Origin of the sequence: Pleurocapsa sp. PCC 7327 (assembly GCF_000317025.1) — a bacterium.
In the GTDB taxonomy this organism is placed as follows: domain Bacteria; phylum Cyanobacteriota; class Cyanobacteriia; order Cyanobacteriales; family Microcystaceae; genus Hydrococcus.
In genome coordinates, this window is record NC_019689.1 from 1,621,201 (window position 1) to 1,736,543 (window position 115,343).

84 protein-coding genes, 2 tRNA genes and 5 pseudogenes (2 of these 91 only partly in view) are annotated in these 115,343 nt (G+C 46.5%); 33 read left to right on the forward strand and 58 right to left on the reverse strand.

Going from position 1 to position 115,343, the window contains the following annotated elements; genetic code table 11:
• Positions 1 to 361, forward strand: the final stretch of a protein-coding gene (locus PLE7327_RS07275; protein WP_015143209.1) for a S9 family peptidase. The gene continues 1,535 nt to the left of window position 1, outside the view; the window shows 361 of its 1,896 coding nt (coding positions 1,536-1,896); its start codon lies off the left edge, out of view; the stop codon is at positions 359 to 361.
• Positions 362 to 468: 107 nt separating this feature from the next.
• Positions 469 to 2,181, forward strand: coding sequence for a hypothetical protein (locus tag PLE7327_RS07280; RefSeq protein ID WP_015143210.1), 1,713 nt, complete (start codon positions 469 to 471; stop codon positions 2,179 to 2,181).
• Between the two features lie 356 nt (positions 2,182 to 2,537).
• On the opposite strand, the gene PLE7327_RS07285 is transcribed toward PLE7327_RS07280, so the two are convergent.
• The 3 genes from PLE7327_RS07285 to PLE7327_RS07295 all read right to left on the reverse strand — a co-directional run bounded on the left by PLE7327_RS07285 (position 2,538) and on the right by PLE7327_RS07295 (position 4,062).
• Positions 2,538 to 2,762 carry a hypothetical protein gene (locus PLE7327_RS07285; protein WP_015143211.1) on the reverse strand — a complete coding sequence of 75 codons (225 nt, stop codon included), beginning with the start codon at positions 2,760 to 2,762 and terminating at the stop codon, positions 2,538 to 2,540.
• A 59-nt stretch (positions 2,763 to 2,821) separates the two neighbouring features.
• Complete coding sequence (locus tag PLE7327_RS07290; RefSeq protein WP_015143212.1) at positions 2,822 to 3,424, reverse strand: superoxide dismutase; 603 nt, start codon at positions 3,422 to 3,424, stop codon at positions 2,822 to 2,824.
• 140 nt (positions 3,425 to 3,564) lie between these two features.
• Positions 3,565 to 4,062 carry a TIGR00725 family protein gene (locus PLE7327_RS07295; protein ID WP_041392963.1) on the reverse strand — a complete coding sequence of 166 codons (498 nt, stop codon included), beginning with the start codon at positions 4,060 to 4,062 and terminating at the stop codon, positions 3,565 to 3,567.
• Positions 4,063 to 4,273: 211 nt separating this feature from the next.
• Here PLE7327_RS07295 and PLE7327_RS07300 point away from each other — a divergent pair, with 211 nt between their 5' ends.
• Entirely contained in the window at positions 4,274 to 5,059 is a 786-nt protein-coding gene (locus PLE7327_RS07300; RefSeq protein WP_041392965.1) for a transporter substrate-binding domain-containing protein, read from the forward strand.
• Between the two features lie 37 nt (positions 5,060 to 5,096).
• Positions 5,097 to 5,627: a tetratricopeptide repeat protein gene (locus PLE7327_RS07305; RefSeq protein WP_041391932.1), complete on the forward strand. Its 531-nt coding sequence runs from the start codon at positions 5,097 to 5,099 to the stop codon at positions 5,625 to 5,627.
• A 375-nt stretch (positions 5,628 to 6,002) separates the two neighbouring features.
• Here PLE7327_RS07305 and PLE7327_RS07310 read toward each other — a convergent pair whose 3' ends face one another.
• The 13 genes and pseudogenes from PLE7327_RS07310 to PLE7327_RS26405 all read right to left on the reverse strand — a co-directional run.
• The gene (locus tag PLE7327_RS07310) at positions 6,003 to 7,277 is read right to left on the reverse strand and encodes a glycosyltransferase (RefSeq protein WP_015143216.1); all 1,275 of its coding nucleotides are present in this window, start codon (positions 7,275 to 7,277) and stop codon (positions 6,003 to 6,005) included.
• Between the two features lie 4 nt (positions 7,278 to 7,281).
• The gene (locus PLE7327_RS07315; RefSeq protein WP_015143217.1) at positions 7,282 to 8,346 is read right to left on the reverse strand and encodes an NAD(P)-dependent oxidoreductase; all 1,065 of its coding nucleotides are present in this window, start codon (positions 8,344 to 8,346) and stop codon (positions 7,282 to 7,284) included.
• 158 nt (positions 8,347 to 8,504) lie between these two features.
• Positions 8,505 to 9,635 carry a Gfo/Idh/MocA family protein gene (locus PLE7327_RS07320; protein ID WP_015143218.1) on the reverse strand — a complete coding sequence of 377 codons (1,131 nt, stop codon included), beginning with the start codon at positions 9,633 to 9,635 and terminating at the stop codon, positions 8,505 to 8,507.
• Positions 9,636 to 9,646: 11 nt separating this feature from the next.
• Positions 9,647 to 10,666 (reverse strand): glycosyltransferase, encoded by a 1,020-nt coding sequence (locus PLE7327_RS07325; RefSeq protein WP_041392967.1) that lies wholly within the window; start codon positions 10,664 to 10,666, stop codon positions 9,647 to 9,649.
• 248 nt (positions 10,667 to 10,914) lie between these two features.
• Positions 10,915 to 11,379, reverse strand: a complete 465-nt coding sequence (locus PLE7327_RS07330) for a phosphate-starvation-inducible PsiE family protein (protein WP_015143220.1) — start codon at positions 11,377 to 11,379, stop codon at positions 10,915 to 10,917.
• A gap of 187 nt (positions 11,380 to 11,566) precedes the next feature.
• Positions 11,567 to 12,961 carry a cation:proton antiporter gene (locus tag PLE7327_RS07335; RefSeq protein WP_015143221.1) on the reverse strand — a complete coding sequence of 465 codons (1,395 nt, stop codon included), beginning with the start codon at positions 12,959 to 12,961 and terminating at the stop codon, positions 11,567 to 11,569.
• An 87-nt stretch (positions 12,962 to 13,048) separates the two neighbouring features.
• Entirely contained in the window at positions 13,049 to 14,734 is a 1,686-nt protein-coding gene (locus PLE7327_RS07340) for a SulP family inorganic anion transporter (protein ID WP_015143222.1), read from the reverse strand.
• Positions 14,735 to 15,120: 386 nt separating this feature from the next.
• On the reverse strand, positions 15,121 to 15,960 hold the full coding sequence (locus PLE7327_RS07345; protein WP_015143223.1) for a nitrate ABC transporter ATP-binding protein: 840 nt from the start codon (positions 15,958 to 15,960) through the stop codon (positions 15,121 to 15,123).
• 101 nt (positions 15,961 to 16,061) lie between these two features.
• A complete protein-coding gene (locus PLE7327_RS07350) occupies positions 16,062 to 18,065 on the reverse strand; it encodes a nitrate ABC transporter ATP-binding protein (protein ID WP_015143224.1) in 2,004 nt (667 codons plus the stop codon).
• Positions 18,066 to 18,140: 75 nt separating this feature from the next.
• Positions 18,141 to 18,977, reverse strand: coding sequence for a nitrate ABC transporter permease (gene ntrB, locus PLE7327_RS07355; protein WP_015143225.1), 837 nt, complete (start codon positions 18,975 to 18,977; stop codon positions 18,141 to 18,143).
• Between the two features lie 43 nt (positions 18,978 to 19,020).
• The gene (locus PLE7327_RS07360; RefSeq protein ID WP_015143226.1) at positions 19,021 to 20,376 is read right to left on the reverse strand and encodes a CmpA/NrtA family ABC transporter substrate-binding protein; all 1,356 of its coding nucleotides are present in this window, start codon (positions 20,374 to 20,376) and stop codon (positions 19,021 to 19,023) included.
• Positions 20,377 to 20,982: 606 nt separating this feature from the next.
• A complete protein-coding gene (locus tag PLE7327_RS07365) occupies positions 20,983 to 22,077 on the reverse strand; it encodes a cell wall metabolism sensor histidine kinase WalK (RefSeq protein WP_015143227.1) in 1,095 nt (364 codons plus the stop codon).
• A gap of 94 nt (positions 22,078 to 22,171) precedes the next feature.
• Positions 22,172 to 22,270 (reverse strand): annotated as a pseudogene (locus tag PLE7327_RS26405) (metallophosphoesterase); the annotation flags it as partial.
• A 153-nt stretch (positions 22,271 to 22,423) separates the two neighbouring features.
• Here PLE7327_RS26405 and PLE7327_RS07370 point away from each other — a divergent pair.
• The gene (locus PLE7327_RS07370; protein ID WP_015143228.1) at positions 22,424 to 23,038 is read left to right on the forward strand and encodes a hypothetical protein; all 615 of its coding nucleotides are present in this window, start codon (positions 22,424 to 22,426) and stop codon (positions 23,036 to 23,038) included.
• Here the strand turns inward: PLE7327_RS07370 and PLE7327_RS07375 are convergent.
• The gene (locus tag PLE7327_RS07375; protein WP_015143229.1) at positions 23,017 to 23,724 is read right to left on the reverse strand and encodes a response regulator transcription factor; all 708 of its coding nucleotides are present in this window, start codon (positions 23,722 to 23,724) and stop codon (positions 23,017 to 23,019) included. The two genes, PLE7327_RS07370 and PLE7327_RS07375, sit on opposite strands and share 22 nt — an antisense overlap.
• A 140-nt stretch (positions 23,725 to 23,864) precedes the next feature.
• Here PLE7327_RS07375 and PLE7327_RS07380 point away from each other — a divergent pair, with 140 nt between their 5' ends.
• Together PLE7327_RS07380 and PLE7327_RS07385 are read left to right on the forward strand one after the other, a co-directional pair.
• The gene (locus tag PLE7327_RS07380) at positions 23,865 to 24,077 is read left to right on the forward strand and encodes a DUF2555 domain-containing protein (protein WP_015143230.1); all 213 of its coding nucleotides are present in this window, start codon (positions 23,865 to 23,867) and stop codon (positions 24,075 to 24,077) included.
• Positions 24,078 to 24,144: 67 nt separating this feature from the next.
• Positions 24,145 to 24,648, forward strand: a complete 504-nt coding sequence (locus PLE7327_RS07385; protein ID WP_015143231.1) for a hypothetical protein — start codon at positions 24,145 to 24,147, stop codon at positions 24,646 to 24,648.
• A 39-nt stretch (positions 24,649 to 24,687) separates the two neighbouring features.
• On the opposite strand, the gene PLE7327_RS07390 is transcribed toward PLE7327_RS07385, so the two are convergent.
• The 5 genes from PLE7327_RS07390 to PLE7327_RS07410 all read right to left on the reverse strand — a co-directional run bounded on the left by PLE7327_RS07390 (position 24,688) and on the right by PLE7327_RS07410 (position 31,793).
• On the reverse strand, positions 24,688 to 26,439 hold the full coding sequence (locus tag PLE7327_RS07390; protein WP_217523347.1) for a metallophosphoesterase family protein: 1,752 nt from the start codon (positions 26,437 to 26,439) through the stop codon (positions 24,688 to 24,690).
• Between the two features lie 214 nt (positions 26,440 to 26,653).
• Positions 26,654 to 27,589, reverse strand: coding sequence for a succinylglutamate desuccinylase/aspartoacylase family protein (locus PLE7327_RS07395; RefSeq protein ID WP_015143233.1), 936 nt, complete (start codon positions 27,587 to 27,589; stop codon positions 26,654 to 26,656).
• 11 nt (positions 27,590 to 27,600) lie between these two features.
• Complete coding sequence (gene rimK / locus PLE7327_RS07400; protein ID WP_015143234.1) at positions 27,601 to 28,506, reverse strand: 30S ribosomal protein S6--L-glutamate ligase; 906 nt, start codon at positions 28,504 to 28,506, stop codon at positions 27,601 to 27,603.
• 191 nt (positions 28,507 to 28,697) lie between these two features.
• Positions 28,698 to 31,334 (reverse strand): TIGR03960 family B12-binding radical SAM protein, encoded by a 2,637-nt coding sequence (locus PLE7327_RS07405; protein ID WP_015143235.1) that lies wholly within the window; start codon positions 31,332 to 31,334, stop codon positions 28,698 to 28,700.
• Between the two features lie 108 nt (positions 31,335 to 31,442).
• Positions 31,443 to 31,793, reverse strand: coding sequence for an STAS domain-containing protein (locus tag PLE7327_RS07410; RefSeq protein ID WP_015143236.1), 351 nt, complete (start codon positions 31,791 to 31,793; stop codon positions 31,443 to 31,445).
• Between the two features lie 430 nt (positions 31,794 to 32,223).
• On the opposite strand from PLE7327_RS07410, the pseudogene PLE7327_RS26410 reads away from it, so the two are divergent.
• A pseudogene (locus PLE7327_RS26410) lies at positions 32,224 to 32,425 on the forward strand (hypothetical protein).
• A gap of 750 nt (positions 32,426 to 33,175) precedes the next feature.
• Here the strand turns inward: PLE7327_RS26410 and PLE7327_RS07415 are convergent.
• Positions 33,176 to 33,658 carry a helix-turn-helix domain-containing protein gene (locus PLE7327_RS07415; RefSeq protein WP_051036397.1) on the reverse strand — a complete coding sequence of 161 codons (483 nt, stop codon included), beginning with the start codon at positions 33,656 to 33,658 and terminating at the stop codon, positions 33,176 to 33,178.
• Between the two features lie 331 nt (positions 33,659 to 33,989).
• On the opposite strand from PLE7327_RS07415, the pseudogene PLE7327_RS07420 reads away from it, so the two are divergent.
• From PLE7327_RS07420 to nadA, 7 genes and pseudogenes are all read left to right on the forward strand, one after another.
• A pseudogene (locus PLE7327_RS07420) lies at positions 33,990 to 34,667 on the forward strand (SDR family oxidoreductase).
• A 227-nt stretch (positions 34,668 to 34,894) separates the two neighbouring features.
• On the forward strand, positions 34,895 to 35,929 hold the full coding sequence (locus PLE7327_RS07425; RefSeq protein WP_015143238.1) for a permease: 1,035 nt from the start codon (positions 34,895 to 34,897) through the stop codon (positions 35,927 to 35,929).
• Between the two features lie 194 nt (positions 35,930 to 36,123).
• Positions 36,124 to 36,927 (forward strand): TIGR03943 family protein, encoded by an 804-nt coding sequence (locus PLE7327_RS07430; RefSeq protein ID WP_186005391.1) that lies wholly within the window; start codon positions 36,124 to 36,126, stop codon positions 36,925 to 36,927.
• Between the two features lie 139 nt (positions 36,928 to 37,066).
• Positions 37,067 to 37,336 (forward strand): 30S ribosomal protein S15, encoded by a 270-nt coding sequence (rpsO, locus tag PLE7327_RS07435; RefSeq protein WP_015143240.1) that lies wholly within the window; start codon positions 37,067 to 37,069, stop codon positions 37,334 to 37,336.
• Between the two features lie 18 nt (positions 37,337 to 37,354).
• Entirely contained in the window at positions 37,355 to 37,828 is a 474-nt protein-coding gene (locus PLE7327_RS07440; RefSeq protein WP_041391934.1) for a PAM68 family protein, read from the forward strand.
• Positions 37,829 to 37,969: 141 nt separating this feature from the next.
• Complete coding sequence (aroF, locus tag PLE7327_RS07445; protein WP_015143242.1) at positions 37,970 to 39,028, forward strand: 3-deoxy-7-phosphoheptulonate synthase; 1,059 nt, start codon at positions 37,970 to 37,972, stop codon at positions 39,026 to 39,028.
• Between the two features lie 262 nt (positions 39,029 to 39,290).
• Positions 39,291 to 40,265, forward strand: coding sequence for a quinolinate synthase NadA (gene nadA / locus PLE7327_RS07450; RefSeq protein WP_015143243.1), 975 nt, complete (start codon positions 39,291 to 39,293; stop codon positions 40,263 to 40,265).
• A 244-nt stretch (positions 40,266 to 40,509) separates the two neighbouring features.
• On the opposite strand, the gene PLE7327_RS07455 is transcribed toward nadA, so the two are convergent.
• The 8 genes and pseudogenes from PLE7327_RS07455 to PLE7327_RS07485 all read right to left on the reverse strand — a co-directional run bounded on the left by PLE7327_RS07455 (position 40,510) and on the right by PLE7327_RS07485 (position 50,502).
• A complete protein-coding gene (locus tag PLE7327_RS07455) occupies positions 40,510 to 41,052 on the reverse strand; it encodes a chemotaxis protein CheW (RefSeq protein ID WP_015143244.1) in 543 nt (180 codons plus the stop codon).
• Between the two features lie 124 nt (positions 41,053 to 41,176).
• Positions 41,177 to 44,236, reverse strand: coding sequence for a hybrid sensor histidine kinase/response regulator (locus PLE7327_RS07460; protein ID WP_015143245.1), 3,060 nt, complete (start codon positions 44,234 to 44,236; stop codon positions 41,177 to 41,179).
• A 64-nt stretch (positions 44,237 to 44,300) separates the two neighbouring features.
• Positions 44,301 to 46,673, reverse strand: coding sequence for a methyl-accepting chemotaxis protein (locus PLE7327_RS07465; RefSeq protein WP_015143246.1), 2,373 nt, complete (start codon positions 46,671 to 46,673; stop codon positions 44,301 to 44,303).
• 49 nt (positions 46,674 to 46,722) lie between these two features.
• Positions 46,723 to 47,223 (reverse strand): chemotaxis protein CheW, encoded by a 501-nt coding sequence (locus tag PLE7327_RS07470; RefSeq protein WP_015143247.1) that lies wholly within the window; start codon positions 47,221 to 47,223, stop codon positions 46,723 to 46,725.
• Positions 47,224 to 47,389: 166 nt separating this feature from the next.
• Positions 47,390 to 47,752, reverse strand: coding sequence for a response regulator transcription factor (locus PLE7327_RS07475; RefSeq protein WP_015143248.1), 363 nt, complete (start codon positions 47,750 to 47,752; stop codon positions 47,390 to 47,392).
• Between the two features lie 95 nt (positions 47,753 to 47,847).
• A pseudogene (locus tag PLE7327_RS26415) lies at positions 47,848 to 47,970 on the reverse strand (response regulator); the annotation flags it as partial.
• A complete protein-coding gene (locus PLE7327_RS07480; protein ID WP_051036520.1) occupies positions 47,967 to 49,202 on the reverse strand; it encodes a HEAT repeat domain-containing protein in 1,236 nt (411 codons plus the stop codon). The gene PLE7327_RS07480 and the pseudogene PLE7327_RS26415, both read right to left, overlap by 4 nt.
• Positions 49,203 to 49,479: 277 nt before the next feature.
• The gene (locus PLE7327_RS07485) at positions 49,480 to 50,502 is read right to left on the reverse strand and encodes an S-layer homology domain-containing protein (RefSeq protein WP_015143250.1); all 1,023 of its coding nucleotides are present in this window, start codon (positions 50,500 to 50,502) and stop codon (positions 49,480 to 49,482) included.
• A 379-nt stretch (positions 50,503 to 50,881) separates the two neighbouring features.
• Here PLE7327_RS07485 and PLE7327_RS07490 point away from each other — a divergent pair.
• A tRNA-Gly gene (locus PLE7327_RS07490) sits at positions 50,882 to 50,953 on the forward strand.
• 249 nt (positions 50,954 to 51,202) lie between these two features.
• On the opposite strand, the gene PLE7327_RS07495 is transcribed toward PLE7327_RS07490, so the two are convergent.
• Positions 51,203 to 51,577 (reverse strand): hypothetical protein, encoded by a 375-nt coding sequence (locus tag PLE7327_RS07495; RefSeq protein WP_015143251.1) that lies wholly within the window; start codon positions 51,575 to 51,577, stop codon positions 51,203 to 51,205.
• A 194-nt stretch (positions 51,578 to 51,771) separates the two neighbouring features.
• Here PLE7327_RS07495 and PLE7327_RS26420 point away from each other — a divergent pair.
• Positions 51,772 to 52,033, forward strand: a pseudogene (locus tag PLE7327_RS26420) (CHAT domain-containing protein); the annotation flags it as partial.
• 5 nt (positions 52,034 to 52,038) lie between these two features.
• Here PLE7327_RS26420 and PLE7327_RS07500 read toward each other — a convergent pair.
• A complete protein-coding gene (locus tag PLE7327_RS07500) occupies positions 52,039 to 52,467 on the reverse strand; it encodes a hypothetical protein (RefSeq protein WP_015143252.1) in 429 nt (142 codons plus the stop codon).
• 236 nt (positions 52,468 to 52,703) lie between these two features.
• Here PLE7327_RS07500 and clpB point away from each other — a divergent pair, with 236 nt between their 5' ends.
• The 3 genes from clpB to rplT all read left to right on the forward strand — a co-directional run bounded on the left by clpB (position 52,704) and on the right by rplT (position 56,241).
• Positions 52,704 to 55,319: an ATP-dependent chaperone ClpB gene (gene clpB, locus PLE7327_RS07505; RefSeq protein WP_015143253.1), complete on the forward strand. Its 2,616-nt coding sequence runs from the start codon at positions 52,704 to 52,706 to the stop codon at positions 55,317 to 55,319.
• A 314-nt stretch (positions 55,320 to 55,633) separates the two neighbouring features.
• A complete protein-coding gene (gene rpmI / locus PLE7327_RS07510; RefSeq protein WP_015143255.1) occupies positions 55,634 to 55,837 on the forward strand; it encodes a 50S ribosomal protein L35 in 204 nt (67 codons plus the stop codon).
• Between the two features lie 53 nt (positions 55,838 to 55,890).
• Positions 55,891 to 56,241, forward strand: coding sequence for a 50S ribosomal protein L20 (gene rplT / locus PLE7327_RS07515; RefSeq protein WP_015143256.1), 351 nt, complete (start codon positions 55,891 to 55,893; stop codon positions 56,239 to 56,241).
• A gap of 145 nt (positions 56,242 to 56,386) precedes the next feature.
• On the opposite strand, the gene PLE7327_RS07520 is transcribed toward rplT, so the two are convergent.
• Positions 56,387 to 56,674, reverse strand: coding sequence for a YggT family protein (locus tag PLE7327_RS07520; protein ID WP_015143257.1), 288 nt, complete (start codon positions 56,672 to 56,674; stop codon positions 56,387 to 56,389).
• Between the two features lie 109 nt (positions 56,675 to 56,783).
• Here PLE7327_RS07520 and PLE7327_RS07525 point away from each other — a divergent pair, with 109 nt between their 5' ends.
• Positions 56,784 to 57,707: a TIGR04168 family protein gene (locus PLE7327_RS07525; protein ID WP_015143258.1), complete on the forward strand. Its 924-nt coding sequence runs from the start codon at positions 56,784 to 56,786 to the stop codon at positions 57,705 to 57,707.
• Between the two features lie 53 nt (positions 57,708 to 57,760).
• Positions 57,761 to 57,845, forward strand: a tRNA-Ser gene (locus PLE7327_RS07530).
• On the opposite strand, the gene PLE7327_RS07535 is transcribed toward PLE7327_RS07530, so the two are convergent.
• Positions 57,846 to 59,117, reverse strand: a complete 1,272-nt coding sequence (locus PLE7327_RS07535) for an HlyD family secretion protein (RefSeq protein WP_015143259.1) — start codon at positions 59,115 to 59,117, stop codon at positions 57,846 to 57,848.
• Between the two features lie 191 nt (positions 59,118 to 59,308).
• Between PLE7327_RS07535 and PLE7327_RS07540 the strand changes: the two genes are divergently transcribed.
• Complete coding sequence (locus PLE7327_RS07540; protein WP_015143260.1) at positions 59,309 to 60,664, forward strand: serine/threonine-protein kinase; 1,356 nt, start codon at positions 59,309 to 59,311, stop codon at positions 60,662 to 60,664.
• Here PLE7327_RS07540 and PLE7327_RS07545 read toward each other — a convergent pair.
• Both PLE7327_RS07545 and PLE7327_RS07550 read right to left on the reverse strand, forming a co-directional pair.
• Complete coding sequence (locus PLE7327_RS07545) at positions 60,661 to 62,967, reverse strand: NACHT domain-containing NTPase (RefSeq protein WP_015143261.1); 2,307 nt, start codon at positions 62,965 to 62,967, stop codon at positions 60,661 to 60,663. The two genes, PLE7327_RS07540 and PLE7327_RS07545, sit on opposite strands and share 4 nt — an antisense overlap.
• The gene (locus PLE7327_RS07550) at positions 62,948 to 63,238 is read right to left on the reverse strand and encodes a hypothetical protein (RefSeq protein WP_015143262.1); all 291 of its coding nucleotides are present in this window, start codon (positions 63,236 to 63,238) and stop codon (positions 62,948 to 62,950) included. The genes PLE7327_RS07545 and PLE7327_RS07550 overlap by 20 nt, the downstream gene beginning before the upstream one ends.
• Before the next feature lie 283 nt (positions 63,239 to 63,521).
• Between PLE7327_RS07550 and PLE7327_RS07555 the strand changes: the two genes are divergently transcribed.
• Together PLE7327_RS07555 and PLE7327_RS07560 are read left to right on the forward strand one after the other, a co-directional pair.
• Positions 63,522 to 63,977: a hypothetical protein gene (locus PLE7327_RS07555; RefSeq protein WP_144266095.1), complete on the forward strand. Its 456-nt coding sequence runs from the start codon at positions 63,522 to 63,524 to the stop codon at positions 63,975 to 63,977.
• A complete protein-coding gene (locus tag PLE7327_RS07560) occupies positions 63,974 to 64,936 on the forward strand; it encodes a response regulator (RefSeq protein ID WP_041391940.1) in 963 nt (320 codons plus the stop codon). The genes PLE7327_RS07555 and PLE7327_RS07560 overlap by 4 nt, the downstream gene beginning before the upstream one ends.
• 209 nt (positions 64,937 to 65,145) lie before the next feature.
• Here PLE7327_RS07560 and PLE7327_RS07565 read toward each other — a convergent pair whose 3' ends face one another.
• From PLE7327_RS07565 to PLE7327_RS07600, 8 genes are all read right to left on the reverse strand, one after another.
• Complete coding sequence (locus tag PLE7327_RS07565) at positions 65,146 to 65,685, reverse strand: GIY-YIG nuclease family protein (RefSeq protein ID WP_015143264.1); 540 nt, start codon at positions 65,683 to 65,685, stop codon at positions 65,146 to 65,148.
• Positions 65,686 to 66,388: 703 nt separating this feature from the next.
• On the reverse strand, positions 66,389 to 66,931 hold the full coding sequence (locus tag PLE7327_RS07570) for an NYN domain-containing protein (protein WP_083888331.1): 543 nt from the start codon (positions 66,929 to 66,931) through the stop codon (positions 66,389 to 66,391).
• A gap of 217 nt (positions 66,932 to 67,148) precedes the next feature.
• Complete coding sequence (locus tag PLE7327_RS07575) at positions 67,149 to 67,442, reverse strand: Mo-dependent nitrogenase C-terminal domain-containing protein (RefSeq protein ID WP_015143266.1); 294 nt, start codon at positions 67,440 to 67,442, stop codon at positions 67,149 to 67,151.
• 310 nt (positions 67,443 to 67,752) lie between these two features.
• Positions 67,753 to 68,133, reverse strand: coding sequence for a response regulator (locus tag PLE7327_RS07580; RefSeq protein WP_015143267.1), 381 nt, complete (start codon positions 68,131 to 68,133; stop codon positions 67,753 to 67,755).
• Entirely contained in the window at positions 68,105 to 72,751 is a 4,647-nt protein-coding gene (locus PLE7327_RS25190) for a PAS domain S-box protein (RefSeq protein WP_217523349.1), read from the reverse strand. Before PLE7327_RS25190 ends, PLE7327_RS07580 begins: the two co-directional genes overlap by 29 nt.
• Positions 72,748 to 75,090 (reverse strand): response regulator, encoded by a 2,343-nt coding sequence (locus PLE7327_RS07590; RefSeq protein WP_015143269.1) that lies wholly within the window; start codon positions 75,088 to 75,090, stop codon positions 72,748 to 72,750. Before PLE7327_RS07590 ends, PLE7327_RS25190 begins: the two co-directional genes overlap by 4 nt.
• Before the next feature lie 175 nt (positions 75,091 to 75,265).
• Positions 75,266 to 76,240, reverse strand: coding sequence for a heme o synthase (locus PLE7327_RS07595; protein ID WP_015143270.1), 975 nt, complete (start codon positions 76,238 to 76,240; stop codon positions 75,266 to 75,268).
• Positions 76,241 to 76,324: 84 nt separating this feature from the next.
• The gene (locus PLE7327_RS07600; protein WP_015143271.1) at positions 76,325 to 77,251 is read right to left on the reverse strand and encodes a heme A synthase; all 927 of its coding nucleotides are present in this window, start codon (positions 77,249 to 77,251) and stop codon (positions 76,325 to 76,327) included.
• A 306-nt stretch (positions 77,252 to 77,557) separates the two neighbouring features.
• On the opposite strand from PLE7327_RS07600, the gene PLE7327_RS07605 reads away from it, so the two are divergent.
• The 3 genes from PLE7327_RS07605 (at position 77,558) to PLE7327_RS07615 (ending at position 81,012) form a co-directional block, all read left to right on the forward strand.
• The gene (locus PLE7327_RS07605) at positions 77,558 to 78,571 is read left to right on the forward strand and encodes a cytochrome c oxidase subunit II (protein WP_015143272.1); all 1,014 of its coding nucleotides are present in this window, start codon (positions 77,558 to 77,560) and stop codon (positions 78,569 to 78,571) included.
• Positions 78,572 to 78,613: 42 nt separating this feature from the next.
• Positions 78,614 to 80,290, forward strand: a complete 1,677-nt coding sequence (ctaD, locus tag PLE7327_RS07610) for a cytochrome c oxidase subunit I (RefSeq protein WP_015143273.1) — start codon at positions 78,614 to 78,616, stop codon at positions 80,288 to 80,290.
• A 101-nt stretch (positions 80,291 to 80,391) separates the two neighbouring features.
• The gene (locus PLE7327_RS07615; RefSeq protein ID WP_015143274.1) at positions 80,392 to 81,012 is read left to right on the forward strand and encodes a heme-copper oxidase subunit III; all 621 of its coding nucleotides are present in this window, start codon (positions 80,392 to 80,394) and stop codon (positions 81,010 to 81,012) included.
• A gap of 13 nt (positions 81,013 to 81,025) precedes the next feature.
• On the opposite strand, the gene PLE7327_RS07620 is transcribed toward PLE7327_RS07615, so the two are convergent.
• From PLE7327_RS07620 to PLE7327_RS07635, 4 genes are all read right to left on the reverse strand, one after another.
• On the reverse strand, positions 81,026 to 82,306 hold the full coding sequence (locus tag PLE7327_RS07620) for a glycosyltransferase family 4 protein (RefSeq protein WP_015143275.1): 1,281 nt from the start codon (positions 82,304 to 82,306) through the stop codon (positions 81,026 to 81,028).
• A 129-nt stretch (positions 82,307 to 82,435) separates the two neighbouring features.
• On the reverse strand, positions 82,436 to 85,177 hold the full coding sequence (locus tag PLE7327_RS07625; RefSeq protein ID WP_015143276.1) for a CHAT domain-containing protein: 2,742 nt from the start codon (positions 85,175 to 85,177) through the stop codon (positions 82,436 to 82,438).
• Positions 85,129 to 86,937, reverse strand: coding sequence for a ShlB/FhaC/HecB family hemolysin secretion/activation protein (locus PLE7327_RS07630; protein WP_015143277.1), 1,809 nt, complete (start codon positions 86,935 to 86,937; stop codon positions 85,129 to 85,131). Before PLE7327_RS07630 ends, PLE7327_RS07625 begins: the two co-directional genes overlap by 49 nt.
• The gene (locus PLE7327_RS07635) at positions 86,927 to 91,261 is read right to left on the reverse strand and encodes a filamentous hemagglutinin N-terminal domain-containing protein (protein ID WP_041391945.1); all 4,335 of its coding nucleotides are present in this window, start codon (positions 91,259 to 91,261) and stop codon (positions 86,927 to 86,929) included. The genes PLE7327_RS07630 and PLE7327_RS07635 overlap by 11 nt, the downstream gene beginning before the upstream one ends.
• A 168-nt stretch (positions 91,262 to 91,429) precedes the next feature.
• Between PLE7327_RS07635 and PLE7327_RS07640 the strand changes: the two genes are divergently transcribed.
• On the forward strand, positions 91,430 to 91,984 hold the full coding sequence (locus PLE7327_RS07640) for a COP23 domain-containing protein (RefSeq protein WP_015143279.1): 555 nt from the start codon (positions 91,430 to 91,432) through the stop codon (positions 91,982 to 91,984).
• 24 nt (positions 91,985 to 92,008) lie between these two features.
• Here PLE7327_RS07640 and PLE7327_RS07645 read toward each other — a convergent pair whose 3' ends face one another.
• From PLE7327_RS07645 to PLE7327_RS07655, 3 genes are all read right to left on the reverse strand, one after another.
• On the reverse strand, positions 92,009 to 95,107 hold the full coding sequence (locus PLE7327_RS07645; RefSeq protein ID WP_051036398.1) for a tetratricopeptide repeat protein: 3,099 nt from the start codon (positions 95,105 to 95,107) through the stop codon (positions 92,009 to 92,011).
• A 248-nt stretch (positions 95,108 to 95,355) separates the two neighbouring features.
• Complete coding sequence (locus PLE7327_RS07650) at positions 95,356 to 96,225, reverse strand: branched-chain amino acid ABC transporter permease (protein WP_015143281.1); 870 nt, start codon at positions 96,223 to 96,225, stop codon at positions 95,356 to 95,358.
• A 164-nt stretch (positions 96,226 to 96,389) separates the two neighbouring features.
• Positions 96,390 to 97,253: a DUF6671 family protein gene (locus PLE7327_RS07655; protein ID WP_015143282.1), complete on the reverse strand. Its 864-nt coding sequence runs from the start codon at positions 97,251 to 97,253 to the stop codon at positions 96,390 to 96,392.
• 276 nt (positions 97,254 to 97,529) lie between these two features.
• On the opposite strand from PLE7327_RS07655, the gene rtcA reads away from it, so the two are divergent.
• The 3 genes from rtcA (at position 97,530) to PLE7327_RS07670 (ending at position 100,788) form a co-directional block, all read left to right on the forward strand.
• On the forward strand, positions 97,530 to 98,570 hold the full coding sequence (gene rtcA / locus PLE7327_RS07660; RefSeq protein ID WP_015143283.1) for an RNA 3'-terminal phosphate cyclase: 1,041 nt from the start codon (positions 97,530 to 97,532) through the stop codon (positions 98,568 to 98,570).
• Between the two features lie 152 nt (positions 98,571 to 98,722).
• Positions 98,723 to 100,210 carry a TldD/PmbA family protein gene (locus tag PLE7327_RS07665; RefSeq protein WP_015143284.1) on the forward strand — a complete coding sequence of 496 codons (1,488 nt, stop codon included), beginning with the start codon at positions 98,723 to 98,725 and terminating at the stop codon, positions 100,208 to 100,210.
• A 242-nt stretch (positions 100,211 to 100,452) separates the two neighbouring features.
• On the forward strand, positions 100,453 to 100,788 hold the full coding sequence (locus PLE7327_RS07670; RefSeq protein WP_015143285.1) for a hypothetical protein: 336 nt from the start codon (positions 100,453 to 100,455) through the stop codon (positions 100,786 to 100,788).
• Between the two features lie 130 nt (positions 100,789 to 100,918).
• Here the strand turns inward: PLE7327_RS07670 and PLE7327_RS07675 are convergent, their stop codons facing one another.
• The 6 genes from PLE7327_RS07675 to PLE7327_RS07700 form a co-directional block, all read right to left on the reverse strand.
• On the reverse strand, positions 100,919 to 103,489 hold the full coding sequence (locus PLE7327_RS07675; protein ID WP_015143286.1) for a DUF3536 domain-containing protein: 2,571 nt from the start codon (positions 103,487 to 103,489) through the stop codon (positions 100,919 to 100,921).
• Between the two features lie 600 nt (positions 103,490 to 104,089).
• Complete coding sequence (locus PLE7327_RS07680) at positions 104,090 to 105,535, reverse strand: SagB family peptide dehydrogenase (protein WP_015143287.1); 1,446 nt, start codon at positions 105,533 to 105,535, stop codon at positions 104,090 to 104,092.
• 60 nt (positions 105,536 to 105,595) lie between these two features.
• Entirely contained in the window at positions 105,596 to 106,747 is a 1,152-nt protein-coding gene (locus PLE7327_RS07685; RefSeq protein WP_015143288.1) for an amidohydrolase family protein, read from the reverse strand.
• A 111-nt stretch (positions 106,748 to 106,858) separates the two neighbouring features.
• Positions 106,859 to 109,141 carry a TOMM precursor leader peptide-binding protein gene (locus PLE7327_RS07690; protein WP_015143289.1) on the reverse strand — a complete coding sequence of 761 codons (2,283 nt, stop codon included), beginning with the start codon at positions 109,139 to 109,141 and terminating at the stop codon, positions 106,859 to 106,861.
• A gap of 134 nt (positions 109,142 to 109,275) precedes the next feature.
• A complete protein-coding gene (locus PLE7327_RS07695) occupies positions 109,276 to 110,313 on the reverse strand; it encodes a trypsin-like serine protease (RefSeq protein ID WP_015143290.1) in 1,038 nt (345 codons plus the stop codon).
• A 127-nt stretch (positions 110,314 to 110,440) separates the two neighbouring features.
• On the reverse strand, positions 110,441 to 110,764 hold the full coding sequence (locus PLE7327_RS07700; protein WP_015143291.1) for a nitrile hydratase subunit alpha: 324 nt from the start codon (positions 110,762 to 110,764) through the stop codon (positions 110,441 to 110,443).
• Between the two features lie 718 nt (positions 110,765 to 111,482).
• Between PLE7327_RS07700 and PLE7327_RS07710 the strand changes: the two genes are divergently transcribed.
• On the forward strand, positions 111,483 to 115,343 hold the 5' portion of the coding sequence (locus PLE7327_RS07710) for an ATP-binding sensor histidine kinase (RefSeq protein WP_015143292.1). Its footprint extends 1,329 nt past the window's final position; 3,861 of the gene's 5,190 nt are visible here — the first part of the coding sequence; its start codon is at positions 111,483 to 111,485; its stop codon lies beyond the right edge, outside the window.

Genomic DNA, 115,343 nt, shown 5'->3' on the forward strand with positions numbered 1-115,343 from the left:
CTGGAAACCGATGACGGCGATGTTTGAACATCGGGTAGGGAATTTGGAGACAGAAGAGGGCTTTCTCAAATCGCGATCGCCTCTCTTTTTTGTAGACAAAATTCAAAAGCCATTGCTAATCGCACAGGGAGCTAACGATCCCCGCGTCAAGCAAGCAGAAAGCGAACAAATCGTCGAAGCGATGCGTCAAGCAAGTAAACCCGTTAAATACGTTCTTTATACCGATGAAGGACATGGATTTGCTCGCCCGGAAAACCGCTTGCATTTTTACGCGATCGCTGAAGAGTTCCTGGCACAATATTTGGGAGGACAATTTGAACCTGTGGGAGACATTAAAGGTCACTCAGGAATTGTCCAATAATTCATAGCGATCGCGCAAAGTTTGTGTAGAGTAGAGGTGCAAAGTAATTTGCACCCTTAACAGGTATAATTTGATGATTCTATTTTGCTTTATATTGCTTATTGGCAATGATAAAAATACCCAAGATAGTTTGGCTGAGTTTGAGCTTAGCTTTTTCTATATTCTATAGTTGTTTGGGATTGCAACAAGCTTTTAGTAGCGAATATGTCGTTCAAGATGATGCGCGGCAGCATGTTTTTTGGATGATGCGATTCGTCGATCCAGCGTTATTCCCTAACGATTTTATTGCTGACTATTTTCAATCGGTTGCTCCCTTAGCATACAAAACTATTTACCAATTAGCAGCGGCGATCGGCATCAATCCCTTATTCTTTAATAAAATATTACCTCTATTTATTGGATTAATCACTACTTTTTACTGTTTTGCTTTTTCTCTAGAAATATTGCCATTGCCAGGGACAGCTTTTATCTCTTCCTTAGTTCTCAATCAAAATCTCTGGATGAAAGATGACTTGGTTTCTGCAACCCCTAGAGCATTTTCTTATGTATTTATCCTAGCTTTTTTATATTATTTATCCCGCCGTTCTTTAGTTCCTGTTTTAATCGCGATTGCTCTAATAGGACTAATTTATCCTCACTGCATTTTCCTGGCTTGCGGTCTTCTAATTATTCTCTTATTTCAAAAGAAAGAAAAAGGGCTTTATTTATCCCAAAATCCCCAAGATTATCGCTTCTGCTTTTTAGGATTAGGAGTGGCATTTCTTGTCATGCTTCCCTATGTTCTCAGTCATTCTGTTTTCGATCCAATTATTACTGTTGCTCAAGCTAAACAATTGCCAGAATTTTTACTCGGAGGACGAACTGAGTTCTTTTCTCAAAGACTCGACGAATATTTCATCTATGGCAAACGCAGTGGGATGTTTCCCATGTATCCATTTATTCCCTTAACCCTTGTAAGTGGGGTGTTTTTACCATTACTGCTCAAATTTCCCTCGCGGTTTTCCTTGGTGAAGCGAATTCAACCTAATATTATTCTTCTTCCTCAACTCCTTTTTGTATCGTTGAGCATGTTTTTTATTGCCCATGCTTTTATATTTAGATTGCATCTTCCTAACCGTTACACGGCTTATAGCTTTCGGATTATTATTGCATTATCAACAGGAATTACTTTATCCTTAATTTTAGATGCTTTATTGAATTGGATAGCCAAAAAAACGACATCTTTTTGGAGAATACAGCAAGTCATTGCCATCAGTTTTATTGGTTTAATCGTTGGAGCAATTCTTTTTTATCCCAACACGATGAAACGATTTCCAATCACGCTTTATGTCGAAGGGCACGAACCAAAGCTATACGAGTTTTTTAAGCAACAACCTAAAGACATTCTCATTGCTTCTCTTGCTGAAGATACTAATAGTAATTTACCATCTTTTACTCAGCGATCGATTTTCGTCGGTAGAGAATATTCGATCCCCTATCATTGGGGTTACTATAGCAAATTTCGTCAAAGAGCGATCGCTTTAATCCAAACTCAGTATAGTTCTAGTTTAGAAGAAGTAAAAAAGTTCATCCAAAACCATCATATCGATTTTTTTTTGTTGGATAAAAATGCTTTTACTCCTAAATATCTAGCAGATAATTCCTGGCTGCAACAATTTCAACCCTATGCAAAAGAAGCCCAACAAAAGTTAGAACGAGGAAATATTCCAATTCTGGCAAACTTTATCAAAGATTGCTCTGTATTTGAGACAAAAGATCGAGTAATTTTAGCGGCAAAATGTATATCAAGAGCAACTTCTAAAAGAATGTCTGAAAATTAGGCAATTTAAGATTTCTTTTCAACTAATCGTCAATTGCTGATGGGGGGACAACGAGACTAGAAAGCTTGTTGGATAATGGTCATAGTCCTAAGATCTTTCCGGTAAAATGAGAGCTTATTGCGATTAGCTTTCATCAATTCTTCGACCCAATGAAAAAGCCTTATACACAGAGCTACTGACTAATTGCGAACCGATGCGCACGCGGAAGCGAGCAACCCCCTTCCCTTATCAAGGGGGGACAGCAATGATTGTTCTCGACTTGTCCCCCCTGATAGAGGGGATAGAGAAGCTTCTTTGAGCATCGATGAGAATTGCGAATTGATAATTGCCAATTGCGAATTGGTATAAGATGCTCTCTAAAAAAGATTCTCAGGATTGAAAACTTTATCTTCAATTCCTTTCCACCACTCGCCCAAATTCATCAAATCTTGGTGTAAATCTTCTAGTTGGCGCATATATTCTTCTTGGGAAAGATTAGCGCGATTTTCATGCAATTTTTGCAGGCGCAATTGTACTAACAACCAAGGTTTAGAAATGCCGTTAGTTTCTTCGACGTATCGTGCTAAGTCTTGGCTATCCATGCGATCGAAACAAGGGGTAAACGATAGGGAGTAGTGACGCTACTCCCTTTACTAAAAAACTAGCTAGCCGCTGCGAAATTTTGAGCGACGAAATCCCAGTTAATTAATTTGCTGATGAACTCATTGATGTAGTCGGGACGACGATTTTGGTAGTCCAGATAATAGGCGTGTTCCCACACATCCATAGTGAGTAGGGGAACTTGTCCGGCTACGATTGGATTATCGGCATTAGGAGTTTTGGTGACTTTCAGCGTACCGTTGTCAAGTACTAACCAAGCCCAACCGCTACCGAACTGGGTAGCGCCTGCTGTCTTGAATTCCTCGACAAATTTATCGAAACTGCCAAAGTCAGCCTTAATTTTGTCTGCCAGTGCCCCACTGGGAGTGCCGCCGCCGTTGGGTTTCATACAATTCCAATAAAAAGTGTGGTTCCAAGCTTGGGCACCATTGTTGAAGATTGCAGTTTTAGAAGAATCGCCTGCAACTGCTTTGATGACTTCTTCAATTGACTTGTTCTCGAATTCGGTTCCCTTTACTGCCGAATTGTAGTTGTTTACATAGGCAGCATGGTGCTTATCGTGATGAAATTCAAGGGTTTTTTTAGAAATAACTGGTTCTAGTGCCGTGTAGTCGTATGGTAGTGCAGGAAGTTCGTATGCCATTTGTGTTCAATCCTCTCTGATTGCTATTGCGGAGTACCGTCACTCAGAGTTGCCCCCAAAGTACGGCTTCCTGGCTTATGCAATAAAACTTAACAGCTTGATTCTACCTTAAAAGTGAATCTCGACCAAGCGATCGCTCTTTAGACAGATTTTCTCAAGATCTCTTTCACTAGCGCGATCGCAGTTTCGACATTATCTGCCACAAAAATTCGCTCCTGACAAAGGCTGGTAAAGAACTGGATACTCTCCTGACTCTGGGTTAATAAAACGACTGATTTGCCATTCTTTAAAGCCAACGCAACTTCTGAAGTCGTACCCGTTCCCATTCCGCAAGCAACGATCGCGTCACAAGAAAGGACGTTAATATTATTGCGGGCGTTTCCCATATCTGTCACGATGGCGATGTCTACTGCTTCAGAGACAGCCTCAAGATTCTTTGTCGGTAAAATCCCAACCGTCAATCCTCCTGCCGCCTTTGCCCCTTTGCTTGCCGCATCCATTACCCCGACATTTCTGCCTCCCGTTAGGAGTATCCATCCCTGGGCAGCAATTAATTGACCAAGCTTGTATGCATTTTCTAGATCGCTTGCGATCGCATTTTCGCCTGGTCCCATCACACCAATCGTTATTTTTCTCATTCTCATCTAAAACCTCCACAATTTTGTAGGGTTCTAGAAAAAGGCTCGGCATCCAAGTTGATGAAGCTAGTTCCTTACCCCAGTAGATCGTTGAGCATTACCATTGAGATTTTAATGTGATCGCGATGCAGTTTTCTTTAGCGTAACTCGCTCCTGAGGCTATAATAACAAACTGCGGTCTGAGATAGTGTTTCTAGAGCCTAAAATTAGCATGGCAATTGAGAAGAAACTATGGCAATCGTGTCTTGCAATCGCGATCGCGGTTAACTATTTCATATCCTCTTCCTCAGCACTCGCTGCCGAACTAGAGGAAATTGTCCGTCGGGGCAAGCTCGTTGTTGCCGTTAAAGATAATTTACGTCCGCTTGGATTTTACGACGAACGGGGCAATTTACAAGGACTAGAAATCGACATTGCCAAGGGTCTAGCGCAAGAATTATTAGGCAGTCCCGATGCAATCGTTTTCAAACCCGTCGCCAATCAAGAACGCTTGCAAGTCGCACTCGATGGCGAGGTAGATCTCGTCATCGCTAGAGTGACGACAACTCCCTCTCGTTCGCGATTGGTAGACTTTAGCAATTATTATTATCTAGATGGCACCGGAATCGTCACCCAAAATCCCACCGTAAAACAGTTGAGCGATCTAGCTTCCAGTAGAATTGCCGTTCTCAAAGGCTCTAGTACGATTGCTGCTGTCCGATTCGAGCTACCCAAGGCTCAACTAATTGGGGTAGAGTCATATCAAGAGGCATTGTCGCTCTTGGAAACAGGAGGTGCAGATGCCTTTGCTGCAGATAATAGCGTTTTAGCTGGCTGGGTACAAGAATATCCCCAGTATCGACAATTACCCGTTCGTCTTTCTGGTGAAGCTTTGTGTGTAGCGATCCCAAAAGGATTACAATACTCAAGTTTGCGCGATCGCGTCAACAAAGCGATCGCTCATTGGCAACAATCTGGTTGGTTGCGAGAAAGAGCCACCTATTGGGGACTTCTTTAAGGACAAATAACTAATAATAACTAACTAATAACCAATGATGAGTGAATATCTTCCAGTAATTTACCTATCTGTGTTGCTGATACTGCTGAGCGGTACAGCCTTGTTTTTGTTGCGCCAGGTTTTCAAAACTCGTCAGGTTGAAAGCACCTTTTCTCGGCTGCAAAAGAAACTGCAAAAAGAAAAAGGCACTGCTAAAGAATACTATGAACTGGGCAGTATCTATTTAGATAAAAAATTATTTGTCCAAGCCATCAATCTCCTGCAAAAAGCCTTAAAAACCGATGAAGAAATAGAACCAGAAAACAAAGCTTTAATTTATAATGCGCTTGGGTATGCTTATTTTTCTCAGGAACAGTACGAATTAGCAATTCGTAACTACAAAGAAGCTTTAAAACTTTACCCCGAATATGCGATCGCGCTCAATAATTTAGCGAACGTATACGAGCGCAAACAAATGGCAATCAAGGCATTAGAAACCTACGAAGAAACGCTCAAATTCGAGCCTAATAATGCCGTTGCCAAGCGTCGAGCTGAATCGTTGCGCAAGCGTTTTGTAAGCTCGAATTAAGAGATAGGGAAAGCATGGAGAAGTCGGAAGTCAGCGCTGCTCCTTCGCGCTTCGCTTCGTCCGTGGCGGAGTCGGAATTCGGAAGTGGGGAGTGTGGGGGAGTGGGAGTGTGAGGGGAGTTGGGAGAGTGGGGGGAGTGGGAGACAAGGGAGACAAGGGGGACTCCGAGGACTCCTCTGACTCCGAAGAAGACAAACTACTAACCACTAACTACTAACAAATGACCAATGACCAATCACCACTGTACGGGCGGGTTTATCTAAAAACGCTCTAGATTTACCTATACTTACTACCAAAAACCCGCCCCTACGCCCCTACTAACTAATCCCCAATGACTAATGACAACTGACTCCTCCTGTAGGTAAAAAAGTACTCCTATGCCGAGGAAGCTTTTTGCAAATCCTCGATCGCGCTTTCGCTTGTATTTGGACGAATCGCTTCAACTTTTCCTTGCAGTGCCGAAGTCATGACGCGATAGAGGCGATCGACTTCCTTGTCTAGATTAAAGTCTTTTTCGACTTTCAGGCGACCGGACGCACCAAATTTGGCTCGCAACTGGCTATCTGTCAGTAGCACTTCAATTCGCTGGGCAAGAGAGACAGCATCCCCTGGCGGCACCAGATAGCCACCGATTCCATCCTCAACCAATTCGCTGGTGCCAGCAATCTGCGTTGCTACTACAGGAACGCCTGCTGCCATGGCTTCCATCAAGACAACCGGCACGCCTTCTGCAAAACTCGGCAAGACAAATACATCTGTCTGCTGTAGGTACTGGCGGACTTCTGCTTGAGACTTATAGCCGACGAATTTCACTCGTTCTTGTAAACCCAGTTGGGCGGTCATCCTTTCCAGTGCTACTCTATCTGAACCGTCGCCAACTACGGTCAGAAGAATATCTGGATGCGCGGATTTCAACGTAGCAAGACTTTCTAATAAAATGGGCAAGCCTTTATTGGCTGCTAGACGACCGACATAAAGCAGTCGTTTACTAGAGCGATCGTGAGAAACGAGGTCGAACAGGTCGGGATTTACGCCACAATGGATGATGTGCAATCGTTCCCATTTATCCATGGGAGAAAAAAGCATCGCTTGACTGCGGCAGAAATAACTGATACAACAGACAAACAAGGCTCGTTTAATTTTCTCATCCAGTCGCCAGCGGTAAGGCTCGAAGAAAATATAAGGTCCGTGTAGGGTAAAGCTATAAGTAAAGCCACCCAGTTCGGCAGCTAGCATCGCCACGGTACAACTAGAGTCGGCGATGTGATTGTGTAGGTGTTGAATTTGTCTGTTTCTAATCTGTTGGGCAAGGATGCCCGCTTCGGCAAAGTAGAACAATTGATATAGATTTCCTTTCAGTCCGTACTGCCGCGTAGTCCAGGCAAGCTTGAGGGCGCGTAAATATCTCCCTGGCGAACTCAGCAGTAACGTTAGATGCGCCAAGATTAAATTAAGGGGATTGGGGGGCAGGATATAAAAAGTGCGATCGCGTTCGGCTTTCTGTTCGGGACCGACGATGTGTTCGTCACCCGTTCGGCGCACCGAGAAGGTATGGACTTCTACCCCTCTGTCTCGTAAAGCCATCACCTCGCGCTGAATGAAAGTGTCTGTTGCTCTCGGATATTCGCCAGTTAGGTAAGCAATTCGCATAGAGTTACTCCGATCGAGGTGAGATAAACGATGCTGGACTGGTAGAAGGAGATACCTGCAACAAATCGGCATTGCTGTAGATGCGATCGAGGGCGGCATCGAGGGAATATCTCGGAGTCCAGTTTAGCACCTGCTTGGCTCGCCTATTATCGAACTGTAGCGGCTTAAAACGAGCGTGTAGCCTCGCTGGAATGAAAAGACCGGGTAGTTTGACTCGCCCTCTAAAGAGAAGTTTATTGCTCGTCGAGAGAGTACGTGCCAGCAAGCGCATGACCGTCCAATCGATCGCGATCGCACGAGGCGGCGATGTCAAGCGCTGTCTGATTTTCTGAGCATACGTGCTTTGGGTGGGCAAGTCATCGTCAATGAGATTGAGGGTTTGCCCAATGGCGCGATCGCAATTCACGGCAGTGACGATCGCTTCGGCACAATTTTCCACATAGTTCAAAGGAAGGCAAGCGCGACTGCCGATACGAATCCAGAGGCGATCGCCTACTTTTGCCCCCAGATGAGCATTCCACAAATTATCCCGTCCGTAGATGATTCCAGGACGAAGAATCGTCACTCGTGCGTCGCGTTCTTGCTCGAAAGCGCGAATCGCCACCTCCTGCAACAGCTTCGTTTGCGCATAGACATCCCGTTCTTCGGGATGGCTTTCAATGGGCGAATCTTCGTCTATAGTTGCGCCTTCAGGAATGTTGAGATAGTCGAAGACTGAAAACGTACTAATGGCGATCAAACGCATTACGTTTGCCTCGACCATTGCCTTGAGTAAGTTTTCTGTCGCCGTTACGGTAGTGGCAAATTGCGTCTGATAATCTCCAGCTTTTGCCGCCGCTAAATGTATAACCGCGTTTACCCCTGCTAACGCCTCGGCAATGCCTTCTGGTTGGCGCAAATCTAAATTTACCCATTCCAAGGCGGGATGTTCGTACCAGAAAGGTGGTTTTTCCCGCGCGATCGCGCGAACTCGGTAACCGCGTCGCAACGCCTCAGCGACGACGTATCGACCTAAAAAACCGGAAGCACCTGTAATGAAGACGATCGGGGTTTGCGCGTTATCCTGCATCGTTTATACCATTTTGGATTTTGGATGAAAGGATTTTGGATTAGGGGGATTGGTTAGTAGATAGTGGTTGGTGATTAGTTTTCTTCCTTGTCTCCCCACACTCCTCCCGTCTCCCAGTCTCCCCGTCTCCCTAACTCCAATCTTTCTGAAAATTGCTGTCACGATTTTGCCCACGGCATCGGCTCGATTGCGTCGAAGGATGAGGTAATTTTGTAGGGAGAGCCTGTTTCCAGCGCATTGTGAATGGCGAGAACGACCTCATTGATATGGAGAGAAAATCTGGCTGACAGGCGGCAGGGACGTTGCTCGGCGATCGCGCTAGCCAATTCTGCCACGCCCCGACAGAAATCCATTTGCATGGCTCCTTTATAGGGATAGCGTTTCTTGGGTTTTCCGACCAGCGGATATTTAATTTTCCATGGAGTCTCAAGGGTCTTGCGCCGGATCGTGATTCTGCGCTTGATATAAACTGGGGAGTTATAGTACCAGCAATCATGGGTAGAAAGTATGCCTTCGTCGCCGATAATTTGCAGCCCATGGTTGTGAGGCGCAATGATACTACAGGTCAATCTGGCAACAATGCCGGAAGCAAACTTAATACAAGCAACCGAAAAATCTGGCGAATTAACCGCCAAGGGAACGTCTGTTTGCTTGTCGGGGATTAAGCAGGAAGAAAAGGCAGTAACAGTTTGCGCCGGACCAAAAAAAGCCGCCAGCCAGGAGATATAATAGCCAGCGTGTTCCAAAGTACACCCGACTTCAAATTCATCTTTGTAGGGCCAGGGAATGCCGATCCCGTTAGTCCATTGCTTGTATGCCATGCGATGCAGCAATCCGTCGTCTATCTCTGCATAGACGAGTCGCGCAGTCCCGATAACGTTTTCTCGCAGCGCTTTCCAGAGGGTTTGCGCGGTTTCCCCAAGCAGATTGCAGGGAGCAGAGGTAATTAATAAGCCTCGTCGTTCGGCTAAGCCTACCAGTTCTTGGGCTTCCGAGAGCGCCATCGCCAACGGCTTTTCAGAGTAGACGTGCTTGCCAGCCTCCAAACAGGCTTTGGAAACCGAGAAATGGCTGCTAGGATTAGTGAGATTGACGACGAGATCGACGCGATCGTCCTCAAGTAGCTCCTCTAAGGAACGGTAGAAAGGCACTGAATAATGGCTAGAGTAGATAGATGCTCTCGCCAAATCTCGATCCATGACTCCTACCAGTTCTAGATTGGGATGGAAGGGAAGCGTTTTTAAATAGTAATCGGCAACAAAGCCACAGCCAACGATCGCAATCCGCATGGAAACTTCCTTTATGTCTCGACTCTCTGTGCAACAGACATTTTATATTCGATTAGCGTCGCTTGCTTGCCGCGCCAACGCATCAGCCAGTACTGGAACTGACCGATCGCCTGCGCTGGTTTAGATAGCATACACCAAAAAGCATACAGGCGAGCGTGAGAGGGTAAATCGCCTTGAGTGAGACGATAGCGATAAATTCGCCACATTAAGGCTGGATAACCGAGCAATAGCAGTAAACTGAGTCCAGAAGTCTGCCAAGCCAAAGCGATCGCGATTAGCGGGACAAAAAATCCCCACATCCAGCCGCTCTTATTTTCTCGCCTCATATAGCACTCTGGTGGCGTGCCGTGCATGGCTGCTCCTTCGGCAACTGCCCAACCGCCACGGATCGAGCGCTTCCACCACTGACCGAACTCGTACATCGCCATATCGTGTAGGGTCATGTCGGCATCGATGCGCCGAATTTTCCATCCGCGCTGGCGCAGGCGGATGCACATTTCCGGTTCTTCTCCGCAGATCATGCGATCGTTAAAGCCGTTGACTTCTCGAATAGCACTGACTCGCATTAAGGCATCGCCACCGCAGGCTTTCGCTTCGCCAACGGGTGTATTCCATTCCGTGTCAGCGAGTCGATTGTAGGGCGATGCGTCGGGAAACCGTTCTCGCCGACGACCGCAGACAATGGCGAGTTTTTCGTCTTCATCGAGGGTTTGTACGGCTTGCTCGATCCACCCCTCAATTAGTTCGCAATCTCCATCGATAAATTGGACGTATTCGAGATCGGGAAAATGCTCGATCAGATAGTTAAATCCGGCATTTCGTCCTCGCGCTGCGGTAAACGGAGCCGATGCGTCCAATTCGATCGCGCAAGCGCCTAGAGATTGCGCTGTGGCTACGCTACCATCTGTCGAACCGGAATCGACGTAGACAATCGGTACGTCCTGGGGAAGTTGGTTGATTAGAGATTTCAGGCAACTGACGAGTCGTTCGCCTTCATTTCTTCCTATAGCAACTGCGCCGATGCGGCTCATGCTTTTGAGTTGGGTAACGTGAGAAGCTTCGTTAGGGAGTTTAGCATTAGCTGTCAAGCAAGTAAAGAAGCGCTCAAGCTGGTTGACTGACACCCCTCATCCCTAAATCCCTTCTCCCACAAGGGACAAAAGGACTTCAGGCAAAAGTCTTAAGTTGAAAGCCTCTCTCCCCCTCTGGAAAAGGGGTTGGGGTGAGGGCGATTTAAGTTTTGTCACTCAACCAGGAGCTAAAGACAAGACTTGCAACACTATTTGTGTTGATTCATGCGTCGAATCAGCCAATAACTCGCTGAAAGTGCGAGGCTGGCAATGGCTAGAGCAATGAGATCGATCTTGTCGTATTGTTTGGGATCGAAAATAATAATTTTGCGAGCAACCGCAATTAAAGCTGTAACGACAACTAACTCAACTTGAACGATATGTCTTCTTAAATAAGCGGTTATATTTTCTAACAATTCTAGAGCGATTAGTATGTTTAAAAACATCCCAAAAATTTCAATTAAAGTTTTACTAAAAAAACCAGTGGCTTCTGTCGCGATTAGATCTATAGACAAAATCATGACTAGATCGAACAGAGAAAATAAAATAACAATAATTAGTGCAATAGATAAAACTTTTGAAACCAGGTTTTCCACCTTGTGAATCCCATAGAGAAAATTTTCGTCTTTGAATAATTGTCTAACTCCCATTGCTAATTTTCTTAAAAATTTCATCTTTAATTTAGTCAATAATTTTATATTTTTTTTCTAATAGTTTTTCTAAAAAATTGAGAAGGCAGAGGAAATATCAACCCAGTATTGCTAAAAATTTAAGTTTTTTGGTAATTATTTCTGAGCTGAATTTCTGTTAGAAATAGTTTTCCTCTACCTTCCAATAGTACTCTAAAAAGATGGAAGTAATTTATCGAGCTAAATCAGCTTGCTTCACTTGCTTTGCTGATTCTACTTGCTTTTGGGATTCTCCAAAGGCTAACCGTAAGAACGGTGGGGCTAAAAAAGTGGTCAGAATGACCATAATAATAATCGCAGCTTGCAAAGGTTTGTCAAGAACGCCGCTAGCCGTACCGATCGCGGCAAACACCAGTCCGACTTCGCCGCGCGGAATCATGCCGATGCCGATCGCTAAGCGATTAATGCCAGATTGACCGAAAACTGACCATCCCGTCACGATTTTGCCCAGAATTGCCACTCCAATCAAGAAGGTAGAAATAATCAATCCCTCTCGATTTTCAGGAACAAGGGGATTGAGAACGCCTAGATCGACTTTGGCACCGACGGTGACAAAGAAAATCGGCACGAGGATGTCGGCGATGGGTTTAACTTGCTCATCTAGTTCTTTGCGCTTGTCGGTTTCATCTAGGACTAAACCCGCCGCAAACGCACCCAAAATGGCTTCTAAATGAATGGCGTTGCCAATGAAAGCCATAAAAAAGGCGAAGATAAAAGCTGGAACGATAAGATTTCCTCGCGTTTGCAGCACGTTGGCGATCGCGACAAAAGATTTATTAAAGAATTTGCCCAGTAGGATCGAACCGATGAGAAAAACGGTAGCGCTGACAATTAGGTAGATAACATTCGCTATGTCTACTTCGCCAGTTTTAGCAAGGCTTGCCACTACTGCCAAAACGATAATGCCCAGGATATCGTCGATAACAGCAGCACCGACAATAATCTGACCTTCTTTAGACTTGAGTTGCCCAATTTCTGACAAAACTTTGGACGTGATGCCGATGCTGGTGGCTGTCAGTGCCGCGCCTGCAAAAATCGCTGGAATGGCTGGAACGTGAAAGAGTAACATTAGCCCAGCAGTACCCGCGCCAAAAGGAACCGCTACGCCAACGCAAGCAACAATCGTCGCTTGATAGCCGACTTTTTGCAATTCTCGAATGTCAGATTCTAGACCGATTTCAAAAAGGAGGATAATGACTCCGAGTTCTGCTAGAACGGAGATAACCTCGCTTTGACTTTGGAAAATGGTCGTTAGCGCTTCGGGAGAGAGGTTATCGATGAATTTGAGAATACTAACAATGACTGAGTCGGAGGCAATAGCGCCGCTTTCGGGGAAAACGACCAAATGTAGCGCAGAAGCGCCTATAACTACGCCAGCAATCAATTCTCCTAAAACGGGGGGAAAGTCCAGCATGCGAGACAATTCCCCGCCGAGTTTGCTGGCAAGGTAAATAACCACTAAACTCAGCAGTACGCCAGTTAGGACGATGGGGGCATATTCAGATTCTGTTGCAGTTGCTAGTAGAGGAAATGTTGGAGGTGAGATCGAGGTTATTGCATTAATCATTAGTTTTGCAAAGGTAGAATTCACGGGAGAGAAAAAGCGATCGCCTTCATTGGGATTTAAATCGCCAAAGCGATCGCTTCTCGCCAATCAATGACTTTCGAGTGCTGTCTCATTTGGATTAGCGGTATGACCCTCAACCAAGGCAACAGCTTGCTGCAAGGCTTCGGTGCGATCCATTAACAGATGATGGTGAGGAATGAGGTCGAAAAGTCCCAAGCGTTCCAGTCGGCGCTTAACTTTGCCAGCCGCACCTACGACGAACACTTTAAGGCCCTTATCGCAAGCGTCCTTGATGGCATTCTCGATCGCCAAAGAAGCCGTTACGCCTAGCATCGGCACGTCGCTCAAATCTACGATCAGGACATCAGCATCTGCCATCGCTCTATGTTCGCGATCGATCGCTTTAGATACCCCGAAGATCATTGGTCCGCTCAGGTAGAATAGCAACACGCGACCGTTAGCGCGATCGAGAAGCGCTTTTTCTTCTGCGGTCAGGGAAATTTCGTCATCGGCATCGCTGATCGCTTTCACCTCCCTAGCTTGGAGGCTAGAAAGACGCTCGATTGTCAGAATATTAGCAATAAATACCCCAACGCCGACGGCAACGATCAGATCGACAAATACAGTCAGGAGCAACACGCCGTACATAATGAGCGCTCCTTTGACAGATACTTTATGAGAGCGCTTGAGGAAGCTCCAATCGAGAATGTCAATCCCCACCTTAAGGGCGATACCAGCCAGTACTGCCATGGGAATGGTTTCGGTTAGATTAGCAGCCCACAGCACGACCACCAATAAAATCAGAGCGCGAGTTAGACCCGATAAAGCAGTGCTAGCGCCAGTCTGGATATTGACCACCGTTCCCATGGTGGCACCCGCACCGGGCAAGCCGCCGCACAACCCGGAAACCAAGTTCCCAATCCCTTGACCAATCAATTCTTTGTCAGATTTGTGTTCGGTACGGGTCAAACTGTCGGCAATCACTGCCGTAAGCAAGGTATCGATACATCCCAGCATCCCCAGCATTGCCCCATCAATAATCATCGTTGTGATTTGGGCAGGAGTAAATGTAGGGATTTGCAAAGTTGGCAGTCCCATTGGGATCTCGCCAATTCGTCTGATCTCAACCCCGCCAAAGATGGTCAGAGAGACGATAGTACCCACAATTAATGCCACCAGTTGGGGGGGAGCATAGCGCTTGATTTTTGATGGCATTAAGAAAATAATTGCCAGTGTCAGCGCACCCAAGGCAGCTTCAGCCGGATTGATATTAGACAACAGTTGGGGTAGGTTTTGCACCATGCCTAGTACCCCGCCCTTGGGATTGGGCTGTCCGACAAACGGAGCTAGCTGAAGGATAATTAGGATAACTCCGATCCCGGACATAAAACCCGAAATTACGCTGTAGGGCATGAGGGTAATATATTTCCCCAGCTTGAAGGCTCCAAAAATAATTTGAAAGATTCCCGCCAGCATGACAATGGTAAACGCCATTGCCATACCGTTCTCCGGGTTTTTAGCCGTCATACTGGCGACAATCGTCGTCATGACCACGGTCATCGGTCCGGTTGGTTCGGAAATCAGGGTTGGCGTGCCGCCAAACAGTGCGGCAAAAAAGCCAACGCAAACAGCGCCGTAGAGACCAGCTACGGGACCGGCACCGGAAGCGACACCGAATGCTAGCGCTAGCGGTAAGGAAACGATCGCCGTAGTTACGCCTCCAAATAGGTCGCCGCGCAAGTTATAAAAATGAATGCGATTGGTTATTTGCATGGATAATCGAAAAAACTGTTAGCTGAAACGGTTTTGAGTTCTCAGTCATAGCTAGACAGTACTACAACCAATCGAACCTGTTCTCAGAGTCAAGCTAGAGTAGAACTGCTTCAAGCATCTGGATAAAAATAGCTTTTCCAGAATGTTTTAGGTTTTCTAGTCAGCTCGATTTGATAAGTACAAGAGGAGGATCTTGCACCCATTATTCATAGAAAAAGTACTATGAAAACATAAAAATCTATTGCATAGATTCTATAGAAAGACCTTCCCCTTGACAAGGAAAAGGTTCAATTTTTTAGTTAAAAATTATTAATAGGAAAATAAATCTATCATTATAACTCAACTAACTTGCGAGCAAGTTAGTTGAGTTATTAAACCTAGAACCCTTATGCCGCATCGTCGCGAGCAAAGCGATTATAGAGAAAGTCTAGGGCATAGTTACGCAGATCGTAGTATTGCGGATCTTCCATAATGCGTTCCCGATCTCTCGGACGCGGAAAAGGAATCTCCAGAATCTCGCCGATGTTTGCCGCCGGCCCGTTGGTCATCATGACTAAGCGATCTGCCAAAAATAGGGCTTCGTCGATATCGTGGGTAATCATCAACACCGTACAGCGATGCTCGTTCCAAATTTTGAGCAATTCTTCTTGTAATTCCTCTTTGGTGATAGCATCCAATGCCCCAAAAGGTTCGTCTAAAATTAAGACTTCAGGACGAATTGAGAGCGCTCTAGCGATGGAAACCCGTTGTTTCATCCCACCAGAAATTTGCGGGGGTTTTTTCTCTGCTGCTTCCGACAATCCCACCATCGCTAAATGGTCGCGAACGATCGCTCTTTTTTCCTGTTCCAATTTTTTGGGATAAACAGCATCGACGGCTAAATAAACGTTCTCAAATACCGTCAGCCAAGGCAGGAGAGCATAATTTTGGAAAACCACCATGCGATCGGGACCCGGTTTTTTAATGGGTTTTCCGTTTACGCGAACCGAACCAGTTGTAGGGCTGGCGAAACCGGAAACCATATTCAACAACGTTGATTTACCGCAACCAGAGTGACCGATAACGCAAATAAATTCCCCTTCATTAACCGTCAGATTGACGTTTTCTAGGACAGTATAAGGTCCTGCTGGAGTGGGATAAACCTTGGAGACACCTTCAATAACCAGAAAGGCTTTATCATCAAAAGCTTGCGATCTTTGTGGAATCGTATTTTGAACGGCTTGCATCTTTTTCTATTGTTGATTGACGACTGGTTTTTTATTGGTTATTGGTTAGTGGTTAGTCGATCTTTTGCTGGCTAACTCCTAACCACTAACTACTAACCCTCTTAAGCAGCTATCGCTTTCGGTGCATTTAGATGAACTTCTGCCATCGTGACGTTGCGCTTGATCTCTAATTTATTGAGATAGCCTAGCGGATCTTCAGCATCGAATTCAATGCCATCAAACAACTTAATTGGTTCGCGGCGATATTTGATGTCACTCAAGCCCAGTTCTCTAGATGCAGTACTAAACACGCTCACGCGGCAAACTCTTTCTAGAATTTCTAGCCAGTTACGCGGCAAAGGAATATCTCCCCAACGCGCTAGTTGCGTCATCATCCAGAGGTGTTCCGTGCGACTGGGACGATTGACCCCATCGCCGAAGAAGAGAAGGTGCCCGTATTCGTACATGGGTTTATCCAAGCTACAAGTGTTAGCATTGGGGTCGCCTAATTGAATGTATTCAATCCTGGTGCTAAGATACTTGCGATCGGCAAGCATTTGGCGAATTTCTTCGTGGTTGGCAGGATCGGCACAGTAGCGACAGCCCTCCAAAATAGCCTTTACTAGAGCGACATGGGTATTGGGATAGGTATTAGCCCAGTCTTCTTTAACTCCCAAAACTTTGCCGGGGTGTCCCAGCCAAATTTCTAAGTCGCTGGCGACGGTGAAGCCAACTCCTTCCATGGCAGCGCGTAGGTTCCAAGGGTCGCCGACGCAGTAACCGTCGATCGTGCCTGCCTTGAGATCGGCTACCATTTGAGCGGGAGGAATGGTCTTGATGGAAACATCGCGATCGGGATCGATCCCGCCCGCTGCTAACCAGTAGCGCAATAAAATGTTGTGCATGGAAGAAGGGTGTACCACGCCAAGGGTATGGGGTTCTCCATCCAACGCCAATAGCTTCTGTTTGAATTCTTTAGCGTTGGTCACTCCCTGTTCGTAAAACTTTTTCCCTAGCGTAATCGCATTGCCGTTGCGGGTCATGGTTAAGGCGGACACGATGGGGATGGGGGTCTCATCATGACCGCCTGCGGTTAACCAAGTCGGCATGCCGGCGGGCATCTGTGCCCCATCTAAATAACCGCCAATGACTCCATCGACAATCCCGCGCCAACTGGTTTCTCGCACCAAGTTAACTTCGTCTAACCCATGCTTGATGAAAAAGCCTTTTTCTTTGGCAACAACGAGGGGAGCGCAGGCAGTGAGAGGAACGAAACCAATTTCTAGGTTGATTTTCTCTAAGCCATGACGGGCAACGACGGCGGTTTTCTGCGCCCGGATTTTCTTGATGCGTTTTTGTTGGTTGAGAAAGTAAATAATTTCGCTCCGCAAGCTGTAGTAACTGGGGTGGTTGACGACTTCCATGCGTTTGCGAGGGCGAGGAAGGTCTACTTCTAAAATTCCCCCGATTTTGGAAGCGGGTCCGTTGGTGAGCATCACGATTCGGTCAGACAAAAGCACGGCTTCGTCTACGTCGTGAGTGACCATGACGGAGGTAATATGATATTCGTCGCACAGCTTCATTAACTGCTCTTGCAAACTTCCCCTGGTGAGGGCATCTAGTGCGCCAAAAGGTTCGTCGAGCAAGAGCAATTTGGGACGAATGGAGAGGGCGCGGGCGATCGCAACCCGTTGTTTCATCCCCCCCGATAGCTGTTTGGGCAGCTTATCGACGGCATGGCGCAAACCGACCATATCGATATACTCATCTACGACTTGGCGGCGTTCGGATGCAGGCGCACCCACCATTACCTCATCGACTGCCAAACTAATGTTTTGTCTGACTGTCAGCCAAGGTAGGAGAGAATAATTTTGGAACACGACCATGCGATCGGGTCCTGGTTTCTTGATGCGTTGCCCTTCTAGGGAGACGACTCCCTCGCTGGGCAAATCCAGTCCGGCAATCATGTTTAGTAGTGTGGATTTCCCGCAACCGGAGTGACCGATGAGAGAAACAAATTCGCCTTTTTTAATCTGTAGATTGATTCCTTTGAGGGCAACGTACTGTCCGCCTCCGGTAAGGTTAAAAACTTTGTCAATGTTGTCAACTGCTACAAAAACGCCCATTTTCACTAATCAGTAATCAGTAATCAGTTTTTAGTAGCGCGGGCAAGATGCCCGCGCGAACGCTACGCAAACCCGTTATTCGCCTGGAACGATGAGGGTTTGTATCCAAGCAACTAAACGATCGAGAATCAACCCAACCGCACCGATATAGACGAGCGCCAAAATAATGTCGCTGATGTAGTTATTTTGATAGGCATCCCAGATAAAGAAGCCAATTCCTACAATCCCGGACATGACGATTTCCGCAGCGATAATAGCCAGCCAAGCCAAACCAATTGCAATTCTCAATCCGGTGAAGATATAGGGCAGTGCAGAAGGAATGAGGATTTTGAAAAAGAATTTCCGATTGGAGAGCTGTAGAACTTGTCTGACGTTGATATAGTCTTGCGGGATCTGCTGAACGCCTACTGCCGTGTTAATGAGAATCGGCCAAACTGCGGTGATAAAGATTACGAATAGGGCTGCGGGTTGGTTCTGTTGCAAAGCAGCCAGAGAAAGGGGAACCCAAGCCAAAGGCGGTACGGTTCGCAGGAACTGGAAGAGGGGATCTAGAGCTTTGTTAATCATTGGACTCACCCCGATTAAGATGCCAACACTAATGCCAACTAAGGCTGCTAGCGAATAGCCGATTAAGACTCGCTTTAAACTTTCTAGTGTCTGCCAAAATAAGCCTTTGTCAGTTCCGCCGCGATCGAAGAAAGGATAGAACAAATAAGTGCTAGTTCGCTCGTTTGTAACGACCTCTATCGGACCTGGCAGCTTAATCAGCCCGATTGCCGAAGACAATTGCCATACGACTAAGAACACCACAATTCCTATAACAGCGGGAAGAAAATCCTTAGAATATTTTTTCCAGAATTCGCTGACGGGGTTTTCGGCCGAACCATTACGACTTCTTAAAGTTGCGGTCATTTTTTAAGTTTTCCTCCTTGATTGTTTTAGATTCGTCTTTGTTTTATGCTTTCTTGATTTCCAAACTATCTAAATAAGCTTGTGGGTTTTCCGGGTCAAATTCTTTGCCATCAAAAAACTTTTCTACTCCTCTAGAAGTGCTAGAAGGAATATCCGCTTCGGCGATTCCTGCTTCCTTAGCCGCTTCTTTCCAAAGATCTTCGCGATTTACTCTATCGATTAGCGCTTTGGCATTGGTTAAGGTATCTTTGGGTAGGAAGCCCCAACGAACGCTTTCTGTCAGGAACCAGAGATCGTGGCTCTTGTAGGGATAAGAGACGCTACCCCTAGGATCTTTCCAGTACAGCACGCCTTGCTTGGCGATATCCTTGATATCTGCTTTGCCATCGCCCATCTTGTAGCCGACTGTCAATGGCTCTTGGAGAACGGCTACAGGTACGTTAAAATAGCCAGCGGCAGACAGGATTTTTGCCATTTCTTGCTTGTTTTCAGTCTTGTCGCACCACTGCTGTGCGTCCATAATTCCTTTTAAAAGAGCTTTGGTAGCTTTGGGGTTCTTGTCTACCCAATCTTTTCGGATGGCTAAATATTCCTCTGGATGGAAAGGCCAAATTTCAGACGTTAAAGCTGCCATGAAGCCGATATTGTCGGCAACAATCCGGTAGGGCCAAGGGTCGCCCGTACTGAAGCCATCCATGGTTCCAGTTTTCATGTTGGCAACCGTTTGCGCAGCTGGTACGGTAAGGATGTTAACATCCTTATCTGGATCGATCCCTGCTGCGGCAAACCAGTAGCGAATCCAAAAGTCCTGATTGACTTTTGGAAAGGTCTGGGCAGCTTTGAAGGGAGTACCTGCTTGCTTGAGACCGATAATATAGTTTTTCGCTCCTTTGAGATCGAGTCCAATTCCTTTGCCTTGGTGCTTGTTGGCGATCGCGATTCCATTGCCCTGCGTATTCAACTGCGCCAACACATACATGGGGATTTTCACATTATTTTTAGTGATTAACCCTTCAGAAATTAAATAGGGCATAGGCATCTGCCACTGACCACCGTCAATCCCGCCAGCCGCCGAACCAATCTCTACGTTGTCTCTAGCTGCTCCCCAGTTAGCTTGCTTGGATACCTCGACTTCGGTCATGCCATATTTGGCAAAGAAGCCTTTTTCCTTCGCTATAATGAGTGGGGCTGCTTCTACGATTGGAATAAATCCTAGTTTAATTTTGGTGGTTTCGGGCGTTGTTTCCGGCGTTAGACTAACAGGTGCAGCCTCTTGGGCTGGTTTAGAGGCAGTATCTGGCGGATTTCCTACGCAACCTTTAAGCAAAACTGCACCTGCACCCGATGCAACGGCTACAGAGATAAATTTACGGCGAGAAAATTTAGAAAAATCAGACATAAAACCTCCGGGCAGACTATTCCTTTGCTGTAAATAAGATTAAGAAAAAATTAATGAGCCATAAACTCAGAAAATATTGGCATCACAAGATGCAATGAGTATTCAATAAACACTCAAAAGACTTTTCCTTAAACGATCTGGCAAAAGACTATGTTAGTTTGATGGATTATTCAGAAGGTTGAATTGATTTAATAGATAAGTTTACATCCTTTTTAAAAAAATACTTAAGTTTTTTCTGAAACTCATAAAGAAAAATTTAATTTCATCTATAAGTATTGATTAAGATGCTCGTATTGCGAGGATCTTCGCTTCAAAAGCTAGGTTTCTTTAATAGAGTTTTATCTATAGATTGATATTAATTTTTGTTAGATAAGGAGAGTAAAAAGAATTAATTAAATGATCGAGATAGATATTAATCAATTGCTTGAAATCGATATCAATCGTTCATGGTAAATAGATTGACTACTATGAATACCAAGGGCGTTCAACTAGATTGAATAACATCTATTAATAAAATAGAGTATGGACAATGAATACTGACGCTTAAATACTTAAATAATTAAATCTGAGATGTTTAATAACCCAGAGACTGATATCAGATAACCGTCAAGCAATCGGAAGCGAAAAGCGAAACGTACTTCCTTTGCCAAACTCGCTTTCGACTTCGATTTTACCGCCTTGAAGTTCGACTAAACGACGCGCGATCGCAAGTCCGATTCCGGTTCCGCCGGAGTAGCTGGCGCGGGATTTATCGGCACGCCAAAAACGCTCGAAAATATAAGGTAAATCTTCCGGTGCAATGCCGATTCCCGTATCGGTAACTGCTATCCAAACCCAATTTTTATCTCGCCAAGCGCGAAGTACGATCGAGCCTTTCTCGGTGTAGCGCAGGGCATTACCTAGTAAATTGACTAATATTTGTTCGGTGCGATCGAGATCGGCTAAGACAGGTGGCAGATCGACCGGACAATCTAATCGTAATACGGGACCTTCTTCCAATAATTGATTGGCAAATTTTTCTAGTAATGACTTTAAAATTGGATATAAATGAATTTTTTGGGGATTAATCGATAAATATCCCGCTTCGGCTTTAGAAAGTTCTTGTAGATCGCTGGTCAATCGTTCTAAACGTCGAGTTTCTCTTACCAAGCGTAGATATAATTCCGATGAAGGTGCGATCGCGCCATCTGCTAATTCTTCTAAATAACCCCGGACTACTGTTAAAGGCGTTCGCAGTTCGTGAGTCAGATCGCTAATTAATTCTCGCCGTCGTTTTTCGACATCTTCTAGGCTACTTGCCATGCGATTGAAACTCTGCGCCAGTTGATTTAATTCGGGAATTTCACTGCCTGGCATCCTTTCTTTTAAATCCCCTGCCGCAAATTTTTGGGTAATTTCTTTCATTTGCTTGACGGGTTTGGTCACTCGCTTCGATACCCAATAACTCAATCCTCCTGCTGTCGTTGCCCCAGCGACAACCGACCAAATCGCACTACTATCCCAAGCGGTTTTAAAGCCTTCAACTAAGTAAGTCCGCGCCGAACGAATAGTAAAAAATCCTCTTCTCTCCAACTGTTCTAAACGAATAACAAACATTTGCGGAGAAGAAAGTTTCGCGATCGCGATAAAACTTCCCAAACCCACAATCATCACCAACAAGTGGGAGAAAAATAAGCGCGTTCCCAAACTAAACTTAGCCAAGATCGCTCCTCAGATAAGTTTTCATGATACGATATTTAAATTAAGTCGATCGAGACCGATAGAGGAATTGCGATCGCGATAGGTTTAACTAATATTAACGCTCGCAAACATGAGTAGGATCTTCTGCTTTTTCTGCAAACTCCAATCCCCTTGCCAAACGCTATGCAAAAATCGGCGGTAAACCCTTCTCAATCTGCGGACTAAAGTTTATATAAAATACAAATTCCTCGCGAACACTTTTTCCCTACAAACGGGAATGGAAATATAATTTCTGATAACGATTATTATTATATCAGATGTCTCGCTAGTCGAAGCAGTAATTTAAAGCCAAGATAGAGCAGGAGTTATGGGTAATTCTGAAGCTGCGATCGCCCCTTCTTTTCAGAGAATGAATCAATGGGAAACAGCTCATCGTTCTCTTGCCCAAAGTCAACTTTGGTCATTTCTCCTGATTGCCATTGGCAGCGCCAGCAGTTTCATCTATCCCCATCCCCCGCTAGTCGGATTGGCTGTCATCGCTGGAACGACCATTGCTCGACCAAAGGCGATAATAGCGGCCATTCTCATCTGGTTAGTCAATCAAATTTATGGCTTTAGTATTCGTCAATATCCGCAAACGATTGAATCCTTGATTTGGGGATTAGTAATGGGTGCGGGAACAATTTTGGTGGCTTTAATTGCTACCGTCAGACCTCAGTTTAGTCGAGGAAGGTGGACGGGTCACAGTTTATGGTTGGGAATTACTGTTTTGAGTGGATATGTTTTATTTGAAGGAATTGTCTTTCTGGTAGGGCAATTAATAGGACAGTCGCACGTCTTTACGTTGAAAATTCTCTGGGGAATTTTAGTCAAAGAACTTGTCTGGGCGATCGCGCTGGGTGGCATTCATGCTTTACTCTTGATATCCGCGATGCGCGATCGCCCTACAAAAAACAACTCTCAACCATCTTCAAATTTATAACCAAGACCGACAATGGTTTTAATAAAAGTTGGATTGGCGGAATCGGGTTCGATTTTTTTCCGCAATCGTCTGATATGAGTATCGACTACTCGTTCGTCTCCATAAAAATCATTTCCCCATAATTTATCGATTAGTTGCGTGCGACTCCACACTCGACCCGGATAACTGATAAACGTAGCAAGAAGATTAAATTCAAGGGTAGTCAGATCGAGGGGTTCTTCTTGTTCGGAGTTCAACCGGCGACTGGCAGTATGGCGATCTAAATCGACGATAAAATGTGACGTTCGATAAACTTGAGTTGGCTGTTGTTCGACTTGTCGCAAGCTGCGCCGCAATAGCGCCCTCACTCTGGCGACTAATTCTCTTGGGCTAAAAGGTTTGACTAAATAATCGTCTGCTCCTGTAGAAAGACCGATGACGCGATCGATCTCTTCTCCTTTGGCGGTTAGCATCAAAATATAGGGGTCTTTTTTACTGGGTTTTTGTCTTATTCTCGTACAAACCTCTAACCCATCCAAACCGGGAAGCATGAGGTCGAGAATAATAAGGTCGGGTTGCTGTTGTTGGAAAATCTCCAATGCCTCTAGTCCATTATTGGCAAGACGGCATGAAAACGATTCTCTTTCTAAAGTTTGTTGAATCAGTTGGGCAATTTCCACTTCATCTTCAACAATCAAAATATTCATGTTCTTAGATTTTGCTAGAAAAATCTTTCTTTATCTTGCCTTTATTTAATTGGCATTAACAATTACAAAAAGAAACAATGAGGTCGGGCTAAAATGTAAAAGGCTGTCAGAGAAAAATGGTATTAGGGGAGGTAAACGAAATGACGGCTACGAGTTTAACTGAACAAGAAATTGCCGCGTTAACGCCAGAGGATGTTGCTCATTTAGCTGCGCGCTTGGAACGAGACGATTACAATAATCCTTTTGAAGCTTTGCAGGATTGGCATTTGCTGCGGGCGATCGCGTTTCAGCGTCAAGAATTAATCGAACCCTATCTCCACTTGCTCGATATCGAAGCCTACGATGAGGCATAGTAGCACTTGAAAGTCGCCTTCTCATCCCAAAATATAAAGCTGTAAGAGAGAATGGTGTTGGTAAGCTATGCTGAGTCTGAAAAATCTCCTGGTTACCTTCTCAATAGTGATTTTTATTACTTTAGCCAGTGGCTTGGGATTAGTTGCCCCGGCTGAGGCAACTACAGTAAGCTTTCAGTGGACTGGGAAGGCAGGATATTCAGCCAAAGGGTTATTTAGCTACGATCCGCCGACAGTTCCAACGATTGTTTCCGAGAAAGGGGCTGGGAAAACAAATGTCTTACAGTCTTTAGTCGTGACTTTTTATACTCCCTCTGGGGCACCGATTGGCACTTATGACAATGTGGTTAATGGAGTTGCTCAAGGACATTTTTTTGAATTCAACTTCGATCCCACAACGCAACAAATCGTTGGACGTGTCGATTTAGGTGGCGAATTAGCTGGCGAGATTTATTTAAAAGGAACGGTCGATGACGAGTTATCCTTGTTTTCAGTAGATAAATCTGGTTTTGAGCGCATTATCGATCGCGGTTCCGACTCTTTGGCAGCATTTCGCCAAGTCTCAAGCTAGAGATTTTGTTAATGATTAATTATCCCTCGCTAGCACTAATCAACGATGAACCGATAACCCGATCGCAAATTCATCAAACTTGACGACTTCGGAGTTGGGTTGGCGCGTATCAAAATAATAGCTACTGACGGTTCCATTACTCGTATCTAAAATACTAAATACAGTAATGTCATTACTGGCAATATAAGGGAGCGATCGCCCATTTTCATCTAACAAAGGCGCAATTGTTGGAACTACGGGTTCTAGTCCATTTGGATCGCCAAGAGCTACATAATCTAAGTTAGGATTATCTGTTGGAATCGGTCTTCTATTTTCTCCGATATGAGCGCCGTAAGTATTGCCCACATTAGACGATTCTAAGAAATGTATGCCGCTGGAACTAACAAAGCGATTCCACAGATGAGAATGTCCGTAATAGACGAATTGCACGCCTGCCGATTCTAAAATCGGCATGAGATCGCGGATGATATAATCATTTTTTCGGGGATAATCATAACGAACCGATTTAAGGCTTCCATCCGATGTATATTCAAGCCGAGGAATTGGATCTGTGTAAGGCGGAACGATATTTCCTCCTAAAGTATGAACTGGATGATGGAACATGACAATTTTGTATTTTGCCTGCTTAAACTCTTGACTTTGCAGTTCTTCTTCTAGCCAACGATATTGATTGCTTCCTTTGGCGATAGGTTCAAAAATAATTTGCCCGTAGCCCCACTTTTGTGGATTATTTAAGTCCTGTTCGCTTTCTTTATATCGACCGCGATCTTTAGGAGCGAGACTAGGAGATCGCCACATATTCGTCACATATAAAACAACTAGACGGATATTGCCAAAGGTGACGGCATAGTATTTTTTTCCACCCGAACTATTTTGAGGTAGAGAAAAAATTTCTTCGTAGGTATCTGTATTAAAAGAATTATTTTTTATCCAATTTTCTTTTGCTTGAGAATCAATTTCTGGATTTGTTGTTTGATAATATTTTTCGGCTTGAGTACGAGGAAAAGAATCATCAAATTGATCGTTTAATGGTGTTTCCATCGAAAATCTTCCCATTACTTCATGATTGCCGATTGCGGGAAATAAAGGCGCATGTTGAATTAATTCGCCGCCATGATAGATAGTTTTAACGCCATTTTTTTCTAAAGCATAATTGGCACGACCTTGAAGACAAGGGAAAAAAGCACCGCCCCTGCTATCATCAAACCATTCAGAAGCGCGATCGGGAATATTGACTAAATCGCCGGCAAAAAAGACAGCATCCACTCGTCCGACGGTTTCCACGACTTTCTGTAGATTCGCTGCGGTGAGGGGCATCAGTTGATGATCCGAAGTCAGCAGAATTTTTAGAGGCGTTCCTGGTTTGGGAGTAGATGCCAAGCTAAAAATATCGCTTTTAACTTCTTCTGTTTTCCCATCATTGTCACGCACGCTGATAGCTTGATAAGGAACTCGTCGATTGGGCGTTAACCCTGTCACTTCGACTTCGTGTCGCCAAATATCCCGCTTGGTTGTCTGCGTATAGCCTGGGGTGACTTTTGAGTTTTTATCTTCTCTAACGCGGCTAAGCTTGGTTGTCGTCGCTTCTGCCGAGAGTTCGAGGCTGTTTCCATAAATAACTCGATGGTTAGAACCTTCAAAATCCGTAAACCAAACAACCCGTACCGAGTTTTCAGTTGGCATTTGCAGGAAGGGATCGCTTAGGAAAAAGGATGTAGCCATTCTGGGAGACTCTCTAGTAGACACCACTATTATGAAGGCAATGGCAGCGAGTAGGAGAAAGGCAGCCATCGTTAGAATCGTATAGGTTCGCGATCGCCCTCTTGAGAAAAAGAACATCAATGTCGCTAATTGTTGTACTGATTCTATTATTTATTGCTAACTGGCTTTTCTCGGAGTCTTTAGTCTTTTTTCCCATGCATGTCCTTAATTGGCTGGGACACTACAGTTGGTTTTGCCTAGTTGGTCTTTTATTAGCACTGTTGAGCTGGTTTTTTGGAGACGACTAGATTAAGGCTAAATGCACGATGCCATCGCCTTGGTTGACGAGAGGATTTTGGGTATGTCCGATGACCATGCCCTTTTTTGGGGCGCGAACTTTCGTGTTAGTTTCGCCAAACGCATCGGTAATGATTCCCAAGGACTGCTTTTTCTCAACTTGTTCCCCTAACTTAACGGCTAAGTGCAAGATGCCACTGCGAGATGCTCTCACCCACTTAGTTTGAGAAACTTCTACCGATGCTACCTCCGTCGTCGGAAAGGGTAAAGGATACATGCCCAAATAGTCCATTACTCGTAAAATTCCATTCGTGCCAATTTGAATCGCTTGCTCGTCAAAGCGCAGGGCTTCTCCTGCTTCGTAAAGTAAAATGGGAATTCCTTGTTGCTTGGCTGCGTGACGCAATGAGCCATCCCGCGTGGTGGCGTGAATGAGAAGAGGGGCACCAAACGCTTTAGCAAAACGATAGGTTTCTTCGTCCTCCAAATTAGTACGAATTTGAGGGAGATTGATGCGAGGGATAGCAGCCGTATGGAGATCGATGCCGTGGGTACAGCGTTTGACAATTTCCGTCATGAATAAATGTGCCAAACGGGCGGCTAAAGAACCATTCGGAGAACCGGGAAAAGAGCGATTTAGGTCTCTGCGATCGGGCAAGTAGCGAGATTGTTCGAGAAAGCCAAATACGTTGACGATAGGAACTGCAACTAACGCCCCGCACAACTTTTTCGGTTTTATCTTCTCCAACACCTGCCGGATGATTTCTACGCCATTGATTTCATCTCCGTGAATGGCAGCACTCAACCACAATCTCGGTCCGGCTTTTTTGCCATTGACGACAATGACGGGTAGAGAAATAGGGGTTTGGGTGGGTAAATGCGTCACCGGAATTTCTAGTCGCTGTCGTTTCCCAGGCGGAATCGTTTCTCCAGCAATTTCCATCTCGTTAATGATTAATATTGAATGCGATCGCGCGGCGCTCCGTTAGTCGCTTTTTTGGCCACAAATTCAATAATTTTTCCCGCTACGTCTAATCCCGTTGCTGTTTCAATTCCTTCCAATCCCGGCGAAGAATTCACTTCGATTACCACCGGACCGCGATCGGAACGGAGCAAATCTACCCCTGCAACGCTCAATCCCATCGCTTTGGCTGCTCGAACTGCGGTACTGCGTTCTTCTGGGGTTAATTTAATTTTCTCGGCTTTGCCGCCTCTATGCAGGTTAGAGCGAAATTCGCCTTCTGCTCCCTCGCGTTTCATGGCAGCAATAACTTTACCCCCGACCACAAAACAGCGAAGATCGGTACTTGCAGCTTCTTTGATGTACTCCTGAACTAAAATATTGGCATCCAACCCGCGAAAGGCTTCGATAACCGACTTTGCCGCTTGATGGGTTTCGGCGAGAACTACCCCAATCCCCTGTGTTCCTTCTAGGAGTTTAATCACCACGGGCGCACCGCCAACGGTTTTGATTAAACCATCAATATCTTGGGTGTCGTGGGCAAATCCCGTCACGGGTAAGCCAATTCCTTCGCGAGCCAGAATTTGCAAGCAACGAAGTTTATCGCGCGATCGCGAAATTGCTTGGGATTCATTGGCACTAAAAACTCCCATCACCTCGAACTGTCGCACTACAGCGGTTCCATAAAAGGTTCTCGACGCAGCAATGCGCGGAATGATGGCATCAAAATTCTCCAAGGGCCGACCATTGTAAACAACCATCGGTTTGTGGGCGGTAATGTTCATATAGCAACGTAGGTAATTAATCACCCGCATGTCGTGCCCTTGGGCTTCTCCAGCTTCTTTAAGTCGTCGCGTCGAGTAGAGAGAGGCATCCTGGGATAGGATTGCAATTTTCATATTGTTTATAAAGGCAGAGAGCACGGGAGCAGGGGAAGTCGGAAGTCAGAAGTTGGGGAGACTGGGAGAGTGTGGAGAGAGTGGGGAGAAAACTAACTACTAACCACAAACTACTAACAACTGACCAAATAATTACGAATTACGAATTACGAATTACGAATTATTTGAGTCCCCAATCTAAAATCCTTTCATCAAAAATCGCCAAACATCATCTGCTGGCGGTGGACGTGCAATAAGTGTAACTCTTGCCCAGAAACTCGTTCGAGCATGTAAACGACGTGTTCTGGTTGTAGAAGCGTTCCGTCATTGCGGCAACTCCCCACGTAACGCAAAACGACAGGCTGTTCGGTTGTATTTTCTTGGGATTCGAGGGTTAATTCAAACAAGCGATCGCGCAAATTTACTACGGTTTTCTTTCCAGATTTGCTCGTTTTTTCCCAAACAATCTCCTTTAAAGCCAGAATCGTATCGAGCCAACGTTGCCATTGTTCTATGGAAACTGGCTCGACTGCGCCGACTTTAATAAAATATTCGGCTTTCTCTAGCAATCCCGTTGCCGCTGGCGATTGCACGCTCACTTCTTCAATTCGATAGACTGGGATGTCCGCTGGTAATTGAGCGACCAATTTTTGACGAAACGCTTCTATGTCCATGCGATCGGTCAATTCAAAATCGACAATCTCCCCACTGCTAGTAACTCCCAGAGGCAGGGCATTAGCAATAGAAATCCTCGGCCCTGGATGATAGCCTCCGGTAAAGGAAATCGGCAATGCTGCGCGACGTACAGCGCGATCGAACAGGCGTACTAAATCCAGATGACTCACTAATGCCATATCGCCTTGCTTGCCAAACCAGACGCGGAATCGCTGAACTCGATTTTGGTTGGGTTGGAAATGTCCGCTAAATTGGGGAATCGGCGGCGGTTCGACGACAACATTATGTCCGAAATCTACTCCGCAGATACCGCAATGAGAACAGCCATCGAAGGAACAATCGGGAACGATCGCAGCTTCCAGCGCCTTCTGTAAGTCTTCTTTAAGCCACTTTTTATCGATCCCCGTATTGATATGATCCCACGGCAAAGGCGCATCAAAGGGATTTTGGATTTTGGATTCTGTCTGCTGTACAAGCGCAAAACCTTGTGCCTCTACTTCTGGCTGCTCAAAAACATTCCACTCGCCCTTTTCGATTTGGCGATACTTCCAGGTCAATCCCGATTCGGCAATGGCTACCTCCCAAGCGGCAAAGGCTTTCTCAGTATTTTCCCACCAGGCATCCATTCCGGCTCCGAGTTCCCAGGCGCGACGGATGACAGCGGCTAAGCGTCTGTCTCCCCGTCCTAAAAAGTCCTCCATTGCCGAGATGCGCACGTCGGTGTAATTGACTTTTACGCCTTTCATGCGGCTGAATTCCTGGCGCAAAAGTTCTTGCTTGCGGATCGATTCAGCGGTGGAGACAGAATGCCATTGGAAAGGGGTGTGAGGTTTGGGAGTGAAGTTAGAAATCGTGATGTTGAAGTCGAGGCGCTTTCTTCCATTAAGGCGACATTCTCTCCTCAACCAACGGACGGTTTCGGCAATACCGATGACATCGACATCGGTTTCGCCCGGCAAGCCGATCATAAAATAGAGTTTTACCTTATCCCACCCTTGCTCGACGGCGGTTTTGACTCCTCGCAGCAATTCTTCGTTGGTGAGTCCTTTGTTAATGACATCTCGCATTCGTTGGGTGCCTGCTTCTGGGGCAAAGGTTAGCCCCGATTGCCGCGTACCGCCGACGATATTGGCAATATTTTCGTCAAAGCGATCGACCCGTTGGCTGGGCAGGGAGAGGGATATATTTTCGTTTTTGAGGCGATTTTTAACTTCTATCCCGACAGCTGGCAGGGCGAGATAGTCGGAACAACTGAGGGAGAGGAGAGAAAATTCATTGTAACCCGTGGCGCGGATTCCCTTTTCGATCGCGCCGATAACCGCTTCGGGTTCTACGTCTCTTGCCGGACGAGTCAGCATTCCGGGCTGGCAAAAGCGACACCCGCGAGTACACCCGCGACGAATTTCTACGGTCAGGCGATCGTGAACGGTTTCTACGTAGGGAACCAAACCGATAGAATAGGCTGGCATAGGAGTTGCTACTCGCCGCAAGATTCTTTGGGGTACGTCGGGACGGTTGGGACGAACCGAACCATCTTCCGCGGCATCGTAAAATCGGGGAACGTAAACGCCGGGGACTTGCGCCAAATCTAGGAGCAATTCTTCTTTGCTCAATCGGGCTGCTTTGCCTTCTTCGATGACGAGACCGATTTCTGGCAGGAGTTCTTCTCCGTCGCCGAGGGCGATAAAATCGAAGAAGTCGGCGTAAGGTTCGGGGTTGGAAGTTGCCGTCTGTCCCCCGGCAAACACGAGTGGATAGTCGCCTGTTGCTCGTTCTTGCCAGGTGAGAGGGATCCCTGCCAGAGCGAGCATTTCTAAAATATTGGTAGCGCCGAGTTCGTAGCTGAGGCTAAAACCGAGAATATCGAATTCAATGAGAAGTCGTCGAGATTCTAGGGCGAATAGAGGAATTTTATCCGATCGCAATCTAGCAGCGAAGTCGGGGGCGGGTAGGTAAGCGCGATCGCACAGTTGTCTCGGTTGGGCATTCAAAATGTTGTAGAGAATGATATGCCCTAAGTTGGATGCCCCCACTTCATAGACTTCTGGATAGGTTAAGACCCAACGAACGTTAGCGCTTTCCCAGGGCTTGTGTATGGCTCCCAATTCATTGCCTAGGTAGCGAGCAGGTTTGGAAATATCGGGTGTTAGAATCTTCTCAATTGCAACCGCCACAACTAAAAACCTCCGGTATTGAGCTTGGCACTAATGCTCGGCTTCTCTAATATACCGGATGTTTTCGCGCGCGATCGCCTTCGTCGGCGATCGCCTAGCTTCAAAAACTTAAACGGCTACGGGCTTGTCTAGAGTTTTCTCAAAAGCATGATGATTTTCAAAGATCTCGAATACTCTATCCAACTGCGTTAGCTCAAAAATAATGCGCACTGAGGGAGCTAACGAGCAAAGGCTGAATCGCTTCCCTTGACTTTGAGTCAGTCGAAAAGCCGTTACTATTGCCATCAAACCAGCACTGTCGAGAAACTCAACGCGACTCATATCGACCAAAAAGACAGAATAAGCTTGAGAGGTTACTGCTGTTGTAAGTGCCTGTTTAAACTCATCAACGTTAGCAGCCGTAATATAACCGCTGGGTTCAAAGGTTGCCACGCTAGAATAAACTAAAGCATTTTTCATGATTTCACCTTGTCTAAAATTTGCCTCGACGATCCAGAGTCAAATGATAATTAGTTAGTCGAAAAATTTTCGGTAAGTATTGCTGATTATCAATTCGTTATTTTTCCAGAAAGTTAACCTAACATAATCCGAGCGTTTGGGCAACTTGTTGGTCTAGGATTTTCTCTTTTGACAAGAGAGTACTTGTTCGTCAAAAAGACGTTAAGTGTCCTTAAAGCTAACATAGTATTTGTCCGTTTCATTTTCAATCAATCGCAAGATAGATAGTGCTCTAGCATTTTATCGATATTTTCTTAAAAAAAAGTAAAGAAAGTTACCAAAATTTGGCTTGCTTTTAACTGAGGCATAGAGAATTCAAAGCTTGTGACCGATTATTATTGCCAAAAAATTAGACTAGCGATATTTTTCTAAGGTAGTCAAAAATGAATTGATGTCAAGAACGCTAGTTACAAACTATCGTGGAAACCACACATATAATTGGCAACTTGTAGAACAAGACCTGCCCATAAAGCGGCTAACTCCTGAATAGAAAATGCTATTAACTACGAGCTAACTCGCTTGGGTTAGACTCTGATGTAGATTACGAGACTTTAGAGTTACTTATGAGTGAGATGGATGCTAGTCGCATCTAAATTGTTCCCAATTCATAGGTTGTTGCTTACAGATTGTCCTAAAAATATAAAATGTCGAAGATACTCCGCCAATTGAGCAGCTCCGCCGGCTTCGACTTCGTCATGTTGAGCTAGCGGTAGCGAAGCGAACTATCTTATAGCAGTTTTCAGTTAGATTTTAATCTTTGCTGGTGCGTTTTCATTTTGCGATCGCTTGGTTAGTTTTATGTTAGCGAATTGTACGTGTAGTGTTTGACTTGCTCGCGCTCGCGTCTATTTAACTTACCTCCATCGGTGGGCTGAGTTATGGTATTTACATTGCCGCTACCATTTTTTCTTAAATCTTACTTTGCAGTTTGATTCTCATACATTAATTCATTCGAGATAATGGCTTAAAAAAGAAATATTAAAAATTTATATAAGGCTTGTAGGGACGTAGTCAAACTACGCCTTTCCCAAATTGGTAAGACTTCTTTAATTTTTGAAGACAGACGTTAAAGATTGTATGTTTACTCATCTGAATACTTAACCTGAAAATACAGTAAAGATTAGGTTTACAAAGTCTATCGGAGCCTTTGTAACTAAGACACAATATAGAGTTGCCAGAGCTTTTTAGCAATTTTTTGCTTGAGAAATTTTATTTTGACAGGATGAGATCGTGCGTTCTGGCAACTGTTGTTGTGTCTTGACTAAATCTTGACCGTTCCAGATAAATATAGTTGAGAATTTTAGGATCGAAGTCGCGAGCGGCTACTATCGCGAGTCGGATTGCTAGGCGCAGACACAAGATCTGCTCGTTCTTCCCAAATTTTTTCTACCTACGGATAAATTAATTTTTTCTTTCCGTAAGATGTTTCTAATTTGCGAACCACTTAAGGTGATCCCGGTTGATTGCGCCAGGTGTTCTGCCAGGCGATCGCCACTCCAGCGAGTAAATTGATAGCCCAACTCTCTGGGATCTTTGGCGATGGTTTCCATTAATAACTCCATGTATTCTTCCGTAACCTTACGATAGTTACCTTTTGTACGCTTGTCCCTCAGACTTTCGATGTCCTCTGGATCGCCATGAACGCACCAATAGGCTACAGTCCGGTAAGAACAGCCGAGAAATTCAGCAATTTCTTGATAGGTTTTTCCTTCGTTTCTCAAAAGCAGCATCAAGATTCGCTGAATAAAATTCGAGCAATCATTTTCTTTTAATGCCTTGAGTAACTTTTCTTTTTGACCGATCGTTAGGAATCTTTTACTTGACATGAAACGTAGCATGAAAAAATGACAATCTAACCTCGTTAATTTTGATTTTATGCGATTATTATTGGTAATGGAGTCTCTTCATAAAATCTTCACTGAAATACTATCCGAAACGTTCTCCTAAATGCTATGTAGGAGCGCGGCTTTAAGGTATTTCTATGCAAATTAAGGTAATTAACTATAATACTATCTTCAAATTTCACCAAACCTTTACAAATTTCTTTATTGAAACTTCATAATTCTTGGCAAATTCCGTCTTCTGAATTTTATTGGTGGGGACAAACTGCTAATGTAAAAAATATGGCGGATATGAAAATAAAAACAATCAATAAAAATGACAAGGAAAACTAACATTTTTATTGCGGGAGCAAGTCGCGGAGTCGGCGGAGAAATCGCTCTTTGTGCTATCGAAAAGAATTGCCGAGTAAAAGCTTTGCTTCGTTCGGAAGAATCGCGATCGCAATTAGAGGCAATGGGCATTGACGTGGTTATAGGAGATGCTTTGGATATAGTAGCAGTGGAAGCAGCCATACAAGAAAGCAAACCGATAGAAGCAGTTACCAGTACGATTGGCGGATTGCCTAAAGACGGTATCAGAGCCGATTATTTGGGCAATAAAAATCTTATCGATGCTGCCGTCAAGGCAAAGGTGAGTAAATTTATTTTGATTTCGTCAATTGGTAGCGGAGAGAGCGCTTCTGCCTTACCCCCACAAGTAATGGAAGCGTTGGCAGCCGTTTTAGCAGAAAAAGAAAAGGCAGAACAACATCTGATAAATAGCGGACTGACCTACACCATTATTCGACCTGGCGGATTAAAATCGGAACCCCCAACCGGAAACGGGATTTTAACCGAAAACTACTAGGTTTCTGGAACGATTCATCGAGCTGATGTAGCCCAGTTAGCTTGTAAGTGCCTTTTTTCCGATGCGGCTAACAATAAAATCCTCTCCGCTATCGACCGCAATATGATGTACGCTCAGGAGGAAATCGAGGAGCTATCAATAGACTAACGGAAATAAGGTATATTAATAGCTTATCTTTTCTAGAGCGAAAGTAGCTCGACGAAGGCGCGATAGATTTTTTTTAACGATGGGAGGATACAGCAGAGAAGCGACTCCTAGCGACTAACAACTAACTAGCATGAATAAAGGCAAAACCTTGCCGTGACCTGTTGACTTATCTAGAACCTTTTGATTTTAACTTGCCGTCTAAATTAGGAACGCCCGCATAGGCAGCCATGACCGTACAAATTTACAGCGCTTTTACTCTATTTTTGAGTCTTCTAGTCGAAGCAATTCCTTTCCTGTTGTTAGGAGTTCTGCTCTCTAGCGCGCTGCTATTTTTTATCGACGAGCGCCAACTGGTAGCGAGGTTACCTCGCCATCCCTTTTTGGGGGCGTTCGTTGGAAGTTGCGTCGGCTTTTTCTTTCCCGTGTGTGAATGCGGTAACGTTCCGGTGGCACGCCGATTGTTAATGCAGGGAATGCCGACTTCGGTAGCGATTGGTTTTCTCCTAGCGGCACCGACGATCAATCCCATTGTCATTTGGTCAACTTGGGTGGCTTTTCGAGATCGCCCAGAAATTGTCGTTTTTAGAGTGTTGGGTTCCTTGGCAATTGCTACGATTATTGGCTGCCTTTTTAGCCTGCAACAAGACCCGCGACCAATGTTACAATCCGCACTAGCCAAGCGCGTTAATCTGCTGATGTCTCGTTCCCTAGAAGTTAAACCAGCCGCGCAGCGATCGCCAGAAATGCCCTCACTCTTGCAATCGGGAACGTTTCTCCTCAACAAATCGGGTCAACCAATCCGAATGGACGATGCCGTAGCACTAGCGGCTGTTGCACTCAATCGCCCGATTCCTTTGGAAAAGCGTTTGCGTCCGTTTCTCGATAATGCCATTCAGGAACTGCGGGAGTTGGGCGGAATATTAATTTTCGGAAGCGCGATTGCGGCTTGCGTTCAAGTTTTCGTGCCCCGCGAGGTCATTCTCGACCTCGGACAAGACGTTATTAGTTCGATCGCGGCGATGATGGTTTTAGCTGGGATAGTCTCGATTTGCTCGACGGTCGATTCTTTTTTTGCCCTGTCTTTTGCTTCTACTTTTACCACCAGTTCGCTACTAGCATTTTTGGTGTTTGGACCGACGATCGACATCAAGGGTATTGGCTTAATGTTGTCGATTTTCCAACCTAGAATTATCTTTTATTTATTTGCTTTAGTAGCGCAGCTCACCTTCCTGTTCGCCTTGTTTCACAGTTATTTCTTTTAGAAGGCACAAGGAAGGAGTTCGAGAGGGGGACTCCGAGACGGGAAGAAGGGGAGACAATTAACGACTAACCACTGTACGGGCGTTTTTTTGACAATAAGTGTTGGGAAATTGCTAGCGTTTTTAGATAAACCCGCCCCTACTAACTAATCCAAAATCCTTTCATCCAAAATCCAAAGATGAGTCAACAATCCACTATCCAAAATCCAAAATCGAAAATTTTTCTGCCCTGGTTGGACGTTTTAGCGCTGTTGGCATGGGGAGGGTTGTTACTTAGGTATTGGATAACCGGGCAACTCAGGCTATTGATTCACCCGAATTATTTTTGGTTGGTCTTGGTGACTGGCATTGCGCTGTTAATTCTCGGCGCTTTGAAGGGCGGACAGCTTTTGGCAGATTGGCGCAAGCGAGGCAATAACTTCCAAGAAAGAGAAACGGTACAGCACATTACACTATTACCTCCCGGTGTAGGAAGCGGCGTATTAGTGGCGACGGCTTTGGCAGGGTTTGCGATCGCGCCGACGGTATTGACTTCCCAAGCGGCACTGCAACGGGGAGTTACCGAGTCTTTGCCGATAACGCGATCGCAACCTCAATCTTTTCGCGCGACGACTAGACCAGAAGAGCGATCGATTGTCGATTGGATTAGAACCCTCAATGCCTATCCCGAACCCGATGCTTACGCCGGACAACCAGTCAAAGTCACTGGATTTGTCGTCCACCTGCCCCACCTGAGCGACAATTATTTATTAATTAGCCGTTTTATTATTACTTGCTGCGCCGTAGATGCCTATCCCGTCGGTCTTCCCGTCAAGCTGGAGTCGAGTCGCAATAACTATCCGCCCGACACCTGGCTAGAAATTGAAGGGGAAATGATGGTAGAAACCTTACCCCAGCACGAGCAAACGATGAAAGAAACAACCGCTCAAAAACGCCAACTGGTTATCGCAGCAAAATCCCTCAAAAAAATTCCTACGCCAGCCGATCCTTATAGTTATTAACATCAATTGAGTAAGTTAGCTTATTTATAACTCGTTACTACAATTGGCAGTCAGGAATTAGCTCCTTTTATTCGCTCTAATGAAAGTGTTACTATAAGAGGTTGCAATATTTATAAAGAGATTAGTCTACCTTAACCCTATGGCTTTAACTCAACAGCGAAAACAAGAACTGATGACCGAATACCAAGCTCACGAAACCGATACGGGTTCGGCAGACCTACAAGTTGCTTTACTGACGGAGCGCATCAATCAACTCAATAGCCATCTCCAGGTGAATCCCAAAGATCATGCCTCTCGGCGGGGACTACTTAAAATGATCGGTCGTCGTAAAAGTCTGTTAGCTTATATTCAAAACAAAGATTTTAATCGCTATCAGACACTAATTAATCGTCTGGGCATCCGTCGTTAAATCCTATGGATAGTTGTTATGTCTTCTAAATCTTCGCGGGAGCGGATGGCGTTTGAACCTCGCCAAAAAAAGAAAAGAGCTAACAAGCAACCTCCCGTACAGTCTCAGAAAGAACCTATAAAAGAGCGAAGCACGACTCGCCAAAAAGCTGCCTCAATGGCTATTCCTGATGTAGTCAGCAAACGAATGGTACGTCGCATGGCTTTCTTTTGTGGCATTCCTACGGGATTGGGAATGTCATCTTTCTTTATCTTTTACTGGATTGTTAGTAACGAATGGTTGAAAATCCCCGCATCAGTTGTGGGGATTACCAGTTTAGGCTTGTTTGGCTTAGGAGTGTTGGGATTGAGTTACGGCATTCTTTCGGCTTCTTGGGATGAAGGTAGAGTGGGTAGTTGGTTCGGCTGGGGAGAGTTCAAGAGCAACTTTGGGCGAATGATGACTGCTTGGCAGGCGGCTAGAGAGGCGAGCAAAAAAGCGAAAGAAAATTAGGTAATTCCAAATTTCTAAGGGCAAAAAGGGGAAAATTATTAGGGGAGAGTTTCTCCCCATTCTTTTGCGCTTTCATAAGAAGCCAAACTATTGAATTTTATTAACCAATCACCTAGATAGCGATCGCTAAGGAACGCAAACATGATAGTAGTCATGAAAGTAGGTTCCCCAGAAACTGAAATCGAGCGAGTTAGCCAAGAATTAACAGACTGGGGTCTGACACCTGAAAAAATCGTTGGCAAACACAAAGTTGTCATCGGTCTAGTTGGCGAAACGGCTGCTTTAGATCCGTTGCGCATTCAAGAACTCAGCCCTTGGATCGAACACGTCCTGCGGGTCGAACAACCTTTTAAGCGAGCCAGCTTGGAATTCCGTCACGGAGAACCCAGCGAGGTCATCGTTTCGACTCCTAGTGGTTTGGTGCCTTTTGGTCGCAACCATCCCGTAGTTCTGATAGCGGGTCCGTGTTCGGTAGAAAACGAAGAAATGATCGTCGAAACCGCTATGCGGGTCAAGGCGGCTGGCGCTCAATTTCTGCGCGGTGGGGCTTACAAACCTCGTACTTCTCCCTATGCTTTCCAAGGTCACGGAGAAAGCGCCTTGGGCTTGCTCGCAGCAGCTAGGGAAGCTAGCGGATTGGGCATTATTACGGAAGTGATGGATGCTGCCGATTTGGAAAAGATCGCAGAAGTAGCCGATGTCATTCAAGTCGGCGCAAGAAATATGCAGAATTTTGCGCTGCTCAAAAAAGTGGGTGCCCAGGAGAAACCCGTATTGCTCAAGCGAGGCATGTCAGCAACGATAGAAGAATGGCTAATGGCAGCCGAGTATATTCTGGCGGCTGGCAATCCCAACGTGATTTTGTGCGAGCGAGGCATTCGTACCTTCGATCGCGACTACACTCGCAACACCCTAGATTTAGCCGTCCTGCCCGTTCTCCACTCTCTAACCCACTTGCCAGTAACCATCGATCCGAGTCACGGCACGGGTAAGTCTGAGTACGTTCCGGCAATGTCAATGGCTGCGATCGCAGCAGGAGCGGATGCTCTCATGATCGAGGTTCATCCCAACCCTGCCAAAGCCCTCTCCGACGGACCCCAATCTTTAACGCCAGAGCGATTCGATCGCCTCGTTCAAGAGCTGTCAGTCATCGGCAAAGCCGTCAATCGCTGGTCTCAACCCGCAGTTGCTCTTGCTTAAAATCGAAGGTTCTTGAGTAGCGCTTTGACACCAAAGCGTTACTACAAGGGTTCTATCGGAAGACCCCGCTCTTTCTGCTATTCCCCCTCTCCTAGAAGGAGAGGGGATTAAAGCGTAAGGGACGAAGGAACTCGCGTTCATCAAGAACCAATAACAAAATGCTGAATGAAGATTGGCTATTTTGGTAAAATCGACTATAATATTATGGTAATACTTACTATAATTTTGCCAAGCTATCTCATCTTAGGAGTTACCCGTTATTGTGTTCGCAACTGTAAAACCTCAAGCAAAGCTAACAACTAAAACCCTTCCCGACGATCTATTTACAGCAATTAACGAACTCAAGCGGGAGTTAAACGCTGTTATTCTAGCTCACTATTACCAAGATCCCGACATCCAAGATATTGCTGACTACATCGGCGATTCTCTCGGCCTTTCTCAGCAGGCGGCTGCAACTAATGCAGAGGTCATCGTTTTTGCTGGCGTTCACTTCATGGCAGAAACCGCCAAAATATTAAATCCCGACAAACTCGTCCTCTTGCCAGATTTAAATGCAGGTTGTTCTCTTGCCGATAGCTGTCCCCCCAAAGAATTCGCTGCCTTTAAAGCTGCTCGTCCCGACCATCTAGTCATCTCCTACATCAATTGCAGCGCCGAAATTAAGGCGATGAGCGACATCATTTGCACCAGTTCCAACGCCGTCAAAATAGTCAGCCAGATTCCCGAAGATAAACCGATTATTTTTGCCCCCGATCGCAATTTAGGTCGCTACGTGATGGAGCAAACCGGACGAAACCTAGTCTTGTGGCAAGGTAGCTGTATCGTACACGAGACCTTTTCTGAAAAGAAAATCGTCCAGCTAAAAATGGCATATCCCGACGCAGAAATCGTTGCCCACCCCGAATGCGAACCGCCAGTACTGCGTCACGCCAGCTATATCGGTTCGACCACAGCCCTATTAAAATACTGTCTCAATAGTCCTAGCAAGACATTTATCGTTGCCACCGAACCAGGAATCATTCACCAAATGCAAAAAGAAGCACCTCACAAACGCTTCATTCCCGCGCCAGCAACCAACAACTGTGCCTGCAACGAATGTCCTCACATGCGCCTCAATACCTTAGAAAAGCTGTATTTAGCGATGAAAAATAGATCGCCAAGAATCGAGATTCTAGAGGAGATTCGAGAGGCAGCTTGGCGTCCGATCCAAAGAATGCTGGAATTGTCTGCTTCATAAACCATGGCGAGGCCTACCAGCTAAAACTCATCGGTTATGAGTACAGAAGTCTATTTATACCAATTCGCCGACGTTCCTCCACTTCGGGGGAGTCCGCGTCGGTTCGCAATTAGTCAGCAGCCCTCTGTGTAAGGAGTTTTCATTGAGCATCTGTAGCGTTCTTTTTTAGAAATAGTATTACTACGATCGAGCGATTTTTGTTCGACATTGGGAATCTCTCACGAGTCAAGTGCGAATACGTAGCCTATAAGCCTACAATTTGTTGAGGCTCGGCGAGTTGATTGGCTTCGAGCAAAAAGAGCGGTGGATGGTCGCTTAGTTGGATCGTCGTCGAACTGATACAGCGAATGTTACCTTGAGCCATGTAAGTTTTGGGGATGGGAGTAAAAGCCGATTCAGGCACCCGACGCATAGCAGGTGTAGAATCGACGGGCAGTCCAACAATTTCTCCGCTGTTGCTTTGAACGAGCAACATAAAACGAGGTTCGCTTACCTCCCCGACGACAGAAGATAAAGAATGCTTGCGTTCTCCTGCAACGGACGAAGTTTCTCCAAAGATTCGTCGAGCGACATCGACGACAATTATCTCTTGACCCTGATAGTTAGTAAGGCTAATCCCCGTTCCTTGAGGATCGCCATACACTTTGCCCATTTGGATGACCTTTTGTACGGCATAAATGGGCAGAGCGAACCATTCTTGACGGAGACGGAAAGTAATGAATTGTCTGGTTTTTTCTGCTTGACGGGCGGCAGTGCGCCGAGAACGAACGGGAGAGTAGATAGCCATAGTATGACACACAGAAGAGGAAGGCAAGGGAGCGTAGGAAGTGCAGGGAGATGGGGAGATGGGGAGACAATTAACGATTAACCACTAACTACTAACTACTAACTAATCCCCAATCATCAATCACTTATTTCAGGGCGAGTTGTTTTTGGGTTAACTGTTCGATAGTTTTTAGTAGTTCTGGCTCTCTAAATGGCTTGGAAAAGTAAGCTGACGCGCCTAGATTGATTGCCAGTTGACGGTGCTTCTCGCCACTGCGAGAAGTCAGCATAATGACCGGGAGCTGTTGGCAGTTAGGATCGGATTTGAGGTGAGCCAAAAAGCCGTAACCGTCCAGACGAGGCATTTCGATATCGCTCACGACTGCCTGAACGACTAGCCCGCCTTTGAGTTTTTCTAGGGCATCTTGACCGTCTTTGGCTTGTTCGACGCGGTAGCCTGCTTTTTCTAGGGTGAGAGCCAAAAAGCGACGAACGTTGATCGAATCGTCTACTACCAAAATGGTATTCTTTTGGATGGCATCGGCTGAGCCAGATTCCACAGCATTTAGGGCATTGACCAGACCTTGAGAACGCTGGCTCGCATCCGAATTGTCTATCCAGCGCAAGAGCGCGATCGCATCTACCAGAGGAACAACTCGACCGTCGCCCAAAATAGTACAGCCGCTAAACCCCGGCGGCATGGCTAAGTGACCTTCTACTTGACGAATGGTAACTTCTTGTTCTCCCCAGTAGCGATCGACCAAAATACCGACGAAATCCTCTCCTTGAGCGATTAATAACACGGTTTGGTCGTCGATGACAGGAATCGCCTCCGTATCGGCGATGCGATGGGAACGAGAAAACTGGAACCATTGACTGAGGCGAATCAGCGGCACCATCGCTCCTTCCCAGTTCAACACTTCCTTGCCAACCGTTTGCAGGATATCCTCCGACCGCAGGCGCAGCATTTCTTCAATGGAACTGGTGGGGAAAGCGAGAAGCATTTCGCCGCTTTCGACTAATAGCACCCGCACGACAGACAGAGTAAAGGGAACGGTAATGGTAAAAGTCGTCCCGACACCCAGTTCGGTATCGACTTGAATGTCACCGCGAATTTGTTTCAGGTTATTGCGCACTACGTCCATCCCCACGCCGCGACCAGATAGATCCGTCACTTTCTCGGCGGTGCTAAAACCGGGCATGAAAATCAGCTCCAGCAAATCGTTTTTGGTAGCAGCTTTGAGATCGGATTCATCTAGACCCATTTTGAGAGCCTTAGCACGAATTTTGTCGAGATCGATACCGCGACCGTCGTCGCGAATAGTAATAACCGTCTGGTTGCCTCGATAGGCAGCACCGATTTCAATAATGCCTTTTTCGAGCTTACCTGCTGCTCGGCGTGTGGCGGGATCTTCAATGCCATGGTCGAAAGCATTGCGGAACAAGTGCAGAAGCGGATCGTTGAGAGCTTCGAGAATGATACGGTCGATTAGCGTTCCTCCGCCTCTGATCTTCAGTTCTACCTGTTTACCATACTTTAGCTCCATTTCTCGCAACGCTCTAGGGAAACGCCCCAGCAAATCGGCGATGGGACGCATCCGCAGTTGGGTAATATTGCTCTGCATCAGTTTGGAAGTACGATTCAGGTCGCGAGCAGACCTTTCGGTTTCTTCCAGATTGGTTTGCAGGTCGCTGGTGACTTCTTGGATTTGTACCATCGCCTCCATAATTTCCTGCGATACTAGGTGCAGCTCGCTGTAGCGATCCATCTCCAGAATGTCAAAGTCCTGCGTAGTAGAGCTGACAGCTCCGACGCTGAGTTGGGGGACTAGCGGAGCGTTAGCGATTTGGGTAGTGGCAACCCTGTCGTAGGCTGTACGCAGGCGGAAGTTGGATTGCTCCAGTCCACGCACTCTTTGGCTCAACAGCCGCAGCAAATCCCGCAAGCGTCTGAGGTACAAGTCAAGTCCGTTGCGTTCGATAGTCAATTCCCCGAACAGGTTGCTAAGTTGGTCGAGTTGGCGAACGGCAATCCGAATCGTGTTTTCGTCAACCTTTTCGCTGGCAGTAGCCTTTGTCTGAGCTGGAAATGACGGCGGAACGGAGGATTTGGCTGCGCCCGCTGTTTTGTTGGTTCCGTTTTTGAGAGGGGAAGTTGGGGAAGAAAGATTTTCTTCGTTTTTTGTCTTCTGTTCGTTGTCCTCCAAGGCAGGGGTACTAACGGCAAGACTATCTAAGGACTCTAAGAAATCCTGCGCATCTTGGCTAAAGTCGTCTGTCGAGCGATAATCGTTCGCTTCTAATTCTTCTAACGATTCTAAAGCTTCCGCAGCTAGAGCAGCGTCTTCAAGTGTTTCAAACTCTTCAAACTTACAGAAGGATTCTGCCCCGTCTATTTTAGGAGCCGGGATTGCTTCTGCTTGGGCTGGGAGGGCATTGAGAGTTGCCAAATTCAATTGTGCCGGAATAGCTGAAGTCTGTCCGACGAAGACCATGGCTTGAGATCGCCGCCATTCTTGCAGGGCTAGTTGCGCGATCGCTTTGGCTTGCGCTGGATTGGCTTCTAAGTGCCCGATGACCGACTGGCATAGACTGCTAAAGGCTTTTAGCTCTAGCATTTCTCCCAAACCGCCCAATTCTTGAGCGGTAATAGTGAACTCTTCGACCAAACAAGGTTGGTTGGGATTTTCCAAGACTGATTCGAGTCGCTGGAGACAGCCCTCTACTTCTGTCTCGAATAGCAACACGGTCATGTCTTCCCCCGCTTCTTCAGACAGGAGAGCGGCGGCATCTTCTTGAGTGGGTTCGCCCAGGCGATCGCGCAGGTAGTCGATGAGGGGATTGGTATTCTCCTCCAGCCACGCCTGGTCAACATCGATGCCTTGACGGTTGAAATTGGCTATCTGCCGGAGGCGATCGACGCTGGAGAGCAGGGAGCTTTCCACATCGCCATCGACTTGTGCCCTGCCGACTTTGAGAACTTTGAAAAAATCCTCCAAGCGGTGTGCTAGCCGAGAGAGGTTGTGGAAGCCCATCATTGCAGCGCCCCCCTTGATCGAATGGGCGGCACGCAGAATGCCATCAATTTCCTGGCGATCGACTCCGCGAATCCCAATCCCGATTAGTCCCGTCTCGATAGTATCCAGGTACTCTTGCGCTTCTCCTAAAAACTGGAGTTTGACTTCTTGTTCTTTATCTACTGCCACGATCTAATCCCTCTCAGCTCAATACCGATTACAGATGGATGATTCTTGTTGTTAGGATTCGGGCTTAAGCAACCTTAAACGTACCGACGGACTCTTGAAGTTGTCTAGCGATCTCTACCGTTTCTTGCAAAGAACTGGATACCTGACGAGAGGAATTGGAAGTTCGCTCGGACACTTTAGCAATCTCTTGCATCAGCTTGGTTACCGTTTTCGAGGTATTAGCTTGAGAAACGGTCGCTTGGGAGATAGACTGGAGCAATTGGTCGATCTGACGAGAGACTTCTACGATTTTTCCCAGGCTTTGTTTGGTTTTTTCTACCAGGCGCGTTCCTTGAACGACCTGCGCGGTACCGACTTCCATCGCTTCAACCACGTCAGCGGTTTCTTGCTGAATTGCTTCTACAATTTGCTCGATTTCTTTAGCTGCCGTCGCCGACTGTGCTGCCAACTGACCGACTTCTTCGGCAACCACCGCGAAGCCTCGACCTTCTTCCCCGGCTCGTGCTGCCTCAATAGAGGCGTTAATAGCAAGCAAATTGGTTTGTAGGGCAATCTGGTTAATCAACGAAACTGCTTTAGAAATCTGTTGCGACGATTCCCCAAGTCGCTTAACCTTCTTGGCAGTTTCCGCAACGGTTTCGCGCAACTGCACGATACTGCTTACCGTCTGCTCCATCGCTTCTCCGCCTGTTTCGGCAGTGGTCGAAGCAGTACGAGCGACTTCAGCCGCCGTTCTAGCGTTATTTGCCACCTCTTGAATCGTGTTGGTCATCTCTTCAATGGAGTTGAGAGTTTGACTAATTTGGGTAGCTTGTTTGAGCGCTTCGTCTGCTAGTTCGCGGATCGAACCTTCATTAGTGCCGACGGATTCGTTTACTTGGGTAGCGGCTTGTTTTACCTGAGCGACAATATCTCGCAAACTTTCAACAATGGAGTTGAATACGTCAGCCACGATGCCGACTTCACCCGCCGTGATTTGTGCCCGTACTGTCAAGTCTCCTTGAGAAGCACCGCCCACGTCAGTGAGGAACTGAAGCAATTCTTGCTGAAGTGCTTGGGAGCGCTGGCGTTCTCTTTCCGCCGCTTCTGCTTGCGCTCGTGCGATCGCGGCTTGGTTTTCCAATTCCCGTTGGGCAGCTTCCTGTCGTTCGTTCAAAAGCGTTTGAATCTGTTCTGCCATCAAGTTAATGTTAGAACCGAGTTCGGCAAGTTCGTCTTGCCCGCTGACGGCAATGCGGGTGTCGAACTTGCCTTGACCGAGTTTCTTAACAGCATCGGTAGATTCGAGAATCGGGCGAGTGGCTCGGTTTGCCAGGAATGCCGCGATCGCGCCGATTAGGATAGCCGTTACGATAGTACCTGTTGCCAGAGCGAGCAGGAGTTGTCTTTGAGGAGCGAAGGCGATTTGGGTGTCAATGGCGACGATAGTATCCCAGTTTAGCTCTGGCAATCCTTCCAGTTTCGCCAAGGGGACATAGGCAAACAGTTGTTCGGCGTTGTCCAATCGATCGATACCGACGGCAGTCCCTACCTTCTTTTCTGCTTTGAGTTGAGCCAGAACGGGCAAATCATCCTTAGCCACTCTGCCTACCTGTTCTTGTTCTGTGGCGAGGAAGAATTTACCGGAAGCATCGACTAGGTGATATTCTTCCCCTGCTTCGCCGAATTTTTTGACGATCTCTTCGAGCGACTCGATGGGCATACGGCTGATGACGCTCGCGATGGTTTGACCCGTGACGGCATCTTTTACGGGTGCAGCAAAGTGAATAGCAATTTTTCCTGTAGATTTGGAAGCTTCTGGCTGACTAATGGCGGGTCGATCCGTTTTCAGAACTTGCTGGAAATACTCTCGATCGCTTTGATTGCCAATGGCTTGACCGCTAGATTTAACGATTGGGTTGCCCTTGAGGTCGAAGACGGTAATGCTGTCGTACACTCCATAAATTTTTAGCATGTTATCTAAAACTGCCTCTTTTTCTTGAAGCGTAGTTACTTCCCGTACTTTGGGATTGGCAAGAATCGGTAGTTTAGCCAGTACTTGAATGTCTCCGTACCGTTCAAACATTAAGCGGTTGATCTTGTCTGACAAATTGACGGCAAAAGATCGTTCGGTTTGCGTAATTTGTCGGGTAATCGATTGGTTAGCTAACTGATAGGCGACCGTCCCGATCCCCAAAACTGGTATCGTACCGATCGCAATCGCCAGGAGGGCGGCTTTGGTTCTCAAACCCATTCTCTGCCACCAAGAACCCGTCTTGAATGACTGGGAACCATCTTGACTCAAGACAAGCGCAGGTTTTTCATTGACTTCGCCTCGATCGCCTATTCCATTATCGGAGATCTCGATCGCGCTATCCGAGTCTGGGATAACCGAGTCGACATTAACCAGATCTTTCTTTTGTTCGATGGAGTTTTTGGGATTATTAGTTGTAGTCATGACAAATACCTCAAAAAATACAAACTTAGATAAGTAAATTTTTTATTGGTTAGCGATTAGCATTTAAGGCGGTAGAATTGAGAATTGCTTCGGGATCTAAAACCAGCAGGATTTCCCGCTCTTGGGGAACCAATCCTTGTAGATAGGGGGTCAAACCGGGAGCAACCGTCCCAATGGGCGACTGGATAGCTTCGGGAAGAAAGCGGGTGACGCCTCTGACTGTCAAGACGGCTAGAGCAAGAGCCATATTGCCCGATCGCGCGATCGTGATGTTGTACTGCTGCGTATCTGAGGGGAGCATTGGCATCTCCAACAGTTGTGGCAAATCCACGACCCAGTAGACGCGGCTGCGTTGGTTGAGAAGCCCCAGCACGCAGTAAGGCATATTGGGCATAAAGGTGAGGCGGCTGCTGGGAACGATTAACACTTCTTGGGCAGCATCCATAGATAGGGCTGCCTGGGTTTTGGCATCGAGTTGAAATTTTAGATAAGCTTGACCGACAGCTTTTTGCGATCGGTTGGATTGCAGGTTGAGGGTTGATAGATTCATCGGTTTAAGCCACCACAGTCGGTCGTTCGGAGGGGGATTTCGTAGTGCAGGCGCCCTGCCCGCGAGCGGGACGTTGGCGTGGAGCGCAGTCAGAGGGATTTTTTTTAAGAATACGGGAGCCAGCCGTATGGAAGTCCTTCTGACTCCTGTATTCGGACTTCTGTTATTACACCGCAACCGATTTGACGGCTTTGACCAGTTCTTCTTTGGTGAAAGGCTTGGTCACGTAAGCGTCAGCGCCTTGCTTCATTGCCCACATGCGATCGAGGTCTTGGTTTTTTGAGGTGCAAACGACAATGGGCAGCTTCTGGGTAGCCGGGTTTTTCTTGAGAGTGCGACACAACTCCAGACCGCTCATTCCGGGCATGACTACATCCGTCACTACGACATCGGGCTTTTGCTGCTCGGCTTTGGTCATAGCGTCTTTGGCATCGCTGGTAGTAATAACGCTATAGCCGCTCTCGCGCAAATAGTTGCAAATTAACTCCATTTCGGAAAAAGTATCTTCCACTACTAAAACTGTAGGCATTGCCATTATCCTCGTAACGAAAACTAAACAACTCCCAAAAATAATGCAATTTTGGTTACTGATAATATTCCCATCTTTCTTGAAAAACTAACACTTTAGGTCAAATAGCGAAAAACTATTTTGACTAATTCAGTTGAAGTGAAAGGTTTAGTAAGATAGTCAGTTGCACTCGCGACTCTCGCTTTGGCTCGATCGAGCAAACCACTATTGCCCGTCACCGTAGATTAAGGATTTCAGGTTGAGCCAAATCTTCACAATTTAATAAGATGGAAGGATCTGGGAATTTCTTAAGGGCTGCGATCGCGTGCAATTTGACAGTGCGATCGCTATCTTCTGCTAAATTGAGTAACAGTTCGATTGCTTCCGTTTGTCCTAGTTCTCCGAGAGACATTGCCAAAGCTTGCTCGATCTGGGGTTGCTGTACGGCAGGTTTTTGCGAATGAAAAAATTCAATCAGAATTTGAGTAGCTTTGCCTTTTAATTCTGCCGATTCCTTGCGTCCCAATACCGTAACAATTTCCTGACAAACTTCAACATCGCCTAAGCGCAATCCTTGCTGTAAATACGTCAAAGCTTGACGTGTTTCGATCCAACTCAATGCTCTTACAAGGGTAAGTTTCAAGACAACAGGCGTAGCAGGGGATTTAAGGACAAGAAATAACGCTTGCGCCGCCTCGTCAGTTCCTATGCGTCCTAGAGCCATGGCTGCCTGCTGACAGACTTCCAGATTAAGATCGTAGAGGAGTGGTTTGAGAAGCTCGACTAAGTCGAACTGAGAACCTATCTGGATGCACATTCCCAGCGAGATCGCGGCTTCTTTTCTCACGCTTGAGGCAGGATCTTTTAAAGCTTTTATTAGTACTGGCAAGATGCATTCATCGTGGAAGCTCCCTAACGCTTCGATCGCGATCGCGCGAATTTCAGGATTTGGATCGTTGACGACTTCGAGCAATGGTTCGATAATATCAGAGCGCCGGATCTGAGCGAGCGCTCGTACTGCTAAAAGTCGAGTTTCTGGTTCTTTTAGCAAACCGATCAGTGCTTGAATGGCTGAAGACCCAATTTTGGCAAGCGCCTGGGATGCTACGAGCGATAATTCTTCTTCTTCGGTTTGCTCGATCGATTTAACTAAAGCGACAATACAACTAGGTTCGTCAAATTCACTCAAAATCCGCGCCGCAAACCAACGGGTTTCTAGGTCAGTCGTTTCGTTTTCGAGAATTGTAATTAAAGGCGCGATCGCTTCACTCCCCAGTTTTGGGAAAAGCTTAGCTACTTCCCAACGTTGATGGAAATCGCTCTCTTTTAGCACCTGCAAGGCTAAATCTATGACCTGCTTTCGTTCGCTTTTGTTTAAAGGCGATAATAAGAGTTGCTGCAAGCATTGGTTAACTGACGCCCAATTGTCTTCTTGAATAGCCGCGATCGCATTTTGTAAAATCTTTTGCATTTTTGAGAGTTTTTGCATAGCGTTAGTCGAGCTAATCAAAGCTTTCAGCCGCTCAACTTGAAATTAACTTACTTTTAATTGTGGAAACTAGGCTCTCAGAAAGCAACTTATTATGTTAAAAGCGCATTAAAAATATTGAATTAGTTCATGATTTGAGAGATTAGTTATTTTATATCTCGTACCATCACCAGCAAACATTAACATCTCGCCAAGAAATTAATTTCTTGGCTAACAGCATAAGACCATTAAAATGGACTACTAACAAACAGTCGTAGTTTTACGGCGAGGGAACGATGTATGGCGATTGAACTGGCTCGACTTTACCTAAATTCACCAACGCTTGGTGCATCATTGCAGCAGCTTCGCCGCGAGTTGCAGGTTGGTTGGGGTTGAGAAATTTGGTATTGGGATAGTTAACAACTATTCCTTTCTCAGTTGCCGCCGCAACTTGCCCCACTGCCCAAGTAGGAATTTCTGAGGCATCCTCGTAGACTTTGAGGGTTTGCTGGGGGTCTTTGGTTGGCTTGAGATTCAACCCTGCTACCAACGTTACCAGAACTTGATAGCGGGGGATATTCTCTTGCGGACGGAAACTATCGCGAGAGTACCCTTTCATAAATCCTTTCCCGATTGCTTTCTCAATATCGGAAGCGATTGGATCGCCTTGGGGTACGTCTTTGAACTCTATTTCGATCGCTTGCGATGGCGAATCGAAAGCGCGATCGATTAAACTAGCCATCTGCGCTCTGGAGATCGGTCGATCTGGCTCGAAGGTGTTTTCGGAAACGCCGTCTATTAGTTGTTTGCTTCTCAATCCCTCAATAAAAGGATAATCCCAGCGCTCGCGCGGTACGTCTTGAAAAGCTATCTTCAACTGCAATGATGGCTCTTGCGATTTTGGAGTAGGTGTAGATTGTGGGGATGGTTGAGAAGCCAATGGAATGGGAAGAGCCAATAGAGGCAATGTTTGTCCTTGTCGGTTTGTCTGTCTCCGGTCGGGGTCTTCAAATAATTGCGATGGTTGCTCTGCTTCTTTCTGGCTAGCTTCAGGCAATTCTGTCGTTGCTGGTTTCTCTCTTAAAGCAACTATCGGACGGGACTGCTCTGGCTGAGCAGTTGGTTGCGATCGCGATCGAGCAAGCAGTTGTGGTTGGTTTTTAAAAAAATTGATGCCGCTACTGCTGCCGAGTCCCCACCACAAGATCCCACCAATTGTAGCTAAAACAAAAATAATAGCGATCTTCTCATCAGAATCTAGATTCCTTCTTCTCGGAGGTTCGGGATTGGGAGAATTAGACATGATGACAATTTATGAACACTCCACAAAATAGTTTGTAGTCATCTTATCCTATCTTTGGTGAGCCAATCCGAGCCAAGTTGAAATAAGATGTTTCGCTTCGCGATCGCTACGCTCAACATGACCTTCTATACTTTTTACTTTTTAGACAACCTGTAAAGAAGACCCGATAGGAGTTTCAGTCTATTTTAATCGAGTTGAGCTTTGAGCCTAGAACTTTAGTTCTAGGCGTTGATGCGGCTGCTACAAGATGTAAAGTGTAATCAAGATTACAAATAGTCATGACTGCTAGTGGTGTTGATTGCTAGCTTGGTGCGACTGAATACTATCCCGAACAACAAAGAAACAAGAAAAGGGAATGTATAATGTAATATGTCTCGGTGCGGGTATAGTTCAGTGGTAGAACGTCAGCTTCCCAAGCTGAATGTCGTGGGTTCGAGTCCCATTACCCGCTTACCAATTTAAACCTTTCTGGTAACGAGTCCCATCCAGCTATCGTATTGGTGACGACTTATCTGGTCGAGAGAGGTTTGATTTTACCGCCCCATCAAGTCAAGTCGGGGAGCAACGAAATCACGGCTGTGCTCCTTTTTATCAAAGCAATTTATATCGGCTAGTCGCTTAAAAAGTCTGAGGAATTATTGGTAAGCAAAAAAGCGATCGCACTCCCAGACGCGATCGCTTTTGATGAGAGAATTAATGTTTAGGGATTGCCGATTAATCCGAAAAGTTTAGCGAATCCTCCCAAAATGGCAACAATTAAAGCAACTACGATACTTCGACTGACAAATTCTTGATTTTCTAGACGCTTGCTTATTCCATCTATTTTGGGTTCCAGCTTTTCTTCTACTCGTCTGATATCTCCGGTTAACTTTTCTTCTACTCGTCTGATATCTCCGGTTAACTTTTCTTCTACTCGTCTGATATCTCCGGTTAACTTTTCTTCTATTCGTTTAATTTCACTTTCTAATTTGGCTGAAGATACTTTAAGATCGCCTACGTCTTTTTGTAGGTTGTCTATTTTCCCTTCTATTCTTTCAAGGATTTTGGCTAAATCCGATTCTATTTGTATGCTCATTTTTTTTTGTTAGCCTAAGTATAGTTTCTTTTTCGTAATTACGCTGAAACTCTTGAGCCATGCCTTCAAAGGGACTAATGGTTGCTTTAAGTTTTTTATGCTTGATTGCCCATTTACACGCGGCATTAAGTTATTGTAAGATTCGTTTTCGAGCGATCGCCTTTAACTTTACCTCAAATGACTATCAAATAACTGGAGATAAACGAACTACTTTAGAACTGGCTGGCGTAGCAGTGAGGCTGAGGCACGCAGTACACTGGCTACATTGCGGGCAGTCGCAGATGAAAGTACTACTAAACTCATGAGAGAATTTTATCGCTAGCTAGCACAAGCCCAGGAAACTAAGTTCAATAAAGCAGGAATACTCGTCAAGCACAACTGGCTGTTCTCCAGGAGAGACAATACAGCCATCCCTACTTTTGGGCACCGTTTATTCTAATCGGAAATTGGCAATAATAGGTTTATTGAATGAGGTAACTAGACCATTGCGCTTCCCCAGAAGAACTCGCCTCTCGTCTGAGGAGTCGCCAGGTTTTTCCTTCGACTTGCCGTTGTAAATAGAGATCGAAACGGTTGTTTTTTTGCGTCACTCGTTGTCGCGGCAGCGTCAAGGTTAAATTATAAGTGCCTTTTAGGTGATAGGCAGGTAAATTGCCAACAACGATGGGTTCTATCTTCTTAACATTTATCTGAGCGATCTCTATCTGTGGACGAGAAGCGTTAAGTTGTTGGCTGAGACGCTGTTGGGTTTGGGAAACCTGAAATGCGATCGCTTTGCTGATAATTTCTCCATCTGGAGCAAACTCGATCGGTGGAGTGGGAGTGCTACAAGCGCTCAGCAGAAAGATTAAAATCGTCGATAGGATTGGGACATACCATCGATTCTTCATTGGTGGCGAGTGCGGATTGATTCTCATTTAATACTGAGGGTATCAGTTCCGCGACCGCTTTGTCGGGCGATCGCGTCTGACAACCTTATTTCCAGGAAAGCGAACTCTCCGTGGTAGGGATTTCCGCCTCAAGGCTTGAGAGTAAATCACTACAATGACGGATAGGAAGACAAGAGCAGGTCTCTAATTTCTGCTTGTCTTTTGAGATTGAATTGATAAGCTTAACTGAATAAGAAATGCAACCGACTAACCCAAATCAATTTACAGAAAAAGCTTGGGAGGCAATAGTCCGCACGATCGATATTGCCAAACAAAATAAACAGCAGCAAATTGAAACCGAACATTTAATGAAATCCCTCCTCGAACAAGAGGGATTGGCGACCAGTATCTTCAACAAAGCAAATGTCAATGTCCAACGCCTGCGCGAAAGAACCGACGAGTTCATTCGCCGTCAACCCAAAGTTGCCAATATAGGCGATGTCTATCTAGGACGCGGTTTAGATAGCTTAATGGATAGAGCCGAAGCATTTCGTAAAGAATTCGGCGACGATTATATCTCCATCGAGCATCTAATCTTAGCCTATGCCAAAGACGCTCGCTTTGGTCGAGCTTTATATCAAGAATTTGGTCTCAATGAAAACAAACTCAAGGAGATTATCAACCAAGTGCGAGGTTCTCAGAAAGTGACCGACCAAAATCCAGAAAACAAGTACGAATCCTTAGAAAAATATGGTCGCGATCTCACGCAACTCGCCCGCGAAGGGAAACTCGATCCGGTGATCGGTCGCGATGACGAAATTCGCCGCACCATTCAAATTCTCTCGCGTCGCACTAAGAATAATCCCGTCTTAATCGGCGAACCGGGTGTCGGGAAAACTGCCATCGTAGAAGGATTGGCACAGCGGATTATCAACCGAGACGTGCCAGAATCGCTGCGCGATCGCAAGTTAATTGCCCTCGATATGGGTGCGTTAATCGCGGGTGCCAAATACCGAGGCGAGTTTGAAGAACGTCTCAAAGCCGTCCTCAAGGAAGTGACGGAATCAGGGGGCAACATTATTCTGTTCATCGACGAGATTCACACCGTCGTGGGTGCGGGTGCGACTCAAGGGGCGATGGATGCAGGAAACCTTCTCAAACCCATGCTGGCGCGGGGAGAATTGCGCTGTATCGGCGCGACGACGCTAGATGAATATCGCAAGTATATCGAGAAGGATGCAGCCCTTGAGCGGCGTTTCCAATCGGTGTACGTAGACGAACCCAGCGTCGAAGATACCATTTCTATTTTGCGGGGTCTCAAGGAACGCTACGAGGTTCACCACGGGGTCAAAATCTCTGATAGTTCGCTAGTGGCAGCGGCAGTGCTGTCTAATAGATATATCAGCGATCGCTTCCTTCCTGACAAAGCGATCGATCTGGTAGACGAAGCGGCGGCAAAGCTGAAAATGGAGATTACCTCCAAACCTGAAGAACTCGATGAAGTTGATCGCAAGATCCTCCAGTTAGAGATGGAACGCCTGTCGTTGCAGAAAGAATTTGACGAGGCTTCCAGGGCGAGATTGGAAAAACTGGAAAAAGAATTAGCCGATCTCAAAGAGGAACAGGCAAACCTTAATGCTCAATGGCAATCGGAAAAAGAGGTCATCGATAAAATCCGTACCCTCAAAGAAATCATCGACCAAGTTAATCTAGAAATTCAACAGGCAGAGAGAGATTATGACCTCAATCGAGCTGCCGAACTTCGTTATGGCAAGCTTACCGATTTGCAGCGACAGATCAAGGAAGCTGAGAGTCAATTAGCACAAAGACAAACGACAGGAAAATCCCTGTTGCGCGAAGAAGTTACCGAATCCGACATTGCTGAAATTATCTCCAAGTGGACGGGAATTCCGGTGAGCAAGCTAGTCGAGTCAGAAAAAGAAAAACTCCTGCATCTCGAAGACGAACTGCACCAGCGAGTCATCGGACAAGATGAGGCTGTGACTGCAGTTGCCGAAGCTATCCAGCGATCGCGCGCAGGACTTGCCGATCCCAACCGTCCTACTGCTAGCTTTATTTTCCTCGGTCCGACAGGCGTTGGCAAGACTGAGTTAGCTAAAGCGCTAGCAGCTAGCTTGTTCGATACCGAAGAGGCGATGGTTCGCATCGACATGTCCGAGTATATGGAGAAACATAGCGTCTCCCGACTGATGGGTGCGCCTCCGGGATACGTCGGTTATGAAGAAGGCGGACAGCTAACCGAAGCGATTCGACGGCGACCTTACTCTGTCATTCTCTTTGACGAGATTGAAAAAGCCCACGCCGATGTCTTTAACGTGATGCTGCAAATCCTCGATGACGGGCGTTTGACTGATTCGCAGGGTCATGTAGTGGACTTCAAAAATACCATCATCATTATGACCAGTAATATCGGGTCGCAGTATATCTTAGACTTGGCAGGGGACGAGTCTCGCTATGAGGAAATGCGATCGCGCGTTATGGATGCGATGAGAAGTAGCTTCCGTCCCGAATTCCTCAACCGCATCGATGAAATTATCATCTTCCATGGATTGCAAAAGCACGAATTGCGGCAAATTGTCAAGCTTCAGGTCGAACGTTTAGAGCAACGGCTAACCGAACAAAAACTGTCTTTGAAGCTGTCGGAAGCTGCTATAGATTTCCTGGCCGAGATTGGCTACGATCCCGTTTTTGGAGCTAGACCGCTTAAGAGAGCAATTCAGCGCTATTTAGAAACGGCGATCGCTAAAGCAATTCTACGCGGGGAATTCAAACCAGGCGACACGATTTTTGTCGATGTCGAGGACGAACGGTTAACCCTCAAGCGGTTGCCCGCAGAGTTGTTTACTTCATAAGAAATCAACTCCTTGCAAGTCTCATGGTAGGACGAGCAAAAGTTTGCTCGCCCTATCCTCGCAATCAGGGTTATTTCATTCTGATTGCAGTTAACCAAGAAATGAATTTGACAAGCGACCCCGCGCTGTCGTTAGGCGCATCTGGTAGGCGCGAGTTGGCTCAAAATTTAAGTCCATCTTATAGGACTTAAGGTATCAGACAGAGAATTTATCTCTGGCTTTCGAGAATGAAATAGCCCTGCCTCGCAATCCCCTTGCGAGACAGCCCTTTTTAATGATAGGATAACGAATTGTGTCGAATTTAAAGAGAGTTCATGCCTAAACTAAAAACTCGTAAAGCAGCAGCAAAGCGCTTCACTGCTACCGGAAGCGGCAAGAAAATTTTTCGCCGTAAAGCTTACAAAAATCACATGCTGTACCATAAGAGTTCCGAACAAAAGCGTCGTCGCTTATCCCATATCGCTTTAGTTCACGAGAGCGACGAAAAAGAAGTTCGGCTGATGCTGCCATATTTATAAAAATTTTGTTGTAAACCATCTATCTAAGCAATTAAAATCCATCAAGAGTAACTATGACAAGGGTAAAACGGGGTAACGTCGCTCGCAAACGCCGTAAAAAAATTCTTAAACTAGCCAAAGGCTTTAGAGGATCGCACTCAAAACTTTTCCGTACAGCCAATCAGCAGGTGATGAAAGCACTGCGCTATGCGTATGCCGACCGCCGCAAGCGCAAGCGCGATTTTCGTCGCCTCTGGATTACGCGCATCAATGCAGCCGCACGAGTGCAGGGAATAAGTTACAGCCAACTGACAGGTCAACTGAAAAAAGCTAATATCCAACTCAACCGGAAAATGCTAGCGCAGTTAGCCGTGCTAGATCCCCAGGCATTCGCCAAAGTTGTAGAAGTCGCAGGTCAGAATTAGTTCAAAGTGCGGAGGACACCGCCGCATTCGGAAGGCACGAGGCGGGAACCTCTTCCCACCTTTAAGTGTTGTCACCGGAACAAGTTCCGGTTAGGTCGGCGGTTCAGAGTTCAAAAAGAGTGAATAAACTTTGAATTTTGAATGATTAACGCAATGCCATCGTCAAAATTCCCTGCTGTCCTAGTAGAATCTCCCGCAACAAAGTACATATTCCCACCCAAATAATTGGGCTAATATCAACGCCACCGAGAGGGGGTACGATTTTTCGTACTGGTATGAGAAAAGGTTCGGTCGGCCAAGCGACAAGATTGAAGGGAAAGCGATTGAGATCGACTTGAGGATACCAAGTTAAAACGATCCTCAAGATAAATAACAAGATTGCCAGTCCCAAAAAAAAACCGAGTATCCAAGTCCCTAAATTAACAATATCCATAGTTTCGATCGCTGATGAGGCTTTATTCTAAGTATAAAACCTCGCCCGATCATTGCTGGACTCAACGCCACGCGACTATCCTGATAAGAGGAGTAAGTCGTAAATTAGAATGAGTAATTATTCCAATCGTTTAATAAAAATTGCCGTAATTGGCGACATCCACGATCGCTGGGAAGAAACAGATAATCTTGCTCTCCAACATCTAAAAGTCGATCTCGTTCTCTTTGTCGGCGATTTTGGCAATGAATCGGTAGAAGTGGTTCGCCGGATTGCCTCTTTAGAAATTCCCAAAGCAGCCATTATGGGCAATCACGATGCTTGGTATACGGCATCGGCTTGGGGGCGCAGGCAATGTCCCTACGACCATGAAAAGGAAGATTGGGTACAACAGCAGCTAGACTTATTAGGAGAGGCACACGTCGGCTATGGCAAGTTAGATTTTCCCCAGTTGAACTTATCGGTTGTGGGCAGTCGTCCCTTTAGCTGGGGGGGACCTGAGTGGAAAAATAAAGAATTTCTGCGCGATCGCTATGGAGTAACTAATTTTAAAGAATCTACGACTAAAATTGTGGCGGCTGCCAGTCAAACCGCCTGCGATACAGTCATTTTTCTCGGTCATAACGGACCTTTTGGATTGGGAGACAAACCAGAAGATATTTGCGGTCGAGATTGGGAACCGTTAGGAGGAGATTACGGCGATCCCGATTTTGCCGAAGCAATAGACATAGTACGTGCTACCGGGAAATGGATTCCTCTGGTTACTTTCGGGCACATGCACCATCACTTACGCCACACGCGATCGCGATTGCGGACGGCTGTTACAACCTCTCCAGAAGGAACGGTTTATTTGAATGCAGCCAGCGTTCCTCGCATCATCAGACAAGCTGGAGAAACCTGTCGCAATTTTTCTCTGGTTACTTTACAAAATGGGATTGTGGCTGAAATATCCTTGGTTTGGGTAGGAGAGGAGTTGACAATCGTTTCTAACCATCTCCTTTACCGCGATCGCGATTCAGTTCTCCAACCTATTTAGCGGTCTTGCCATCCTTGGCACTAGCTTTGTTAAAATAAAAAATTGTTCGCCTTGGAGAGGTGGCAGAGTGGTCGATCGCGCTCGACTTGAAATCGAGTGTACCGAAAGGTACCGTGGGTTCAAATCCCACCCTCTCCGTTAATCAGTTTTAGACAACTGCGTCTGGGTTATAATTTCGGCATCGGCCGGCATTCCCGGCTTGGCAAGACCGTCGGGGCGATCGATACTAATTTTGACTCCAAAGACTTGTCTGACGCGGTCTTCTTTGAAATAAATATTTTCTGGCGTAAATGAAGCTTGAGTGTCGATCGCGCTAATTTTGGCACTAAGGGGTTTATCGGGTGCGGAGTCAAGAAAGACTTTCGCAGGCTGACCGACTTTGACCTTACCAATCTCTCCTTCGGGAACAAATCCCCTCAGATAAACCTCATCGGGATTGATGACGGTCAGCAGGGTTTTCCCCGTCGTAACGACTGCGCCCGGTTCGACGCTACGAGTCACGACCACGCCATTAATGGGACTAATAATGTTGAGGTCGGAGATTTTGCTTTGAATCTCTTGTATGGTCGCTTGGGCGTTCGCGACCTCCGCTTGGGCAGCAGCCTGTTTCAAACGGGCTTGTGCTACTTGAGTCCGCAATGACTGAATTTGCATCGCGCGGACATCTGGGTTTAACTCGGCAGTTTTGGCTTGTTGAAGTTGTCCTTGGGCAGCCCGTACCAGTTTCTGTGCTGATTCTACTGAAGATTGGCGCGCCTGTACCGTTGCTTGGGCAGTCTCGAAGGCAGTCTGCCTCTGGTCGAATTCTTGTTGGGTAACAGCGCCTTGGGAGACTAATTTGGCGTAGCGATCGCGATCGGTTTGTGCTAGTTTCAACTGCGCTTTCGCTTGTTCTAAGTTTGCCCTGGCTTCGTTGAGTTGGGCGATACTCGAAGCGAGGGTCGATTCGGCTTGCAAAACCCGACCGCTAGCTTCTCCCTGGGCCTGTTGCCGATTCAATTGAATTTCTCGAATTTGGCTTTCTAGAACGTCGATTTGCAGGCGGGCTTGTCTCTCTTGTTGCTGGGCGGCATTTAAACGCGCCTGTGCCCCTTTCAGTTGCGCATTCAGATCCTGGTCGTCCATGCGAACGATCGTTTGACCTTTTCTAACTCGATCCCCCTCTCGCACAGCGATAAAATTAACCCGTCCGGCATATTTTGCGCCGATATTGGTTTCGTATCCTTCTATGCGTCCGCTTACTTCGAGCGGTTTCACTTGCGCCGGAGAGAGGAAATACCAGGTCGTTCCGGCGATCGCAGCAGCTAACAAGCCCATAGGAACGAACAGTTTGGGAGATAGTTGGCGCTTCTGTTTGGGAATATCTACCCTGACTTCCGGTTCTTTCTCTTTCAAATAGACTTGAGCCATCAGTTCCTCCCTTGATTTCGCCGTTGAGGAGAGCTTCTTAACTCCGATCTGCTTGTCTGCCGATTTCTTAATCTATTTAGCACAATGGTAATAAAAGCTTGTTTCTCTTCTAATTTCATACTAGACCGTACAGTTTAGTCAAAAGTAAAAACTTCACAAGAATTTAAAGATGCTGCTTGAGGTAATGTTTCGTGTTTAAAGCAGAGGATATCTTACAAGAGCGCTATCAGCTACGGCGACAATTGGGACGTACCGCAGTAGGGCACCAAACTTGGCTGGCGATCGATTTGCAGACAAACGAACGAGTTACGATCAAACTACTTGCCTTTAGTCCGCAAATGCGATGGGAAGAATTGAAACTCTTCGAGCGAGAAGCACAAGTTTTAGAATCGCTCGCTCATCCGAAAATTCCCCGCTATAGAGATTATTTCGATCTCGACAAAAATGCAGGCGGTGGAGTTCCCTGGTTTGCGCTGGTACAAGATTATATTCCTGGCGTTTCGTTGCAAGAATTATTAGAGAGAGGAAAGCGACTGAGCGAAAAAGAAGTTCGCGCGATCGCGACGCAAGTTCTGGAAATCCTCATTTATTTACACGAACTCAGTCCTCCCGTCTTGCATCGGGATATCAAGCCCAGCAATTTAATATTGGGAGAAGACCAGTATATTTATCTCGTCGATTTTGGTGCCGTACAAGCGCAAGCGGCAGTGACGGGGGTAACGTTTACGATAGTAGGAACTAGCGGTTATGCGCCCCTAGAGCAGTTTTGGGGACGCGCGGTTCCCGCATCCGATATATATGCCTTGGGAGCGACATTAATTCATTTGCTCGCTGGAATTGCACCTGTCGAGCTACCACAGAAAGATTCTCGCATTCAATTTGCCGATCGAGTCAGCATTCGAGGAGATTTGCTTGCTTGGATCGAAAAGGCGACTGAAACCGCTATCGAAAAGCGTTTTCGGAGTGCTAGAGAAGCCCTAGAAACTTTAAGGACTGGGAGACTTCGACCAATTTCTCGCAATATCGCTGCGGTTTCTTCGGGTCATAAATTTCCTAAACCCCACGACTCTTTACTCAGAATAGAGCGCTCTGTTGACCGATTAAAAATCTTCGTACCAGCAGGCGGACTGAGAAGATTTAATGAGATTTTTAAGTTTGGTTTTTTAGGCTTAATTGTTTTATATTGGGTACTTCCATTTGTCAGTTTTTTTAGCATTGTTCTTCCGGGCATCAGCTCGGTATTCTGGGGAATTCTTGCTATTATATTGGGGGTTTTGTGCGGGACGCAAACGCAAATTAGTTGCGATCGCGTTAGCTTTGAACTAGCCCGAAAAATTCTGGGCATTACTTACAAACGCGAAATGGGTATCAATCCAGAAATTTTAGATATTTTCTTGCAACGGACTGGTTCGATTTTTCAGGTAGTTATTCGCTCTCCAGATCGCATTTACAATCTGGGCGGTGCTCTGAGTGAAGATGAAGCAACTTGGTTAGCCCAAGAAATTAAAGACTGGCTCAGAAAATCTGCTATGGGAGAAGAAATTTAACTCATTTCTTTTGGCAGTAGAATATTCTCTTCTATTTCTTTTTTTACTTCCGCACTAACCTGGCAATCGCTGTGGAGACATTCAACTAAAAATAGATTAGCATCGTAATATTTCTGCCACAGTTTTTGCTGTTGCGGACTAAGCTGCCAATCATGACCTATCTGACGATATGCGATCGCCAGCAAACGTAACTGTTCGATCCAATTTTGCCCTTGAGTTTGCCACCAAATTTGGATGTTTTCTTTACTTTGATTTGGCTCTGGAAGCTGCTTTTTGAGTTCTCTCAACGCTTGTTTAAATGACGTTTCAAGTTGAAACTTGCTTTCTAAATCCAGAGTAAAACAGAGATTAATAAATTTTTTCAGATCGGGATTTTGTACCAAATTTAAACTATCAGTAAAAGCTCGCGCTATAGTCGTATCTAAAGTCATCTCCATCGGCAAATTTTTCATGCTGACTAAATTGTCATCGAGAGAGACGGCTAAATTCAAATCTCGGCTCTGAAAGAGGGTAAAATAAAAGGCGCGAACTGCCGATCGCAAATAGGGTAATTGCATCGCGCTGACCTTGCGAGCAATAATCGTTAAAAATTCTTGTAATTGCCGGTCTGTGCCCTGACAAGCATCTACATTTTCTTTCATCTTTTGTAAGAGAAAATCGGCTTGCGGTAACATACCTACCGTTAAAAAAGTTACTTCTCTCCAGCGGTTCTCAGTAGTATGGCTGGCTAACTTTTGTAATTCTTGCTCTAGCTTTTGGGGAGCGGGACTAGCCACGATTTTTCTGGCAGTCAAATATTCTTGAAAAGTCAGATGAGAGAATGAGTAAATATCTCTAGCTCTTTCTACCAATAAGCCATGTTGTAATTCAATCGCTTTTAAGACTGCTTCGCTATCTAACCAAAGCGTTTCTGGATCGGTCGTACTATTGGGTAAATGACGCAAATAATCTTCAATAATAGGGAGGATTTCGCTACTCTCAAAAAAGTAGTTTTCTTGCTCGAAGGTAGTTGCAGCAATTTGACACAAAAGCTTAATTTTATCGGGTAAAGAAAGATGTTGATAAACGCGATCGCGGTGAATTCCTCTCGCCCGATCCCATCGCTGTAGTAAAATATCCAAGCCAGCCTGATAAAGTTTCGAACGTTTAGTCGGAAAACTAGCTCGTTCTTTAAAAACCGAACAAATCAAATTGAGTAAAATTGGCGTGATGCCTAATTCTCGAATTGGTTGATTTTCTGGACGTTCTAATTGTTCGAGAAATTGTTCGGCTTTGAGAATTCCTTCTCTTTCGCTATTAGCAGTAGCAATAAACCATTTTTTAGCAAAAGTTTCTATTTGGTCTTGTTTGAAATCAGCGATTTCTACATAAGTAAAGCCACGAAAATGATAATTGACGGCAGCGGTACGACAAGTAATAATAATATGATTCTTGTAGTATTCCTGAGAGAAAATATCGATTTGTTTGAGAATTGCATTGCTATCGCTCTCAGGAATTTCATCCAAACCATCAAGCAAAAGTAGAATTTTCCCTTCCTGAAGTAGGATAAGAGCTTGATGCTTCGACAAACCGCAAGCTTGACACTGACGAACAATATAGTTTAAGAAGCTAAAATCTTCTTCATCGGGCACTTCAGCCGTTAAAATTCTTAATTGAATAAAAAAAGGAATTAAATCTCGCTTATATTTCCCTTGATTGCATTGCAGGGCGATATACTGCAAAAAGGTCGTTTTGCCCGATCCCGGTTTGCCTAGAATCATTAGTTTGTTGTGTTGGGCAACCAACTCCATGCCAGGAGTCGCCGAGCGATCGAGCTGGGTAAAATCCAGACGCGCTAGTTCTGGCTGAACGTTTTGCAAATCGGAGATTTCCAGCCAACGTTGACTGCTCGGATGAGGCAAGAGATTGACGAGGGTATAAATTTGACTTAATAAAGGCTGGGTCAGATCGAAAGACGATTGCAGGGTGTCGCACTGAGTTTGAATGTGTTCTCGGTTGCGCGATCGCATTCGCTGCACCCATTCTTCAATCCCCAAGTTTTCCTCGATCTCTGGGGGTTGGCTGACAGGAAGTTGCTCTTTTGGCAGATCGGCAATTTCCGTCCAGTCTAAATCTAGCTTGAAGCAAATTTCCTTGAAGATGTGGCGCTCGATCGGTCTGCCCGTAAAAAACTTCCAGATAGACTGACGGCTTGACAACCCTACCTCTGTCGCCAGAGATTCTTGCGTCCATCCCTGACTTTCAAAAGCCTGTTTTGCCCTAACGATACCTGTAGTAGAAGATCTAAGCGATCGCTTTGCCATGTTTTTGTCCAATTTTACACAAATGTTTAATCGCCGTCGTTGCGATTAGAGCGCCGATCCCAGAAAAAGCCGAATCGCGCGATTTTACAATACTGATTTTCCGTTGATTCTCATGCCGAGTCAATCGGTTCGCCGAAGCTCCAGCAACGATCGCTCGGCGGCTGACGATCGAGTCATTAATGCGATTGGAACTTTGTCGATTCTGGTAGAAAATCTTCTTCGAGAGGATCTCATTGGCACCTATGGTTTCTTGGACATCTAATTTGCACATCGATAAAGATAAATTTAACGCGAAAAATCTTTTATAGACTAGATTGACTCTTTTTTCTTTCTCTGGCTCTAGCTGCAAATTAAAGAATGGTGACCGACAAGCGGCTCTTTAGTTAGTAGTAATAAATAGCTCAAAACTTGATAAACTTGACCTAAGAAAGACTTAAAAAAATCTTAAGATAAAGAATTAACCAGTTAAAAAATATGCACTAGCAAGGCACTCGTTTTTAACAATAATCTAGAGACTGAATCGCCAGTTAAGATAGAAAACTATTAGGGCAATTATGGGAATAACACCGAGCAGACTGAAGAATAATATTGTAGTATTAATAGACATGCGCATGCCCGACGTGGACGCAGAGAAAGCTTTGCCCGATGCAAATTTTCTGGAACCTTTACAGACAACCGGAGGTCAACAATCTCCAGAAATTGTTGCCGATCGCGTTCGAGGTCACTTAAAAGACATTGCCTTACAACTCGCGGCGATCGCTGCCGCTATCAAACGCCAAAACGAGCGATCGCTACAACGAGCTACCCAAGTCCTCAAAGCCATTGGTGCTAATTTGAGCGCTAACCGTCTCGCGCATTTGTGCCAGGAGCTTGAAATCGTCGCACCATCCGACAGCCTTTTGCAAGCCTCCCAAAAAATGACCGAAATTAAAGTTGAGTACGAAAAAGTATGTCAAGCTTGGCAGCAAGAAGTCCTTCAACAACTGAACTTAGAGAGCAGCAGACTGTGAGAAGCGATCGGTCTCAAGAGCAAACGCCACTTATCCTGGTAGCAGACGACGATCGCGCGACTCGCCTATTATTGAAGTTGGCGATGGAGGAAGAAGGATATCGCGTCGTAGAAGCCAAGGATGGAGAACAGTGCTTGGCGGCATTTACTCGCTGGCAACCCGATATGGTGTTGTTAGATGCCATCATGCCGGAAATGGACGGATTCACTTGCTGTCAGCGATTGCGCCAGTTGCCCGGTAGCACGAATAAACCTATCCTCATCATTACCGCCCTCGACGATCAAGACTCCATCGATCGCGCCTTTGCTGCGGGGGCAACCGACTACATTACCAAACCGATTTATTGGGCAGTGCTAGCACAGCGAGTCAGGCGCTTGCTGGCAACCAGCCAAGCCTTAAAACAGTTTGAGCATCTCAGGCAGCAATTCGAGCAGCAGCAACAATGGAAAAGATTGTTTGAAACTATTGCCCAGCGATTATCCCAACCTTTCGATCTGCGGCAGTTGCTTGATGCTACCGTTACCGAGCTGCGCAGCATCGCTGGGGTGGAACGAGTCGTCCTCTATCAACAACGTAGGCGACTCGGTATGCGGCTTGTATTTGAATCCGTCGCACCCGGTTATCCTTCTATCGAACCCATTCCTCTAGAAATCATCGGGCTGGAGTCGCAATATCAAACCCAATACGAGCAAGGTCATATCGTGGCGCTCTCCGATCTCGCTCTAGCCGAACTGTCCCCGGAAACCAGAGAGCAGTGGGAGCGATTGAATATTAAAGCTGCATTGATGGTTCCCATCATCGTGCGCGAACAATTCTGGGGGCTAGTTTGCGCCCACCAGTGTCAAACCACTCGCCCTTGGGAAGCTTGGGAAATCGAGCAGTTTTCTTTTCTCGGTTATTTACTCGCAGGCGCTATCTACCAAGCTTTACTCAGACATCAGCTCTCCACCAATCGGTAAGGTTCTCAGGGCGAAGGCTAGAGGACAGAGGAGAGAGAAGACAATTAATCCAAAACTGCCGCGAAGCCAGAACCCCTAGTACCTATTTGCAATTCTGGTAGGGGGACTTTTTCTAGTCGGAGGAGCCTCCGCTTGGGTTCGCCCTCAATTTTCAATCAGTAGCGCTCTTTTTTAGCAATGGTACAAGAGCTTGAAAACCTACCTCAAAACTACTTGAGATCCAACAATCCTTGCTCTTTCAGTTTGGGATTAAAGCGAATATCCATTTCAACGCCACGATTTTTAAGTTGTCCTTGAATTTCTTCTTCGACTCGCCGCGCTATTTTTTTGAGTAATCTGATTTTTTCTAATTCCGTACCCTGCTTGTATTCGGCTTTTTCTGTCTCTGTCATCGCGAGTTTGGCATCGATCGCCTGCGTCCATTTAGCTTCGTCGGTACTATTGCCAGGAGGAATTGTGCCATTTTCTGCTATCCATGCCTTACGCATTTCTTCTAGAACTGTACGGCTAGGACGAGTAATAGTTTGTACTTTGAGCCAATAGCAATTTTGAGGTTGTCGCACTAAATGCTGTTTTAGACTCACATATATATCGCGAGAATAGCCAACAAATTGTAGAACTTTTTCACGGTTAAAGATAGCGTAAATGCCAATTTTTCTTGAAAAATCTTCTTCGATACCACCATTTTCGCCTAGATAAGGAATATATTCTAGACTCTTTAGAGGAGGAATTTCTGTTTGAGTAGACATAGAAATATTAAATTTTCGATTTGATAAAAATGTCGAAGGGATTTCATTCTGATTCGATCGCACCAAGAAATAAATTTCTTGTCTCCCAAATCTTAAGTCCGTCGAAACTGACAAGTTGTCCCAAAAGTATAGAATGTCGTGTTGAGCGTAGCAATAGCAAAGCGAAACATCTTCTACCAATTCGCAATTAACAATTATCAGTTCGCAATTGGGAAATAGAGATGGATTCTAGCTAGAAATTCAATGTTTTTAGATTTTAATGGCGAATGGCGAATTATTAATTGCGAATTATCAATTAGTCAGCCGCTCTGGGTGTAAGGCTTTTGCCTCGAGCATCTGTAGCGTTCTTTTTTAGAAATGGTCTTATAGCAGTTTTCAGTTAAACGAGAGACAAAATTAGTCGATTGGGGGAATCGCCCTCACCCCAACCCCTCTCCCAGAGCGGGAGAGGGGCTTTCAACTTAAGACTTTTGCCTGAAGTCCCTTCGCCCCTTGTGGAAGAAGGAATTTAGGAATGAGGGGACAAAGATTTGTCAGTCAACCAGGGGAAAAGGAAAAAAATCCTGTATTCTACTGACTCGAAAATCCATCTAGCATACCAACTCCAAACAGAGATTCTTCGTTACATTCTACTGCACTCAGAATGACAAAATAGACTTTTTACTAAGGCGAAGAGAGCAAGATGTAAGCGAACTTTAGCATTTCAAAGTTCAAAGTTAGAAGTTTTCTGAATATCTTCTTTTATCGTATTGAGGTCGATATAAGAGTCAGCCACATTGATTAGGCTATCGCTAGTCATGGAACGCAAACTAACAACTTCGATCCGAACTCCTCGATAGCTAAGAGCATTCACCACATAAGCCAAATCTCCATCTCCGCTAACTAAAATAGCTGTATCGTAAGAATTGGCTAAAGTCATCATGTCCACGGCAAGTTCTACGTCCAAATTGGCTTTTTTAGAACCGTCTGGAAACTGAGTGATTTCTTTAGTGATTACTCGATAGCCATTTCGACGCATCCAGAGCAGAAAATTGTGTTGCTTTTCATTAGTTGGATCGATTCCCGTATAAAAAAAAGCGCGTAATAATTTAGCACCAGCCGTCAAACGGTGAAGTAATTTAGTATAGTTAATTTCAATACCTAATTGCAAAGCCGAATAAAATAAATTTGACCCATCAATAAAAATGGCAACTCGACCGCGATTTAGGTTCTGAAAACTATGCACCTGTTCGGTAACGTCTGCCATCTCTAGATCTTTTTGAGCTTGAGTAGCTCTCAAAATAAGTTTAGTTTCTTCGCCGACGAAATCTAGTTGTTTATGAGCGTACATAGGTCAATCGCCTCCTTAATGTCTGCTGCATGCAGCGGATCATTTATATTGTTTATTTATATTTGTATAGTTTGATAAAAGTTAAAATGGTGACGCTTGCATTTTGCCAGTCGAGAAATTTTATTAGGTTGGATTAGCAATATAGGGTTATATCTTCATGACATTCATCTGCCAAATAGCAGAGAGCTTTAAATCTTAGTTCGACTAATTGTTCGTAGAAAGGATTGAGCTTGCAAAGGGGTGGTATGTGTAGTACTGTGCGATTGAAAAGTTTAATTTCTCTTTCAAAAGGACAGCGGGCAGGAATTAGCCGGCACAATACACGAGCCAATCGATCGCTATTAATTTCTATGGATTCTAACCACTGGCGTACCTGGTGTAATGGTTCGATGTTGAAATTAAAATTATGAGAAGTAAAATTTTTCATTGGGTTGAGCTTGTCACTAATTAAAAAACTGAGATTTTACCCATTCTCTTGACTGCATAAGGTCGATTTTGGCAAAGGAAAGATTTTTAGGGAGTAGCCAAAAAATAAGCCAGTACGATCGCGCCGATCCCAATAGCAGCACTAGAGAGCAGAGGAGTCCATTGAAGTAGTGAAATCATAACCAAGCGAGTTTTCCTACAAGGAACTTTAGATGCACAACTCGGCTAATTGGCTGCGAGATCGTCTCAGCCTGAGTTGCTGTATCTTGACGTTAGAGCGGAAAAATGAAGAACCAATGAAGACAATTCAATTAATCTTCCCAGCCTAAAATTTCTGCTACGCTATTGGCTAAAGTCATTGTCTTGAAAGGTTTGGGGATCGTTCCTGCCACCTTTAGTCCGACGAAGCGTTGGCGATCGCTAGCTTGCACCTTAGCCGTTAGCAAAATTACCGGGATCTGGGCGGTGGCTGGATTCGCTTGTAGCTTCTGAAAAGTCTCGATGCCGTCCATATCCGGCATCATAACATCCAAGAGAATCGCATCTGGCTGTTGGGTTGCGGCTATTTGCAGCCCCTCGCTCCCCGAACTTGCCATCGATACCTGCCAACCGCCCACGACTTCCAGGGCGACTTGCGCCACGTCTCGGATGTCCTCGTCATCGTCAACGATCAGAATGTGTCTGACTGTCACGGTTGTCGTCCCCCTTCCTGTATCGAATAATCCGACCGAGCAATTTAATGACTCGCTGCTCGAATTGCTCTGGCGTAATGCGACCTTTGGTCAAAAATAGCGTCTGTCCTAACTTTAGACGTTCTCGCTCCGAATCGTCTAAATCTTTGGACGTATAAACGACTAGAGGAACTTGGCACAAGCGGTTATGCTGTCGAAGCCAGTCTACTACGGCAAAGCCATCGCATTCTGGCAGAATGAGATCGAGCACCAACAGATCGGGAAAAATTTGCTGACTCAATTGGATAGCTTCTCGTCCCGTCTGAGCGTGGTAAGTCTCAATGCCATGGCGATCGAACATGGCAATCAGGATTTGTGCTAGATCTGCGTCGTCTTCTACAATGAGGACTTTAACTTTTCTATTTGGATCGGTCAAGATTCGTTCCAGTGCTTGGAGGAGCGATCGCTCGTCTGGAGGTTTAACGATCCAATCGCTGACTTCTGGAGTCGCTTTTCTGGCATCGGGAAATAAACCACTGAGAATAATGACGGGAATATTTTTCGTCTGAGCGCGTTCTTTTAGCGTCGCTAAAGTTTCCCAGCCATTCATACCGGGCATCATCAGGTTAAGGAGAATGACATCGGGTTGTTCTTGCGCTGCTAGCTTGACTGCCTCTTGTCCCGAAGCGGCGGTAATGACTTGATAATCTTGATGTTCTAGCACCATTCGCACCACAGAACGAACTGAAGCATCGTCATCGCAAACTAATACCAATGGACCGCTAGGATGAGTGCTGGCTTTTATTTCTTCTTCTTGCGCCAGAGGCAGGGTGAAAGAAAAGGTACTGCCTTCTCCGAGAAGGCTCTCAGCCCAGATCTGACCTCCGTGGTGCTGCACGATGCTGCGGCAGACAGCTAATCCCAAACCCGTCCCTCCTTTTTGACGCGAATCAGAGGCATCGACCTGCTGAAAGCGTCCGAAGATTGTCTCGATTTTATCAGGAGGAATCCCCCGTCCTTGGTCGCGAACTCGAAAGAGTATGTAACTCGGTTCCTTCTCTCTCACTTCGGCAGTCAGCCACACGGTAGAACCTGGGGGTGAAAATTTAATGGCATTGCTGAGTAGATTCGTGAAAACTTGAACGATTCGGTCGGGATCTGCCCATAATCGAACCGATAGAGGAGAGACGGATAAAGTGACTCCCGCTGCAACCGCCATGCTTTGCATGACCTCTACCGAAGCCGTCATCAAGTTAGCAGCATCGCAGGCTTGTTTGGTTATCGTGGCTTTGCCCGATTCAATGCGTTCGATATCCAGGATATCGTTAATCAAGCGGACTAACCGATCGGCGTTCTTGGCAGCAATATTGAGCATGTGCTGACTTCGTTCGGGTTGGCTACTCAAGACACCGCTGGCAAGCAGATCCAAGGCACCGAGTATGGAAGTGAGGGGAGTGCGCAATTCGTGGCTGACTATAGAGACGAACTCATCCTTGAGCCGTTCGATTTCTCGGCGATCGCTGATATCCTTCATAAAGCAGTAGTGCCCGACAAACTGCTGTTTGTCAGAGACTTTGACCATCACAACTTGCTTATCAAAGACCGATCCGTCTTTTCGCAATGCCCTGACTTCCATTTCCGCTTTGCCGTTAGCGAGTAGCTTTTGGTAGGCAGCTCTCATTTTTTCCCGGTCTTCTGGATGGACGATCGCTTGCCAGTCCATGCCGATCAACTCTTCAGGGGCATAGCCAACCATGCTGGCGTAAGCCTGGTTGACGTAGATGTAACGTCCTTGCACGTCTAGCCGCGAGATGCCTTCTACCGCACTTTCAAGGGCATTGGTGACGACAAGCAGTTCTTCTTGGGAACGGGCTATTTCTTGACGCTGGCGAATTTCTCGTTCTAGGAGTTGCGCTTGGGCTAGGGCAATGCCAATCTGGTCTGCCAACTGCCGCAGAAGTTCGGTTTCAAAGCTAGACCACTGACGAGGGGAGGCGCACTGATGGGCAATTAATAGTCCCCAGAGTTCTTCTTTTTGAAGGATGGGAACGACTAAGTTGGCTTTCACGCCAAACTGCTGGAGAAATTCGACGTGGCAAGGTTGGATGTCAGCCCGTTCGATATCGTCGATCGCGCTCACTCGTCCCTGGCGGTATCGTTCTAGATATCCTTCCTGAAAGCAGGGATCGACAATGTTCTGTCCGAGAGTGACCGGAAAGCCGGGAACCACCGACTCTTGAACCACCGTTCCCGATCCGTCTGCATGAATCTCAAAGAGCAAAACGCGATCGGCCTCCAGAAATCCCTGCACTTCTGTAACGGTGGTTTGCAGAATTGTTTCGAGTTTCAGAGAGCGACGAATCTTGAGGGTAAGTTCGGCAAAGAGTTGCGATCGCAAGTGTCGGCGCTGCAATTCAGCTTCGGAGCGCCTGCGTTCTATTTCTGAGCTAGCACGAACGGCAAAAATTGTCAAGACTTCTTCCATCAAACGGGTATCTTCTAGCGGTTTGCGGCTGAGGACGGCGATTAACCCCAGAGGGTGACCCGTTGAATCAAACAGTGGAGCGCCCAGATAGCTTTGAGCTTCTATTGCTGCGAGATAGGCATCTAAGGGAAATTGCTGCCCAACGTCGCGGGGATAGACTCTTGGCTGCTGACCCACAACCTGCGCGCAGGGAGTATTGGCGAGGACGTACTCGAAATTGTCAAGGATTTGACCGTTGCCGCAGCCAGCAATTATCCTAATGCGATCGCCTTCTGGCTCGACTAACTCGCCGACGAAGGCATATTCGACTCCCAGCGCTTTGGTGAGGTACTGTACCAGCGACTGAAAGAAAGCTTCTCCCGTCTCGGCGGAAACGCCCAAAGTAATATTGCGCAGGATTTCTTCTCTGTGCTTGCGATCGCTAATGTCGTGGAAATAAACCGATAAGCCTTCTTTAGATGGATAGGCATGCACTTCAAACCAGGTAGCAAGCGGCGGATAAAACTCCTCAAATTCGACGTTAACTCGTTCTGAGACAGCTTTGTGATATTCTCGATCGAAAGTAGAACCCACGGCTTCGGGAAACTCATTCCAGACATTCTTGCCTAGAAGTTCTTCTCGCTTCCTTTGCAGGCGCAATTCTGCTTGTCGGTTGATATAAGTAAATCGCCACTCTTTGTCTAAAGTAAAAAAGGCATCGCCGATACTTTCCAGAATATTCGTAACTTGGCTTCTCGCGGCTTCTGCATCGGCCCGTGCCGCTTGTTCTCGCTCTAATAGCCGAGCCAGTTCTTTCTCTGCCCGTTTGCGATCGCTGATATCGCTGCCAATGCCGAGAAACCCAGTAACATTCCCCTCTGCGTCGTACAAAGCCGTTACTGACAGCAGCACGGGAAAACGGCTGCCATCTTTGCGAATATAAGTCCATTCTCGCTCGTCTGGCTCTTCCCGACGCGCCTTAGCGACAAAAGCCTCAAATCCTGGTTCGATGGCAACTCCCAACTCTTGAGATAGCTCTTGCGCCCGCTGCCTAACTTCGTCCTCGTCGTGGATGATAACGGGGGTTGTTTTCCCAACTACCTCTGCCGCTGTATATCCCAACCACCGCTCCGCAGCCGTATTAAAGGTAGTTATAGTGCCATCTACCGTCGTAGAAATTATCGTGTAGTTGGCGCTATCCAAAATCGCTCGCTGTAGCATTGTTGCCTCTTGGATTTTTGCTCTCTCGCGAGTTAATTGTTGATTGATAGCTTTTATGCTTCGCGCGTACCCCTGAGCTTTTTGAGCGAAACGAACGGCTCCGGCGAGCAGCACGCCTATGACTAGCCCTCCACCCAACACGACTGCGGGGAGAAGGGAGCGTTCCTCAGCCAGCAGGGTGCTGGTTGGGTACACTCGCAAGCGCCAGGTAACGCCCTCAAAATGTACGTTTGCCTCGCGGCTCCATTTTCTCTCAAGTTGCCTGTCCGATTTAGAGCGATCGCGGCGGTAAATTTCTTCGCTGCCGTCGAAAATCGCGATCGCATATCCCGGCGCAACATGTTGGGGCAACAGAGTATCGAATAGCGACTGAGTGCGAAAAACCCCAAGGATAAAACCGTCGAAGGATTTTGGATTAATTGTCCCTTGTTTCCCATCTTCTAAAAAAAGGGGAACGTACACTAAAAACCCCTTACCTCCTTGTGTGAGGGTAATAGTGCGAGTGATGGTTACAGTCTCCCGTTGGCGAGCTTCTTCCAGGGCAAATCGCCGCCGTTCCTCTGATGCGAGATTGAGGTTTTGCGCAGCTTCATTGCCTGCTAGCGGGACGATCCAACGAACATAATAAGCAGAGTCTACCCATTCGATCGCCTGAAAACCAGGAAAATCTCTAATGTAGTTAGTGGCATCTACCTGCCATTCAGCTTGAGGAGTTCCGCTTTGTCGTTCCCAGCGCTCTGCCATCCGCTTTAGGGCAAGAATGCGATTGCGCATCTGTCCGGTCACTTCCTGACTCGCACCTGTAGCGGTCGATTCAACTTTTCTGAGGATCTGAACGCGATCGCGATCGACTAATGTCTGAGCGAGCCACAGAGTCGCAATCCAAACCCCTAATCCAGCCAGTGCGGGAAGCGATCGCATCTGCCAAAATTTTGTCGTTTGCAGTTTCCTCAAGTTCTTTCTCCTCTCCCTTCTCTTGCTCGGACGCAGTTGCCTCCCGCTGCTTTTACCTGCTCCAGTACGGCGTCGGCTGACCGATAGAGCGCTTGCAAGTCAGTCCCATCCTGGGGATACTCAACCACTCCCGCACTGAAGGTTGCCCGAAACGCAGTCCCATTAGGAGCCACAAACTCTTCTTGGCGAAAAGCCTCCAAGACATCGGACAGTCGCCGCACGCCATCGCTGCGGGTCATTCCGCACATTCCTACGACAAATTCTACCCCTCCCCAGCGAGCGATCGCGTCTTCGCCTTGAAAAGCTCGCCGCAGCATCGCTCCCAGTCGAGACAAAACGCGATCGCCAGCTTCATAGCCATACTGGATATTGAGCGGCTTAAAGCGATCCAGCTCTAGGATAGCGAAGCAGAGGGGCTGATGGTAGGACTCAGCCATGTCTAGAAGCTGGTTCAGCTCCTGAATGGACTTGCGGCGATTGGCAACTCCTGTCAGCGCATCAGTTTCGCCGAGATAGCGCAGCAAGTGCGATCGCTCTAGGCGATTGAGAATGCGGGTAATCAATTCTGGACCGACGATCGGTTTAGTCACGTAATCGTCGGCACCCACTTCAAACACTCGATGCATCGTTTCGGCATCGGTATGGGCAGTGAGAAACAGCACGGGTAGCGCCGACCAACGCGGGTCGTTGCGCACGACCTGACACAGTTCGATCCCGCCGATCTGGGGCATTTGTACGTCTAAAACTAGCAAATCCGGCGAAGTCGCTTCCAGGACATTCCAAAACCGCAAGGGATTTTCGAGGGTAGAAAGCTTGATGCCCCAAGGCTCTAGTAAAGTTCGCAGAGTCGCCAACACTTGAGGATCGTCGTCTACAATCATTACCCGCGCTTCGGCGGTGCGATGTCTCTCCATTACTTGCGCGATCGCTTCCATCACCTGAGTTGGGGATACGGGCTTTTGTAAAAACCCCCGTCCGCCCAGACGCGCTACCTTGACGCGATCGAGCAAACTGTTGCGCTCGGTGAGAACGATCGCGGGGATGGAGGGGGTGCGGGCACTCAGTTCTCCTAGCCATCCCAACTCATTCTCGCTAGGAGCCGAGGAGAGATCGAGCAGCACTGCATCGGGTTGCTTTCTCAAGATCCAGTCTCTAGCTGCCGTCAGGTCGGTTACTGTTTCTCCCCGCATGCCCCAAGCTGCCGCCTCGCATGCCAATTCCTGAGCTAGCGAGCTATCTTTGCTGGCGATCGATAGTAAGGGGCGATCGTCAGTCGATAAGCGATCGAAAGACTTTTTCCCAGTCGCCTGTTCTAGTTCCCGGCGCATAGCCACAACTAATGCTGATAAATGCTGTCTTTGCGCTTGGCTTAGGGGTTCTCCTGTCTGAAGCAGTTGTTCCATTTCTCTCGCTAGGCGGGAGCCTTCGTCGAGATCGAACATGCCCAGCGAACCTGCCAGCTTGTGAGCTTCTGCAACTGCCATCTGCCGCAATTCATTGTCTAAATTGTCCTTGAGCATCGCGGTAGTCGCCTGCTCGATTACGGCAACTCGGCTGCTAAATTTTTCTTTAGCTCGCTTCCAAACGCCGAGGGTTTCTGATGAAGCTTGTTGCTCTCGCTCGGATGACAAGCGCTTCGGCTTCTTGCCCGGTGCGGGTTGCTCTTTGACTTGTCTGAGGCGGTAGCCAATACCGTAAACCGTCTCGATCGGATCTTCGGATAATCCTGCTGCCCTCAGTTTCATCCGCAACCCTTTGATATGGGCTGTTACGGTTTCTTCTCCAGGAATTTCTTCTAACGACCACAGATGGTCGAGAATGGCGCTGCGGCTAAATACTCGGTGGTGATTGCGCAAGAAAAGTTCTAATAGACCGTATTCTTTAGGGGTTAAATGGAGTGGGCAATTATTGTAGGTCACTTCACAGGTACTGGGATCGAGGCGCAGGTTGCCCCACGTCAGTTCCGGTGAGAATTCCGCACTTCTCCGCCGCAGGAGAGCGCGCATGCGAGCCAGCAATTCCTCCACCTCAAAGGGTTTGGTCAGATAATCGTCAGCTCCTGCATCCAATCCCATAATTTTATTCGTGATGTTATCTTGGGCAGTTAATAAGAAAATGGGCGTTCGCAGCCCCTGGGATCGCAATCGCCGACAAAGGGTTATGCCATCGATTTTGGGAAGCCTTACGTCTAGCAAGATCAGGTCGTAGGAATAGGCTTCCGTCAATTCCCAACCCATTTGCCCGTCGGTGGCAACATCAACGGTGTAATGCTGGTCTGCAAGGGTTTTGACAAGCATTTGAGCCACCAGATCGTCATCTTCAACTAGTAGAACTTTCATGGCGGTCAATTACCGCAAGCGATCGCGCCTTGAGTGAAGAGAAGGAGAACTAATCTCAGCTTAGCCTGCTTTAAGTCGGGAAAGCGATTTTAGTTTGTCAATTGAAACAGTTCCTAGAAACCAAAAAATAGCGGGCGCTTTGCCCGCACTAGACTCAGTAGAAAAAAAATGAATGTTATAGGCTCGGAATCAGGCTCAAGAGCGAATTCAAATTCTCTGCCACGACGGTCGCTACGCGATCGCTCATCGGCAAGCTATCGACGACCATACCCGTACACAATAACATCAGGTAAAGGATCGAATATTTAAACAGCGATCGCGCGACATCTTTATCAAAAGGTGCTTGCTTGAGCTGCCATGCCTTGCGGATAAAAATGCTTCCCAAAACGACCGCTATGCAAGCATACAGCACTCCCGCTGCTCCTAATGGATAAACGAGCAACAAGGTACAAGGCACGACTAACAGCGTGTAAATCCAAATTTGACGACCCGTTGCTTCTTCGCCTTCTACAACGGGCAACATCGGCACGTTCGCCTGGGCGTAGTCGTCTTCGATCGTCAGCGCCAGTGCCCAGAAATGGGGCGGAGTCCACAGAAAAATAATTGTAAATAAGACCCAAGCCGCCCAGTTTAAATCGCCCGTCACGGCCGCCCAACCCACTAATGGGGGAATTGCCCCTGCCGCCCCGCCAATGACAATGTTTTGAGTTGTATGGCGCTTGAGTAAATGGGTATAGACGAGCATATAAAATCCAATACCAGACATTGCCAAGATCGCGCTGAGAAGGTTAACGAATGCGGTTAGCAAACTGAAGGAGAGAATCGCTAGGATAATGGCAAAGATGAGGGCATGGCGAGGCTGTACTCGACCGGAAGGAATGGGACGCGCCCTCGTCCGCAACATGTCATAGTCGATATCGCGATCGTAAATACAGTTGAGCGTTTGAGCAGAAGCGGCTGCTAAAGTTCCTCCGACTAGAGTTACTAAAAGTTTCAAGGGGTCTACTCTGCCGCCAGATGCCATCCACATTGCTGCTGCTGTAGTAATTAGCAACAAGGGAATAATCCGAGGTTTGGTTAATTGGTAGTAGCTTTTAATGATTCCTACAAAATTTTCGTTGCGTCGGACAACATTCGTCCCAATTGTCATTGAATTTAAATCCTCAATCAGTAATCAGCGATCGGTGTTAGAGACGCGATCGATCCCGTCTGTACATCAGTTAATGTTTAATGTTTATCGATAACTGACGCGATCGCGTAGCGCGAAGACGCTAAAAGCTACTAGAGTAGCGAGTAAAGCAGCGCCTACTGTATGATGGGCAACCGTCAGGGGTTCTACTTGCAAACGCAACCGGAAGGTCGCAATCCCCAGTAAGATTTGTAGGGCGACTAACCCCCCCACAACCGAGGCGAGTTTTCGCATAACTGGAGCCAGTGCGGGAGTTCGCCAGGTCATAACCACGACGGCTAAACATCCCAACGTTGCGGGGATGACCCCCAGAATGTGACTGTTCATCACTGCGCAAAGCTGAGAAGTTCCCAAACATTGATGGAGCGCCCAGCGAGAGGCGACTAAGCCGCCCAGCAAACTTTGTAAGTAAACCAGAATAGCAGCCGTCAATCCAACCCAAGTTAACTTAGCCCCCGTGCCCGTACCTTGGTAGGGAGTCAGGCTGATTGCAATGACGATTAACGTACTCAAAAATGTCATTGCCGTGCCCAAGTGAGCGGTTACGATATCAAACCGCAGCAGTTCAGTTACGGTCAGTCCGCCCAGGATACCTTGGAAAACGATTAACCCCAGAGCAAATATGGAAGCCCATGGCAGCCAATTGGGAAGGTTTCGCCGATACCACCCCGATAAACCGACCAGCGCGATCGTGCTACAGCCGATTAAAGCGGCATCCAAGCGATGAAACCACTCCAAAAATACCTGAAGGTTCATCTGCTGGCTGGGAATTAGTTGTCCGTAACATAGGGGCCAGTCGGGACAGGCTAGTCCGGCATTCATGACCCTGGTGGCACTGCCAACTGCCATTAATAGCAGCGTTGCGATCGCTATCTTCCATACTAAACGACGCATCCACTTTTGGACTGGCGACTCGGTTGGGAAAGGTTTTTGGGAGGCTTCGATCTGAGAGCGAAGAATCGATTCTGTCATATGACGAATAATCTGGTTAAAAGGTTGCCTAGAAATGGGGATTGACCTGCTAGGCTAATTTCGTTGTTGAAAACAAACTCAGGCTCTACTTATCTACTAATTGCTTTGTTACCAGCTTGTGAGGAATCTTCAGACTGAGTTTACAATTCAGTTACATTTAGTTACATCTCGTTGGAGATAATGCGTTAGTAAGGGAGCGATCCCAAAGAAAAGCTAAAGATGGGATTGAGAATTTTCGAGACCCATCAAATTTCTTTAACAAATTGGCTACCTTGTATATAGGCAAAAGACTATTAGTTGAGAACCGTGAATATTCCAAGCAACATCATTACACTGATTATCGGGATCGTCTTAACCCTAGTCAGCCTCTGGTATGGTCAAAACCACGGTTTATTACCCGTTGCTGCTTCCCAAGAGGCAGAGCAGGTAGACGGAATCTTCAATTTCATGATGACCATTGCCACGGGTCTATTTCTTCTGATCGAAGGCGTACTTCTCTATTGTGTCTTTAAATTTCGCAGGCGCAAAGGGGATAAAACCGACGGTCCTCCCATCGAAGGCAACGTGCCGCTAGAAGTTCTGTGGACGGCAATTCCCACCGCGATTGTCTTGGTTCTCGCTATCTACAGTTTTGAGGTCTACAACAATATGGGAGGTCTCAATCCAATGGCTTCTCACGACATGGGATCGCACCAAATGACTCATCAGACGGCAGTTCCCCCATCTTCCTCCGAGCAAGTGGCACTTGCCTCAGATGCCAATGGTCAACGAATCGCTCTCGGATTGGGTGCTTCTCCAAACGAGCAAGCGAAAGAGCCACCCCTAACGGTTAATGTCAACGGCATTCAATATGCTTGGATTTTTACCTATCCAAGTGCGGGGATCGTTTCTGGCGAGTTGCACGTTCCTGTAGGACAACCGATTCAACTCAATATATCGGCGGGCGATGTCATACATGCCTTTTGGGTGCCACAATTGCGGATTAAGCAAGATGCGATTCCGGGACGAGATGCCCAACTGACCTTTACGGCTACTCGCACTGGCAAATATCCTGTTATCTGCGCCGAACTCTGCGGGGCTTACCATGGCGGCATGAAGACCTATCTTTACGTTCAAACCCCAGAAGAATACAACCAATGGGTACAAGACAATACCCTCGCTCAAAAAGAAGATTTTAATAAGGCAGTAGCCGTTAATTCAGCTAACGTTTCCAATGGCGAATTTTTAGCGCCCTATACCCAAGAAATGGGGATTGAAGCTGAAACCTTAGACCAATTACACGCCTTACATCATTCGATGGTTAGCACGAATCACAACTAACTAACCAAGGACAAGTGACGAAGGACTTTTGACAAAAGACAAATGACGACCATATCAGCAGAAACTCAAACGATTCCTAAGCCTTCCGAACACAGACAACGGAAGTGGCAAGACTATTTCACCTTTAACACCGACCATAAGGTGATCGGAATACAATATCTGGTCACTTCGTTTTTCTTCTTTGTTGTCGGCGGTGTAGAAGCAACGATCATGCGAACCGAGTTGGCAACTCCCGATCCCGATTTTGTCAGTCCCGAATTTTACAATCAACTGCTGACGTTGCACGGAACGACCATGATCTTTTTGTGGATCGTACCAGCCGGAGCAGCATTTGCCAATTTCTTGATTCCGTTGATGATCGGTGCTGAGGATATGGCATTTCCTCGCCTGAATGCAGTTGCCTTTTGGATGTTTCCCATCGGTGGCGTGTTGCTGTTGTTGAGCTTTTTAGTCGGACCCGCCCAAGCTGGATGGACGTCTTACCCTCCGTTGAGCTTGATTTCTGGCAAGTGGGGCGAGGAGATTTGGATTCTGAGCGTCTTAATTGCGGGAACCTCTTCGATTTTAGGGGCAATTAACTTTGTCACCACGATTTTGAAGATGCGGATACCCGATATGGATCTCCACAGCATGCCTTTGTTTTGCTGGTCAATGCTGGCGACTTCATCGCTAATTTTGATAGCTACTCCGGTTTTAGCAGCCGCTTTGATTCTGCTGTCTTTCGATCTGATTGCCGGGACGCATTTCTTTAATCCGACTGGCGGAGGCGATCCGGTTGTTTACCAACATATGTTTTGGTTTTACTCCCATCCAGCTGTATATATCATGATTTTGCCCTTTTTTGGGGTGATATCGGAGGTTTTACCCGTTCACTCTCGCAAATCGATTTTTGGCTATCGGGCGATCGCTTACTCCAGTTTGGCGATCGCATTTTTGGGCTTAATCGTTTGGGCGCACCACATGTTTACTAGCGGCACTCCTGGCTGGTTGCGGATGTTCTTCATGGCAACTACTATGCTTATTGCCGTGCCGACAGGAATTAAAGTCTTTAGCTGGTGTGCCACGATTTGGGGAGGCAAAATCAACCTCGATAGCCCCATGCTATTTGCGCTAGGCTTCATCTCCTCCTTCTTGATTGGCGGTTTAACTGGGGTCATGGTTGCCTCGGTTCCCTTTGACATCCACGTTCACGACACCTATTTTGTCGTCGGACACCTTCATTACGTCCTCTTTGGCGGGAGTGTCTTAGGGCTATTCGCCGGGTTCTATCATTGGTTCCCCAAGATGACAGGGCGGATGTTCAATCAAACCCTGGGCAGAATTCACTTTGCGCTCACCTTCATCGGTTTAAACCTCACCTTCATGCCAATGCACGAACTTGGGTTATTGGGAATGAATCGCCGAATTGCTTTGTATGATGTCGAATTTCAGCCCTTGAACGTACTCGCGACAGTTGGGGCATACATCACGGCAGTTTCGATGTTTCCCTTCGTTATTAACGTTATTTGGAGCCTCATTAAAGGCGAAAAAGCCGGACGCAATCCTTGGGGTGCTTTGACGTTAGAATGGCAAACCAGTTCGCCTCCGATTATTGAAAACTTTGAAGAAGAACCCGTTCTCTGGGCAGGCCCCTACGAATACGGCATCGATGCAGAAACCTCTGGCGAAGAGGAATCGATCGCCGAGTTGCTTGCTAAGGTCGGTTCTGAATCGAGGTAATCGGGAGCGGTTAGTCGTTAGTCATTAGTGAAAAAGCTCTACTGACGAGCGAAGACTAACTAACAACAGATAATTAGTAACTAACAGAGAATAAAAGGTTTATGCAAGGATCGACTGTAGACGAAGCGAAAATCGCGCTCAATTATCGCCCAGCAGAGGCGACCGTCCATCACGGGGCACATGCCGACCATCGGATCTTTGGAGTAGTCATGTTTCTGGTTGCCGAGAGCATGATTTTCTTCGGTCTATTTTCAGCGTTTTTGATCTACCGCAGCGTCACGCCCGTTTGGCCACCTGAAGGCACGCCAGAGTTAGAACGGCTTCTGCCGAGCATCAATACCGCCATTCTGATTGCTAGCAGTTTTGTCATGCACAGAGGACAAAGTGCTATCAAGAAGAATGATGTGGCTGGTTTGCAGCTTTGGTTGGGCATTACGGCAATTATGGGAGCGATCTTCTTAGCCGGACAGCTTTATGAGTACTTCCATTTAGAATTTGGCTTAACAACTAACGTGTTTGCCAGTTCGTTTTATGTTTTGACGGGTTTCCACGGTCTGCACGTGACGGTAGGATTGCTTCTAATTCTGGCAGTTATGTGGCGATCGCTCAAGAAGGGCCACTATTCGAGCGAAAGCTTTTTTGGCGTAGAGGCAGCAGAACTCTACTGGCACTTTGTCGATGTCGTCTGGATTATTTTGTTTACTTTGGTTTATTTGCTCTGATTATGGCTGAGGATTAGCGATCGCTGATTGGAAGATTCCTTAGTTGGCGATCGCTAATCGCAACGCGCTCTATCACTCCAGACAAAATATTCGCCATCGCCTCGATACTATAGCGCTCTACACATCGTTTTCTTGCCCGTTTGCCTTTTTCGTTAGCTTCATCTAGATGCTCAAAAATCCACGCAATTCGAGCTGCAATTTGCTCCGGGGCATTCGCATCGACTAAATACCCCGTATCGCCTAAAATTTCGGGAATATCTCCAACTCGCGTCGCCAATACTGGTTTTGCCATTGCCATTCCATCGGTCAGTTTGAGGGGAAACTGAGCCAGGGCGGCTGGCGTATCGCGTTGGGGCACGACGATAATATGAGCGGCAGAGACGATCTCTGGCATTTCCTGCACGGGAGATTTCGGTAGCTTAATAATCCACCGTCCCCATTGTTCCATTAGTTGCTTGTCGTAGTTATCATAGGGACTGCCGCCGACAATGACCAGTCTCAAGTCCTCTCGATTTAGTTTATCTAGAGCAATTAAGACATCTTCGAGTCCTTTATAGGGACGGGGTGCCCCAGGAAACATCAAGATTTTGTAGCCATCTAACCCGTACTTGAGGCGGCTTGCTTCGGGATTATATTTTTCTGGAGAAAATAGAGTTGTATCTTTGCCATTGGGAATATAAATTCCCCCAAAACGCTCTTTGATAAACTGGGTATGGATGGTAACTGCATCGGCATGAGAGACTAAGCTTTCCATCCACTTGAGATAGACGGGATTGTCGGGGTGTTTGAGGAAACCATCCGATTTGAGCAGATCCTTGGCAAACTGCTTTAAATTGGGACGATATTGCCAACTGTCGCCGCCAAACCAACTCATTTCCCAATCATCGATATCTAAAATGAGCGGACGGCGACTCAATAATTTTTTGAGTAACGCGATGCCGAAGCTAGTGGGTTTTAGCTTGACTGCGTAGAGAATATCGCCGTCGATTTTGGGTAAAAGTTGGCTCAGTGCGATCGCCGAACCCAAAAAACCCGCATGATATTGACAGGGAATAGAAATAATGGGAATATCCGCATTCGATATGGGGGGAGCATCGCGATCGAAAGCTACGCCGAACATCTTGACTTCGTGACCCAGCTTCGTTAAAGCTTGAGCCAGCAAGAAGGGACGAACTGCGCCTCCCCATCTAGCAGCGCCGCGACTGGATAAATCGCTCACAACTAGAGAAATTTTCAGCTTTCGTTGGGTTATCTGTCGGTTCAAGTTGGTCTGTCGAGTTAGACGAGCTAGCATTCAGTGTGGCATATGGCAGCGGCATCCTTGCAACAATTTATCTCAAATCCGTTTGTATCGGAATTCTACGTATCGGGACTAGATGCGAGCGGGACGCTCGCAATATTAACAGAATTGATATTAATCCAATCATTGCCAATTGCCTACCAGAACGTAAGGTGCCCAGTAATAGGGGTGAGGAGGCAGTTGCTTGAATTCCTCAAAGGGTGGATTGACCCTAAGAGATTTTATCAATGATAGCTGAGCGTTTCTGAGGGCAGCTAATTTCTTCGCGCCCGGTTCTTTTAGGGCTTGGTAAAATTGACCCATGAGTTGGGCGGTAGAAGCATCTCCTACGGGCCAGAGCGTAGCGAGAGTGCTGCGCGCCCCCGATCGCACGGCAACGCCTGCCAGTCCCCAAACCGCTCGCTCGTCGCCTGTCGCCGTTTCGCAGGCACTCAGGACTAGTAGTTCGGGCGTTCTGGTTCCTCGATCGCTCAGCAAGTCCCGCAACTGCTCGATCCCGATCGCCTTGCGATCGCCGGCAATAATAAAGGTTTTTTCTGGGTTAGAACTAAACAACCCATGGGTTGCCAAGTGAACGATCGGGAAATCTTCTGCGAGCAAATTTTGAAAAGCCGTTGCGGTAAACTTTTCATTGAGTAGGGCTTGAGAGGCTGGGAAGGCTTGCTCGATCTGCGCTAATTCCTTCGGTACGTTAACGAGAGCGGGAAAGATTTCTCCACCTAAATTAATTTGCTCGCTGACTCCGGCTGCCAAGACTTTGAGCTTTTCTTGTTTTCCTTGTCTGGGATCGATCGATTGCAAGCTCGGCACGAGAGCGATGCCGTATTTTTCCAGCAAATACTGCCGACCGTCGTAGAGGGCAGCCATCGGCACTCTTTGCAAGCGATCGTTGAGCGCGAAAATTAATGTTTCGATATTATTAGCCTCGAATTCCGCCTCGAAAGGTCTGACGATCCAGTCATAAACCCTGGTAAAAATTGGTAGCAGCTTCTGGAGATTCTCGCCTATCTCTTCTGGGTTAAGCGGGATGGTTCTGAAAATATTAATGGCGGAGTTATCGACGCTTTCGTTGTAGAGAATGTCATAGAGTTCGTCTAACGTTTCGTTGACTTCGCGATCGCTGACGGGAATAGTCGCTTGTTGCAAAGGCTTGCCGGGCAGGGATATAATGACATCCAATCGTTGCGGCAAAACGATCGGGTAGATAACGGCGGCTTGCGGGTCGAGATCGTCAATTTGAACGACGACATCGGATTCTTCCAAACAGGGGTCTTGAAAGAAGTTGTCGAGTTCTGCGAGTTGCAGCGCTTCTATTACCTGGCGGGCTAATTCTAAGCGACTAGCTTCAGACTCCTCCCGATTGGGGTTGGAAGAAAACAAAACCAAGGAGTCTAGTTCATTTTCGCTCAAGTCGGAGGCTAAGAGTAAATCTGCCAAATCTAGATAGACGGGTTTGACTTCTTGGCGAAAATCAAACCGAACATCCCGTTCGTTAGCATTTAAGTCGGTGCGAAGGGATTGAAGGGTATTGAAGGCAGCACTGTAAGCCGCGATCGCGTTACGCCGATCTCCCTGTTCTTTGAGCAAGCGTCCTAACTGAGATTGCCAGAGATAGACCACCTCGCGCGCGTCCCCCACGAGATTTTGTTCCTGAGAGAGACTCAATGCTTGCCGAGTCAACTCGGTTGCCTCAACCAACTGTCCCTTTTGGAAATAGTATTGTCCTAAATAGCCCAGAGCATAAGTTTCCGCTCGCTGGTCGCCCAAACTGCGAGCCTCTTGGAGCGCGGTTTCTAGCAGGGAGGTAACTCCCTCCGCCCGTTGAAGTCGCATCAGGCTTTGAGCTAGGTTAATGCGAGCGTAGGCGGCGGCATGAGTGGAGGGGAGTTGGGTCAGTTCGGCTTCGACTAGCGGTAGGATAGTACTGACTTCTTGGGTCAACTTGGCATCGAGTTGAGATACGAAAGTCTCTGCCTGCCGAACTTGTTGGGATTGCTGCTGTCTCCTGCCAGAAGCAATGCGTCGATTCGCCTCCTCTAGCCACCATTGTTGGATATCGAGCAAAAGGCTCAGACAATTGAGTCGCGCCTGAATTTTGGTTAGGGGAGAAGCGGCGGTAGTTGTTGTCGCTTGGTGGTAGGCGTTTAAAGCTGGTTGGTAAGGTTGTAGCGCCGCTGGCACGGATTGTCCGTCTACGATCTCGGTGATTTCCTCATAGTCCCAGCGATCGCGAATTTGGTTTGCCAAGGCGCGTTCGGTATTGCCCAAACTTAGCAACATAGCGCTCGACTCTGGCGAGCCTTCGGTTGCAGACCGACCAAGCCCTAAAAATGCTTTGGATTGCCTCAACATTCCGCGCCGCCGCAGCACGTCGCCGAGGCTTCGCAAGCCAATGGCTTGAGTCGGGGAAAGAGCAACTGGCTTTTCGGAGAGGGTTTTGAGCAGTCCGTCGAGTTGCTGTTGGCTGCAATCTGGATTCTCCTCTAGGGCAAAGGCTTGCAGTAAGGTCTTGCAAGCCTTGGGATATAAGCCTAAATCTTGGAGCGCTTGAGATTTATTAATTAGGCTTTTCGTCGAGCCTTCGCGATCGCCTGCTCGTCGATAAGCGTCGGCTGCTTGTTGCCAGAGTTCGGCTGCCTCGGCAAACTGTCCGGCATTATAGCGCTGCTGTCCTTTTCGGGCAAATTCTAGGGCAGGGCTTTCTTTTTCCGGTCGAACGCTCGACCAAGCGGGGATGGTGAGAGAGGAAATCAAGCCAAATAAAGCTACCAAGAAAAGCCCGATTAGGCGGCGGTATTTTCTGCCTGCAACCGCTCTCAGAAAAGATTGTATTCTAATTGAAAATACACGCCGTTTTCTTGCCATGTTCTATCCCCCGAATCGATATCTACTAAAGGAATGCCCCAGTCTAAACGCGCTCTGAAGTTGTCTCCGAGATCCAACAGCAAACCGAGTCCTATGCCAACCAGAGTATTGGTAGAGGGATTGTTGCCCTCTGCATTCCAACCCGTGCCGAAATCAATAAAGGGAGCGAGCTGTAGCACTCCTCGCACGCCTGGAAATCGCGCGATCGGCAGCCGCGCTTCGGCAGAAGCGACGATCCCATTGTCAGTCAGCAGGACATCTTGGCGATATCCTCGCACCGTAGCTTGACCGCCATAGCCGAACTGCTCGAAAGGAAGGAGAGAAGAGGCTGCCAATTGGATGTCGGAACGGAGCAGTAGGGTCGGACCGACAGCCGGGTCGCCCGTTGCCTCGCCGAGGAGGCGCAAATAGAGCAGTTGACCCCGCCAAGCGAAAAATCGGCTATCGGGTTCGCGATCGTTGACGGTGGCATCGAAGAGATCGAGACCGACGCTAAACTGAGAGCGAGCTGAGAAGACTTCTTGACGGCTTCGCTGGGTCCATTCTTGGGCGAAACGTAGAGCTGAGACACGAGTTTTCCCTTCCTCATCGGCACCGACGAATACGGGGTAGCGAACTCCTAGCAGCTTGGATTCGCTCTCTCGTCTGGCTGCGGTGAAGCTGAGGGCAAGTTCTTGACTGGCTTCGGCGGTGGCTTTTCTAAAAACGGGCTGGCGATAAGTGAGGTCGAAGTCGAGCGAATCTACCTCGATATTTAATCGGTCGAAAGGCGGTTCGACAATTTTGTTGTCGGCGATCGCAAAATTAAAACTCACGGTTCCGTTGTAGGGATTGACTGGTATGGTGTAGCCGCCCTCAAAGCGATCGCTGCCATCGGTGTTGTAGTAAGCAAAACGAATTCCATCGCCGATGCCGAAGAGGTTGGCTTCGGAGATTTCTATCCCGCGTTGGAAACTGCCGATGCTGGGGTTGCGATTATTGTTCAACTCGAGTGTGACTTTAAAGGTGTCCGCCCCGGTCACTGTTACCGATAGCGTATTGGTTCCCGCTCTAGTTCCGGCGGAGAGTTCGGCGCTTAGGCTGTCGATGAGGGGATCGCCTTGCAGTAGTTGTAGCGCTTCTTGCAAGCGGTTGACGTTGAGGGGTTTTTTGGTTGCTACAGCAATGCGACTGCGAACGTAATCCGGATTCAGCCGCCCTTCGGCGATCTTGACCTCAATCTCTTCCAGGCTTCCTTCGAGTATCTGAATTTTGACGATGCCCGCTTCGATTTCTTGACGGGGAATGTATGCCCCAGAAGTAATATACCCCCGTTGTACGTAAATTTCGGTAACTTTGTTGGCGGCTTGGATGAGTTGGGCAAAGGTAACGGGTTTGCCAACGAATTCGGTCACGACCTGGTTTAACTCTGCTTGGCTAAATGCCGTGTTGCCAACAAACTCGAACTGCCGAACCGTTATCGTTCCTGGAATGTCTAGGACTTCTTCGGGGGTTGGCGGTGCGGTGGGAGGAATTTCGACGGGCTTTTGTGAAGGCGGTATCGGTCGGGGCTGGGGTCGTTCGGGGACGGGCGGGGTAACGGGATTGATAGGCTGGGATTGTTGGGGAACGGGCGGGTTCGCAGGAGCGACGGACTGCGATCGCGCACAGTCCACGTCTAGCAAAAACAATAAAAGAAACCAACATTCAGAAGCCAGAAACCCTAGAAACCAGGACTTAGAAAGAATTGAGGAGAATGATGACTTCTGTTTACTTGGCATGGCACTCCGAGGAAGGTAATCCAGAACTGTGGGGAGTCGCATGGCTAGGTCTGGCAGAGAGAACCACTGTGCCCTTCTCGCTGACGTACCAGCCTCTAGCTGGAGGCGGTAATGCTGCGGGATCTGTCTCCTCGCTAGCGGGACTTGCTGCGGCAGGAGCAGCAGACTCGAAAGGAACTAACGCTTCGCTACCGAGCGGGTCGCTGGGTCGAGGCGGCAACCCGCCGCGTCCGGTAATGGTAAATTCGCTAGGGGCACGTCCCCTCTGGGACTGACACGATAGCGCCACTGCTTCTTCGGGGTTAGTCACCTCTTGGGGCAACTCGATAACTTCGAGCTTGGTGTCTGGCTCTAGCGTATTCAGCTCGACCGTTCCATCGATTCCCAGTCGCGAACTGGCGCTAATCTGACAGTTGCCACAGATAAAGATTCCTCTGGCGTTAATTTGAATGTTTCCGCCCCTACCTTGGAAGGCGTTGGCGAAGAGGTTACTTTTCTCTAGCAGGACTAAGAAGTTGCCCGCATCGATGGCGATATTACCGCCGTCGCCAGTACCGCCTGCAGTGGCAGAGATTTGGCTGCCGCCGCGCATCTGTAAAGAATCTCGCACTCGTAAGTTAATGTTGCCCCCTTGTCCGAAAGCGGTTGCTGCCGACAGAAATCCCCCGCTCAGGAAAATCGAGTCGGCTACAACGTCGAGGGAGCCAGTATTTCCTGTCCCTTGGCTGCTGACGGCGACTACAGCCCCATCTCGCACCGACAATTCTCCGGTGACAAGCTTTAGGTTGCCAGCTGGAGCTTCACTGAGCGTTGCCGTACTCAGGACACTTTGAAAAAGACCATCCGGCGAAGTCCCTGCCAAATCGATCGCCTCAGACGCATTGATAATTAAATCTCCACCCACTCCTCCGCTAGCGATCGTTTGCGATCGCGTGACACCGCCACTTTGAGTAGATACTGCCGCCCCTTCTCGCACGCTCAACCGTTGCGTGTTAATCTCTAGCTTGCCTGCCTTGCCCGTACCAACTATTGAGTTAGTAAACAGACCAGTGGGAGTGAAAGAATTGACTGGCGTGTTTCTAAGCTCGACTGACTCGGTTGCCTTAATTGTCAAATTTCCTCCCGCACCGCTGCCCAAAGTTGAGGTGGCGATTACCGCTCCATCTCGAACGAGTAACCTACTGGTATCGATGGACATGTTTCCTGCCTGGGCGCTACCCGATGTCGTACTAGCAAAACCAGAACTGCTCAGCTCGACCCCGCGAGCGGCTCTTACTGCTAGATCGCCTCCTTTTCCCGTACCAAAGGTGCTAGTAGCGATAAAACTGCCTTCTCTGAGGTTCAACTGCTGAGTCGCGATCGTCAGATGACCTGCTGCGCCAGCAGCTGCGGTTCCCGTAAATAAACCAGTTCGTAGCTCGGGTAAAGTGGCTCCCCCAGTTAAAATCGTAGAGAAGGTTTGTTGGTATTCTGCAAATCCATTGCCTACTACTTCGACCGACTCGGAGGCGCGAACGGTCAGATTTCCCCCCGCACCTTGCCCCAAAGCCGTTGTAGCTGCGAATGACCCATTGCTGAGAACTAACCGACCCGTCTCAATCGTTAAGTCGCCCGCCGCTTCTGCGCCCCCATTAATGTTGGATATCTGGCTGTTGCCGCTCGCCCGCACAGAATCCCGCGCTTGTAAGTTGATGCTACCGCCTCGACCCGCTACCGTTGAGGCGGTGATGCCAGCGCCATTATCCAGGAAAATCGAGCTAGCGTCGATCCTTATCTTTCCTCCATTGCCTAACCCCTGATTTCTTGCCGTGACTTGAGCGCCATTGGCAACATTTAACTGACCCGTGTTAATCGTCACGTCTCCAGCGTTGCCGCTTGGCACGGGGGGCAATCCAAAAATCTGTCGGGTGAAATCATTCTCAAGATTGGCAGCAGAGCTCACTAGAGTGGGAGCGAGATCCCCGGATCCGGTGCCGCTTACCTCGACGGACTCGCTAGCGTTAATGGTAATGCTTCCGGCATCGCCAGTAGCAGCCGTGGAAGCATCGAGCCTTCCTCCATCCCGAACGACTACTTTGGGGGCGTTGACAGTTAAGTTACCAGCATCTCCAGCATTGAGCGTCGAAACCCCTAAAAGGCTTGGTGCCAATTGACGCGGCTCTACTCCGATGACTTCTACAGCTTCAGTGGCATTGACTGTCACGTCTCCTCCATCGCCCGCTCCTAAGCTTCCAGTGCTCACGAGTCCTCCACCGAAAATAGTCAACCGTCCTGTTGATAGGCTAATATTTCCCGCCCCTTGAGTGCCGAACGTCGAGGAACCGATAAAGCTGAGCGAATTGGGATTGGCAGGCGAGGCTCCAATGACTTGCACCGACTCAGAGGCATTTACTATGATATTGCCCCCTGGAGCATTGGAGAAGGTTGCAGTAAATATGTTTGCTCCGCCCCGGATAACTAATTGCTGGGTTGAAATCGTAATGTCGCCACCTTTCGCGCCTTCTCTAGTTCGAGGAGAAAAGATAATAGCCCGTCCTCCTCGGAAAGTTCCGCCTAATTCTGCTGTAATGCTCCCTTCATTGTCCAAAACAATCGAGCTAGCATTTATGCTTATGTTTCCCGCACTACCCAATCCTTCATTTCTTGTCGTGACTAGCGCCCCGTCGGTAACGCTTAATCGATTGGCATTGAGGATTGCGTTTCCAGAATCTCCGCTTGGCACGGTAGGCAAGCCAAGCACCTGTCGCAAGCTTTCATCTGCCACATTAGCAGACGAGCTTATCAAACTCGGATTGCGAGATCCCGGTACTGTTCCCTTCACCTCGACGAACTCAGAGGCATTGACAGTAACGTTTCCAGCATTGCCAGTGGCAAACGTGCAAGCATCTATCCTACCGCCATCCCGAACGGTTAGTCGCGAGGTGTTGACGGTCAAGTTGCCCGCACGACCAACATTGAAGGTTGCGGCAGTCAAAGCGCTGGGCACGAACAAGTTAGGTTCCACGCCAATAATCTCTACAGAATCAGTGGCAGTCACGCTCGGATTGCCGCCGTCACCAGTGCCAAACGTTGACGAGCCAAGAATGCCTCCCTCAATCGCACTCAAACGCTGGGTTGATAACGTATTGTTGCCTGCATTACCCGAACCGAAACTCGCTGTAGAGATGGCGCTGGTAACGCTAGGATTGAGAGAACTGGCTCCAGCCACTCGTACGGACTCAGAAGCGTTTGTCGTAACGTTGCCGCCTGGGGCAGGACTAAAGGTTTTAGCGACGATAGTGCCGCCTCCGTCTACGACTAACTGCCCGGTAGAAACGACGATGTCTCCTCCTCTGCCAATTCCTACGGTTTCATTGGTCAAACTGCTGCGAACCGTTCCGTCGGCATTGGTTCCGCTTATGGTTAGAGACTCGGCAGCATTGATGCTAATCGCCCCTGACGGTTGGCTGCCTTGATTTTGAATCAAAATTAACGAGCCATCGCTTAGCGAGATTTGTCGCCCCTGTAGGTAGATAGAGCCGCCACTGACGCTGGCATCGGCTAAGGCTTGCGCTCGCAGTTCGATGTTTCCAAAGGAAGGCACTCCCGCATAGCCTAACGTCCAGCCTTGGGGAAGAGACTGGAGGCTGACCGAGCCTGCCGTCGCGCTGCCCAACTCGATCCGCCCGCTCTCTGCCGTTAGTACCCCACCATCTAAGACGAGATCGCCTCCGACTAAAGCGAGGGTTTGACCCGACCTTACCTGCAATCCGGACGAGCTACTATTTCTCGTTACGGGCGAAAAGATGGGATTGGCAACCGTCAGCCTGTGACCCGAACCTTGCACGCGAATCGAGCCCGGATTCGCTCCCATCTGCAAGCCAACTGGAACGCTCACCGTCAGTAGGGGTTGCGCTTGTGGATTGATGGCACTAAAAACCGTACCGTCTTCAAAAACCAGACTGTCTGCCGTGCTGCCCAAAAACGACCCCCCAATATTTAACTGGGCATTGGGACCAAATTGAATGCCGTTGGGATTGATTAGGACTAAGTTAGCGCTGCCGTTGGCTCGGATTAATCCGTCAATATTTGATATAGATCCGCCAGTCACCCGACTGATTATGTTGGCAATGTCCGAGCTATTGTTGAAGAAAACCGTATTGTCATTGGGAACTGAGAACTCCCGAAAGCTATGAAATAGGTTGCCGCCAGCTTGGGAACCTCCAGTAATTTCAAAGACACCGCCCGCTCGATTGACTTGGGTTGGCAGCGTCCCATCGGGAGCGATTTGCGCTTCCATCGGGTTACTAGCGGCAAGAGTGTAGAGAAAAATAGCGCTACTCATCCAAAATCGGCAAGTAACCTGTTTCATCAGTTCCTAAAAAGAAATTAAATTACACGTAAACTAAAGATGGCTTAAGATTATAAGATTTTTTTTGAGCTTATAAGCTTAATATCTAAGAATACCAGATATATTTCTTATAAGTTTAGGTTAACAGGGGAATAAAACCAAATGCTTAAGCAACAATCTTCTGTAACTATTGCGATCGCACAAGCAACTTCTGGGAATATCGTTTCACCTTTAGGATTGCTCGTTTTAGGGGCTGCGGCAGTTGTCGCTCAACCCAGCACAGCTGCTAGCGCAAGCATCGCCTGCGAAACTAGCGCTAATCCGCCAGCAGTTGTAGCGACTGTCTCAGAGCAAGGTCGTTCGCAAACGGTCAAAATGATTAACTTTTTGCCCGAATATTTCTCGCCCGAAGCGGCTGTCCAAAATTGTCAAACGGCGGCTAGTACCTTGAAGGCACTCTACGATCGCGATCGCGCTAATTACTTAGCGAGCGACACGATTGCCGGAAAACCGACTGTATGCGCGGTAGAACGAAGAGGCATGGGTTGCGATAGCGACGGTGCGCGGGTGCTATTTAGTTTCGATCGCGCTGTCGATCCCTCTCAAGCCCTATACGACATGCTAGGCAGCCAATTTAAAGGAGCAGAGCGTCCCGATTCGCGGACGGTCAGCCGAATTTACACGGATATTAAACCCCGTCGCTGGTGGTTCTTCTAAGGAAAAAAGCAGGAAGCAGAGCGATTAGCCACAAGTCATTTTGGCTTTCTCTGCTTCTTTGTAACCGGGTTTGAGCTTTAAGGCTTCCTTGAAGGCAGATAATGCCGTTCGAGGTTGCTGCAATTGGCATAGAGCCAACCCTTTGTAAAACCAAACTTCGGCTTTGTCCTGGCTTGTCTGTTTGGGGTTGTTGAGAATGCGATCGAATTCCTGAATGGCTTCCTTGTAGCGCCCCAAGCTCTGAAGTACTATCCCCTTTCCTCGCTGGGCTGGGAAATAGTCGGGAGAGTATTCTAGGGCGCGGTTGTAGGCATCGAGAGCTTCTTCGTCTCGCCGATCTTCCTTTAAGGCTCTAGCTTTAGAAGACCAAGCGACTGAAAACTCTCGAATCATCGAGTTGCTTCCATTTTCTTGCTGTATTTTCTCAAGAATCTCAATGGCTTGCTCAATAGTTGCGAGGGCTTCTTCGGAATGCTTTAAACCTAGCAGAGATTCACTTTTGTTAATCCAGAAAACCGGATCGTCCGGTTCAATGGCAATGGCTTTGTTAAAGGCTGCGATCGCCTGCTCGTATTGCTTGAGGTTGTGGAGTGCCTCTCCTTGGCAGTTCCAGGCATAAACCGCCTTTGGCTCGATAATCGCGGCTGTCGTGCAGGAGTCGAGCATCTTATTGTAGTCGCGCAAGCCAGCTAGAGCATAGCCTCGGTTAGTCCAAGCTTGGTAGTAATTGCCATCGCTGGCTAAAATCTGGTCATATTTTGCGATCGCCTCTTTGTATTCTCCTTGATTTAATAGCTCGTTGCCCTGTTGAAAAACTTCGGGTTCCCGGCGTTGGAAGAAAAGATTGAAGCCAATCAGAGTAACACCTGCGATCGCTCCGAAAGACAAGATGCGTCTGAGAGCTTTCTTTGTGGTTTTTTTATCGGTTTTTTTGTGGGAGGCGATGCTGGAAATATCTTCCGTTTGAGCCGGGTTGGAAGTTTCTGAAATCGATGTCCGCAGAAACTTTGCCAATTCCGACTCTACCCAACTGCGACTAAAAACTGCTTCATAGATGCGATTGGCTACTTTTAAGCTGCCGCGATCGTTAGTTATCAATCCCAAATTGAGCAACTCGACTTGTTCTAGCGTTCCATTGACCCGAACTTCTCCCAGCCGCAGAATTTGTCGATAGAGCTTCAGCAGTCGAAATGTCCCGCAATTTTTACTTTCAAGCAATCTCTGCCAAATTGCCTTGAGATGCTCGCCTGCCGCTCGGTTTTCCCAATTGGCGATCAGGCACTGTCTGACTAGCTGCTCGACTCGACTGGCTTCTTCTTCTGCCTCGATAAACGAGTCCGACTCGGCTATCAGCTGACATAACGTTTGGATGAGGAAAGCCTGTTCGTTTGTCCAGTCGAGTACTTCTTCGAGTACGCTATAGGGATAGCTGGCTTTTTCTTCGAGTTGAAACGATTCGAGTTTGAGGTAAGCCAGGTGCAAGCGCGTCAATTCTCGCTCGACCCAACTGCGATTAAAAACTGCTTCATAGATGCGATTGGCTGCTTTTAAGCTGCCGCGATCGTTAGTTATCAATCCCAAATTGAGCAACTCGACTTGTTCTGGCGTTCCATTGACTCTCACTTCTTCGAGACGCAGAATTTGTCGATAGAGCTTCAGCAGTCGAAATGGCTGACACGGTTGATTGTTTAGCAGTCTGTGCCGAATGGCTTTGAGATGTTCGCTTGCCGCCTGGTTTTCCCAATTTTCAATTAGGCATTGGCGGACTAGCTGCTCGACTCGGCTGGCTTCTTCTTCTGCCTCGATAAACGAGTCCGACTCGGCTATCAGCTGACATAACGTTTGGGTGAGGAAAGCCTGTTCGTTTGTCCAGTCGAGTACTTCTTCGAGTACGCTATAGGGATAGCTGGCTTTTTCTTCGAGTTGAAACGATTCGAGTTTGAGGTAAGCCAGGTGCAAGCGCGTCAATTCTCGCTCGACCCAACTGCGATTAAAAACTGCTTCATAGATGCGATTGGCTGCTTTTAAGCTGCCGCGATCGTTAGTTATCAATCCCAAATTGAGCAACTCGACTTGTTCTGGCGTTCCATTGACTCTCACTTCTTCGAGACGCAGAATTTGTCGATAGAGCTTCAGCAGTCGAAATGGCTGACACTGTTGATTGTTTAGCAGCCTCTGCCGAATAGCTCTAAGATGCTCGCCTGCTGCCTGGTTTTCCCAATCTTCGATCAGGCGCGTTCTGGCGACCTGCCCGACGCGACTGGCTTCCTCTCCTGCCTCGATAAATGAGTTCGACTCGGCTACCAATTGACAGAGTTTTTGGGTTAGAGAAAACTGTTCGTTTGTCCAAGCCAGCACCTCTTCGAGTACGCTGTAGGGATAGCGAGCTTTGTTTTCTAGTTTGAAGAGTTTGAGTCTAATCTGGCTAAAAGGTTGCAAACTCGTCAATTCTTGTTCTACCCAACTGCGATCGATAACTTTTTCATAAATGGGATTGGATACTTGTAACGCGCCCTGATACTTAACTACCAATCCCAGATCGAGTAGCTCGGCTTGTTCTGGCGTGTTATTCGCTGGAACTTCTCCAAAGCGCAGAATTTGCCGATATAGACTTAGTAGTTGAAGTGGATCGCAGCGTTGATTTTCTAGCAGTCTCTGTTGAATCGCTTCTAGATGCTGGGGGAACCCAGAAGGATCCCAGCTCTCCATCGGATGAGCCTGCTCGCCATTCTTCTGGCGTTCGGGAACCAAAAAATCTAGGAAAAAGTCTAAGGTAGTTGGCTTGAGCCATCCTTTTTTGACAGCTAGCTCCCCAAATCGAAGTCCGGTTTGCCTTTGCTCGGAGAGAACAATCTCGATCTGAAGCTCGTTTAATAGTGCCGCTTCTTTGAGATACTGCCCTAAAGGTCGTTTCGATTCCTGGTTGGCTAGAGTCAGCCACCTTTGTGCAAAAAAGTCAGCTGTTTTCTGTTTGACCCATCCTCGCAACGCCAGAATTTCTCCAATTCGCAGGTTTGGGGAGCGAGCCTGCTCTCGCAGAGCGACTTCTATCTGTGCGGCTGAAACAAGGTCAGCCTGTTGCAGAATTGTACCAAGAGGCTTGATAGAAGAAGTCTTTAACATGGATTGTACGATCGCAATGGCACCACAAACCAATATTTACCTGATTTTATTCGGTTGTGTGGCAAAAGTGCGACCCTTCGAGCGTAACAGTTAATGTTAGATTTGGATACAAGATTATCTACATTGTTAGACTTGATTTCGCTTGATCGCGCAGCAAGGCTTGCAATTGCTTTGGTTTGATTGCTGCGCTTTAGTTTCAAAAACGCTAACAGTGCCAAAGGCGCGTTGTGAATTGAAACATACAAGGGTTAAATCGTGCCCCTGAACAAACCTTGAGGGCGTACCAGCAGAATAACGATCATAATAAACAAGGCTACGCCTAGCTTGTAGTCTGCGCCCAGCCAGGGGACGCTGACGCTTAATTCTTGAGCGATGCCGATCGCAATTCCTCCCGCGATCGCGCCGTAAGGATTGCCAATTCCCCCTAGAATCACCGCAGCAAACATGGGCAGGATCAAAAACCAGCCCATATTGGGACGAACTCCGCCCGTAATGAGTCCGAACATGACTCCGCCTAAAGCCGTCAAAATCCCATTAATAATCCAAGTCCAGAGAACGACTCGCTCGACGTTAATTCCCGATACCCGCGCGAGGTCGATATTATCGGCGACGGCTCGCATCGCTTTGCCAATTTTGGTATTCTGTAAGATAAAGTGGAGAACTGCGATCGCTACAATCGCTAATCCGATCGTTAACAGGCGATCGAAAGCTACTCTCATATTCCCGAGCGCTATTGCGGGAACGACTGGCAAATCGTAGCGTTGATTGCTTCCGCCCCAGATAAACAGAATGCCGTTGCGCAGAAATAGGGCGAGTCCGATGGAAATAATAATTAGCGTGGTAGAAGTGGCACGGCGATCGCGCATTGGTCTCCACAGTAATTGTTCCGATAGCAACATGGCTGCAACAGTTCCCGCAGCGCCTATCGGGATCGCCAGCCAGATATTGACCCCATTGGTATTTGCCAGCCAAGCTAAATACGCTCCCAAGGTCATAAAATCCCCATGGGCAAAATTTGACAGTCGCAAAATTCCATAAGTCAGGGTAAGTCCTACGGCTGCCAGCGCAATAACGCTTCCTACAGCAAGTCCATTGAAGAGTAGTTGAGGGGTGTCCATTATTGAGTTATCAGTAAACAGTTATCAGTAGTTAGTAGGGGCGGGTTTATCTAAAAACACTAGAAATTTACCAATACTTAGGGTCAAAAACTCGCCCCTACAGTAGTTAATAGTTAGTTGTTAACAATAGTCAACACAAGAGCGATCTAATTGTCAAGTTTAATTTAGGGATTACAATACGGACAATAAGATGGATCGGCTGTTTCTACGCCATCGGGGAATAAAGTTTCTTGCCTATAATTGCATTTTGGGCATTGATAAATGGCAGCCCGAATCAGAGAAGTAGGCGAAGAACACCAACCGCAAGGCAACCCAGATAATCGTTCGACAATATCAAATCCGGGGGCAGAACATTGGGGACAGAATCGATTGAGTTTTTCAATTAGATCGCGAGTTGCTTTTGCGATCGCTTTCATGCGAGTGGGATTGTACATTGCTCGCATGTCGGTTTCAATATGAATCGTTCCAGTAGGAGATTTTTTCAGAAAGATTTCTACTGATTCAATCAGTTTCTCTTCGGTAATAATTCCTTTAATAATTTCTTCTTTCTCGGTAGAATTTTGGCCGGACATGACGACTAAGCCATGTTCGGGAAATCCAACTTTCTGTGCAAATTCTAAGGCTGCTTCGATCGATTTGACTTGTTGATGATTATGGTTAGTTTCTGTGGTTATTTCTTGTCCAATAATTTCTAATTGATTAGTTTTATCGATTAATAAAACAATTTCGCGATCGCAAGATAAAAAGGGAAAAGCTGGATGGGGATAAAAACTCCCTTCACTAGCTATAGCAATCGTCTTGCCAGTAAGTTCTAAAACTTTTTGGGCTTTTAATCGAGCCGCTTCGATTTGAGTTCCAACTCGCTTAATTTCTCTAGTAAAAGTTCCAAAACGATCGGTATCGAATTGAGATGGGACGATAACTTGCAGGTTCAGTTCTGTCTCCAGAAGCGGTGCAATGACTCGCTCTTTTTGATGCATGGTTGCTAAGATGGCAAGACGATTTTTAAACCAAGAAATTCTAGACATTGCTAGTAAGTGTTGATTTCAAATAATTTCGATCTTCATTAAACTACAACTAAAAACTTGACTCAAATCAGAAGGAGTCTCATTTAGTAGCTAGAGAATAAGGTTAGGTTCGTTAAAATAGTACATATCTTAAGTACAGATCTTATACTTGAATCACTCGTTCATAAAATCTCGATCGCGCGACGAGCTGTGCTAAGTTTGCCATAGCAGTCCTGATTATTTCTCTGATTATAGCGGTCATTCCATCAAGCTTCTGGCACTTTTGCTCGACTACATATGATTACCATTGATGGCTCTTATGGCGAAGGCGGCGGTCAAGTACTCCGCACCAGCCTCAGCTTAGCTGCTATTACAGGTCAACCCCTTCGTCTTGAGAAAATTCGGGCAGGTCGTCCCAAACCCGGATTGGCTGCTCAACATCTCACTTCCGTGCGGGCAGCGGCGGCGGTTTGTCAAGCGCAAATTCGAGGCGATGCGCTGGGTTCGACAACCTTAGAATTCATTCCCAATCGTGCTGCCCAGGCAGGGCGCTATACTTTCGATGTCACCGAGGCAAGAGAAGGAGGATCTGCTGGAGCCGTTACCTTGATCTTACAGACTATTCTCCTTCCACTAGCATTATCAAAGGGAGACTCAGTGGTCATTCTCAAAGGAGGTACGCACGTTCCTTGGAGTCCTCCCGTCACTTATATCGAACAAGTCTATCTGCCCATTGTAAAGCAACTTGGCGTACAAGCAGAAGTAGATCTACGCGCGTGGGGTTGGTATCCTACTGGCGGCGGCGAGGTAGAATTGCGGGTGAAGGGCAGCGGCACCTTGAGAGGCATTCAGTTGTTAGAGCGAGGAAACTTGCAACAAGTGCGGGGATTGGCGGTGGTGACAGAACTACCGTCTCATATTCCTCAACGAATGGCTAGCCGCGCAGAAAGTCTATTGCACCAGGAGCACCTCAAGGCTCAGGTGAAACCTTTGAGAGAGAGGGGCAGAACGCCAGGAGCAGGAATTTTTCTGACAGCCGAATACGAATTTAGTCGGGCTGGATTTAATGCCTTGGGGCGGCAAGGACTTCCAGCAGAACGAGTGGCAGAAATAGCCGTTCAAGAATTGCTGGAGTTTCACGCCAAGGGAGCGCCTGTCGATAAACATTTAGGCGATCAACTTCTTTTACCAACCGCTTTAGCAGGGGATGCAAGTCAGTATCGAGTTACTGAAATTACCGAACATCTGACTACAAATGCATGGGTAATCTCTCAATTTGGATTAGCTGCGATCGAGATCGATCCGAAAGAGGGGATAGTTTCTGTTGCTCCAAATTAGATCTATTAAGTAGGCAGATCTCATGATAGAGATTCGCTTTGCCAATGAAGATGATAACGCGGCAGCCTTGGGCAAACGCAAGCCGTCTAAGAACAAATACTAAAATTGAGAATTAGACCGATCTTGTTGTCTATTTCTTTGATTATCGTTTCATGGTACAAGCTCCCGCACAGATTACTCCCACCGAATTAGCGACTCTGGCGATCGAACTGATTCGTCAAGCTGGTTGCGAATACGGCGATATACGTCTTTGCACCTATCGCAATCAACGCTTTAGCGCACGCGATCGCTCTCTGAGCAATCTCTGCGATAACGTCAGTTCTGGTTTTGGCGTGCGAGTCCTTCTCAACGGTGCTTGGGGTTTTGCCGCCAGTCACCGCAAAACGCCAGAAGAAATCGCTCGCATCGTTGCCCAAGCAGTAGAAATTGCTAAAGGGAGTCATCTAACCCAACAAGAACCCGTTCGCTTAGTTCCAGTAGAAGCGTACCGCGATCGCTACATCACTCCCATCGAAATCGATCCCTTTGACGTTCCGATTTCTCAAAAAGCAGAACTTCTGCTCGATCTTACAGGGCGCTTGCTCGGCTATCAAGAAAAAGGCATCAAAAAAGCCTACTCCTTTCTTAATTTCACCCGCGAAGAGAAAACCTTTGCCTCCACAGAAGGATCGCTGATCGAGCAAACCATCTATCGCAGCTATGCGGGATTTGGTTGTATGGCGATCGCCAATGGAGACGCACAAAGCCGCACCTACGAGCGATCGCCCTTAAATCTCGGTTACGAACATATTAACCCTTCAGATTTGTTGGCGAATGTAGACCGCGTGGCAGAAGAAGCGATCGAAAAAGTCCACGCACCGGATGGTCCGTCCAACACTAGAACTGACTTAATTCTCAAACCCACTAACCTATGGCTGACCATTCATGAATCCGTCGGACATCCCACCGAATTAGATCGGGTATATGGCTATGAAGCGAACTTTGCCGGAACCAGCTTTGCTACTACCGATAAAATGGGCAAGCTGCAATACGGCGCGCCTTGGATTAATTTTGTCGCCGATCGCACCCAAGCAGGCGGACGCGGTACTATGGGTTACGATGACGAAGGCGTGAAAGCACAAAAATGGCACGTCGTCAAAGATGGTATTTTAGTCGATTATCTTACCGACCGGGAAACTGCCCATCGGTTAGGTCGCGGTAGCAGCAATGGTAGTGCCTACGCCGACAGTTGGTCGAGCGTTCCGATGGTGCGCATTCCCAATTTAGGATTAGAACCAGGAGAAGATGGCGACAGTCATACGGCAACTTTAGAAGAGATGATTGCCGATACTAAAGAGGGGATTTTAATCGACGGAATTGGTAGTTTTTCCATCGATCAGCAGCGACGCAATTTTCAATTTGGTGGCGATGCTTTCTGGAAAATTGAAAATGGTAAAGTGGTAGGGATGTTAAAGAATGTCACCTATCATTCGATGACAACGGATTTTTGGAATAGCGTCGATGCGATTGGTACTGTTTCTGAAAGAGTGCAATGTGGCACGAATCTGTGCGGTAAAGGCGAACCGATGCAGGTTGCTCAGATGACTCATGCTTGCGTTCCCGTGCGAGTTAAGAATATTCAGATTGGGAGAAATTCTTAAGCATTTTTATAGCAGGGGACGGAGGCACTTTGTGCCGGATGCCTTTTCGCTCCCCTTCTGTTTGAAATGGGTTTTTAGCAATTAATCATTTTAATGTCAAGCCAATCTCAATTTGATTTTGATAGATTAAGAAAATATTTAAATATTAATTAATTTTTGCTATGAAGGTTAGCATTTAATCTAAAATTAAAAGTCTGTCTATCAAGATTGGGTAAGAAAGAGCTTAAAATTTGAGGTTAAACATGACAGAATTTCATGATTTTCTTAGACATAAGTATGCCTACGTTGCGATTGGCGAATTCAAACCGGGCTGCTTTTCAGAAGCACAAAAGCTCTACGAAGAGGCAGTGTCTATGTATACCCATGGTTTTAAAGGAGCTTTTCTCCTACAAAAACCAGGAACCGATGAAGGAATTGCCGTCATCATGTGGGAAAAAATAGAGGATATGGAATCTAACCAAAGTGAGACTTATAATCAGATTTTAAAGAAAATGAATCCCTTATTTGCTAAACCTCCGATTACGGATTTTTATGAGGTATGCAGTGAAATTGATGGAGGAAAAAAGTCTAAATCATAGGTTGATTGGTCATTGGTATAAAGGACAACCGCATTCTGGAACAAATGAACGCGATCGCAAGTGAATGGAGCAATTACTCATGCAACCTCATGCAACTTATCTAATTTCAGCATAGAGACCCACAGTAAGATTACAACCAAGGACTGACATCTATGCCTAACTCTTGACCCAATCCCAACAGAGGACAAAGTTGAGAGGCAGTCCAACGACAGGCGGCTTCTTGGGATCGTTCATTTTGAAAATAATTGGGTACGATCTGCTCGTACAAGTAGTGGTAGTAGAGTTCTTGTGCTCGATCCAAAGATAAACCGACGCGCAGTTGCTTTCCTACCTCAATTGTTCGGACTAACCGTTGGATATCGGCTTCTAGCGTAGTGGGATCGCTTTCGTGCAACAGTTGCCACAAATAACGAAGGATCAGTTGTTCTAGCGTTTTCTTCGCTTCTGGGATCTTAAGCTGGCAGCGCAAGCCTTCGGCTTCTGTTGCGATCGCGACTAATTCTGCTAAGTAATTGAGTATTGCTTGGGGATCGTCGGCAGCCCGTTCGAGTTCCGTTACTGTTGTCGAACAACGGTGAGAGAGGGCGATTTCTGCCGCCATTTGCAACTCGACGGGAACGGGTAGTTCATCGCGCTGGAAAGCGACCAGAATGTTGTAATTATCGCGATAAACCTGAGTGTAAACGCGATCGAGATGCTTTTTGGTATTTTCCGCCAACTGTTGCATAATCCGATGCCGTTCTTCGACAAACAGATGTTGCAAGCTAAAGGAGCGATCGTCAAACAATTCGCTCATGGCTAAGACGATCTGAGCAGCGCTGGCTTGTTTTAGCGTCTCGAATAACTGCTCTTTGAGTTGGGTGTAGGCAAGCCGCCCCGAAAATGGTTGGATGCAACAGTGAAAATCCCATCCCCCCAGGTGCAAAACGGCGAAGACAAAGTGACCTTCTTCCCAAGTCATCTCCGAGACGAGGCGTACCTGTCCTACTGCCAGCGTCAGCGCCCCCATGTATTGTTTGTGGTAATCTAGCTGCTGGGCATCGTAGCAGTAGATCCGCTGTTGCTCTTGATAATTGGTAAACAAAGAGCTAATGGCGTAATGGGCTGCGACTTGTTTAGTGCTAATTTGCGCCGACACGACTAACTGGCGATAAACTTCTGCCCCATCTCGATAACGATCCAAGTTAGAGGGAGCTAACGCTAAACGACGAACAAATTCTTCTTCTAGGCGAACTCCTGCAATCTCGCCAGCTAATTCTAGGGCGCGGGCAGCATAGCGGAGAATCTGCACGCCTTCGGGACGGGACAGTTCCTCAAAAAACCAACCGCAACTGGTGTACATTAGCAAGGCATGGCGCTGCATTTCCAGCAGGCGCAATGCGTCTGTTTTTTCAGCCGATGCAAGTTGATGATTTTGATGGCGGCTGAGAAACTGCTCGACCTTATCGGTAGAACGGTCGAGGATGACTTGAATATATTCATCTCTTGCCAGCCAGGGATCTTTAAAAAACTTGCGTCCCGTCTCTTCGTAAACCTTAACTAGCTCGTCTCGCAGCCAATCGAGAGCATCGCGCAGGGGTCGCCGCCATTGCTGGTGCCATTCGCCACCCCCGCCGCAGCCGCAGTCGTCTTGCCAGCGATCGACCCCGTGGGAGCAACTCCAAGCGGTGACGGGTTTGAGGACGACTTCCCAAGTGGGAGGAGTGAGACTGAGGTAATGGGCAAAGTTGGTCACTGTCCAGTCTCGTCTGAGAAACTCGACCGCACAAGCATAGGCAATGCATTTTTCCGTGCCTTTTTTGTGATGTCCGAAGGTTTCTCCATCGGTGGCAACGCTGATGAGTTGAGACTGGCGGCGATCGCCTTTAACCGCTTGTCCGATGCGTGCGGCAAAACAGTCAGAACTTTGCAGCACGTCGTCGAATCCCATGTCGCCGGAAATGGGTCCGTCGTAGAAGAAAATATCGATGTAGCGTCCGTCGTCGATGAAACAGCGATAGGGACGAGTGGGATCGATTTGCCCGCCGCCAACTTCGTGCCATTCGGGTTCGGGATCGTCTTCGGTAGAGAAGGGGCGACAGCGTTCGGCTTGAGTGGGAGCGAGGACGATAAAGCGAATTCCCTCATCGATGAGGGCTGTTAGGGTGGCATAATCGACGGCGGTTTCGGCAAGCCACATGCCTTCGGGATCGCGTCCGAATCGCTTGCGGAAGTCTTCTTTGCCCCAGCGAATTTGGGTATATTTATCGCGTCGATTGGCTAGCGGCAGAATGATGTGATTGTATACTTGCGCGATCGCGTTTCCATGACCGTTAAGGCGATCGCAGCTTTTGCGATCGCCTTCGATGATGCGTTGGTAGACTTCGATGTCATAATTTTCTAACCAAGACATTAAAGTCGGTCCGATATTGAAGCTCAAATACTCGAAATTATTGACAATCCCTACCACTTCGCCGCGATCGTTAACTACTCTGGCAAAGGCATTGGGGCGATAGCATTCGTGGTGAATTCGTTCGTTCCAGTCGTGAAAGGGATAGGCACTCGGTTGCCGCTCGATCGCGTTTAAATAGGGATTTTCGCGAGGAGGTTGATAGAAATGACCGTGGACGGTTACGTAAACCCCTGTCGCTGTTTTGAGAGGATCGAGTTTGCGATCGCATAACTCTATAGAGTCAGCTGAATTATTAGCGATAAAAGTCATAGGAATTCTCTATGCAAAGCGTTTTTTCAATAGGTTATTAACTGTTTCAAGCTCTACTCAATAGCGGATTGCAACTATTTCCTAGCCAGTAAACTATTGAATTTAAACTTATAGCTTAAAAGCTTAAATTAATTGGAAATTTTGTTTTATTAAACCTATTTTCGCCTACGATATCGCATTCTCTTTATTAATTTAACAATAGGTTAATCTTTCTCTAATTTACAATCCATAAAAAATATTTCGATCGAGAAAATTCCCTACGATCGCAGTGTAATCCCATTCCTAAAAAAGAACGTTAAAGATGCTCAATGAAAAAGCCTTATACCCAGAGCTGCTGACTAATTGCGAACTGATAATTGCCAATTTCGAATTGGTAGAAGATGTTTCGCTTCGCTAGCGCTACGCTCAACATGACGAAGTGCTTTTCAGACTCCGCTGTCTCGCGGCGGAGTACCTTGCACATTCTATACTTTTGGGACTTTTGGGACAACCTGTAAGTAGTGCGACCAACAGGAGTCGCTTTTCGGGATGGATGCCCTCCGGGCACGCTGAGAGCCTCCGGCTCCGCTACGCAAAAGCAAACGCACTACTTATGACTAATTAAACGGATTTGATATTACCCAAAATAAATTCTCCTACTGAGGATTCAGAATAGTAATCTATTCCTGTCGCCATTGCAAATAGATCGGAATTGCTTTGTCCCAGGGCACAAGGCGCAAGATCCATTACTGTTGCCACTAAATACATGGTTTGATACAAAACCCCCACATGCTTTAAGATTAGGCTATAGGCAATAGATTCATAAGCCCAACTCACTCTAGCGAATCGAGCAGTAAGAATAATTAATATTTGTGGCAAACACGATTCGCCAGTTGCTTGGCTAGCATTTTTTAAAAGTGCTTCTATATAGCCGTTTCTGGCGGCGATTTTCGCCAATTGATGATTTTGAGGACAATAATGATAGAGTCCAGAAGGAATACTTTCACAAGTATTGACAACAATATACAGTTCTAACTCGTAACAAGCTCCCCCAGACGGATAAGGGCGAGCGCTGCATTCTATATATTCTTTTTGTCCGATCGCTTTGATTCTCGCGCAACGATAAAGAAATTCGCCTAACTGTGTCGCGGAAATTGGCTTATCTCCATGAATTCTAACAGATTTTCTTTGTTCTAAAACTTGTGTCAAGGGAACATCTGCTTCTAGAAGTTTTTGCAGATCGGGTTTATATAGCTCGATAATTTCATTAGCTTTTTGAGTTTTAACAGCACTCAGCGGTTGAATTTTACCCAAAAAGCGATAAGTTTTGCCGACGGGATTGGAATGTCTGCCACTGCGACTCCTAGAATGAAATAAGAGATCGTGAAATTCCCATTGGACTAAAGTTTCATTTTCTTCTTCTAAAATCTTTCCATTTTCGTCAATTTCAGAAAGCATTTTGCCACTCAAGAGAAGGCTTAAAAACATTTGTGCCGTATCTACCGATATACCAGGAATTTCTGTTAAGGCACGACAATCTTGGGGTTGGGCAAGTAGATTCACCATCGCCGCACTGCGCCAGTCTCTGAAAACGACTTTGGCATGGGATAAAGGGGATTCTATGACAAATTGCTCGTGATTTTGATGACAATAGACAAAACGAGACAGCACATATTTTCTATCTGGCGCTGCCTTAGAAAACTCAAACTGGTAGGGCGTTGCAATGGGAATGAGGGTAGCAAGAGAAAAATCACCGGCGCGAATGGTATGACAAATCCAGCCAAGAGTAATAAATTGTTGGAGATAGTAATAAAACTGCGGTAGAGCAGAATTCCCATCAGTGATTAAAATTGGATGGCAGAGTTCTTCCTCAGTGACTTCTTCCGTAGCAAGAATAGCGATCGCCGCTTTAATTCCAATCGGAAGATGTTTGAGATCGACAGTAACAGTGGGCGATCGCAAGACAAATTCATCGCCCGCTCGTTCGTCTAAAAAGATATCTTTTTTAAAAGAAAGTATCAAATTGGGTATTGGTTCGTGGTTCGTGGTTAATTGGTCATTGGTCATTGGTCATTGGTTATTAGTACAAAAGACAAGCGACAAGTGACAAAGGACAAATGACAAACATTAACCCAGTCCATAAAAACGCATGGGATTATCCCACAAAATTTTTTGTACGGTTCTCTTAGATAGTCTTTCTTCGAGATCGATAACTTCTTCTAGTGCCTCCGGATCGTGGTCGATATGGGGAAAATCAGAACCGAAAAGTAAATTGTCGTCGCCGATATATTTAATAATTTCTGGTAGATAAGGCTCGTCCGGCTCGATCGAGACAAAGCACTGACGGCGGAAGTACTCCGAAGGTTTCATCTTCACGTTATCTTTCACCTCCCAAGCGAGGTGCTTATACTCGGCTTCGTCTAGCCGCCATAACCAGTAAGGCAACCAGCCGCAACCCGCCTCAAGCAATGCGACTCTAAGATTGGGGTGACGTTCTAAAACTCCTCCTTCAACTAAAGCCAAAAACGCCATCATTTGTTCCATCGGATGAGAACAGGCGTGCATGGCAAAACGGCTATTAAATCGATCTGCTCCTGTAGTCGGCAACCGACTATGGCTACCCTCATGAATACTCACGGCTATTCCCAGGCGCTCGCACTCAGTCCAAAATGGTTCGTAAGCCGGATCGCTGAGAAGTCGTCCTTTGACTGGATTCGGGCGCAAAAATACGGCTTTCCAGCCAAAATCTGCAATTCGTCGCAACTCTGGAACCATTTCATCGGGATCGTGCAGATTAATTGCCCCTACACCCCTAAACAATAGCGAATCGTAGCTACAAAAATCTCGCAGCCAATTGTTATAGGCGCGAACGAGCGCTCCAGCAAGTTGTGCGTCCATTGTATCGATCGCGAACATCCATAAGCCAGTCGTCGGATAGAGAAAAGAAATATCGATGCCCATCCGTTTCATCGCCTGAGCATGAGCTTCTGGATGGCAACCAAGGGCGCTAGAACCCTGCTTGGCGTACTCTTGGATGATGAGCTTGACTCCCTCAGTCCAGACCGCATCAGATATCTTGTGATAAATTCTCTCGCCTTCGACTTTTAAATTCTTGAGCGGCGGAGAAAAGATATCGAGATTAATAACCCCTTCCGTGTTTGAAGATACCTCTTGATAAGGAGCGCGACTCTTAAATTCCGGTTCGAGATACTCTTCCCAGATTTCGATGGGTTCTGTCACATGACCGTCTGAATCAATAATTTGATAACCTTTTAACATTGATTTTGGATGAAAGGATTTTAGATTTTCGATTTTAGCGCTGCTCCCACGCTTCGCTTGCATAGGGCGCGGCGATTTTAGCTTTTGGATTGGGGTTGAATCCCTTCCAAATTAAAGAAAAATCGGAATAGGATTTAATTGCTCCTCCTGCAATGGCTTTGACAACTTGCCCAACTTCACCGGAACTTCATAAAGCCGTCCTGGAGCCAATCTTTTCCAAAAGTGCCGCATTTGGGGAACAACTACCTTGACGACGTTTAAACCGATGTCGGGGCGAGTTTGATCGAGGACTAACACTTCCATCCCATGCTGGGCAGCAATATCCACGCAAGCCATCACATCGACGAGCAAATCGTCATTCTCCCATCGAGAATAGTCGGCATAGGTTTTTGGAGCAATGTTTTCATCTGGCAATAGATAAGGCTGATTTTGTACGGTAGCCGTCTGCCACCAGTCCATTGCTAAAGGATCGGGGAGGGTATATTGAGTGCTGCCATCGGGGGCAACGGATAAAACAGCGGGAAGCACCTGATTGAGTTCTGTGAGGGCGCGCGTTATGCCGATAATGGGGTCGAAATGAGCGCCAAATCCATAGATAATATCTTCTACATCGCGATCGGCTTTGCTGCTGCCCGGAGGGCAATCGCATCTTCGCGAGATAGCTGCGAATACGGGGATATTGAGATCGCTGGTGAGATCGAGTACCCACAGTTCGCGGTTGAGATTGCGATGATAGTCTTTGAGCGCTTGAAAGTAAGGTTGGTCGAAACTGTCTAAATCTACAGCGGGTTGCCTGAGGCGGTTATACCACCACAAGGCTACACCATCTCGCTCGACCAACTCCATAAATCCTTGCAGGATCGCTTCTTCTTTAGTATTTCCTGCCGCAGTGCCGTTAGAGTCAGCCCAGCAATAGGGACTGTCGGGTTTGGGATAGCCATAATAGCAATAAGCCGTCGGCAGATATTTAAATTCTTTGTGGGTTAAAGACCAAATCGGTGTCCATTCAATCTCTCTGTCTTCGTCGAAGGGATCGGGGACTCTTTGAAAAAAGCTGGGACAAATGTTATTCCATTCTCGACGGGTTTGATACTGGCGATCGCTAAAATTCATACAATGATTGGGGTGAATGGCAGCCTCTCCCATTGTCTTGTAGGTGCCTTTGCGTCGAATTTCGTCGCCCTGATAAATGCCAGAATATCGTTCGAGTGCTTCGCAAAGCGCGCTGGCTTTTGCCTGAATGTCGGTTTTTCCTTTGCCGCCGCTTTTCCCCCGCAAATTTTCCCTCAGGAAGAATAAATTATCGAACATGGTGGCAAAGTTGTGTCCTGCCGCATAAATCGGCGTTAAACTGTTGGTAAACTGAGATGCCCGTTTGAGTCCTCTAACAGCTCCCGCGATCGGGCTGATGTGATGCTCGTATTTTTTGATGGTTGTTTCTGGCGTAACGCAGCGATGTCCGCCATCAGTGGTAAAGGTTTTCTTGCGGCTTTCTAAGATAACGGGTAAAGGTTCCCTGTCGATCTTCGAGTATTCGAGATCTCCGCAGACAGGACATTGAGGACGCTTGATTAAAGCGTGATGTTGGATTTGTAGAGATAGAGTGTCAAAAGTAATGAGATTGCCTTCTAAGGCTTTATTTTCTCCTTGGGCAATCCATTTAGCGACTTCAGTCGCTGCTAAATTGAGTCCTGTTTGTAGCGTAGAAGGTAGCTTGGCAAAAGATGTCGGCAAAGGAGTGGAGATGCCTTTTTGTTTCTGGATAAATGTTTCCACGGGGCGGTTTGCTCGCAGGCGTTGCGCTAGACATTCCCAGCAACCTGTTTTGTCGGGATTAAAGATCGGCCCGATCCAAATTCTAGTGCCTGCTGGCTTAACGAGCATCCACGGACGTTGAGATTGGATTGCTTTTTGGTTAAATACTTCTAACTCGACTTGCAGATAGTCGTCAACGATTACGATATCTAAGTCTCCTTCCTTCTCTACTTGGATGTCCATCGCTGTGAGGGCACAGATAAGCGATTGCGCTGGGAGAGTGCTAAAGGAAGTGACGGAGACTTTAGTTGTTTGCCATCGGTTTGCGGTTTTAGGAGAATCGCAGTTTAAAAGCTCCCAGAATGCTACGATATCTAATGATAAAGGCTCGTTACCTTCTACTAAGTAGCCTTTTTGCTCCATCAGCATGAGTGCGTAGTAAATTTCGGCAGCAGGGGCTTGTTCTCTTAAAAGGTTAACGATATCGTCAATGGAATTGCGTCCATTAATTAAAGGCGCTAAGAGTTCGTATAGACGACCCGTAAGGGTAAAATACTCTGATTCGGAGAGCAGAAATACGCCGACAGATTCTACGGTTTCGACGTGAAAACAACTTTTAAATTTGGGTTGGTTAAGCATCTTTATCTTTGGTAAATGGATTTTTTTATCTCATGCAAAGGCGAGGACACGCGTGCGGAACCTGCGTCCGCGCTTCAAGCGTCCGTCGCAAAGGCACAAAGAAGAGCAATAAGTAAGAAAGAATAGAACCGCGATTAATCATGGCGATATTTGTTTCGTTTTAAGAGAAAGCCTGCACTGACGATCGCTAGTCCTGTAAGCGGGCTAGGTTCTGGGATAGAAACTGAGTTGTTGTTTTGGAGAACGCTATCTATCCACCGAGCATAAAAAGAGACGCGGGTATCGACTGAAAATTCACCGAAACTTGAGTCTGTCCGTGTTGGCGTGAGATCTGTGGATAACAAGCGATCGCTATAGTTAGCACCAAAACCGTAGGAAGTAATGCCAGCAATTAGCCCATCAATAAAATTTGGACTGCCAGAATCGCCCAGTGCCGAATTGACTTCTTTTAACCCCAGTCCTAAATTGGCATATTGGGATCCGAAAACAACCCCAAAAGCATCATTTTCGGGACGACCATTGTCAAAATCATATGCCAGCGTGCCCGGAAGTATGGGAAAGTCCGGAATTAAGCCGTTTAAAAGTTCTCCCGACGCATCGTAAGTATTTTTACCTAAACGCTTTTGATAGTCAAAGTCTGCAAGCGAAAGCCCCGCACCGCGATCGCCCGTCCCAAATGCCCCATACCCTACTAAATTAAAGACTTTCCCGATTTCGTTGTTGTCTCGATAGATATCGTATCGAGTCAGTTGCTGCGGGGCTTTGGTTATTAACTCGATAATGGCAATATCGTTGGCGACAATGGAATGCTCGTATTCTGGATGGATAAAAAATTGGGCAGCCGAAAGCTTAATCTCGCCAAAGTCTAACACGAAGTCCTGGGGCTTAAATTCAAAAACGCAGTGACCAGCAGTGAGAAGATGCAACCCTGTTTTTAACAGGGATCCCGCACAAGAATGACGATTGCTTTCTTGCCCTGCTAATCTGGCAACGCCATTAAAAACCGACGTTATGTAATCGTCTGGATGGCTTACTGTCGCTATCCGCCGTTGTACTGGGCTGGTTTTTAAATTAAGATTGGCAGCCGCTGCCTGAGAACCACTCCCTAGACACGTAAGTAGCCCCAGAAACGCGATCGCGCAGCGTACCGGAGGCATTCTCGCATCTGTCATATTCCGTCGAGCGTTTAAGTTATCTATTGGGTGATGGATAAATAAATGAGGATGGGTTAGGCGTATGTAGCGTAACCCATCTTCTAGTTAGGAAACTTTTGAAATTTGATGTAAAAAAATCAATATCTTAGCAGCAGCTACGGCAAGCAGATGCTACGTCCACTCCGCCTAAACTCCAAGCGCTAATCTGTTCGTCGCTTAAATCGCTAGGTTTGGGGGGCAGATTGATTTGGTAGATGGTCATGCCGTCAGCTCCTTGAAGAACTGGAGCATTGGTCGAATCTTGATTGACAACGATTTTTACAAAATCTTCAATGAAAACTCCCGCTTCGCGAAGAATTTCAGTTGGTTCGCTGATGAAACGCTTGCGAAATTCATCGTCCATCCATGCTTTGGCAACAAGTTTGGACACAGTGACTTCTAAAGATTTTAAATTTTTCGTTAAGTTCATTATCGATCCTCACTGATATTTGTGTAGAATGCGTCCTAATTTACATAGCATTTTTAAGATTGGTCGAGCGTAATATTACTGAAATTGAAAGTTCAATTTCTTGAAAAAATACCGAACAACTTTAATGAGTTCTGGAAAATTCTACGTAATTTCACGGAGAATTCAGCTCTCGATCGCTTGTTGCATTTTAAGATTTATGAAATTATTCAATTTAGTCAGAAGCTTGAAACTCATATCTGATAAGTCCTAATTCATTATTATAGGTATTTTTAACTAAAAAGTATACAAATCAAATTATTCAATAATTAGATAATCTATTTTTATCACTCTAAACTTCTATCTTAGTTTGTTTTTAAGTATATTTGCGAGTGCGATTGAGTTAAAAGCATATTTAACTTGCATAAAATAAAAATATTGCTGATAGAAGGCAATCGCGCTGGGGCAATCGCACTTTTAACATCTTTAACCATAAATGACTCTGTCTTTCTGCAACAGCTTAGAGCCAATCCCGTTACTAACTCGATTGCGATTGTTCTACTAACGGCTAAAGCAGTTTGCAATCGCAGGAGCAATCGAGAAACCTTTCTTCCCTCACGATCTTCCTCGTCAGATTGTTAATTTTCTGGACTGGAATTGGGCATATTTAAGTACGCTATCCTTTAGCGTCAGATGCATCGATTTACACGTAGGTTATTGACTCGCTGGAGGAAAAAGAACCATGTTAGTTCAGTCAGGATACCAAATTAAAGATAAAATTTCCGCTGGTATTAGTACAGATATTTATCGAGGATACGACGAGCAAACGCGAAAGCCAGTTATTATTAAAGCCATTAACACCGAGTACCCAACTTTCCAAGCAATTGCGCGCTTGCGATATGAGTATGAAATTATTCGCAATTTGGATTGTCAGGGCATTGTCAAACCTTACCGCCTAGAGAAGTATCGCAATGGGTTGGCTCTGATCTTAGAAGATTTTGGCGGTCAATCTCTCAAGCAAGTGCTTGCCTCTCAATCTATTTCTCTAAAAGAATGTCTGCGAATCGCGATCTCGATCGTAGAAACTCTGGGCAAACTACACGAGATCCCAATCCTTCACAAAGATATCAACCCTTCCAATATCATTATTAATCGCGCAACAGGCGAGGTCAAAATAACTGACTTCAGCATTGCTTCGCGCCTGTCTCATGAAAATCCAACCATTTGCCATCCTAACCTACTTGAAGGAACTCCTGCCTATATTTCACCAGAACAAACTGGGAGAATGAACCGCTCGATTGACTACCGCACCGATTTCTATTCCTTAGGCGTTACGCTCTATGAAATGCTAACGGGTAGATTGCCCTTCGAGTCTACCGATCTCATGGAGTTAGTTCACTGCCATCTGGCTAAATTTCCCGTCCCCCCCCATCAGCTTAACCGAGAGATTCCGGAAGCGGTTTCGTCGATTGTCATGAAACTTTTGGCTAAAAAAGCTGAAGAAAGATACCAAAGCGCTACTGGACTCAAAGCCGACTTAGAGACTTGTACCTATCAGCTACAGACAACTGGAATCATTAACAACTTTCCCCTGGGACAGCGTGACAGAGGGAGTCAACTACAAATTCCGCAGAAACTTTACGGGCGTGAAAACGAGGTACAAACCCTATTGGATGCCTTCGAGCGAGTGCGTCAAGGGACAGTCGAGCTAGTGCTAGTTTCAGGTTATTCGGGGATTGGAAAAACCTCAGTCATTAATGAAGTACAAAAACCGATTGTCGAAACGCGAGGGTATTTTATTGCTGGCAAGTTCGATCAACTGAAGCGCAATAGTCCTTATGCTGCTCTAATTCAGGCTTTTAGAGATTTAATTCGTCAGTTGTTGACAGAAAGCACCGATGTGCTGGCGATTTGGAAAGAGAAGCTGTTGCATGCCCTCGAAACCAACGCTCAGATCCTTATCGATCTCATTCCTGAAATCGAACTGATTATCGGCAGTCAGCCTAAAGTTGCCTCGCTACCGCCTTTTGAGGCACAAAATCGATTTAATCGGGTGTTTCAAAAATTTCTCGGCGTTTTTACACAACCCGAACATCCTTTGGTTTTATTTCTCGACGATTTACAGTGGGCAGATCTAGCCTCTCTTGAATTATTGCAAACTTTGATGACAAATAGCGATCGCCAATATCTATTAACGATTGCAGCCTATCGCGATAACGAAGTCAGTCCGACTCATCCCTCGATTCAAATCTTTGAGAAAATTCTCAAAGCTGGCGTTGCTGTCAACCATATTGTTATTAAGCCTCTGGAAAAGGAACATGTTAATCAGTTAGTGGCAGAAACTCTTAACGATTCCGTAGAAACAACCGATTTCGCGTTTTTACTGTTCAATAAAACCCAAGGCAATCCGTTTTTCATCGCGCAACTCCTCAAAACCCTGCACTCCGAAAAATTACTGACTTACAACCTTGATAAGGATAGATGGCAGTGGGACATCGAGAAGATTCAAGCGGTTGGCATCGCTGATTATCATGTAGTCGAACTTATTGCTAGAAATATCGGCAAGCTTTCAGAAACGACACAGCAGGTTCTCAAGTTAGCGGCTTGTTTTGGTAACCAATTTAACCTCAAAATGTTGGCAATTGTTAATGAAGAATCGGCTAAAGTTATAGCAGAAAAGCTATGGGAAGCTATCCAAACCGGGTTAATTTTACCTACTAGCAAAGCATGCCAAATTTTTTTGGCGTGCGAACAAGAGGAACTCGCGATCGCAAACGATCTTAACGTCAATTACAAATTTTTACACGATCGCGTCCAGCAAGCAGCCTACTCTCTATTTTCCGAATTTGAGAAAAAAATAACCCATCTCAAAATCGGTCAATTTTTGCTAAAAAATACAACTTTTCAAGAGAGAAAAGAAAACATTTTTGCTGTGGTTAATCAACTCAATTACAGCATCGATTTACTTACCGATCGCTCAGAAAAAGACGAGCTAGCTAAACTCAATTTAATCGCAGGTCAGCAAGCCAAGGCTACGACAGCTTATGAAGCGGCTCTTAATTATTTAAATTTAAGTTTGCAACTTCTAGCAATCGATAGCTGGAGTTACAATTATGACTTTACGTTGGAGCTTTACCTTGAAACAATAGAAGTCGAATATCTCAACAGTAATTTTGAGCGCTCTAATGTTTTAGCTGAAATAGCTCTTCAACAAGTTACAACCTTGCTTGAAAAGATTAAAATTTATGAGTTACAAATTTATGCTTGTATCGCTCAAAATAGAATGCAAACAGCACTCGATATTGGATTGCAAGTTTTAGAAAAGCTTGATATTCAACTAGAGAAAGAATCGCCTCAAATTGATGCGATCGAGGAGCTGGCATTTCTGCCAGAAATGAGCGATCCTTATAAACTATCTGCTTCTAAAGTTTTAATAGCTCTTGCCGATCCGGCTTACGTTGCTCGTCCCGATCTTCTGCCGTCGCTTATCTTTACTCAGATCGCTCTTTATTTCCGATATGGAAATCCGCCTCAAGCTGCTTACACTTATGTTTATTACGGTCTATTATTATGTAGTTCTCTTTCCGATATCGAGGCTGGATATCGATTTGGTCAACTCGCTTTAAAATTGTTAGAAGAATCTAATAATCAAGCGCTTAAAGCCAAGGTATTCAATGAGTTTTATGGTTTTATAAAACATTGGAAAGAACCTCTTAGAGAAACAATAGAACCTTTAGAGAAGACTTTTCAGACTGGAATCGAAATTGGGGATTTACTCTTTGCCGGATATGCAGGTTTAATTTATTGTACTAATCTATTTTTTCTCGGAGAATATCTAGAAAATATCGAACAAAAGCAGGAAATTTATCTTAAACAGTTACAGAAACTAAACCTAAAATATCATGTTTATTATGGTAATATTGGTAGGCAGCTAACCTTAAACTTAATGGGTAAATCCGAAGATCGTTCACAGTTGATTGGCGAAGCATTTAATGAATCAGAAATGCTACCAATTTTAAAAGAAACAAATAATCAAACCTCTCTGTTTTATGTATATTTATGCAAATTGATTTTGCTTTATCTATTTAAACAATCCGATTTAGCTATTGTAAAGGCTAGGGAAGCAGAAAAATACGAGCAAGCTGTGTCTGGTTTGTTAACGGTTGCTCAATACTATTTTTATTATTCTCTCGCTCTCTTGGCTCAATATTCTCATGCCAACGAGCGAGAACAAAACGAGTTGTTGAAACAGGTAGCGACCAACCAAGAAAAAATGAAGCATTGGGCGCATCATGCTCCATCTAATTTCAAGAATAAGTATGAGTTGGTAGAAGCAGAAAAGGCGCGAGTATTGGGTCAAACTGGGGAAGCTATGGAGTTTTACGATCGCGCCATTTCAGGAGCAAAAGAACAAGGATTTATCCATGAAGAAGCCATAGCAAACGAACTAGCTGCCGAGTTTTACCTATCGATTAGCAAAGAGAAAATTGCTCGGACTTATCTAACAGATGCTTACTACAGATATACTCACTGGGGCGCTTTAGCAAAAGTAAAAGATTTGGAATCTAGATATCCTCAATTTTTGTCTCAAACTTCTACTCAC

Bases quoted from the DNA above. Each gene is read 5' to 3' on its own strand.
- PLE7327_RS07280 (WP_015143210.1), top strand. From the start codon at position 469: ATGATAAAAATACCCAAGATAGTTTGGCTGAGTTTGAGCTTAGCTTTT.
- PLE7327_RS07285 (WP_015143211.1), bottom strand. From the start codon at position 2,762: ATGGATAGCCAAGACTTAGCACGATACGTCGAAGAAACTAACGGCATT.
- PLE7327_RS07290 (WP_015143212.1), bottom strand. From the start codon at position 3,424: ATGGCATACGAACTTCCTGCACTACCATACGACTACACGGCACTAGAA.
- PLE7327_RS07295 (WP_041392963.1), bottom strand. From the start codon at position 4,062: ATGAGAAAAATAACGATTGGTGTGATGGGACCAGGCGAAAATGCGATC.
- PLE7327_RS07300 (WP_041392965.1), top strand. From the start codon at position 4,274: ATGGCAATTGAGAAGAAACTATGGCAATCGTGTCTTGCAATCGCGATC.
- PLE7327_RS07305 (WP_041391932.1), top strand. From the start codon at position 5,097: ATGAGTGAATATCTTCCAGTAATTTACCTATCTGTGTTGCTGATACTG.
- PLE7327_RS07310 (WP_015143216.1), bottom strand. From the start codon at position 7,277: ATGCGAATTGCTTACCTAACTGGCGAATATCCGAGAGCAACAGACACT.
- PLE7327_RS07315 (WP_015143217.1), bottom strand. From the start codon at position 8,346: ATGCAGGATAACGCGCAAACCCCGATCGTCTTCATTACAGGTGCTTCC.
- PLE7327_RS07320 (WP_015143218.1), bottom strand. From the start codon at position 9,635: ATGCGGATTGCGATCGTTGGCTGTGGCTTTGTTGCCGATTACTATTTA.
- PLE7327_RS07325 (WP_041392967.1), bottom strand. From the start codon at position 10,666: ATGAGCCGCATCGGCGCAGTTGCTATAGGAAGAAATGAAGGCGAACGA.
- PLE7327_RS07330 (WP_015143220.1), bottom strand. From the start codon at position 11,379: ATGAAATTTTTAAGAAAATTAGCAATGGGAGTTAGACAATTATTCAAA.
- PLE7327_RS07335 (WP_015143221.1), bottom strand. From the start codon at position 12,961: ATGATTAATGCAATAACCTCGATCTCACCTCCAACATTTCCTCTACTA.
- PLE7327_RS07340 (WP_015143222.1), bottom strand. From the start codon at position 14,734: ATGCAAATAACCAATCGCATTCATTTTTATAACTTGCGCGGCGACCTA.
- PLE7327_RS07345 (WP_015143223.1), bottom strand. From the start codon at position 15,960: ATGCAAGCCGTTCAAAATACGATTCCACAAAGATCGCAAGCTTTTGAT.
- PLE7327_RS07350 (WP_015143224.1), bottom strand. From the start codon at position 18,065: ATGGGCGTTTTTGTAGCAGTTGACAACATTGACAAAGTTTTTAACCTT.
- ntrB (WP_015143225.1), bottom strand. From the start codon at position 18,977: ATGACCGCAACTTTAAGAAGTCGTAATGGTTCGGCCGAAAACCCCGTC.
- PLE7327_RS07360 (WP_015143226.1), bottom strand. From the start codon at position 20,376: ATGTCTGATTTTTCTAAATTTTCTCGCCGTAAATTTATCTCTGTAGCC.
- PLE7327_RS07370 (WP_015143228.1), top strand. From the start codon at position 22,424: ATGGGTAATTCTGAAGCTGCGATCGCCCCTTCTTTTCAGAGAATGAAT.
- PLE7327_RS07375 (WP_015143229.1), bottom strand. From the start codon at position 23,724: ATGAATATTTTGATTGTTGAAGATGAAGTGGAAATTGCCCAACTGATT.
- PLE7327_RS07380 (WP_015143230.1), top strand. From the start codon at position 23,865: ATGACGGCTACGAGTTTAACTGAACAAGAAATTGCCGCGTTAACGCCA.
- PLE7327_RS07385 (WP_015143231.1), top strand. From the start codon at position 24,145: ATGCTGAGTCTGAAAAATCTCCTGGTTACCTTCTCAATAGTGATTTTT.
- PLE7327_RS07390 (WP_217523347.1), bottom strand. From the start codon at position 26,439: ATGGCTGCCTTTCTCCTACTCGCTGCCATTGCCTTCATAATAGTGGTG.
- PLE7327_RS07395 (WP_015143233.1), bottom strand. From the start codon at position 27,589: ATGGAAATTGCTGGAGAAACGATTCCGCCTGGGAAACGACAGCGACTA.
- rimK (WP_015143234.1), bottom strand. From the start codon at position 28,506: ATGAAAATTGCAATCCTATCCCAGGATGCCTCTCTCTACTCGACGCGA.
- PLE7327_RS07410 (WP_015143236.1), bottom strand. From the start codon at position 31,793: ATGAAAAATGCTTTAGTTTATTCTAGCGTGGCAACCTTTGAACCCAGC.
- PLE7327_RS07415 (WP_051036397.1), bottom strand. From the start codon at position 33,658: ATGTCAAGTAAAAGATTCCTAACGATCGGTCAAAAAGAAAAGTTACTC.
- PLE7327_RS07425 (WP_015143238.1), top strand. From the start codon at position 34,895: ATGACCGTACAAATTTACAGCGCTTTTACTCTATTTTTGAGTCTTCTA.
- rpsO (WP_015143240.1), top strand. From the start codon at position 37,067: ATGGCTTTAACTCAACAGCGAAAACAAGAACTGATGACCGAATACCAA.
- PLE7327_RS07440 (WP_041391934.1), top strand. From the start codon at position 37,355: ATGTCTTCTAAATCTTCGCGGGAGCGGATGGCGTTTGAACCTCGCCAA.
- aroF (WP_015143242.1), top strand. From the start codon at position 37,970: ATGATAGTAGTCATGAAAGTAGGTTCCCCAGAAACTGAAATCGAGCGA.
- PLE7327_RS07455 (WP_015143244.1), bottom strand. From the start codon at position 41,052: ATGGCTATCTACTCTCCCGTTCGTTCTCGGCGCACTGCCGCCCGTCAA.
- PLE7327_RS07465 (WP_015143246.1), bottom strand. From the start codon at position 46,673: ATGACTACAACTAATAATCCCAAAAACTCCATCGAACAAAAGAAAGAT.
- PLE7327_RS07470 (WP_015143247.1), bottom strand. From the start codon at position 47,223: ATGAATCTATCAACCCTCAACCTGCAATCCAACCGATCGCAAAAAGCT.
- PLE7327_RS07475 (WP_015143248.1), bottom strand. From the start codon at position 47,752: ATGCCTACAGTTTTAGTAGTGGAAGATACTTTTTCCGAAATGGAGTTA.
- PLE7327_RS07480 (WP_051036520.1), bottom strand. From the start codon at position 49,202: ATGCAAAAGATTTTACAAAATGCGATCGCGGCTATTCAAGAAGACAAT.
- PLE7327_RS07485 (WP_015143250.1), bottom strand. From the start codon at position 50,502: ATGTCTAATTCTCCCAATCCCGAACCTCCGAGAAGAAGGAATCTAGAT.
- PLE7327_RS07495 (WP_015143251.1), bottom strand. From the start codon at position 51,577: ATGAGCATACAAATAGAATCGGATTTAGCCAAAATCCTTGAAAGAATA.
- PLE7327_RS07500 (WP_015143252.1), bottom strand. From the start codon at position 52,467: ATGAAGAATCGATGGTATGTCCCAATCCTATCGACGATTTTAATCTTT.
- clpB (WP_015143253.1), top strand. From the start codon at position 52,704: ATGCAACCGACTAACCCAAATCAATTTACAGAAAAAGCTTGGGAGGCA.
- rpmI (WP_015143255.1), top strand. From the start codon at position 55,634: ATGCCTAAACTAAAAACTCGTAAAGCAGCAGCAAAGCGCTTCACTGCT.
- rplT (WP_015143256.1), top strand. From the start codon at position 55,891: ATGACAAGGGTAAAACGGGGTAACGTCGCTCGCAAACGCCGTAAAAAA.
- PLE7327_RS07520 (WP_015143257.1), bottom strand. From the start codon at position 56,674: ATGGATATTGTTAATTTAGGGACTTGGATACTCGGTTTTTTTTTGGGA.
- PLE7327_RS07525 (WP_015143258.1), top strand. From the start codon at position 56,784: ATGAGTAATTATTCCAATCGTTTAATAAAAATTGCCGTAATTGGCGAC.
- PLE7327_RS07535 (WP_015143259.1), bottom strand. From the start codon at position 59,117: ATGGCTCAAGTCTATTTGAAAGAGAAAGAACCGGAAGTCAGGGTAGAT.
- PLE7327_RS07545 (WP_015143261.1), bottom strand. From the start codon at position 62,967: ATGGCAAAGCGATCGCTTAGATCTTCTACTACAGGTATCGTTAGGGCA.
- PLE7327_RS07550 (WP_015143262.1), bottom strand. From the start codon at position 63,238: ATGTGCAAATTAGATGTCCAAGAAACCATAGGTGCCAATGAGATCCTC.
- PLE7327_RS07555 (WP_144266095.1), top strand. From the start codon at position 63,522: ATGGGAATAACACCGAGCAGACTGAAGAATAATATTGTAGTATTAATA.
- PLE7327_RS07565 (WP_015143264.1), bottom strand. From the start codon at position 65,685: ATGTCTACTCAAACAGAAATTCCTCCTCTAAAGAGTCTAGAATATATT.
- PLE7327_RS07570 (WP_083888331.1), bottom strand. From the start codon at position 66,931: ATGGCAGACGTTACCGAACAGGTGCATAGTTTTCAGAACCTAAATCGC.
- PLE7327_RS07575 (WP_015143266.1), bottom strand. From the start codon at position 67,442: ATGAAAAATTTTACTTCTCATAATTTTAATTTCAACATCGAACCATTA.
- PLE7327_RS07590 (WP_015143269.1), bottom strand. From the start codon at position 75,090: ATGAAAGTTCTACTAGTTGAAGATGACGATCTGGTGGCTCAAATGCTT.
- PLE7327_RS07595 (WP_015143270.1), bottom strand. From the start codon at position 76,240: ATGACAATTGGGACGAATGTTGTCCGACGCAACGAAAATTTTGTAGGA.
- PLE7327_RS07600 (WP_015143271.1), bottom strand. From the start codon at position 77,251: ATGACAGAATCGATTCTTCGCTCTCAGATCGAAGCCTCCCAAAAACCT.
- ctaD (WP_015143273.1), top strand. From the start codon at position 78,614: ATGACGACCATATCAGCAGAAACTCAAACGATTCCTAAGCCTTCCGAA.
- PLE7327_RS07615 (WP_015143274.1), top strand. From the start codon at position 80,392: ATGCAAGGATCGACTGTAGACGAAGCGAAAATCGCGCTCAATTATCGC.
- PLE7327_RS07620 (WP_015143275.1), bottom strand. From the start codon at position 82,306: ATGCTAGCTCGTCTAACTCGACAGACCAACTTGAACCGACAGATAACC.
- PLE7327_RS07625 (WP_015143276.1), bottom strand. From the start codon at position 85,177: ATGGCAAGAAAACGGCGTGTATTTTCAATTAGAATACAATCTTTTCTG.
- PLE7327_RS07630 (WP_015143277.1), bottom strand. From the start codon at position 86,937: ATGCCAAGTAAACAGAAGTCATCATTCTCCTCAATTCTTTCTAAGTCC.
- PLE7327_RS07635 (WP_041391945.1), bottom strand. From the start codon at position 91,261: ATGAGTAGCGCTATTTTTCTCTACACTCTTGCCGCTAGTAACCCGATG.
- PLE7327_RS07640 (WP_015143279.1), top strand. From the start codon at position 91,430: ATGCTTAAGCAACAATCTTCTGTAACTATTGCGATCGCACAAGCAACT.
- PLE7327_RS07645 (WP_051036398.1), bottom strand. From the start codon at position 95,107: ATGTTAAAGACTTCTTCTATCAAGCCTCTTGGTACAATTCTGCAACAG.
- PLE7327_RS07650 (WP_015143281.1), bottom strand. From the start codon at position 96,225: ATGGACACCCCTCAACTACTCTTCAATGGACTTGCTGTAGGAAGCGTT.
- PLE7327_RS07655 (WP_015143282.1), bottom strand. From the start codon at position 97,253: ATGTCTAGAATTTCTTGGTTTAAAAATCGTCTTGCCATCTTAGCAACC.
- rtcA (WP_015143283.1), top strand. From the start codon at position 97,530: ATGATTACCATTGATGGCTCTTATGGCGAAGGCGGCGGTCAAGTACTC.
- PLE7327_RS07665 (WP_015143284.1), top strand. From the start codon at position 98,723: ATGGTACAAGCTCCCGCACAGATTACTCCCACCGAATTAGCGACTCTG.
- PLE7327_RS07670 (WP_015143285.1), top strand. From the start codon at position 100,453: ATGACAGAATTTCATGATTTTCTTAGACATAAGTATGCCTACGTTGCG.
- PLE7327_RS07675 (WP_015143286.1), bottom strand. From the start codon at position 103,489: ATGACTTTTATCGCTAATAATTCAGCTGACTCTATAGAGTTATGCGAT.
- PLE7327_RS07680 (WP_015143287.1), bottom strand. From the start codon at position 105,535: ATGACCAATGACCAATTAACCACGAACCACGAACCAATACCCAATTTG.
- PLE7327_RS07685 (WP_015143288.1), bottom strand. From the start codon at position 106,747: ATGTTAAAAGGTTATCAAATTATTGATTCAGACGGTCATGTGACAGAA.
- PLE7327_RS07690 (WP_015143289.1), bottom strand. From the start codon at position 109,141: ATGCTTAACCAACCCAAATTTAAAAGTTGTTTTCACGTCGAAACCGTA.
- PLE7327_RS07695 (WP_015143290.1), bottom strand. From the start codon at position 110,313: ATGACAGATGCGAGAATGCCTCCGGTACGCTGCGCGATCGCGTTTCTG.
- PLE7327_RS07700 (WP_015143291.1), bottom strand. From the start codon at position 110,764: ATGAACTTAACGAAAAATTTAAAATCTTTAGAAGTCACTGTGTCCAAA.